This window comes from Burkholderia sp. 22PA0099, from assembly GCF_047497165.1.
Taxonomy (GTDB): domain Bacteria; phylum Pseudomonadota; class Gammaproteobacteria; order Burkholderiales; family Burkholderiaceae; genus Burkholderia.
The window spans coordinates 2508520-2621450 of sequence record NZ_CP163165.1; the positions used below are offsets into that span (position 1 = coordinate 2508520).

Genomic DNA, 112931 nt, shown 5'->3' on the forward strand with positions numbered 1-112931 from the left:
CATCAACGGCCAGCCGCTCGACGATGTCGAAACCTTGATCGCCGATTTGAATGCACGGCCGCGGCCGGCCGGCGCCGCGCCGCTGCGCTACGGGCTGTCGGCGTTCGTGATCGCGCGCGAGAGCGCCGCGCAGGCCGAGGCGCACCTCGCGCACCTGTTCGCGCTGGCCGAACTCGACAAGCCGCTGCGCGAGGAACAGAAGCAGCACATCGATCCGAACGCGGTGATGTGGCGCAACTTCGCACAATCGGCGCGGGTCGGCTCGAACGGCGGCACCGCGGCCGGGCTGGTCGGCAGCTACGACGAAGTGGCGCAGCGCATCGCCGCATTCCATCGCGCCGGCATCGAGCTGTTCATGCTGCAATTCCAGCCGTTCGAGGCCGACATGCGGCGCTTCGCCGAGGAAGTCGCGCCGCGCGTGCGGCGCTTGCTGACGCGTTGAGCGGGCGCGGCGGCCGGGCCTCCGGTGCCGCTGCCGCTGTCGTTCAGAACGGGTTGGCGATCTTGCCGGTGGGCGCAGGCGGTTCGTCGGCCAGCTTGGCCGGCAGATCGGGCGTGGCCTTCAGCACCTCGACGATGCTCGTCACGGCCGCCAGCAGCGCTTGCGCGCGCTTGAGCCCTTCCTGATCGCGCGCGATCTCCAGGTCGCCGCTGATCTGGATGCGCGACGGATCGTTGCTGATCGTCAGCGCGTCGCCGGCGATATTGACGACGCTCGCGTCGTCCGCGAAAGCGGTGAAATTGGTTTTAGACACCCGACAACCCTCCTGGCTTCGTATCCTTCAGTCGTTCCGGCACGCCCGGGAAGCGCAGCCCGCTGGCTGCCTCCAGTTCGTGCACGGTTTCGATATCGTACCGTTTCGCGTTGACGTTCTTCACGACGATCGCGAACGCCGTGTTCTTCGAGGGCAGATAGACGAGCTTGAAGATCTCCGTCGGCACGATCACGCGGCTCTCGCCGATCGTCTGCAACTCGCTGCCATGGAACATCGGCCCCGTCACCACGTAGGCCTCGCCGTTGCGCACGGCCATCGCGCGCACCGCTGCCTCGATGTGCGCCCACAGGCGGCGGTTGTTCTGCGGATTCTGCGGGATCATGTTCGCCAGCGAGAACGATTCGGCCATCGCCTGATCGTTCCAGCGATCGCCGGCCGGGCTCAGGTGCCCGCGGTCGTAACCGCTGCGGCGGTAGTCGGCCAGCGTGGCGCTGTCGCCGGCCGGCAGCCGGCGCTCGACGAAGAAGCGGTTGGTGCGCACCTCGTCCTTCGCGTCGGCCAGATGCGCGGCCGTCAGATGCTCGGCCGACCACAGCGGCGTGTGCGTGACGCCGGAATGCAGCACGACGAAATCCGAATAGCAGATCAGGCGCGTCTGGCGCGCCATCTTCGGATTCGTCAGTACGGGTTCCTGGCCGGACGGGGAGAATTGTGGGCACGACGACGCGAATGCGGTCGCGGAGATCGTCAGCGCGCAGAGCGCGGCGAGCCATTTCATGGGTGGGGGCGCGGAGAAAAAAGCGCGAATTGTAGCGGACCCGGGCGCATCGCGACATACGGAGGGCAAGCCCGCGTATCGATGTCGCACCGCGCCGGCCCCCAACATCGACGCACCCTTCCCGCGCTCAACGTCCCCAGCGCAGCACCAACGGATCGAGCTGGCGCGCGATCCGCAACAGGCTCGCGCGCGTGGCCGGATGCATGTCGGGCAGCGGATGGCGCATCGCGTCCGACGCAATCACCCCACCGGCCTTCATCAGCACCTTGGCGGTGGCAATGCCGCCCTGGCGGTTCTCGTGAAGGATCAACGGCAGCCAGCGCTGGTAATTGCGCTCGGCCTCCGCCGCGTTGCCTGCCGCCCACGCATCGACGATCGTGCGAATGCCGTCGGGATAGCCGCCGCCCGTCATCGCGCCGGTCGCACCGGCTTCGAGATCGGCCATCAGCGTGATCGCCTCCTCGCCGTCCCACGGGCCGACGATCGCGTCGCCGCCCAGCGCGATCAGCTCGCGCAGTTTCGCGGCCGCCTGCGGCACCTCGATCTTGAAGTACGACACGTTCGGAATCTCGAGCGCCATCTGCGCCAGCAGCGCGGCCGACAGCGTCGTGCCGCTGGCCGGCGCGTCCTGGATCATGATCGGAATCTCGATCGCGTCCGACACCGTGCGGAAGAACGTGTAGATCGCCGCCTCGCTCGCGCGGAACGTCGCGCCGTGATACGGCGGCATCACCATCACCATCGCGGCGCCCGCATCCTGCGCGCGGCGGCTGCGTTCGGCGCACACGGCGGTGCCGAAATGCGAAGTGGTGACGATCACCGGCACGCGGCCCGCCACGTGGTCGAGCACGCAGTGCATCACCGCGTCGCGCTCGTCGTCGGCCAGCGAGAATTGCTCGGAAAAATTCGCGAGCACGCACAGGCCGGTCGAGCCGGCGTCGATCATGAAATCGACGCAGCGGCGCTGCCCGTCGAGATCGAGACGGCCGTCGGCGGCGAAGATGGTCGGCACGACCGGGAACACGCCCGCATGACGCGGGCTGGAAACGCTCGATTGCATCAAGGCAACTCCTTGCAACGGATAGGGGAAGGTCAGGTGATCGCGCCGATCTGCCAGGGCACGAACTCGTTCTGTCCGTAGCCGTGTTGCTCGCTGCGCGTCGCGCGGCCCGAGGCGGCATCGAGCATCATCCGGAACAGCGTCGCGCCGAGTGCATCGATGCGGGCGCCGCCGTCGAGCACGTCGCCGCAGTTCAGGTCGATGTCGTCTGCCTGGCGGCGCCACAGCGCGCTGTTGGTGGCCAGCTTCAGCGACGGCGTGGGTGCGCAACCGTAGGCCGAGCCGCGCCCGGTCGTGAAGCAGATCAGGTTCGCGCCGCCCGCCACCTGGCCGGTGGCCGAGATCGGGTCGTAGCCCGGCGTATCCATGAACACCAGGCCCTTGGCACGCACCGGCATCGCATATTCGTAGACGTCGACCAGATTCGTGCTGCCGGCCTTGGCGATGCCGCCGAGCGACTTCTCGAGCACCGTGGTCAGCCCGCCGGCCTTGTTGCCGGCCGACGGGTTGTTGTTCATCGCGGCATGATGGCGCTCGCAATATTCTTCCCACCAGCGGATCCGCGCGACCAGCTTCTCGCCCACCTCGCGCGTGAGCGCGCGGCGCGTGAGCAGGTGCTCGGCACCGTAGATCTCGGGCGTCTCCGACAGGATGGCCGTGCCGCCATGCCGCACCAGCAGGTCCACGGCCGCGCCGAGCACCGGGTTCGCGGTAATGCCCGAATAGCCGTCCGAACCGCCGCACTGCAGACCGACCGTCAGATGGCTCGCGCCGACGGGCTCGCGGCGCACCGCATCGGCCGCCGCCAGCATCGATTCGATCATCGCGATGCCCTTCTCGATGGTCTTGCGCGTGCCGCCGCTGTCCTGGATCGTGAACGTGCGCAGCCGCGCATGTTCGCTCAGCCCCTGCGTTTCGAGCAGGCGCGGGATCTGGTTGGTTTCGCAGCCGAGCCCGATCACCAGCACCGAGGCGAAGTTCGGATGGCAGGCGTAGCCGCCGAGCGTGCGTTGCAGGATCGCGAGCGCCTCGCCGTCGGGATCGACGGCGCAGCCCACGCCATGCGTGAGCGCCACCACGCCGTCCACGTTCGGGTAGGCGGCCAGCGCCTCGGGATGGATGTCGCGGCGAAAGTGATCGGCGATCGCCCGCGCGACCGTTGCCGAACAATTCACGGAAGTCAGGATGCCGATGTAGTTTCGGGTGGCGACGCGGCCGTCCTCGCGCACGATGCCGTCGAACGTGGCGCGCTGTGCCGGCGCCACGTAGGCCGTGTCGTGCGTGCCTTCGCCGAATGCGTAGTCGCGCGCGAATTCGCCCATGTCGAGGTTGTGGGTGTGGACGTGCTGGCCGGGCCGGATCGGCTGGCTCGCGAAGCCGATGATCTGACCATAGCGGCGCACCGGCGCACCGGCCTCGATCGCGCGCGTCGCGACCTTGTGGCCGGCGGGCACCAGGCCCGCGACGACGACACCCTCGTCGTCGAGCTGCGTGCCGCCCACCAGTTGCTCGACGGCGACGACCACGTCGTCGGCGGGATGCAGCCGGATCGCGCGGGCGCGCGGCGCGGCCGACGCCGGCGCGGTTTCGGTGGAGAGTGAGGACATGATGGTTTCCGTGTGAAGCGTGCAAATCGTGCGACGGTGGCGACTCAGTCGAGGCCCCGGTCGCGGTAATCGATGAGGCTCGCGCAGATGGCCAGGCCGAACGCGGCCACGACGAAGAACATCAACGCGAGGAAGTAGGTGCCGGTGAACTGCACGATCAGGCCGATCAGGATCGGCACGATGACGCCGACGATGTTGCCGCTGAAGTTCATCGCACCGGCCAGCAGGCCCGCGCGGGACTGGCCGCCGAGCGCCGCCGGCACGCCCCAGAACATGCCGCACCAGCGGATGAAGAACAGCGCGATCGACAGCAGCACCACCACGCTGACCAGGCCGGTCGCGAAGCTCACGGCAAGGATCGCCAGGGCCGAGACGAAGCCGGCCGTCGCGAACATCAGGCGCATCACGCGATTCGGCTCGCCGCCGGCCGAGCGCCATTTGTCCGCGAGCCAGCCGCCGAACAGTTCGCCGACGAAGCCGAACATGAAGATCACGAACGTCGCGCCGCCCATCTGCTTGAGATCGAAGCCGTGCGCCTTGTGCAGATAGCTCGGCATCCAGGTCATCAGTCCGTAGAACACGCTGTTGTAGCAGGCCCAGCTCGCGAACATGAACAGCACCGAGCGGTCGCGCAGCAACTCGCGAAACGGCACGCCGGCCTTCGGTTCGCCGGTGCGGGCTTGCGCCGCGTGCGCCGTCACGTGCGCGAGTTCGGCTGCGTTCACGCCCGCATGCTCCGACGGATGATTGCGGATGTACCACCACGCGGCGATGCCCACCACGATGGTGCCGACGCCGGCCACCACGAACGCGAGCCGCCACGAGCCGAGGCCCGTGATCAGCGCGGTGATGATGATCGCGCCGCAGGCCGAACCGAGCGGCGCGCCGCCGTCGAGCAGCGCCGCGCCACGGCCCCGCTCCGACGGCGTGAGCCAGGTGCCGGCCAGTTTCGCGCCGGCCGGCATGATCGGCGATTCGGCGATGCCCAGCCCGAGCCGCGTCAGCAGCAGCGGCACCCAACTGAAGCAGACCGCCGCGACCGCCTGGCAGGCGCCCCACCCGATCGTGGCAAGGCCGACGATGGTGCGCGCCTTGAAGCGATCCACCAGGAGCCCGCTCGGAATCTGCATCAGCGCGTAGGTCCAGAAGAACGCGCTGAGCAACACGCCTTCCATCGCCGGCGGCAGGCGGAATTCGGTCGAGATGATCGGCAAGGCGACCGACAGCGAAGCGCGGTCGATGTAGTTGATCGACGACAGCAACAGCAGCAGCCAGAAAATCCGCCATCGCACGGCGGTGGGCGCGGCGGTTGTCGCATGAGCCGCCTGGCGCGGTCCGGTCGAATCTTCGAGGTGCATGGGGTGTCTCCGGTGGGTGGCTGCCGGCCGCTTTCTTCGAAGTATTGGCCAACTAATATACTAATTGGCAATTATAGGGAACTCGCCTCCCTCCGGCACCCGTGTAAACCCGCTGCCGGCACGCGCTGAACGGATCGCATCGGCCGGTCGGCGCACCGTCGCAGGCCTGTGCACTAATATACTGATCGACCAGTCGCCGCTGCCCGCCACCTTTCTCCCGATTTATGAAGTCAGAACTCAGCGTCCAGGACGCCTTCGTTGCCCAGCTCATCCCCGTCGATTTCGCGCTCGATCGCGCTCAGGCGTTGTCCGGCCAGGTGCATGCGCTGCTGCGCGACGCAATCGTGACGATGACGCTGCACCCGAACGACGTGATCTACGAACGCGCGATCGCCGAAGCGCTCGGCGTGTCGCGCACACCGGTACGCGAGGCCTTGCTGCAATTGGCCCGCGAGGAACTGGTGTTGATCGCCGCGCAATCGGGCACCTTCGTCGCGCCGGTGCGACGCGAGCAATTCGTCGAAAGCGCGCTGATCCGCAAGGTGCTGGAAACCGCGGCCATCCGGCGCGCGGCCGAGGTGATCGGGCAACACGAACTCGATCAATTGCACGATATCCAGGACGCGCATCGGCGCGCGATCGCACGCGACAACGCGGTGGCCGCGATTGCCTGCGACAACGCATTTCATGCCGGCGTCAGCGCCGCGGCGCGGCTGCCGCGCGTGCAGCAACTGGTCGAATTCGTGCGCGCCCCGATCGACCGCGTGCGGCATGTGACGGTGCGCGACCCGGTGGTCGGCGAAGTCACGCTGGCGCAACATCAGAAGGTGCTCGACGCGCTGGCCCGGCACGACGCCGATGCCGCCGAGCGCGCGCTGCACGAGCATCTCGACGATGCCTACGCGCGCCAGCAGCAGGCCTACGACGCGCATGTCGCGCTGTTCGAGGGGGAATGACAGACCGGTAAAACACGGCGGCGGGCGCATGGCCCGGCCAAACGGCCGAGGTTCGAGCCACCCGCCAAACCGTTTACAATCCCACCCCCGCACCTCCCAACCCCACCCACCCGATGAGCACCGGCACCGATACCCCCACCGACGACGATCTCCCCGTGATCCACGAAAACACCCTCTGGCGCGACACCGGATGGACGGCCCGCGTGATCAAGAACGAGGACGACGATGGCTGGGCGGTCGAGATGATCAAGGACGGCGAGGCCGAGCCGGCGCTGGTCGGCCCCTGGACCATGGGCCGCGACAAGAAGAACCCGAAGCCGCTCGACGCGAACGCGTTCCGCACGCTGGTCAAGACGGCCTCGGAAGTGCTGCGCCGCCACGAGCAGCAGCGCGCCGCGACACTGCACAAGCAGGTGACGGTGCACACCGATACCGGCAGCATCTCCGTCACGCTCGACATCGTCCCCGACGAAGACGAACCCTACGCCGTCCTCAAGGCGTTCGACGACGCCGGCGACGCGCTCGCGGAAGTCACCGTCAACGCCGGCTTCCGTCTCGACAAGGCCAGCGCCACGCGCTGGATCGCCCGCGATTTCGAACGGCCCGACTGACGGCCCCGACACGCCCGCCCGGGCATCGGCATTCGCGCCGCGAAATCCGCCCATGCTCGGTCATTCGACCGATGCGTCATCGCCGCGAAAGCCGTCAATTCAATCCTCCGAAATAATCCGCAAGTCCCGGCCGGCCCTTCCCGGCCCGATTATTTCCACACGTGAAGCCAGCCCATCCGGGCACAAACGCGCGACAAGCCGCCCCGCCTGATCGGCAATTCGGCCGGTTTCTGCATAGTGGTATTCCATATATCTCGTGTGCTTGTCGGCCTCTTTCGTCTGGTATACCGTATGCCATCTTAATCGCCCGGCCCACTGCGGCGCATGGCGCGTTCCGTTGTCGCCACTCTTTTCATTCACATGCAGAATCTTTCGATCGGCAAGAAATTGTCCACGGCGTTTTGCGCCGTCATCGCGGTCTTCCTCGTCAGTTCGGCCGTGTGTTGCTACGGCATCGCGGCGATCGACCACAAGCAGAAACAGAACGCCGTCTCGGCGCAAGCGCAGTTGGTCATCAAGGACGCCACGGCCGATTACCTGAACATCATCTGGTCGCTGCTGGCCTACAACCTCGACGGCCAGCCGGGCCACATCAAGTGGAAGATCGACCACATCGGCGATTTCGCGCAGCACATGGCGGCGATCAAGGCGCTCGATCCGCAGGACACCGAATTGAATGGCCTGGCGGACAAGGCGCAGGCGCAATACGACGCCTGGGCCGCCAAGGTGGTAAATCCGATGATCGAAATGCGCTCGCACGTCAACGACGGCAGCGCCACGCTCGCGCAGTTGAGCGCGCTGACGGAAGGCTTCGGCAGCTATCTGGGCACGGACGCGATGATCGCGGCGGTCGATGCGCTCGACAAGGCCGAACGCCAGCGCATCGCGATGCGCACCGACGCGCTGGCCTCGCTGCGCCACACGATCAACCTCAGCGTGCTGCTGGCCGCGGCGCTCGCGGTGGTGTGCGCCGCGTTCGCGGGCCGCTGGCTCGTGACGGCAATCCGCGATCCGCTCGCGCGTGCGGTGGAGACGGCGCAGGCCATCGCGGCCGGCCGTCTCGACAGCCGGATCGAACGCCACCGCACCGACGAAACCGGCCGGCTGCTGGCGGCGATGCACGCGATGCAGGCCTCGCTGCAAACCATCGTCGGCTCGGTGACGAGCGGCGTGGAAGCGGTCAAGGTGGGCGCGGCGCAGATCGCGGCGGGCAATACGGATCTGTCGTCGCGCACCGAGCAGCAGGCGGCGGCCCTGGAGGAAACCTCGGCCACCACTCACGAACTGAACGAAGCGGTACGCCAGAACGCCGAAAGCGCGCGACACGCGTGCAGCGTGATCGAGCGCGCGATGGCATCGGCCAATGCGGGCAGCGCGATGTCGAAGCAGATGATCGCGACGATGAACGAAGCGTCGGGCAGCGCGGAGAAAATCGCCTCGATCACGTCGATCATCGAGGGCATCGCGTTCCAGACCAACATTCTCGCGCTGAACGCGGCCGTGGAAGCGGCCCGAGCGGGCGCCGAGGGCCGCGGCTTCGCGGTGGTGGCCTCGGAAGTGCGCTCGCTGGCGCAGCGCTCGTCCACGGCGGCCAAGGAAATCAAGGAACTGATCGAGCGCTCGACGGCCTCGATCGGCGGCGGCGCGACGCGCGCGCAGGACATGGGCGCGACCATCACGCAGTTGCAAGCGGATATCGCGGTGGCGAAGGACGTGGTGGAGGCGATCTCGCAGGCGTCGAGCGAACAGAGCCGCGGCCTGGAACAGGTCAGCCAGGCGATCGCGCAGATGGATCAGGTCACGCAGCAGAACGCCGCGCTGGTGGAGGAAGCGGCCGCGGCGTCGCACGCGCTCGACGAGCAGGCGGTGCGTTTGCAGGGCGCGGTAGCGGTGTTCTCGCACTGAGCCGACGCGCCCTGCCCGCCCATTCATTGACCGTTGCGCGCGCAACGGTCCCGATGATGCTCAGCAGCCGGTGTTCCTGACGCGTTCGACTTCCAGCCCGAACCACGGGCGCAGGCGCGTGCCGAGCACGTTCCCCGCGAACGCGCACACGAGCCACAGCCAGCCGTGCACGCTGCCCGACACGATGCCGCTGAAGTACGCACCGATATTGCAGCCGTACGCGAGCCGCGCGCCATAGCCGAGCAGCAGGCCGCCCACCACGGCGGCGATCAGCGAGCGCATCGGAACGCGCCACACCGGCGCGTAGCGTCCGGCCAGCGAGGCGGCCGCCATCGCGCCGAGCACGATGCCGATATCCATCACGGTGGTCACGTCGTGGCTGGCGGGCGCGGACAGCGCGGCCGCATTCGGGCCGGCCAGCCAATACTTCCAGTTCGCCACGTCCACGCCGACCAGCGCGAAGCCCTTGGCGCCCCACAGCGCGAACGCCGAGGTCACGCCCCACGGCCGCCCCGACAGCGCGAGCGTGGCGAAGTTGAGCATGGCCAGCGCCACCGCGCCGGCCAGCATCGGCCACGGGCCGTGCAGCCAGGGCGACGCGTGCGGCGCGCGCTCGGTGGCGTTGACGAGCCGGCCGTGACGGCGCTTCTCGATCGCCACGGTCAAGGCCGCGATCGCCGCGAACACGGCGAGGTTCAGCACGACAGCGGGCAGCACGCCGAGCGTCTTGACCAGCGAAATCGGCGGCAATTGCGGCATCGAAGTCCAGAACGGCATGTGCGCGGTGGCCACCACCGAGCCGACGATGAACGCCAGCAGCGTGACGATCATCCGCGTGCTGCCGCCGCCGACGGTATACAGCGTGCCCGAGGCGCAACCGCCGCCGAGCTGCATGCCGACGCCGAAGATGAACGCGCCGACGATCACCGAGGTGCCGGCCGGCGACACCAGCCCGGTGACGGGCTGGCCGAACAGCGAGCCGGCCGACAGCGCCGGGAAGAACAGCAGCACGCCGATCGCGAGCATCAGCATCTGCGCGCGCAGGCCAGCGCCGCGGCCGTCGGCGATGAACACGCGCCATGCCGACGTGAAACCGAACGCGGCGTGATACAGCGTCATGCCGAGCAGCGCGCCGACCACGTAGAGCGCGGCCTGGCGCACGCTGACGGACTGCGCGAGATACACGGCGCCGAGCGCGACGAGCAGCAACGCGACGCCGAGCGATTTCGGATTGATGGAATCGAGGGCACGCGGTGCGCGCGCCGGCGACGAAGGCAAGGTCGACATGAGCGGATCGGACAGGAAACGTAACGGGAGAGGAACAGCGTGCCGGCGGCGCGCGGCCGGACATGCGAGCCGTCGCGCGCGAGATCGCGACGCGGCCCAAAAGGCGGACCGAAGCGGCGATCGGATCAATCGCGGCCTGGGCGCGGCCGGCATGTCGCGGGGTGCGCGAGCGGACTGCCCGGGCAGGCCAGGCAAGCCCGAACGGCCGCAAGCGTAGCACGAAACGCGCGACGAGACCGAGGCCTGACCAGCCTCATCGGTCGCACTGCCAATCGTCAGGGTTCCGGATCAATGCCCTTGCCGCACACGCCGTTCAATGCGAGCCGCGCTCGAAGCTGAAGACGCGTTCGGCGCGTGAGTTGCCATCGCGCTCGACCACCGTGGTGCCGCGCTCGCGCACCTGCCAGCCTGGTTTGGCGGCGATTTCGGCCGGCGGCTGGCTGTCGATGCCGCCAAGGCCGTTGGCGGGCGGCGAAGTTGCATCGTCGAGCGAGGCGTTCGAATGAATCACGTTGTCCTGTCGCGGTGAAGCCTCGCGGCGCGCTTCGAGGCCCTTGCCGTCGACGTCGACCGAGTTGTCGGTGGCCGCCATGTTGGCGTTGTCCAACGACGTGATGCGCTCGGCCGCGCGGCGCACCGGATCGTCTTCGGCGTCGCCGCGCGTGCCCTGCTCGATTTCGGGCAGGCCGGTCGGGGTCTTGCCGGCAATCGTCTCGGGGGTTTGCGCGCTCGGCTTGTCCTGCTTCTCGTTGTGCGCGTGGAAACCGGCCGCCTGCGTGGCGGCGTCGGGCTGGTCCTGGCCGGCGGCCGGCGTCTTGACCGGGCTCTGACCGGCCTGTTCGTGCAGGCGTTGCGGCGTGGGGTTCGATTTCACAGGCTTCATCTCGGCTCCTTGCCGCGAAAACGCGGCGGTGTCGGAAGGGTCTTCAGCGCGTAGGGCGAGCCGACGCGCATCAGGTCGTATCCGATACCTCTTGCAAGACGCATGCCGTTCGGAATCCGCATCGATTTGCCCTGCCAGGGCGCGATTTGCATGAAATTCCGGCGTGTTCCGCGTGTGGCCCTCGTGTATCCGGCATCTGCTACACCACCGATTGCAAATCTTCCACGAATCGGCGCGCTATCCGACCCTATGTCGACCGACACGTCGTCGCCGATCGGCGGGCGCGTATGCCGGCCTCCCGGGTTCAGGAGGCACGCCGGGACGTCCTGCCGCTCGATCAACCGCCCATCGCACAGCGCTCGGCATCGCCGGGCGCGCTGGCCCCCCGAACGGCACGGCCATTGCGAGCCATACCGATTCACGTCAATCAGGAGGACAACGAATGATTCGAGTAGCGGAAGTGATGTCGCGCGACGTGGTGGCGATCGCGCCGAACGATACGATCCGACATGCGGCGCAGCACATGGCCTATTACGACGTCGGCGTGCTGCCGGTGTGCGACCAGGGCAGGATCGTCGGCATCGTGACCGATCGCGATCTGGCGGTGCGCGTCTTGGCGGGCGATATCGGCCCCGATTCGGCGATTCGGGACGTCGCGACCCGGCGGCTGATCTGCTGCCGCGACGACGACGATCTCGACGCCGTCCAGCAACGCATGGCCGAAGCGCGCGTGCGCAGGACGCCGGTGCTCGATACGGGCGGGAAACTGGTGGGCATGTTGTCGCTGGGCGACATCGCGACGCGCGCTCGCGGCGCGTCGCAGGACGAACTGTCGAACACGCTGGAGCGCGTGTCGCAGCCTGGGCGCTGAACGCCGCATGCAGCAACCCGCCGCCTCGTTCAAGCGAAACGGCGGGCAATCACGTTACGAACCGGTGCAGCGGCCCCGAGCGCGGGGCCGGGAGATCAGTACGTCGGCAGGCCGATGCAGGCATCCGGGCTGGCCGATGCGCAGGCGATCGAATAGCCGGCGGCGCTGGTGGCCAGTATGTCCTTGCCGGCTGCGACCGCTTCCTGCACGTCTTCCGGGCAGCGTTCATAAGTGATGAATGCGGAACAGACGACGGCCGACATGACGACCAGCGAGAACGCAATCTTTTCGAGTACGACGAAACGGTGAGGCATCCCTCAATCCTCCTTTGAAGGCGGATTCTACCTTAACCGAGGGTTAATACCTAGGGTATTCACCTAGCTTGCCGGGAACGGGATTCGCATCGACAAGCTTCGTGCCTTGTCCGGCAAGGCTGACCGCCCGATCGCGGCGACTGCATGTTGGATTTGTGCAACGCAGCAGCAGCCGGGCTTCGCATCGACACAATCGGGCGCAATCCAAGGCCAAATAAAAAACGGCGCGAGCCGCCCGTAAGCGGAATCGCGCCGTGCCTGTGGCTATCACGGAGCGCAACCACGCGCCCCGCCCGCTCAGATCGCCGTCGTGACCGGCGCCGTGGCGGCCGGATCGGTCGTGCTGGTCTTGCCGGTTTCGACGTGGCCGGCGATGCGGCGCACCCACGACGTGTTGTCGGCCATCGTGAACTGCAGGTCGTACCACGCCGCGTTGCACGACAGGTCCCAATGCGCCTCGACGCTCTGGCCCGCCGGGATCGACAGCGTGCGCGCCGGCTGGCCGTAGGCCACGTCGGTGGCCGTGACGGTCATCGTCTGCGTGCCGGCGTTCGCCAGCGTGACGTAGACGTTGCCGTTGGCCACGTCGTAGCAGGTCGTCAGATCAGGATGCGCGGCCGTGTCGCCCGATGCCGAGCCCATGAAGCGGCGGAAATAGCCGTTCGGGCCGTACACGTTCACGACGTAGCTGCTGCCCGCGTCGAGCGCCCACGTGTCGGACAGTTGCTTGCCGGCTTCGACCGTGTAGTGACGCGGCGTGGCGCTCAGGTCGTTGGTGTAGACCCAGAAGTGCGCGCCCACCGTGCCGCTGTTGGCGAACGTCACCTGGTAGCCGGTGCCGGTCAGCGTGCCGTTGACGTGCAGCTCGTACGGGTTCGGGCGCGCGGGACGCGTGCCGGCTTCCTGCGCGAGAATCGTCTGCGCGGCGGTGGCGGCCGGCGCGGCCTGCGCCGTGGTGCGCGAGCACTGCAGGTCGGCCGTGGCGACGTAGTTCGTGGTGTTCGGCAGCGTCGGGAACGTCGCGTCGGTCTTGGTGAAGTCGAGCGTCGAGGTCAGGTCGCCGCAAATCGTGCGGCGCCACGGCGAGATATTGGTTTCCTGCACGCCGAACCGCTTCTCGATGAATTGCAGCACCGAGGTGTGATCGAACACCTGCGAGCTGACGTAGCCGCCCTTCGACCACGGCGACACCACGAACATCGGCACGCGCGGCCCGAGGCCGTACGGCAGGTTGTCGGCGGTGTAGGTGCCGGCCTGCGTGGCGGTCACGACGTTGTGGCGCTCCAGCGAGATGTCGACCGTGCTCGCGCCGGTGTTCGGCAGCGTCGGCGGCTGCGGCGGCACCATGTGGTCGAACAGGCCGTCGTTCTCGTCGTACATGATGAACAGGACGGTCTTGCTCCACACGTCCGGGTTCGAGGTCAGCGCGTCGAGGATCGTCGAGATGTAGTTCGCGCCGTACAGCGGCGTGAACTTCGGATGCTCCGAGTACGCGGCCGGCGGCAGCAGCCACGACACCTGCGGCAGGTTGTTGGCCTGCACGTCGGCCTTGAGCTGGTCGATCGTGCGCGTGCTGTTGCCGCGCAGTTGCAGCGACGAGCCGGCCGGCGCGTTCACGATGTTCTGGAACGCCGCGAGCATGTTGGTGCCGTAGTTGCCCGTGAAATTGTCGAAGCCCGTGCCCTGCTGGTAGATCTGCCACGAGATGCCGGCCTTTTCGAGGCGCTCCGGGTAGGTCGTCCACGAAAACGGCGGCAGTTGCACCGTGTCGAACTGGTTGTCGATGTAGTCGGTGTTGTCGAGCAACGGGCCGCCGCCGGTGGCGAGCGGATCGACCATGCCCGTCATCAGGTACATGCGGTTCGGGTGCGTGTTGCCGGGGATCGAGCAGAAATAGTGATCGCACACCGTGAACGCATCGGCCATCGCGTAATGGAACGGGATGTCGTCGCGGGTGTGATACCCCATCGTCAGGTTGGTCTTCTGCGCGGCCCACTGGTCGCCGCGGCCGCCGTTGATGGCGCCGTGCGTGGTGGCCCAGGTGTGCGGCAGGCCGCCGATGCACTGCGCGTTGACGCTCGGGTTGGTGGTGTCGTAGCGGAACGGCGCGACCGTCTTGGTCTTGTCTTCCTGGCGCGGCTGGAACCACACCGGCTGGCCGTTCGGCAGCGTGACCGGGAACCGGTCGTTATAGCCGCGCACGCCGCTCAGATGGCCGAGGTAATGGTCGAACGAGCGGTTTTCCTGCATGAAGACAACGATATGCTGCACGTCCTGGATCGTGCCCGTGACCGTGGCCGGCTCGATGGCGAGCGCCTTGCGGATCGATTCGGGCAGCAGCGTGCTGGCGGCGGTCGCGCCGGCCAGGCCAGCTGAGAATTTCAGAAAGTCGCGTCGGGATTGGATAGCCATGTCGGGTCCTGATGGGTTCGAGCGTCGGGCGGGGCTCAGGATTTCGGTGCCGTGAAGCCCGGCGGGCAATGCAGCGTCGCGTTCGCCGGGGCCGCGTTGCCGCAGGCCGCCTTGGGCGCCGTCGAGGTGTTGACGGGCGTCGCCGTGCCGTCGTCGTTGCAAGCGCCGAGCATCGCCGCGGTCGCGAGCGTGCCGATCAGGATCCAATGCCGTAGTGCCGGCGTCTGCATGGGGATTACTCCGTCGAATGGTTCCGGCGGACGCGGGCTCGCATCCGGGGCGCCCGCATCGCGCTACCTCCATGCGTTCGCCGCCGAGACGATAGTTCTCGATTGTTACAGGCCGGTGTTCAAAGTGCTTTCGGCATCGCGCCGCGCCTTGTCGGGCGGGCCTGAGCGGGCTTTCGAAAGTAAGCAATCCGAAAGCATCGGTAAGACGCGGAAAGCGCGCGAGCGCACCGACACGGGTTGGCCCGGGCGTTCCGCGAACGGTGCGAATGTTCTAGGATGGCGCCATGCGCTCGCGCCGCGCCATCCCGGCCCGGGCCGGCGAATTCACAGCCGGCGCGCCCAGCGTCCACGCCTTCAAGAACGCCGAGAGAGACGAGATCGTATGCACATCGCCCCCTTTCCCGCCGATGAAGCTTCGCGGCTGACGAAACTTCGCAGTCTGAACATTCTCGATACGCCGGACGAAGAACGCTTCGACCGGATCACGCGGCTCGCGAAGCGCATCTTCGATGTGCCGATCGCCCTCGTCTCGCTGGTCGACGAGAACCGCCAGTGGTTCAAGAGCTGCTTCGGGCTCGACGCGCGCGAAACCTCGCGCGACGTGTCGTTCTGCGCGCACGCGATCCTGGCCCACGCGCCGCTCGTGATCCCCGACACGGCCAGCGACCCGCGCTTCGCCGACAACCCGCTCGTGACCGGCGCGCCCCACATCCGCTTCTACGCCGGCCATCCGCTCGCGCTGCCCGACGGCACCAACCTCGGCACGCTGTGCCTGATCGACACGCGCGCGCGCACGCTCGACGGCGACGATCTGGCCCACCTGGGCGACCTCGCCGGCCTCGCCGAGCGCGAGCTGGCCGCCGTGCAGTTGGCCACGCTCGATTCGCTGACCTCGCTGTCGAACCGGCGCGGCTTCGAGATGCTCGCGCAGCACGCGCTGAACGCCTGCCGGCGCGGCGGCCGGCGCGCCTCGCTGCTGTTCTTCGATCTCAACGATTTCAAGCAGATCAACGACCGCTTCGGCCACGCCGAAGGCGATCGCGCGCTGACGATCTTCGCGCACTCGCTGACCACCGTGCTGCGCGACATGGACGTGGTCGGCCGGCTCGGCGGCGACGAGTTCGTGGCGCTGCTGATCACCACGCACGACGTCGACGCACCCGGTATCATCGAGCGCCTGCGCGAGGATCTCGACGCGCGCACCGAGCAGGCCGCACTCGACTACGCCATCCGCTTCAGCGTCGGGCATGTCGATTACGATCCGCTGCACGAGCCGTCGGTCGCGCTGCTGCTGGCCGAATCCGACACGCGCATGTATGCGGACAAGCACCGCCGTAAAACGGGCGATCGAAACTGACGCACATCCCTTTTCTCTTCAGGAACCCTGATCGATGCACGCCCTTACCTCGCTGGTCGCCATTCTTTCCGCGCTGATGCTGGGCGCGATGATCCCCGGGCCGAGCTTCGTGCTGGTGGCCCGCAACGCGATCGGCCTGTCGCGCCGCGACGGGCTGGCCACGGCGCTCGGCATGGGCGCGGGCGCGATCGTGTTCGCCTGCATTGCGCTGGCCGGGCTGTACACGCTGCTCAGTTCGGTGGCCTGGCTCTACGCCGGGCTCAAGGTGGCGGGCGGCCTCTACCTGCTGTATCTGGCCGTGCAGTTCTGGCGCGGCGCGCGGCGCGAATTCGCGTTCGATGCCGACATCGCACGCCGCCACGGCCAGCCGCTGCGTTCGTTCCGCATCGGGCTGATGACGCAGCTGAGCAATCCGAAAACGGCGATCTGGTACGGCAGCATTTTCGCGGCGCTGCTGCCCGCGCATCCGCCGACGATCGCCTACTTCGTGCTGCCGCCGGCCGTGTTCGTGTTGGAAACGGCCTGGTACACGGTGGTGGCGCTCGGTTTCTCGACGCGGCAGCCGCGCGAGCTGTATCTGCGCGCCAAGGGCGTGATCGACCGCGTCGCGGCCGGAGCGATCGCGGTGCTCGGGCTGCGGCTGATCATCAACGCGCGCGGGGCCGGGATCTGAGCGAACAGCGGGCCGGGTGCAACGCCCGGCCTGGCGGTTTTCCAGGCGCGTGAAGCGCCAGGCGTTCGGCCGCTGATTCCCTCGCGCGGGCCGCCCTCCACGCCGCTCCGTTTCACCTTGCCCCATCCGGCGCGCATTCGATCGCGCCACCGTTTTTCCCTGCCTGCCAACGCGCCAAGCGCACTCATCGGCACTACCAATCACGTCTGATCCGATCTTCAGATTCTTCTCATATCGATAGCGCGGCGCTTCGCGGTACTTTGCAAGCTCTCCGACAATTACCGTCTTCTTCCCCGTCGACAAGGCCGCCTATGACAACCCGGTTTCAAACCACCGCGCACGTGCGCCGACATGCATTGCGTTCGCTCGTGCTGGCCGCCGGCCTCGCCGCGGTCGCGCCGGCCCATGCCGATACCGAACCGGGCGCGAGGTTCGGCTGCCTGTTCGTCGCGCCCAACGGCGCCGAGATCGCACACGCCGATCAGGACGAGATGCAACGCCTCGCGGTGCAACGTTGCGAACACCACGCCGAGCAGCGCGCACAACAGGACACCACGCGCCGGGCGCGGATTCGCTAGACAACGCTTGCCCTGCGTATCGTGCGTCCCGTGCAGGCGGCCTTGATCACGCCGCGCCGCACCCACCAACGAAAACGCCCGGCCATCGAACCATGGCCGGGCGTTGTTGCATGAGGGCGATTCAGTGCCGCGGTTGTCGCAAATCGTTCTTCACGCGCTTGGCGGCCAGCAGGGCCACGTAATCGAGAATCCGCGCACCTTCGCGATACTCGGCCAGCGTCTTTTCGTAGAGCGCCGAAACGGTTTCCTTCGGCGTGCGAGTTTCGATGGCGATCGATTCGACGATCTCGGCGACGTTGACGCGGGTCTGTGCAGTCATGTGTTGCGCTCCATGAGAGTGGGACGAACGGGGGACGAATCAAGACGGCGAAGGCAGAACGACTACTGCGGGGATGCACATTGAACGCCTCGCAGCGGCGGTTCGCCAATTGAATCGCGCTATGGCGCTTCCGCTTCCATCACACGCGCATCGTGCATCTACATCGCGAAATTCAGTGCCGCATCGCCTGCCATCGTGCCCTCGTTCGATCGAGCCATTACCGGCGCGCCATGGGCGCACCCCATCCGATTCGTGTGATGAGCACGGCGATTTCGCCCCACCTCGCTCACGGCCCCGCCATCGCACGTTGCGTGCCGCCTGCACGGCCATTCACCGCACGCGCACAACCCGGTCCGATCTGCCCCCGAACCGTTTGCCAAAGCGGCGCCAGTCGCGTAACTTGAACGCCGCCTGGCGGATTGCGCGCCACATTTCAGACCGTCCCGCAAGGAGGCCGCTTCACGATGAATTCCGCCGTTCACCGCCGCGTCTTCGCGGCTGTTTCGCTTGCCGCCGCCCTCGGCGGCAGCCTCGCCGCCAACGCGGCCCACGCCGATTCGATCACGGTCGCCTCGAAGATCGACACCGAAGGCAGCCTGCTCGGCAACCTGATCTCGCAAGTCCTCAAATCGCATGGCCTGACGGTGGTCGACAAGATCAGCCTCGGCGCCACGCCGATCGTGCGCAAGGCATTGACCTCGGGCGAGATCGACATCTACCCCGAATACACCGGCAACGCCGCGTTCTTCTTCAACAAGGCCGACGATCCGGTCTGGAAGGATGCCGCGCGCGGTTATGCCGAGGCCAAGCAGCTCGACTACTCGGCCAATCATCTGGTCTGGCTCGCGCCGGCACCGGCGAACAACACCTGGGGCGTGGCCGTGCTCGGCACGATCGCGCAGCAGCAGCACTTGAAAACGTTCAGCGATTTCGGCCACTGGATCGCCGGCGGCGGCAAGGTCAAGCTCGCGGCCTCGGCTGAATTCGTCAACAGCGCGTCGGCGCTGCCGTCGTTCGAGAAGGCCTACGGCTTCAAGCTGAAGCCCGATCAATTGCTGGTGCTGTCGGGCGGCGATACGTCGGCCACGATTCGCGCCGCCGCCGCGCAAACCGATAGCGTCAACGCCGCGATGGTGTACGGCACCGATGGCGCGATCGCGGCCTCGGGCCTCGTGCTGCTCGACGACGACAAGAAGGTGCAGCCCGTCTACGCGCCCGCGCCGGTCATCCGCGAGGCCGTGCTGAAGGCCCACCCGCAGATCGCCGACTGGCTCAAGCCGGTGTTCGCGAGCCTCGACCTCAAGACGCTTCAGACGCTGAACAGCCGAATCCAGATCAACGGCGAACCGGCCGCGCACGTCGCCGCTACCTATCTGAAGGCCAAGGGCTTCGTCAAATGACGGACGCCGCCGCGCCCGCGGCGTACCGGTCGCGCCTCGACCGCGTCGGCGTGCTGGTCGCACTGGTCACGCTCGGCGCGCTCGCGTTGCCGTTCGTCACGTTTCGCGCGAACCGGATCGTGCCCGGCCACGAGCTGTCGATCCTCGCCACGTTTCCTCATGCATGGGGCGCACTGGCCGCTGCCGGCTGGCTCTCGGCAGCCGCCGTTGCGCTGTTGCCGGGCCGCCCGGCCTGGCGCGCGGCGGCCGGCATGGCCGCGCTCGTGTGGCTCGGCGGCTGGCTCGGCGCCGCGCCGGCCCGGCTGGTGGATGCCGATTCGGCCAGCATCGCGCGCATTTCGCCGGCGGCCGGCGCGTGGCTGCTGCTGTTTGCGTTCGCGGTGCTGATCGCCGACGCGTTCGCGCGGCTCGGGCCGTCGCCGGCGCGGCGCATCGGCGCGCTGGTGCTGGCCTTGGCTGCACTCGGCGCGGCGCTCGCCAGCGGCGCATGGGACGGCCTCTCGGTCATGCAGGAATACGCGGTGCGCGCCGACAGCTTCTGGGCCGAGGCGCTGCGCCATCTCGAACTGGTAGCCGGCTCGACGTTCGCGGCGTTCGCCGTGGCGCTGCCGGTGGGCATCGCCTGCGCACACCGGCCGGCCTGGCGCGCCGCGCTGCTGCCGGTGCTCAACGTGGTGCAGACCATTCCGAGCATCGCGCTGTTCGGCATCCTGATGGTGCCGCTCGGCCTGCTGGCCGCCCACCTGCCGCTCGCGGCCGCGCTCGGCATCGGCGGAATCGGCCCGGCGCCGGCCTTGGTCGCGCTGTTCCTCTATGCGTTGCTGCCGATCGTCTCCAGCGTGGTGGTGGGCATCGACGGCGTGGACCCCACCGTGGTGGAAGCGGCCCGCGCAATGGGCATGGCGCCGCGCCAACGCGTGATCGGCGTGGAACTGGCGCTCGCGCTGCCGGTGATCCTAGCCGGGCTGCGCATCGTGCTGGTGCAGAACGTGGGCCTGACGGCCGTCGCGGCGCTGATCGGCGGCGGCGGCTTCGGCACCTTCATCTTCCAGGGCCTGGGCCAGGCGGCCAGCGACCTCGTGCTGCTCGGCGCGCTGCCCACCATCGCACTCGCGTTCGTGGCGTCGGTGGTGTTCGACGCGGCCATCCAGTTGTCGAAACGGAACCCCCGATGATCGAAATCGATCGCGTCACCCGCCGCTTCGGCCCGCTTCTCGCCGTGGACGATGTCTCCCTGACGATCGCCCCCGGCACCGTCACCGCGCTGGTGGGCGCCTCCGGCAGCGGCAAATCCACGCTGCTGCGCATGATCAACCGGCTGATCGAGCCGAGCAGCGGCACGATCCGCATCGACGGGGTCGATACCGCGAGCGTGGGCGGCGAAACGCTGCGGCTCGGGATCGGCTACGTGATCCAGGGGCACGGCCTGTTTCCGCACTGGACGGTCGCGCGCAACATCGCCACCGTGCCGACGCTGGCGCGCTGGCCGAAGGCGCGCATCGAGGCGCGCGTCAACGAACTGCTGGAACTGTTCGAGCTGGAGCCCGCCGTGTATGCGCACAAGCTGCCGCATCAGTTGTCGGGCGGCCAGCAGCAGCGCGTGGGCGTGGCCCGCGCGCTGGCGGCCGAACCGGCGATCCTGCTGATGGACGAGCCGTTCGGCGCGCTCGACCCGATCATCCGCGGCAAGGCGCAGGACGATCTGGCCGCGCTGCAACAGCGCCTGAAGATCACCGTGGTGCTGGTCACGCACGACATCGACGAGGCGCTGCGACTCGGCGACCAGATCGCCGTGATGGACGGCGGCAAGGTGCTGCAGGCCGGCCCGCCCGCGCACATCCTCGCGCGTCCCGCACCGGGCTTCGTCGAGCGGCTGGTGGCCGGCGCCGAGCGGCCGCTGCGGTTGCTCGCGCTGACGCCGGTGGCCAGGCTGGCCGAGCCGGGCCGGGCCAGCGGCGCGCCGATCGACGGCCGGCGCTCGCTGCGCGACGCGCTGTCCGAACTGCTGTGGCGCGGCGCCGATGCGCTGCCGGTGGTCGTGCCGCCCGGCGCGGGCGAGCAGCGGATCACGCTGGCGGCGCTGGTCGCGCATGCGCGGAGCGGCGCATGAACGCCCTGCCGTCGCGCCACGCCGCCGCACCCGCCGCGCAAGCTTCGGCCGCAGCACGGTGCCGCGCCGCCGGCTCCGCCGCCGCGCAAGTTTCTCCCGCAGCACGGTGCCGAGCCGCATGACCGGCCGCCTCGTTGCCGCCGTCGCCCGGCTCGCCGCGCTGGCCGCCCTGCTCGTGCTGGTGCTGCGGCCGGCGTGGCTCGAACCGCTGTTCGCGCCGCTCGCCGAACATGGCGCACCGGCCATCTACGACCGCGCGAGCCTCGTCAGCCTGACGCTCTCGCATCTGGCGCTGGTGGCCGTATCGAGCCTGATCGGCTCGGCGCTGGCGATCCTGGCCGGCATCGCCGTCACGCGCCCGGCCGGCGCCGATTTCCTGCCGGTGGCGCGCAGCATCGCGAACCTCGGCCAGACCTTCCCGCCGGTGGCCGTGCTCGCGCTTGCCGTGCCGGCCGTCGGCTTCGGCGCGAAGCCGGTGCTGCTCGCGCTGACGCTGTACGGCTTGCTGCCGGTGTTCGAAAGCACGCTGGCCGGACTCGGCTCGATCGCGCCGGCCACGCTCGATGCCGCGCGCGGCATGGGAATGAGCGCGCGCCAGCGGCTCATGGCGATCGAGCTGCCGCTGGCCGCGCCCGTGATCCTCAACGGTGTGCGGCTGGCCGTGGTCATCAACCTCGGCACCGCCACGATCGGCTCGACGGTGGCCGCCCAGGGCCTGGGCGACGTGATCATCGCCGGCCTGCAAACCTCCAACACGGCGTTCGTGCTGCAAGGCGGCGTGATCGTCGCGCTGCTGGCCGTGCTCGTGTATGACGCGCTCGGCGTCGCCGCGCGCCGCTTCGCCCCGTCGCGGGCCACCTCGGGCAACAGCGCCGAGTAAATCCCTACCCGTTTTTCGGCGTTTCCGATTTTCATTCAATCCTATTGATTTTCTCGATTGAAAATCGGAAACGCCGATTTTCCATATCTCCCTATCGTTTCCACACTTAATCGGTGCGCCAAAAATTCATTGGCAAATATCCAATTTCGGATAGCGCCATCGATTCGTCATATCAATTGACACGCAAACGATTTCCATTTAAATATGCGGGAATTTTTATAGCTCAAACCCTTACTGCATAAGGATTTTCTTATCGATAAGTGTTTGAATATTTCCGTCTTGCTTCTTTGATGCGGGTCAACGATATTGGGGTTCGGGAAGGTAAAGAAACAAAGCTGCATCCCGTTAACCTATTTACAACGAACGATCACCTTGTGCATCGTCGATCCGAACCCTATTAAGAGAGGCCATCCATGAACATCCTGCGGCGGAGCATCAAACATAAACTGCTCGGTGGATTCGGCATCCTTGCCGTGATTGTCGTTGCCGTTTCGGCGTTCGCACTGAACGCGCTCGAAAATGCGAATCAGGCCTTCATCAGCTACACAGCCGGCATCAACGCACGCGCCAACACGGCCGCGCAGATCCGCAACGCCGTGGACCGCCGCGCCATCGCCGCACGCAACCTCGTGCTGGTGACCAAGCCGGACGACATCACGCTCGAAACAACCGATGTGCAGAGCGCCGATGCCGACGTGCAGCGCTACCTGGCGCAACTGCAAACGCTGCTGACCAACGCCACCGACGCCTCGCCGAAAGCCCACCAACTGGCCGCCAACATCGCCGAAATCGAAAGCCGCTACGGCCCGGTGGCGAGGGATATCGTCAAGAAGGCGCTCAATGGCCAACGCGAGGAAGCCACGCTCGAAATCGACGACAAATGCCGGCCGCTGCTGGCCGAGCTGGAGCGCGCGACCAACGCCTACGCCGACTACGTGCGCACGCAGGAGTCGGACATCGCTCAAATCAATCAGGACCGTTTCACGCAAACGCGCATGCTGATGTTCGGCGTGTGCGCCGCCGCCGTGGTGCTGGCTGCGATTTCCGGGCTGTGGATCACGCGCTCGATCACGCGGCCGCTGTCGGAGGCGGTGCGCGTGGCGCGTACGGTGGCCGACGGCGACTTGACGAGCCGCATCGAGGTGCGTGGCCACGACGAAACGCGCGACCTGCTCGAAGCGCTCGACACCATGAACACGCGGCTCTCGGATATCGTCGCGCGGGTGCGCGAAGGCAGCTCGGGCATCGCGCTGGCGGTGGGCGAGATCGCCGCCGGCAACGTCGACCTCAGCGTGCGCACCGAGGAACAGGCCGCCTCGCTGCAGGAAACGGCCGCCACCATGGAAGAACTGACGTCCACGGTGCGCCTGAACGCCGAGAATGCCCAGCAGGCCAGCTCGTTCGCGTCGAGTGCCTCGGAAGTCGCGCAGCGCGGCAGCCATGCGGTCGGGCGCGTGGTGGATACGATGAACGACATCGGCGAGCGCTCGTCGAAGATCGCCGACATCACCGGCATGATCGAGGGCATCGCGTTCCAGACCAACATCCTCGCGCTGAACGCCGCCGTGGAAGCCGCGCGGGCCGGCGAACAGGGCCGCGGCTTCGCGGTGGTGGCGTCGGAAGTGCGTTCGCTGGCGCAGCGTTCGTCCGCGGCGGCCAAGGAAATCAAGGAGCTGATCACCGCCTCGGTGCAGACCGTGCGGGACGGCTCGGTGCTGGCCGGCGATGCCGGTCGCACCATGGCCGAGATCACCCAGGCCGTGGCGCGCGTGACCGACATCATGGGCGAGATCGCCGCCGCGTCGGCCGAGCAAAGCCGCGGCATCGATCAGGTCAACCTGACCATCACGCAGATGGACGAAACCACGCAGCAGAACGCGGCGCTGGTCGAACAGGCGGCGGCGGCGTCGAAATCGCTCGAAGCGCAAGGCCGCCAGCTTGACGAGACGGTGTCCACGTTCCGCGTCGAGCAGGGGCGCCGGGGCGGCAACGCAGCGGCCGAGCCGATCCGCGCGAGCCAGACCGATTGGCGCATGGCGACGGTATGAGCCGACCTCTCGCCTGCCGAGCGACGGCGCAACACGCGCCGCTCGCCGGCTCGGCCGGGGCCTGAACACGCTGCCCCGGCCTTCTCCATCCTCCCGCAGCACCACGAACGCCCGGCGAGGCGCAACGCCCGAACGTCCTTGTCGTTACGCTCGGACCAGTTCGGGTAGCCCGACGCGCTGTTGGGCTCCGGGTCGATGCACCCAGCCCGTGATCAAGCACCGGGCGCTCCATCCTGCGAAAGCGGCACGCGCCAACGGCCCCCGGCGCGTGCCGCGCCCTGTGCGGCAGCGATCGGCCGAACCGGCTATGATCGCCACACCTCAACTCCGACCGAGCCGCCCCATGAGCGACCTGTCCGCCTTCCCGATCACGCAGAAATGGCCGGCCGCGCACCCGGACCGCATCCAGCTCTATTCGCTGCCCACGCCGAACGGCGTCAAGGCCTCGATCGCGCTGGAAGAACTCGGGCTGCCCTACGAGCCGCACCTGGTGCGCTTCGACACCAACGACCAGTTTTCGCCCGAATTCCTCTCGCTGAACCCGAACAACAAGATTCCGGCCCTGATCGACCCGAACGGCCCCGGCGGCAAGCCGATCGGCCTGTTCGAATCGGGCGCGATCCTGCTGTATCTGGCCGAAAAAACCGGCAAGCTGCTGCCAGCCGATCCGGCCGCGCGCTACGAGACGATCCAGTGGCTGATGTTCCAGATGGGCGGCATCGGCCCGATGTTCGGCCAGCTCGGCTTCTTCCACAAGTTCGCCGGCCGCGAATACGAAGACAAACGCCCGCGCGATCGCTATGTGGGCGAATCGAAGCGCCTGCTCGGCGTGCTCGACGCGCGGCTCGCCTCGAACGCGTGGATCGTCGGCGACGACTACACGATCGCCGATATCGCCACGTTCCCGTGGGTCCGCAACCTGGTGGGCTTCTACGAAGCGCGCGAGCTGGTGGAATTCGACACGTTCAAGCACGTCGCGCGCGCACTGGAAGCCTTCGTGGCGCGCCCGGCCGTCGAACGCGGCCTGACGATTCCGGCGCGCAACTGACCGGCTGATCGACCCAGCCCGACGGGCCGCTCGCGCACTGCGCGGCGGCCCGTTTTTCATGGCATCGCCATCACGCCTTGGCGTACAGCGTCGAATCGTCGAACTGCTCGGTATCGAGCACGCGGCCGATCAGGATCAGCGCCGTGCGCTCGATCGCCGTGCCGGCGATCTTGCCGACGATGTCGGCCAGCGTGCCGGTCACGCGCGTCTCGTCGGGCCAGCTCGCGCGATACACCACCGCCACCGGGCAATCGTCGCCGTAATGCGGGCGCACCTCCTCGACGATCTTCGCCAGATGGCGCACGCCCAGATGGATCGCCAGCGTGGCGCGGTGCGCCGCCAGCCCGCCGAGCGCCTCGCCCTCGGGCATCGTGGTCTTGCCGGCATAGCGCGTCAGGATCACGGTTTGCGCCACGCCGGGCAGCGTCAGTTCCACACCGAGCGTGGCCGCGCAGGCCGCCGTGGCCGTCACGCCCGGCACGATTTCATAAGGAATCCCCAGTGCCTTGAGGCGGCGGATCTGCTCGCCGATCGCGCCGTACAGCGACGGGTCGCCCGAATGCACACGCGCCACGTCCTGGCCCTTCGCATGCGCGTCGGCCAGCAGCGCGACGATCGCGTCGAGATCGAGTTCGGCCGTGTTGACAACCGTTTCGGCGCGGTGCCCGTCGAGCACGGCGGCCGGCACCAGCGAGCCCGCGTAGAGGATCACCGGGCAGCCGCGCACGAGGCGCTGGCCCTTCACCGTGATCAGTTCGGGGTCGCCGGGGCCGGCGCCGATGAAATACACCGTCATCTGGGAGGTTCTCCGTTCACGGAAATGAAATGGGATGGGTCGAGCGGCCCGTCATGGCGCGCCAAACTCGGCCAGCGCCTGCGCGAGCGCGTCGGGCGTGTCGAAGCGGCGCTCGGCGGCGGGCAGCGCCGGACGCGCGATCATCAGCACCGGCACGCGCCGTTCGCGCGCCACCGCCAGCTTGGCCTCGGTGGCCGCGCCGCCGCTCATCTTGCTGACCAGCACGTCCACGCCGAGCAGCGCGAACAGCGCGCGTTCGGCGTCGAGCACGAACGGCCCGCGCGCGGCGATCACGTTGGCGCACGCGTTGCCCGGATGCGGATCGAGGCAGCGGATCGTCCAGTGCTGATGCGGCGGGATCGCGTCGAGATGCGCGAGCGGCTCGCGGCCGAGCGTGAAGAACGGCCGGCGATAAGGCGCGAGCGCGGCCGTCAGCGCCGCCCAATCGGGCACGCAACGCCAATCGTCGCCCTCGCCCGGCTGCCACGGCGCGCGATCGAGCGCCCAGTACGGCGTGCCGGTCGCGGCGCAGGCGGCCGCCGCGTTGGCGCTGATTTGCGCCGCGTACGGATGGGTCGCGTCGGCCAGCAGCGCGATGCGGTTCTCGCGCAGGTAGGCCGCCAGCCCTTCGGCGCCGCCGAAGCCGCCGATCCGCACGCCGCAGGTCAAGCCCTCGGGCGTCTTGCCGAGGCCCGCGAGGCTGTAGACGGCCGACGCGGGCAGCGTGCGCGCCACCTTCAGCGCGTCGCCGGTGCCGCCGAGCAGCAGGATGCGCGGGGCGTCGGCGTGATGGGGGGTGTCGTTCATCGTGCGCTCCCGACGAAGCCGCCCTGCCGATCGATCGCGAACACCTCGACGGCCACGCCGTCGGGCACGATCGCGCGCGCCACCGCCAGCGCCTGCGCGCAGACGGCATCGCCGAGCGGCACGCCGGCCGCGTGGGCCAGCGCGAGCGCCTGTTGGCTGGTGTTGGCGGCCAGCATCGCCTGCCGCAGCGCCGAATCGGCGCCGGCGTCGGCGGCCCAGCCGGCCAGTTGCGGCAAATCGATGCTCGAATGCCGGCTGTGCAGATCGAGATGGCCGGCCGCGAGCTTCGAGAACTTGCCGAAGCCGCCGCACAGGCTCACGCGCGCGACCGGCGCGCGGCGCAGATGCTTGAGCACCGCGCCCGCGAAGTCGCCCATCTCGATCATCGCGATCTCGGGCAGGCCGTAGTGCGCGCGCATCGCGTCCTCGCTGGCGTTGCCGGTGCAGGCGGCGATATGCGTCACGCCGTTGGCGCGCGCCACGTCGATGCCCTGGTGGATCGACGCGATATAGGCCGAGCACGAGAACGGCCGCACGATGCCGGTGGTGCCGAGGATCGACAGCCCGCCGACGATGCCGAGCCGCGGGTTCATGGTTTTCAGCGCGAGCGCCGCGCCGCCCTCCACGCCGATCGCCACCTCGAAGCCGCCCGCGTAGCCGTGGTCGGCCGCCAGTTGCAGCAGGTGCTCGGTCATCATGCGGCGCGGCACCGGGTTGATGGCCGGTTCGCCCACCGCGAGCGTCAGGCCGGGCCGCGTGACGGTGCCCACGCCATCGGCCGCGTGGAAGCGCACGCCGGGGAGCGCCGCGAGCGTCACGCGCGCGTAGACCACCGCGCCGTGCGTCACGTCGGGATCGTCGCCGGCGTCCTTGACGGTGCCGGCCTCGGCGATGTTGGCGGTCATGCCTGCACCCGTGCCCGGGTTCGCCGCCGCACGGCGGCAATACACCAGCCGCATCGTCACGTGCTGGCCCTTCGGCAGCACGATCTCGCTCATCTCGTCGGCCTGCCCCGTCAGCAGCAGCCGCGCGGCGGCCAGCGAGGTGGCCGTCGCGCAACTGCCGGTGGTGTAGCCGCTGCGCAGCGGCGCGGGCTGTTCGGCCGTTTCCTCGCGCATCACCCCCCCTCCGTGCGCGGCTTGCGGACCTCGTACAGCGTGACCGGCAAGGCCTGCCGCCAGGTGTCGAAGCCGCCGAGCGGCGCGGCCGTGGCGAGCGCGACGCGCGTCAGCGAGCCGCCGTGCCGTTCGCGCCAGGCGAGGACCGCGGCCTCGGCCTGCAGCGTCACGGCGTTGGCGACCAGCCGGCCGCCCGGCTTCAGCGCGGCCCAGCAGGCGGCCAGCACACCGGGCTCGGAGCCGCCGCCGCCGATGAAGATCGCGTCGGGCGCGGCCAACCCGTCGAGCGCGGCCGGCGCGCGGCCCGCGACGATCGCGAGGCCCGGCACGCCGAGCCGTTCGGCGTTGCGCGCGATGCTCGCGCGGCGCGCGTCGTCGGCCTCGATCGCGATGGCGGTGCACGAGGGATGCGCGCGCATCCATTCGATGCCGATCGAGCCGGAGCCCGCGCCGACATCCCACAGCCGCTCGCCCGGCGCCGGCGCGAGCCGCGCCAGCGTGATCGCGCGCATGTCGCGCTTGGTCAGCTGTCCGTCGTGTTCGTAGGCGTCGTCGGGCAGGCCCGGCACGAGGCCGAGCGCGGGCGCCTCGGCGTCGCGCACGCAGTCGAGCGCCACCAGGTTCAGCGCTGCGACGCCGGGTGCGGGCCACGCGTGCGCCAGCGCGTCGATGCGCCGCTCGTCGGGGCCGCCCAGATGCTCGAACACGCTCAGGCGCGTCGCACCGTAACCGGCTTCGGTGACGAGCCGCGCGAGCGCCGCCGGCGTGGCGCCGTCGGCACTCAGCACGATCAGGCGGCGGCCGTGATGCAGATGGCGCGCGAGCGTGGCGAGCGGCCGGCCGACGCACGAGATCACGTCGAGATCCTGCAACGCCCAACCGAGCCGCGCCGCCGCGAACGACACCGACGACGGCCCCGGCAACACCCGCAACGCCTCGGGCGGCACATGCCGCGCGAGCGTCGCGCCGACGCCGTGGAACATCGGATCGCCGCTCGCCAGCACGCACACCGGCGTGCCGCGATGCGCGAGCAGCGCGGCGATGTCGAACGGCTTCGGCCACGGTTCGCGGCGCGCGCGCAGGCAGCCCGGCAGCATCGCCAGATGACGCTCGCCACCCACCACCACGGCCGCGTCGATCAACGCGCGCCGGGCGTGCTTGCCCAGGCCCGCGAAGCCGTCGTCGCCGATGCCGATTACCGTCAGCCACGCCGTCATGCCCCGTTCCCCATCCGTGTTTCGCCCTCGTTCAATACGCGCCCGGCCCACCGCGCGCCGGGGCGCGCAGCGTATCTCGGCCAGGCGAAAGCAGGCATAATACAGCCTCGTTTGCCGGTGCCCAATGGTGTCCGAGGGTGTTCCGCGCGGCCGATCAGGAATGCAGGGTGCGGCTGCGCTGCCGAGGCGGCCTGCGTCACCGTGGTCTGCCCGTCGTGCTGCGGAACACCATCCGGAAGCGCCGCGGCAGGCCATGCGCTTCGGTGCGGAAGACCTGCCCCGGCCGAATGAACGTCCGGCCGCATCGGGCGGGGTTCCGATGCCAGGGCGTCGCCCGCGCACGCCGCGCACGCCGCGCACGCCCGTTCCGAACCGGCCCGCGCCCCGGCGCCCGCTTTCCCGTTCCGTTGTCGATTCGCTCCTTGCCGCTCCCACGCTCGACCCGCGATGTGCCCCCGAATCCTGCCGCGCAGCCGGACGACGACGCGCGCGCGGGCCGGCCCGGCGGCCTGGATGTCGATCCCGCCCCGACGATCCGGCCCAGCGCCTGCCCGAATCCTGCCGCGCAGCCGGACGACGACGCGCGCGCGGGCCGGACCGGCGGCCTGGATGTCGATCCCGCTCCGGCGATCCGGCCCAGCGCCTGCCCGGGGCTGGTGCGCGTGGTGGCCACGCACGACGGCGGCTTGTGCCGCGTGCGTCTGCCGGGCGGGCTGCTGACGGCCGACGGCGCACGCGCGCTGGCGGCCGCTGCGCAAGCGCATGGCTCGGGTGCGCTCGACGCCACCAATCGCGCGAACCTGCAGATTCGCGGCGTGCGCGACGGCCACGAGGCTGCGCTCGCGGCAGCGCTGATCGACGCGGGCCTCGGCCCGACGCCCGACGGCGCAACCGACCTTGTCGCCACCGCGCTGCGCGACGACGTGCGCAACGTCATGTTGAGCCCCGCCGCCGGCCGCGATCCGGGCGCGCTCGCCGACACGCGCGCGCTCGGCGCGGCGCTGCTCGCGATGCTGCAGGCCGAGCCGCGTTTCGCGGCGCTCTCGCCGAAATGCTCGTTGTCGCTCGACGGCGGCGAGGCGCTGGCCGAACTCGCCCATCCGCACGATCTGTGGTTCTCGGCGCGCCGCAACGCGGCGGGTGCGCACGATTACGCATTCGGGCTGGCCGGCCGGCCGCCCGTCGAAACCCACGACGCGCCCGCGCTCGGCGCGGTGGCGGCCGATCAGGTCGTGCCGCTCGCCCATGCGCTGCTGCTCGCGTTCCTCGACCACGCGCCGCCCGAGGCGAAACGCATGCGCGACGCGCTGCCCCGCCTGAGCGCCGACGCGCTGCTCGCGCACGCCGGCGCGCGGCTGCGGTTCGCGGTGCAGCGCGACGCCGCGCTCGCCCGCTGGCGCCGCCTGCCGGCCGACCCGGCGCGACGTTTCGGCATCCGGAGCGAATCCGATCCGGCCACGCGCCAGATCGGCGCGCAAGTGCCGCTCGGCCGGCTCGATGCGGCGACGCTCGCGGCGCTGGCCACGCTGGCCGAACGCGACGGCGACGGCACGCTGCGCTTCACGCCGTGGCAAGGCGTGCTGCTGCCCGGCGTGCGCGCCGATGCGGCCGAACGCGTGCTGGCGGCGCTCGCCACGCTCGGCCTGCTCACCTCGCCCGGCTCACCGCTCGCGCACCTGGTGGCCTGCGCCGGCAGCACCGGCTGCGCTCGCGCGCTGGCCGACACCAAGGCCGACGCGCACGCGCTGGCCGCGCGCCTCGCGGCGCCCCAGGCCCTGCATCTGAGCGGTTGCGCGCGCGCCTGCGCGCAGCCGTGGCCCGCCCCCGCCACGCTGGTCGCGGTGGCGGCGGGCCGTTACGACCTGTACCGGCGCGACGGCGAGCACGGCTTCGGCCGGCTCGACGCGCGCCATCTGACGATCGACCAAGCCGCCGCGTTGCTCGACGCCGCGCGGCGCCATCAGGACTGAACCGCATGCTCGACTACCTTCGCGACGGCCAGGAAATCTACCGGCAATCGTTCGCGACGATCCGCGCCGAAGCCGATCTGACGGCCATCCCGGCCGACCTCGAAAAACTCGCCGTACGCGTGATCCACGCCTGCGGGATGGTGGACGTCGTCGCCGACCTGCGCTTCTCGCCCGGCGCGGGCCGGGCCGGGCGGCAAGCGCTCGCGGCCGGCGCGCCGATCCTCTGCGATGCGCGGATGGTGGCCGAAGGCATCACGCGCGCGCGGCTGCCGGCCGCCAACCCGGTGCTGTGCACGCTCGGCGATCCGCAGGTGCCGGCGCTCGCGCAGCAACTCGGCAACACGCGCTCGGCCGCCGCGCTCGAACTGTGGCGGCCCTCGCTGGCCGGCAGCGTGGTGGTGATCGGCAACGCGCCCACCGCGCTGTTCCATCTGCTCGACATGCTCGACGCGGGCGCACCGAAGCCGGCGCTGATCCTCGGCTTCCCCGTAGGCTTCATCGGCGCGGCCGAATCGAAGGCGATGCTGGCGGCCGACAGCCGCGGCGTGCCGTTCGTGGTGGTAACGGGCCGGCGCGGCGGCAGCGCGATGGCGGCGGCTGCCGTCAACGCCCTGGCCACGGAGGTCGAATGAGCGCGCCCGGCTTCCCGTCCGCTTCGAATCCGCCAGCCGGCACGCCTGCACCCACGCCGGCGTCAGGATCGCGCGGCCGCCTGTTCGGCATCGGCGTCGGCCCGGGCGACCCCGAGCTGCTGACGCTGAAGGCCGTGCGCCTGCTGCAGGCCGCGCCGGTGGTGGCCTACTTCGTCGCCAAGGGCAAGAAGGGCAACGCGTACGGCATCATCGAGGCGCATCTGCATGACGCCCAGGTTCAGTTGCCGCTGGTCTACCCGGTCACGACCGAGGCGCTGGCGCCGCCGCTCAGTTACGAGCGCGTGATCGCCGATTTCTACGACACCGCCGCCGAGGTGGTGGCCGCCCATCTGGACGCGGGCCGCGACGTGGCCGTGATCTGCGAGGGCGACCCGTTCTTCTACGGCTCCTACATGTACCTGCACGACCGGCTCGCGCATCGCTACGACACCGAGGTGGTGCCCGGCGTCTGTTCGATGCTGGGCGGCGCGGCCGTGCTCGGCGTGCCGCTGGTGTATCGCAACCAGACGCTGTCGGTGCTGTCGGGCGTGCTGCCCGAGGACGAACTGCGCGCGCGGCTCGCCAAGGCCGATGCGGCCGTGGTCATGAAGCTCGGCCGCAATTTCGACAAGGTGCGCCGCGTGCTCGACGAGTTGGGCCTCGCGAGCCGCGCGCTGTATGTCGAGCGCGCGACCATGGCGAACCAGCGCATCGTGCCGCTGGCCGAGGTCGATCCGATGGCCTCGCCCTACTTCTCGCTGCTCGTCGTGCCGGGGGAAAAATGGCAAGGCTGAACGCCGCGCCGGCCATCGTGGTGCTCGGCGCGGGCGCGCTGCCGGTGGCCGAGCGAATTCGCGCGCGCTACGCAGGCGCGACGATCCATGCGCTCGCGGGCCGCGTCGATGGCGACGTGGCGTTCACCGAACTCGGTGCGCATCTGCGTGCGCTGTATGCGCGCGGCAATCCGATCGTCGCGCTGTGCGCGGCCGGCATCGTGATCCGCTGCGTCGCGGCGTGCCTGACCGACAAGGGCGTCGAGCCGCCGGTGCTGGCCGTGGCCGAGGACGGCAGCGCCGTGGTGCCGCTGCTCGGCGGCCTGACCGGCGTGAACCTGCTCGCACGCGAGATCGCCGACGTGCTCGGCATCGCGCCCGCGATCACCACCAGCGGCGAGCTGCGCTTCGGCGCGTGCGTGCTCAATCCGCCCGAGGGCTATGCGCTGGCCGATATCGGCGCGGGCAAGCGTTTCGTGTCCGATCTGCTGGCCGGGGCCGCGACGCGCATCGAAGGCGACGCGCCCTGGCTCGACGGCGTGGCGCTGCCGGTCGATCCGTCGGCCGCGCATGCGGTGCGCATCACGCCGCAGGCCGGCGGTGCGGCGTCGGGTGAACTCGTGATTCATCCGCGCAGCGTCGTGGTGGCCGTGACGGGCACTCGGGAAAGCGAACGATACGACGCATCGATTCCGTTGACGGCCGATGGCCGCGACGATGATCCGCTTGCGCGCCGCGTGCTCGATGCGCTTGCCGCAGCCGGTTTGTCGCCGCTCGCGCTGGCCGTGCTGGTTGCGCCGAAACGCATGATGCGCGACGCGGCGCTCGCACGCGGTGCGCAAGCGCTGGGGGTGCCGCTGCGGTTCGTCGATGCGGAGGGCGGCGAGAGCGGCTCTGCAAACGGTGTTGCGGATGACGCCGAGGACCGCTATGCAAGCGATGTGGCCGATGGCGCCGAGAGCGGCTCTACGAACGGCATCGCGAATGGCGCCGAGAACGGCTCTGCAAGCGGCATGGCCGATAGTGCCGAGGACCGCCATGCAAGCGGTGTGGCCGATGGCGCCGAGAACGGCGCTGCAAACGGCATCGCGGATGGCGCCGAGGACCGACCTACAAGCGGCATGGCCGATGGCGCCGAAAACGCCCCTGCGAACGGCGTCGCGAATTGCAATCCGGATCGCAGCGCAAATCGCAGCACGGAAGCCGATGCCCGAACGCTGCTCGACACGGCACTCGTCGCCGCCTCGATCCCCGCCTCGGCACCCTCAACCGCCCACGCCCCCGACCTCGCGATCGCCATCGCCGACGCCCCCGTCGACGCCACCCGGCTCGGCCAGGCACGCGGCAAGCTGACCGTGCTCGGCCTCGGCCCCGGCAGCGCCGAGCTGATGACGCCGGCCGCGCGCGCGGCGCTGGCCGGCGCTACCGACATCCTCGGCTACGCCACCTACGTGCGCATGGCCGGCACGTTCCGCGCCGACCAGCGCGTGCACGAAACCGACAACCGCGAGGAATTGCAACGCGCCCGCCATGCGTTCGAGCTGGCCGCGCAGGGGCGGCAGGTGGCGATGGTGTCGTCGGGCGATCCGGGCGTGTTCGCGATGGCGGCGGCCGTGCTCGAAGCGCTCGACGCCAGCGCCGGCAGCGAGGCCGCCGCGTGGGCCGACGTCGCGCTGGACGTGGTGCCCGGCGTGTCGGCGGCGATGGCCGCCGCCGCGCAGGCCGGCGCGCCGCTCGGCCACGATTTCTGCGTGATCTCGCTGTCGGACAACCTGAAGCCGTGGGGCGTGATCGAGGAACGGCTGGCGCTGGCCGCGCGCGCCGACCTCGTGATGGCGTTCTACAACCCGGTGTCGAAGGCGCGGCCGTGGCAGCTCGATCGCGCGCTGGAGATCGTGCGCGCCGTGCGCACCGCCGACACCGTGGTGGTGCTCGGCCGCGACATCGGCCGCCCCGGCGCGACCCTGCGCAGCACCACGCTCGGCGAACTGCGCTCGGATCAGGTGGACATGCGCACGATGGTGATCGTCGGTTCGTCGAAGACGCGCCGCTTCACCCGCGGCGAGCGCGAGTGGATCTACACGCCGCGCTTCTACGATTGAGGCACGGGCCGAGCGCTCGGCCCGTGTCAACCGCTCAACCGTGCGCCGCCAGCCCGTCGATCATCACCTGCCGGTGGCCGAACGAGCACGGCTCGATGCGGGCCACCACGCCGAACACGTCGGCCAGGCTTTGCGGCGTGACCACCTCGCCCGGTTCCCCGAAGCGCTCGATGCGCCCGCGATGCAGCAGCATCGCGCGGTCGCAGGCGCGCATCGCGGCATTGATGTCGTGCAGCACCACCACCGTCACCATGCCGCGCTCGCGCGTCACGTCGCGCAGCACCTGCATCACGTGGAATTGATGGTTCAGGTCGAGCGCCGACAGCGGCTCGTCGAGCAGCAGCACGTGCGGGTCGCGCACCAGCGCCTGCGCAATGCCGACCAATTGACGCTGCCCGCCCGACAGCTCGTCAAGCGAACGCGCGGCCAGCGTGCCGATCTCCAGCCGCGCCAGCACCGCCTGCGCGGCGGCCAGATCGGCGGCCGTGCCCTCGCGCGCGAGCGCCGGATCGCGCCCGGCGCGGCGCGCCACCAGTACCGATTCGAGCACCTGCAGGCGCACGCCGGCCGGCAAGGTTTGCGGCAGATACACCACGCTGCGCGCCGACAGCGCCAGCGTCTCGCCGTCGAGCGTCAGCCGCCCCGCGCTGGCGGCCGTCAGCCCGGCCAGCACGCGCAGCAGCGTCGATTTCCCGCTGCCGTTCGGCCCGAGCAGCGCCGTGATCATGCCGCGCGGCAGCGGCCCCGCCGACAGCTCGCGCAGCACCTCGCGGCGGCCGTAGCGCACCGACACATCGTGAATCGACAGCCCGTTCATGGCGCGCTCCCCTGCGAACGCACCACGATCGCGAGAAACAGCGGAATCCCCACCAGCGCCGTGACGATGCCCACCGGAATCAGCACGCCCGGCACGATCATCTTCGAGGCGATCGAGGCCAGCGACAGCATCAGCGCGCCGCACAGCAGGCTGCCCGGCAGATAGAAACGGTGATCCTCGCCGAGCAGCGTGCGCGCGATGTGCGGCGCGATCAGGCCGACGAAGCCGATCGTGCCGACGAACGACACCGCCAGCGCCGACAGCACCGCCACCCGCAGCAGCGTGCCGAGCCGCAGCCGGCGCACGTCGATGCCGAAGCTGGACGCCCGCTCCTCGCCGAGCCGCAACGCGGTCAGCGCCCAGGCGTTGCGCATCGCCAGCGGCAGCGCGATCAGGAGCGCCGCACTGAGCACGCCGATCTTCGGCCAGTCGGCGCGAGCGAGCGAGCCGAGCGTCCAGAACACCAGGCCCTGCAACGCGTCGGCCGAGGCGATGAACTGCATCAGCTCGACCAGCGCGTGAAACGAGAACACCAGCGCGATGCCCATCAGCACCACGCCGGACGTGCTCATGCCGCGCCAGCGCGCCACCAGGTCGAGCGCCATCGCCGAGCCGAACGCGAACACGAACGCGTTGGCCGAGATCAGCCAGGTTTGCGGCACATGCGGGATCGTGAAGTCGAGCACGATCGCCAGCGACGCGCCGAACGCGGCCGCCGCCGACACGCCGAGCGTGTACGGGCTGGCCAGCGGATTGTTGAGGATGGTCTGCATCTCCGCGCCCGACAGGCCGAGCGCCGCGCCCACCACCAGCGCCATCACCGCGTACGGCAGGCGGATCTGCCAGACGATCACGACGTTGGCCGGATCGGCGTCGGCGCGCGAGAACAACGTGTGCAGCAAGGTCGAGAGCGGCAGCCCCGACGGGCCGGAGCCGAGGTCGAACAGCAGCGAGCCGGCGATCAGCAGCGCGATCGCGACCAGCAACAGCACGCGCCGGCGCGTCAGGCGCGCGTAGGCGCGGTGGGCATCGTCGGCGGCCGGCGACGTCGGCGCATCGCTCGCGGCAACCGACGCATCGCGCGCCGTCACGGCCGCCGCGCGGGACGGCGCACTCATCGTGCCGCCGAACCGGCCGCGCCCGAGGCAGGCAGCGGCGAATCCACCCATTCGGTGCCCGTCACCGGCACCGCCAGGAAGCGGCGATACAGCTCGGCCTGGGTGGCCTTGACGTCGAGCGTCTTGAAGCGGTCCGGATAGAACCACTTGGCGAACGCCTCGATCGCGACGATGTTGTACGGCGAATCGTAGTAATCGTGGGCGATGCCGTGCACCCGGCCGTCGTGGATCGCCTTGATGGTGTCGAAGCCGGGCCGCGCGATCAGTTGGCCGAGGCTCGCGCGGGCATCCTGCTCGCTGGTCAGCGCGCCCACCCGCAGCGACGCGAGGCCGGGCTTGGTGCGCGCGCCGGTGGCGATATATACGTCGGGCCGCGCCGCGATGATCTGCTCCATGCTCAGGTCGCCGAGCACGCCCGGCAGCAGGCCGGCCGCGATGTTGCGCCCGCCGGCCGCGTCGACGAATTCGCCGAAGTTGCCCTTGCCGGCCGTATGGCAGCAGCCCGCATCCCACACGCCGGCCAGCATGTCGACGAACACCTTCGGCCGCTGCGCCTCGGGGATCGCATCGACCACCTGTTTCACGCGCGCCAGATGCTGCTGATAGAACGCGATGTAGTCGTTCGCTTGCTTCTCGCGATGGAGCACCTGTCCGAGCAGGCGGATGCTCGGCACCGTGTTCTGCATCGGATGCAGGCGGAAATCGAGGAACACCACCGTGGTGCCGGTCGCCTCCAGTTGCTTGACCAGCGCGTTGTAGCGGCTCGGGCCGTGGCCCGCCACGCTGAATACCGCCACGTCGGGCTTGAGCGCGAGCGCCTTCTCGTCGCTGATGCTGTCCTCGCTCGACTTGCCGATCAGCGGCACCTGGCGGATCTGCGGGAACACCTTGGCGTAGGCGTCGAAACGCTGCGGGTCCATGGTCGGCAGGTCGCCCTGCCAGCCGACGATGCGCGCGAGCGGATGCGGGCCTTCGAGCAGCGCGACCGCCTCCAGCGTGCGGCTCTCGCCGAGCAGAATCCGCTGCGGCGCGGCAGCCGGAATGCGGATGGTTCGGCCGGCGAGGTCGGTGACGGTTTGCGGGGCGGTGGCGGCCGGCGCGTTCTGCGCGGCGGCGGGCGGCGCGACGGACAAGCCGGCCAGCGGAACCGCCAATGAAGCGGCCAATGAAGCAGCCAGCGAACCGGCCGACAGGAGCGCGCGTGCGGCGCGGGACAACGGAGCGAACGAAGCGATACGAACCTGCTGCATGATGGCCTTCTCAAATGAGAACGATTGTTATTCGTGCGTGGCCGTCACTGTAATGGCGGTTTGTAATGTCGATGTGTTGGGCGGTGGGGCTTTTGTAATGGAATATGTTGGCGCTTGTGATGCGGCGAACGCGGCCCGAGGCGGCCCTGCGCGCCTGAACCGGCGCTGCTCGCGCGGCGCGCCGGTTCGCGGTAAGGTCGCGATCGTCGGTGCCCGCGCACTTCTCGCTTCATGGCCCGCTTCATGGCCCGCTTCGTCGCCCTTTTTATCGTCTTTTTGCCTGCCCATCCCATGAACCTGCGCATGACGCTGCGCCTGTGGCCCGATTCGCTGTTCGGCCGCCTCGTCGCGATCCTCGCGGCCGGCATGTTCGCCGGCCAGTTGCTGACCAGCACGATCTGGTTCGACACGCACGATTACCGCACGCTCGAAATCCCGTCGCGGCTGTTCGCGAGCCGGCTCGCCGACACCGTGCGCCTGCTGCGCAACGCCCCCGACGACGCCGCGCGCGACGCCACGCTCGCGCGCCTGTCCGACGCTCGCTACCAGTTGCGCGCGATCGCCGGCCCCGAATCGGCCACCGGCATGGCCGCCGCCGCGCCGCAGCCCACGCTCGCGCGGCGTGCGGTGGCCGCGCTGATCGCGGGCGTGATCGCCAAACGGCTCGGCGAGCCGATCGAGGTGCGGCTGCTCAATGCGCAGATCAGCGACGATGCCGGCCGCCAGCGCGGCATCCTGAGCCTGTTCAATTCGCGCATGCCGATGGGCGATTTTCATCTGCAGATGCTGGTGCCGGGCCAGGGCTGGCTCGACGTGGTGGCGCACGAGGGCCAGGCCGGCATGCAGAGCGAGCCGGGTTCGCTGGTGGCCGACTATCTGCTGCGGCTGTACGTGATCCGTTTCGTGGCGGTCTGCGTGCTGGCGTTCGTCGCGGTGCGCTTCGCGTTGCGTCCGCTGCGCGTGTTCGCCAAGGCCGCCGAGGCGCTCGGCCGCAATATCTATCGCGCGCCACTGGCGCTCGACGGGCCGCAGGAAGTGCGCAGCGTGGCCAAGGCGTTCAACGCGATGCAGCAGCGCCTGATCGACAGCTTCGCGGAACGCACGCGCTTGCTGGCGGCCGTCTCGCACGACCTGCGTTCGCCGTTGACGCGGCTGCGCCTGCGCACCGAAATGCTGCCCGACGCGAGCTGGCGCGAACGGCTGCGCGGCGATCTCGACGAGATGGAAGCGATGGTGCGCAGCACGCTCGACGCCGTGCAGGGCATCGAGATCACCGAGGCCAGCCAGCGCATCGACATCGATTCGATGCTGGCCGGGCTGGCCGAGGACGCGCGCGACGCAGGCCACGCGGTGCGCATCGAGGGCCGTGCAAGCGCGCCGTATCCGGGCTTCGCGCGCAACCTGAAGCGCTGCCTGCAGAACCTTGTCGACAACGCGATCCGCCACGGCGGCGGCACGGCCGACGGCATCTCGATCCGCGTGACGGACGACGCGCAGGCGCTGCGCATCGTGATCGGCGATCGCGGCGCGGGCATCGCCGATCCGGCGCTGCTCGAACGGGTGTTCGAGCCGTATTTCCGCGCGGCCGGCGAACGCGACGGCAAGCCCGCGCCGGACGGCACCGGCCTGGGACTGACGATCGCGCGCGGCATCGCGGCCGCGCACGGCGGCACGCTGACGTTGAGAAACCGCATGGATGGCGAGCGCATCGACGGGCTCGACGCCGAACTGGTGCTGCCTCGTGATGCGTGATGCCGCATCTCGGCCGCGCATGGCGGTGCACGCAGCGATGGGCTCGACGCCGAACTGGTGCTGCCGCGTGATGCGTGATGCCACATCTCGGCCGCGCATGGCGGCGCGCTGACGCTGCGCAACCGCATGGACGGCGAGCGCATCGACAGGCTCGACGCCGAACGGGTGCTGCCGCGCGATGCGTTATGCCACATCTCGGCCGCGCATGGCGGCACGCTGACGCTGCGCAATCGCATGGATGGCGCGCGCAGCGACGGGATCTGATGCTGCCACGTGATGCGTGTGCGCCGGATGTGATGCCACATCGCGCCACATCACGCGTCACGCCTTTCGAAAGCCCACGGCACGCATGTCAATTCGATGACGTAACAAACGCGTTACTTCGCAAACGCGGTGCCGGCTGCGCGCCGCGCATGCGCCGGCCCCGCGCTTGCGTGCACACTCTTTCGGCTCAGGTTGCGACCCGCTTGCCGCACCCCGCTTCCCGCCTGGCACGCGTTCCCCCCTCCTCGTCGCGCCCGCCATGATTCGCCTCGATCCCCGTTCCCTGCTCGATCCGCCCCGCTATCCGCATCACGGTTACGCACGGCTGGCCGACCGCCTCAAGCATCTGCTGGCGACTGCCGCCGACGTGGTGTTCGTACCTGCCGAGGCCAAGCTCGCGCTGGAGGCCGTGGCAGCCGGCGTGGCGTATCCGGGGCTGGTCGCGCTGAACGTGGTGAGCGGCCCGCACGGCGCGGCGTTCGGCGCCTGGTTGCGACGCGGCGGTGCGACCGTGCACGAGGTGCTGGCCGAACCGGGTCAGGCGATCGCGATCGAAGCGGTGGCCGCATGCGCCGACGGGCTCGGCCAGCTCGACCTGGTGGCCGCCGTGCATGCCGAGCCCGCCACCGGCGTGCTCAATCCGCTGGCGGCGCTGGCCGCGCTGGCGCGCTCGCGCGGCGCGCTGCTGGTGGTGGATGCGGTGGCGTCGGTGGGCGGCCATCCGCTCGAACTCGACGCGCTCGGCGTGGATATCGCCGTGATCGGCCCGCAGAAGGCGTTGGCCGGGCCGGCCGGCGTGTCGGCGGTGGCGCTCGGCGCACGCGCCTGGGCGCATCTGGAGGCGGCCGAGCCGCATGTCGCGCAGGCGCCGTTGGCCACCTCGAACCTGTCGTTGACGCGCCTGCGCCGCGATTGGCTCGACTGCGGCCGCGGCGAATTGCCGGGCACGCCGTCGCCGCTGGAGTTCTGGGCGCTGGAAGCGGCGCTCGACCGGATCGAGGCCGAAGGCATCGCGCAGACCGTCGCACGCCATGCGCAGGCCGCGCAGGCCTGCCGCGCCGCGCTGCGGGCGCTCGGCGTGCCGCCCGCGATCGCGCGCGACGACGCCGCCTCGGCACTCGTCACCGCCGCGCCGGTGCCGCCCGGCGTGGAAGCGGCGGCGCTGATCGCGCATGCGCGCCGGCACGGCGTGGAACTCGCGCCCGGCCCCGGCCCGCTGGCCCGGCGCATCGTGCGCCTCGACCACACCGGCCTGCGCGCGGCCGAGGACGCCGTGCACGCGAACATCGTCGCGTACGGCGGCGCGCTCGAACAGCTCAACTACCCGGTGGACCTCGACGCGGCCGGCCAGGCCATCGCCGACGCGTACGCCGGCGTGTAACGCGCGGCCTCGCCGCATCCTTCAACGCCTCAACGCATCAACGCCTCAACGCAACAGCCCGCGCGCCGCGAGATTGCGATACAGCGCGCGCGTGCCGAATTCCCACGGCGCCACCTCGGTGCACAACGACACACGATTGACCAGCGCGCCGAGCGAGGCGGTCGAGATCGTCACGCGGTCGCCGAGATGATGCGTGAAGCCCGCGCCGGCTTCGTCGCGATCCTGGATCGGCGAGAACATCGTGCCGAGGAACAGCATGAAGCCGTCCGGGTATTGGTGATGCGCGCCGTGCGTCTGCGCGACCAGGTCGAGCGGATCGCGGCTGATCTCGCTCATGTGGCTGACGCCGTCGAGCACGAAGCCGTCCTCGCCCTCGATGCGCAGGCCGACCGAGGCGCCGCGCACCGTGTCGATCGTGAAACCGCCGTCGAACAGCCGCACGAACGGCCCGATCGAACACGACGCGTTGTTGTCCTTGCACTTGCCGAGCAGCAGCGCCGAGCGGCCCTCGACATCGCGCAGGTTGACGTCGTTGCCGAGCGTCGCGCCCACCGCCTGGCCTGCCGCATTCACGGCCAGCACCACTTCCGGCTCCGGGTTGTTCCAGGTGGAGATCGGCAGCAGGCCGACCTCGCTGCCGAAGCCCACCGACGACATCGGCTGCGATTTCGTGAACACCTCGGCATCGGGGCCGATGCCGACTTCGAGGTATTGCGACCAGACACCGCGCGCCTGCAACGCCGCCTTCAGGCGCATCGCCGCGTCGGAGCCGGGCTCGATCTGCGAGAGATCCGCGCCGATCGCCTGCTGGATGGTGGCGCGCAACTCGACGGCGCGGGCCGCGTCGCCGCCCGCCTGCTCCTCGATCACACGCTCGATCAGGCTGACCGCGAACGTCACGCCGCAGGCCTTGATCGCCTGCACGTCGCACGGCGCGAGCAGGCGGATGGCGGGCGCGGCGTGATCCGAGTGCTCGCCGAACTGCGCGGCCAGCAGCTCGCGCGCCGTGCCGAGCCGTTCGCCTTCGGCGCGGCGCGCGGCCCCGGCCGGATCGGGCAGATCGAACAGGTCGGCGGTGGTCGGGGCGAACGCCGTGATGTCGAACACCTCGCCGCCGCGCACCGCGACCACGCACGGGCCTTCGAACGCCGCCGTCTTGCGCCAGACGCGGCCGATCAGCAGCGCATCGTCGAGATCGGCAGGCAGCAATGCGGCGATCGGGTCCTGCTCGGCGGGATGGGTCATGTCTGTCTCCTCGTTGTGGAATGCCGACGATGCTACGGGCGATGCACCGAGGCTGTCCAACAGGGCGACCTATAATCCAGCCTGCTGGATTCGACACCGCCGTTCATTCGCCAACCCGCCGAGGCCCGCATGCCCGACAAGCTCACCGACGTGCCCGCCATCGCACGCGTGCACGACATTCTCGATGCGCTGAAAGCCACCCGCCGCCCGACCTCCGCCAAGGATCTGCTGACGCTCACCGGCATGCCGCGCAGCACGCTGTATCTGACGCTCGACGCGCTGGAGCGGCGGCAATGGCTCGTCAAGAGCGGCGACGGCTACGCGATCGGCGTGGCGCTGTTCGAGATCGGCAGCACTTACCTGCTGGCCGATTTCACGCTCGACGCGTTTCGCCGCGAGGCCGCGTGGTTCGTCGCGAAGCACAACGAGGCCGTGCAGATGGCCGTGCTCGACCGCGCCGAGGTGGTGTATCTGGCGCGCGAGGACCCGTCGCGCGCGGTGCGGCTCGTCTCCGATATCGGCTCGCGGCTGCCCGCGCATTGCTCGGCGCTCGGCAAGGCGCTGCTCGCGAGCCTGTCCGACGAAACCGCGCAGATGATCGTGCCGCCCCGGCTGCGCGCGCTGACCGAGCATTCGCTGAGCAAGCGCGCCGACCTGATCGCGGCGCTGGCCGAGGTGCGCGAGCGCGGCTACGCGATCGAGCGCGAGGAGGCCTGCACCGGGCTGGCGTGCCTGGCCGTGTTCGTGGGCGTGTCGCAGGCCGGCAAGCGGATCGCGGTCAGCACCAGCGTGCCGGTGGATCGGCTCGACGCGCGCCGCGAAACGCGGCTGCTGGTCGATCTGACGACGCTGGCGCAGCGCGTGGCGCGCGGGTTGTGACGGGGACGGGAGACGGGTGACGAGACGACGGGGCACGTCGGACGGAGATGGCGGCGGACGCAGACGGGACGGCGGACCGTGGGCGATGGATAGTGGACGGCGGATGGTAGACAAGGCTCGAATCGGATATCGCAGCCTCTGCCTGCAAGCCCAGGGGTTGGGTACAACTGACGTGCTGTGTCGAAGCCACCGAAGTGGAAGGCCGGGGGCGAAAGCGGCGGACCGTTAGTTGCGACTCAACGCTAAAAAAAGCGGCGACTCACCGAAGCAGCAGATCGTCCGGCAAACAGCACTCCGCGCCCCACTGCTGCGCCAACCGCGCGGCGCGGCCAAGCCGCACGGCCGCATCGTCGAAATCGACGATCCGCGCCGCGTCGGCCTGCGCCGGGCGGCCCGGCGCTTCGTCGGTACGGCCGTCGGTCAGCAGCCAGAGCGTGCGCGGCGCGCCAGGCCGGCGGCGTGCGACCTGCGCGAGCAAGGCCGCGGCAGCATCGATGCCGAGCGCGAGCGGCGTGCCGCCCCCGCCCGCCACCGGTTCGAGCCAGCGCTCGTTCCACCAGCGCGGCACGGCCGGCCCGAAACGGCGCACCGCCCCGCCCGCGCCGAAGCAGATCAGCGCCACCTCGACGCGCTCTCGCGCGGCCGCATCGAACAGCCCCACCAGCAAGCCCTTGGCGCGCGCGAGCCGGCCGCCGTCGAGCATCGAGGCCGAGCAATCGAGCACGAAACAATGGAACGCGCGCGGCGTACCGGCACGCGGGCGGAACCGCAAGTGATCGACGGCCAGCGGCGCACCGCGACGGGCCGCGAGCGTGGCCGGCCACGCGATGCGCGTGCCGGGCAGGCCACGTTCTCGCGGTGCAGGGGTAGCGCCGTGCTGCCATCGAACCCCGCTGCCGATCGCGGCGGGGGCATGCGTCCGATGGCTCAGGCTTTTTTTGACGGCAGCGGGATCACGCCCTTCACCGGCACGAGGCCGGCTGGCTCGGGCGGCAGATAGCCCCAATCGCCGTCTTGCGAAACGTCGCCGGAGGCTTGGGCGGGCGAATCGGGTGAATCGGGCGACGTACCGGACGACCCGGAGGACTCGCCCGAATCGCTCGACGGCTGCTGCGGTGACGGCGGCACCGTCCTGCGATGCCGCAGCACCGCCTCGGCCACGCGCTCGACATGCGCCGCATCGACAGCCGCATCGCCCTCGAACGCAGCCAGCGCGCGCGCCGCGCGCAGCATCACGAGATCGGCGCGCAGCCCGTCGACCGCCGCCTCGATGCACAGCGCGGCCACACGGGCATGCACCGCATCGTCGATGGCGACTGCCGGCAACGCCTCCCGCGCGCGGTGAATGCGCGCCGCCAACGCGGCCTGTTCGGCCTCGTATGTTGCGCGAAAACCGTGCGGATCGAGATCGAACGCGAGCCGCGCCTTGACGATCCGCTGCCGCTCGCCAGCATCGCGGCAATTGGCCAGTTCCACCATCAAGCCGAAGCGGTCGAGCAACTGCGGGCGCAGCTCGCCCTCCTCCGGATTCATCGTGCCGATCAGCGCGAAGCGCGCCGCGTGCGTGTGCGAGATGCCGTCGCGCTCGACCGTGTTCACGCCGCTCGCGGCCGCATCGAGCAGCACGTCGACCAGCCCGTCGGCCAGCAGGTTGACCTCGTCCACGTAGAGCACACCCCGATGCGCGCGCGCCAGCAGCCCCGGCGCGAACCGCACCGCGTTCTCGCCGAGCGCGCCGGCCAGATCGAGCGTGCCCGTGACCTGCTCGTCGGACGCGCCGAGCGGCAGCGTCACGAAGCGCCCCTCGGGCAGCAGTTCGGCCAGCGCGCGCGCGGCCGTCGATTTGGCGGTGCCGCGCGGCCCGCTGACCAGCACGCCGCCGAGCGCCGGATCGACCGCCGCCAGCAGCAGCGCCTGTTGCAGATCGGCCTGCCCGATCAGGGCGCTGAACGGAAACGGCGGCAGGCCGCCGGGATGCGTGTCGTGCTGGCTCATCGCCGCGCTCCTTCGAGATGCTGTTCCACTGCGAGCAGATGCGCCTCGATCCGCTCGCGGTGCGTGCCCGGTTCCTGCCAGAGCCCGCGCTGGATCGCTTCGAGCAGGCGCTCGCAAATGCCGTGCAGCGCGTGCGGGTTGTGCCGCTCCAGGAACGCGCGGGTCGCGGCGTCGTGCACGTAGGCGTCGGTCACGAGCGCGTACTGGTGATCGGACACCACGCGCGCGGTCGCGTCATAGCCGTACAGATAATCGACGGTCGCGGCCAGTTCGGCCGCGCCCTTGTAGCCGTGACGCTTGACGCCGTCGATCCATTTCGGATTGACCACGCGCGAACGGATCACGCGTGCGATCTCCTCGTTGAGCGTGTTCATGCGCGGCGTGTCGGGGTGGCTGTGGTCGCCGTGATACAGCGCCGGCTGACGCCCCGACAAATGCCGCACGGCCGCCGCCATGCCGCCCTGGAACTGGTAGTAGTCGTTCGAGTCGAGCAGATCGTGCTCGCGGTTGTCCTGGTTCTGCACCACCGCGTCGATGGTCGCGAGCCGCGCGCCGAACGCGTCCTGCGCGGCCTCGCCGGCGCTGTTCTGCGCGTACGCGTAGCCGCCCCAGGCTTGATAGGCCTGCGCCAGATCGGCGTCGGTCTGCCAGTTGCGCTGATCGATCAGATCCTGCAGGCCCGCGCCATAGCTGCCCGGCCGCGCGCCGAACACGCGCCAGCCGGCCCGGCGACGCGCTTCGTCGGCGGCCACGCCGCTCTCGGCCAGCGCCTCGGCGTCGCGCAGCACGCGCGCGCGGATCGGGTTCTGATGGGCCGGCTCGTCGAGTTCGGCCACGGCCTGCACGGCCGCGTCGAACAGATGCATCAGGTTGGCGAACGCATCGCGGAAGAAACCCGACACGCGCAGCGTCACGTCGATGCGCGGCCGGTCGAAAATCTCGATCGGCAGGATCTCGAAATCGGTCACGCGATGGCTGCCGTGCGCCCATTTCGGCCGCACGCCGATCAGCGCGAAGGCCTGCGCGATATCGTCGCCGCCGGTGCGCATGGTAGCCGTACCCCACACCGACAGGCCCACCGCGCGCGGGTAGTCGCCGTGCTCCTGCAAGTGGCGCTCCACCAGTTGATGCGCCGATTTCATGCCGAGCGTCCAGGCGGACTGGGTGGGCACCGCGCGCGTGTCGACCGAATAGAAATTGCGGCCGGTCGGCAGCACGTCGGGGCGGCCGCGCGACGGCGCGCCGCTCGGCCCCGGCGGCACGAAGCGGCCGTCGAGGCCGCGCAGCAGATGGCCGATTTCGTCGGCGCCGCAAGCGTCGAGGCGCGGCGCGAGATCGCTGGCAATGCGCGACAGCACGGCCAGCGTGAGCGGCCAGCGCGTCGGGTGTGCGTGCAGCGCGGCGAGTGAAGCGCGGGAGGTTTCGCCGGTTTCGCCGGTTTCGCCGGTTTCGCCGGTTTCGCCGGTTTCGCCGGTTTCGCCGGTTTCGCCGGTTTCGCCGGTTTCGGCGGTTTCGGCAGTTCCATCATCCGCGCCATCCACCACCGCCAACCCGTCATCCAGCCCCGCCACCAGCCGCTGCGCGAACAATTCGAGCCGCTCGCGCGTATCGCCCGCGTGCCGCCACGGCGTCGCATCAACCTCCAGCAGTTCAGCCGGGCGCGGGCCGTCCCACGTCGCGGCCCAGTCGGCCGCGAGCGGATCGAACGCCGCGCCCAGTTGCAGGTCGCGCGCCAGCGCCGCGATCAGGCCGGCGTTCGCGCCGAGGCCGTCGCCCACCGGAAAGCGCGCGAGCGCGAGCAGCGTGTCGCGGCGCTGCCGCCCCTCGGGCGAGCGGCCGAACGTGTGCAGCCCGTCGCGGATCTGCGCTTCCTTCAATTCGCACAGCCACGCGTCGACACGCGTGAGCAGCGCGTCTTCGTCATCGCGGCCCGACGGCGCGGCAAGGCTCAGTTCTTCATGCAGCCGATGCTCGACGATGGTGTCGAGAATCGTCTTGCGCAGCAGTTTGGCGCGCCGCGCGTCCACCATCAGCGCGTCGTAATACTCGTCGACCTGCCGTTCCAGATCCTGCAGCGGCCCGTAGTTCTCGGCGCGCGTGAGCGGCGGCATCAGGTGATCGACGATCACGGCCTGGGCGCGGCGCTTGGCCTGGCTGCCCTCGCCCGGATCGTTGACGATGAACGGATACAGATGCGGCAGCGGGCCGAGGATCAAATCCGGCCAGCACGACTCGGACAGCGCCACGCTCTTGCCCGGCAACCATTCGAGATTGCCGTGCTTGCCGACGTGGACCACCGCGTCGATTGCGAACGCGTCGCGCAACCAGAAATAGAACGCCAGATAAGCGTGCGGCGGCACGATCTCGGCGTCGTGATAGCTGGCGTAATCGTTGGCCTCGCGCGTGCGCGCCGGCTGGATGCCGACGAACACGTTGCCGCAGCGCCAGCCCGCGATCGGAAAGCGCCCGTGACGCAGCGCCGGCTCCTGCTCGGGCGTGCCCCAGCGCGCCTCGATCGCCTCGCGCGCCTCGGCCGGCAGCCGGTCGTAGCGCTGCCGGTAGGCCGCCATCGCGAGGCTCTGGAACGCCGGGCGCAGCGCGCTCGCATCGGCGTCGTTGGTGACGCCTTCGGTCAACCTCGCGATCAGCGCATCGCCCGATTCGGGCAGCGCGTCGTGCAAGGTATAACCGGCCACACCGAGCGCGCCCAGGATGCAGAGCGCCGAGGCCGGCGTATCGAGCCCCACGCCGTTGCCGATCCGCCCTTCGCTCAACGGATAGTTGGCCAGCACCAGCGCGAGCCGCTTGCCCGGATTCGGCTCGGTGCGCAGCCGGCACCAGCGTCGGCTCAACTCCGACACGAACGCGATGCGCTCCGCGTCGGGCTGATAGCGCACCACATCCACCTCGGTATGCGGGCAGCGGTAGGCCAGCCCCTTGAAGCTGACCGCGCGCGTGACGATGCGCCCGTCCACCTCGGGCAGCGCCACGTGCATCGCGATGTCGCGCGCATGCAGCCCCTGCGGATCGGCCAGCCACGCCTCGCGGTTGCCGCCCGACAGGATCACCTGCAGCACGGGCGCGTCGCCGGCCAGCTCGACGGCGGCCGGCGCGTCGATCACCCCGGCCGCGAACGCCGTGGTGTTGAGCACCAGCGCAACCCGCTCGGACGCGCACAGCCGCGCGATCACCTCGCGGCTCACGGCGTCCTTCAGCGAGGTGACGGCGATCGGCAGCGGGTTGAGCCCGTCGCGTTCGAGCGCCGCGATCAGCGCATCGAACACGGCCGTGTTGGCGGCCTGCCAGTGCGCCTTGTAGAACAGGATCGCGACCACCGGCGCGCCGGGCGTCCAGCGCGCGCGCCAATCGTCGAGGGTGGCCGGCTCGCTGGCCGGGTGGTACAGCGCGGCGGCCGGCAGCGGACGCGGCGGCGCCGGTTCCTCGCCGTGGCCGAGCGCGTGGAACGCGATGCTGCGCAACAGCGCCTGCGCGTTGAACGCGCCGCCCTCGCGCAGATAGCGCCACCATTGGCGGCACAGCGCCGGATCGACGGTGCTTTTGGCGATCAGGCTCGGATCTTCCTGCAGATCGCCCGAGAACATCGCCAGTTGCTGGCCGCGCCGCTCGGCCAGCGCCACCGCCTGTTCGATCCCGTACGGCCAGTAGGCCTCGCCGCCGAGATGGTCGATCACCACCACGCGCGCGTGCTGGAGCACGTCGTCGAGGTAGAAATCGACCGACGCCGGCTGGCGCAGGAACGTGACGTTGGCGAGCCGCACGCTCGGGAAACCCGCGCCGAGCAGCGGCACCGCGCTGGCCAGCAGCGACAGCGTGGTGTCGGCCGAGCTGAGAATCACGATCTCGGCCGGCTGCTGATCGATCCGGATCACGCCCTGCGTGTCGTCGACGAAACCGCCGGGCGTGGTGCGCAGCAAATGCATCGTTCGGCCGGCCTCGTCAGGCGGCCTGCACGGCCGTGCCGAGCGCGGCCACGAACGCGCGCTGCAGTTCGGCCGCGTCGAGATCCTCGCCGATCAGCACGAAGCGGCTCGCGCCACCCTCGCCGTCCTGGAGCTTGCGGTCGAAGTAGCTGTCGAAACGGCCGCCCACGCCCTGGATCACGAGCCGCATCGGCGTGTCGGGCAGCGCCGCGAAGCCCTTGACGCGATAGATCGTGTGCTGATCCACCAGCGCGCGCAGCGCGGCGATGGTCGCCTCGCGCGAGCTGACGCGCGCCTCCACCACCACCGAGTCGAACTCGTCGTGATGGTGATCGGCGTCCTCGGCCGAGCCGTGGTGATCGTGGCGCAGGTGGATGGTGTCCTCGGAGGCCGCGTTCAGGCCGATCAGCGTGGCCAGGTCCAGTTCGCCGCGCTGCGCGCGCACGATCTTGACGTGCGCCGGCACTTCCTCGCGGATCGTCGCCTCGACGGCCTCGAACTGGCTCGCGTCGAGCAGGTCGGTCTTGTTGACGATCACCAGGTCGGCCGACGACAACTGATCGGCGAACAGCTCGTGCAGTGGCGATTCGTGGTCGAGGTTCGGATCGGCGCGGCGCTGCGCATCGACGGCATCGACATCCTCGGCGAACTGGCCCGCGGCCGTGGCCGGGCCGTCCACCACCGTGATCACCGCGTCGCACGTGAAGCTGTTCTTGATCGACGGCCAGTTGAACGCCTGCACCAGCGGCTTCGGCAGCGCGAGGCCCGAGGTTTCGATCAGCACGTGGTCGATCTGCTCGCGGCGCTCGACCAGCGCTTCCATCACCGGATAGAACTCCTCCTGCACCGTGCAGCACAGGCAGCCGTTGGCCAGTTCGTAGAGCTGGCCGGCCGCTTCCGCGCCTTCCTCGCAACCGATGTTGCAGCCTTTCAGGATCTCGCCGTCGATGCCGAGTTCGCCGAACTCGTTGACGATCACCGCGATGCGGCGGCCCGAGGCGTTTTCGAGGATGTGACGCAGCAGCGTGGTCTTGCCGCTGCCAAGGAAGCCCGTCACCACGGTTACGGGAATTTTGCGCATTTGCATGGGAAGTCGTCCGTCGGAGAGTCTGTCTGGATGTCTGGCATCGATGGCGTGCGCCGCCGGGCGCGGCACGGCCGGGCCGCGCCGCTGCGCATGCCGGTGGCCGCGCCAGCCGCGACGGCTGGCTGGGGCTCGGCGCCGCCACCCGCGGCGCGCCCCGTTTCGGGACTGCCGGCGCGCGGCCGTCCCGTGGTTCTGGCCGGTATCCGGGCTGACGACAGCGCCGCTTCGCCTTCCCGGACGCGGTTCGCATCCAGTGGCCGAGCCGCGCATCGAAAACTTCGACGCGCGGTGAAGCGGGCCTCGCATCGCGTTCGCGATGCATTCGCTTGACCGTTGCGGGGGCAGCACAGGCGGGCGCCGTCCGCGTCGCGGCGAGGCCTCCTGTTTCCCGTTCAACTGCGTGCGCAGGAATCCGCACGCGAGCACCAAAACGCGTGCGAGTGTAGGCGTCGCGTCGGAACGCGTCAAGGCGACGCGGGGGGTGGGCGGCGGGGCCGGAACGGTGTGGGGATGTCGAGCGGCACACGCATGGCGCACTTCCGGCCGCCGATGCAACGCAAGCGGGCGGCCGGCAGTCCGACTGCCGCCTGAAAATCGGCCGGAAGCCGCCCGGAATCGCTGTGCTATCGTATGCGCGCGTTCGGTGCCCGCCCCCGCATTCGCGGTGGCGGTTAAACGGGAAACAGGGCGCGGCGCGAGCCGCACAGCCTGTGCTGTCCCCGCAACGGTACGCCGCCGGCGACGCGCGCAAGCGCTCGCACGGGCCGACCACAGCCACTGCCGCTCGCGGCGGGAAGGCGTCGGCCCGAGGCGGCCAGCCCGGATACCGGCCGACGCAAGCGGCGGGCCACGGCCCGCCCGACGCGGCGTTCGCGAGGGACGCACGCCGCGCGAACCCGCATCGCTACCGCATTCTTGATCGACACCGCATGACCCGTTCCGCTCCGGACCACGCCCCGCACGCATGGCGTCTCGCCGTCGGCGTCGGCTGCCGCGCCGGCCGCCCCGCCGAGGCCATCGACGCCGCCATCGACGCCGCGCTCGCGCGCCTCGGCGCGCTTTACGGCCACGAGGCCGCGTCGCGCGCACACATCGCCTGCGTCGCCACGCTCGACGCAAAAGCCGGCGAACCGGGCCTGGTCGCATGCTGCGAGCGTCATGGCTGGCCGCTGCGGGCGATCCCGCGCGAGGCGATCGCGGCGCGCAGGCCAGCGCTTGAAGCATCTGAAGCACCCCAAGCATTCGATGCACCTCGCGACGATGTCGATACCGATCCCGCAACCGGCCCGCGCCGCCCATCCGCCGTGCAGGCACGCTTCGGCATCGATGGCGTGTGCGAGCCGTGCGCGCTGGCGGCCGCGCCGCAGGGTCGGCTGCTGGTGCCGAAAACGATCGTCGACGGCGTGACGGTCGCGATCGCCGGACCGGCCTGAGCCCGCCCCTTGCTTGCCCCGAATTCCGAACCCCGAAGGACCGACACCCGATGAAAACCGATCCCGAATCGCATCAGCGCATGACCGAACGCCGCCGCGCCGGCCACGAGAAGAAGCAGGCCGCGGCCACCGCCGAGAAGGGCCTGCTGATCGTCAACACCGGCAACGGCAAGGGCAAGAGCACGGCCGCATTCGGCATGGCCGTGCGCGTGCTCGGCCACGGCATGAAGCTCGGCGTGGTGCAGTTCATCAAGGGCGCGCTGCACACGGCCGAGCGCGACCTGCTCAACACGTTCGCCGAATGCGATTTCGTGACGATGGGCGACGGCTACACCTGGAACACGCAGGATCGCGAGAAGGACATCGCCACCGCGCGCAAGGGCTGGGACGAGGCGCGCCGCATGATCGACAGCGGTGAATACCAGATGGTGATCCTCGACGAGCTGAACACCGTGCTCAAGTACGACTACCTGCCGCTCGACGAGGTGCTGGCGGTGCTGAGCGCGCGCGCGCCGTCGCTGCATGTGGTGGTGACCGGCCGCCACGCGCCCGACGCGCTGATCGAGGCCGCCGATCTCGTCACCGAGATGCGGCTCGTCAAGCACCCGTATCGCGAACAGGGCGTGAAGGCGCAGCCCGGCGTGGAATTCTGAGCGTGACGGCCGGCATGCTGGCGTGCCCGGCGCTGTTCCTGAGCGCGGGCGGCTCCGGGCAGGGCAAGACCTCGGTCACGGCCGGCCTTGCGCGGCTGCACAGGCGGCTCGGCCGGCGCGTGCGCGTGTTCAAGACCGGTCCCGACTTCCTCGATCCGATGATCCTGGAACGCGCGAGCGGCGCGCCCGTGTACTCGCTCGATCTCGGCATGGTCGGCGAGGCCGGCTGCCGCGCCCTGCTCGCGCGCGCGGCAGCCGAGGCCGACCTGATCCTGATCGAAGGCGCGATGGGGCTGTACGACGGCACGCCGAGCAGCGCCGATCTGGCCTGCCGCTTCGGCGTGCCGGTAGCCGCGGTGATTTCGGCGAAATCGATGGCGCAGACGTTCGGCGCGCTCGCGTTCGGTCTCGCGCGGTTCCGGCCGGAGCTGCCGTTCCACGGCGTGCTGGCGAACCGCGTCGGCTCGGCGCGGCACGCAACATTGCTGCAGGCCGCGCTGCCCGACGACATCCGCTGGCTCGGCCATCTGCCGACCGATGCGGCCATCGCGCTGCCCGAACGGCATCTGGGCCTGCATCAGGCCGGTGACATCGACGATCTCGACGCTCGCCTCGACCGCGCCGCCGATGCGCTCGCCCAGACGGCGCTCGCCGCGCTGCCGCCCCCCGTCGCGTTCGCCGCGCCCGAGCATGACGCGCCCTTGCCGCGCCGGCTCGACGGGCTGCATGTGGCGGTAGCGCGCGACGCGGCGTTCTCGTTCGTGTATCCGGCCAATCTGGCGCTGCTCGAGGCGCTCGGCGCGCGCGTCACGACGTTCTCGCCGCTGGCCGACGCACCGCTGCCCGATTGCGACGCGCTCTATCTGCCGGGCGGCTATCCCGAATTGCATGCGGCGCGCCTGGCCGGCAACACGCGCAGCGCGGCCGGCATCGCCGCGCACGTGGCTGCGGCCAAGCCCGTGCTGGCCGAATGCGGCGGGCTGCTCTACTTATGCGACACGCTGACCGATGTCGACGGCGTCACCACGCCGATGCTGGGCCTGCTGCCCGGCGCGGGCGCGATGCAGCGCCGCTTCACCGCGCTCGGCATGCAACGGCTCGATACGCCGCTTGGGCCCATGACGGGCCACACGTTCCATTACTCGAAGCTGCAGACGCCGCTCACGCCGGCCGCCGTCGCCGTGCGTCCCGACGACGGCGCGCGCGGCGAGGCCATCTATCGGCACGGGTCGATCGTCGCGAGCTACCTGCACGGGTACTGGCCGTCGAATCCGCGTTGCCTGGCCGCGATGCTGCGCGGGGAATGGCCGCCGCTCGATTGAACGAGCGACGCGCCGGCCGGGTGGATCGGGTGGATCAAGCCGATCGAATGAATCGGGCCAATCAGGCACATGCAGGCACATGCAGGCCGCACCGCTCAACGCCGCCGCGCTCCGACCGCGAACGCCGGCGGCGCCGCGCCGCGATCGAGCGCATCGAGGCAATCGGCACAGTGCCTTACCACGTCGCGCACCATGAAATGCACGAGCGTCTGCGAGACGGCCAGCGCATCGGCCGCCGTCGCGAGCGATTCCTCGTGCACCCGCACCATCTCGAACGCCGCCCGGCTACGCGCCGGCACATGCGCCAGCGCGTGCTGCATGCGCGCGAGCGTGTCGCGCGTCAGCGCCGTGGCTTCGGGCGTCGGCTCGGGTGACGGCACGTCGAGCCCCGCCGCCTCATCTGCATGCCAGGTGGTTTCGAGCGACTGGCGGCGACACACGTCGATCGAGGCATTGCGCACCATCCGCGTCACATAGGCCAGCGGCTGGCGAATCGCGTCCTGCCCCGGAAAATCGACAAGCCGCACGAGCACGTCGTGCACCACGTCCTCGGCGCGGCTCGCGCAACCGGTCACGCCACGCGCGACATTGACGAGCATCGCGCGATGCCGCACCAGCACCTGCACCAGCGCGCCGCCGGGGTTTGCCGGACGCCGCGCGCGCATCGTCACCACCGGGCGCGGCCCGGGCACCCCCCTCGAATCCATCGTGTCGAACATGACGATGCGCTCCTCTGGTCTGACAGGACCCGCCCGCTGACACCACGCTCAGGCCGACGATCCGATAGCCGGTTCGCAAACCGGGGAAGCCTCGAATTTAATGCAAACGCAAATCATTCTCAATCTTATTGATGAATTGGCATCGCTTCCCGCCGCATGAGAGTTCTCTCAAAAATCATGCATCCTTCGCTCATTTACATCTAACCCCATATTAATTTCCAGATTTGACGGAACGCGCGTGACTTCTCACTGTCATGTTCTGAGCGTCGATTCTCACCGCAGGGCTTTTTCCCCTCATCGATGGATCTCCGTTCGGAGCGGTTCATCCCGCGTCGTTGGGCCGAACGGAACGTACCCGGCCGCCTCCACCGGCCGTGCGTCGATTGCCGAAGTGCTGCCCGGCCGCGCCGCGTCGCGCGCCTGTCGCGCAGCCAGCCCTTTCCCACACCCGTTTGCCCTGAACCCGCTTTTTGAGGATGTGGAGCCCGTTGAGCCCGATTTCCGATGTTTCCGCCATTGCCGGCGCGCCGGTCACGCCCCGGCCTGCCCGCGTGCACGCGTTCGCGCGCCTGATGCCCGCCGCCTGCGCCCTGGGCGCCCTTGCCACCGTCAGCCTGGTCGCCACCCTGCCCGCGATCTCGCAGCCCGTTTCGCCCACCGCCCTGCGCGCGGCCGGCACGCCGCAGCACGTGTTCGCGGCCACGCCGTTTCCGAGCGCGCAGCGTTTCGTGACCGACCAGCTCGAAGCGGCCATCGCCGCACGCGGCACGCCGCCCGGCCAGTTCGCCTCGCGCTTCGCATCCGGCTCCACGCTGCTGGGCGACGCCACCGACGCGTTCTCGCTCGACACGCCCGCCCGCGCGTTCGGCGCAGCGCCGCTCGCCACCGGCCTGCGCGTCGGTGTGGTCGAGCACACCTTCTCGCAGACCTTGCGCCAGCTCGACATGCCGCCCGAGATCCGCATCCAGGTCGGCGACCTGATCCCCGTGCAGATGCGTACCCACGCGCCGGCGCTGACCGGCGACCGCTATCGGGTCGGCTGGGTGAGCACGCCGCAAGGCCCGCAACTGACGGCGCTCGACGTACGCATCGCCGGCCGCAAGTTCAGCGCGATGTGGTTCCAGCCGCCCGGTGCCGCCCACGGCGCGTTCTACACGTTCGACGGCACGCCGCTCGAAGCGGCGGCCCTGACCATGCCGGTGATCGCCACGCGCATCAGCTCGCCGTTCGGCGTGCGCATCCATCCGATCTCGCACCTGCGGCTGTTTCATACCGGCGTCGATCTGGCCGCGCCGCGCGGCACGCGCGTCAATGCGGCGGCCGACGGCGTGGTGGCGTTCGTCGGCACCGATCCGCATGGCTACGGCCGCTATGTGGTGGTCGATCATCCCGATCGCACCTCGACGCTCTATGCGCACTTGTCGGCCTGGGCGCCGGGACTGAAGGCCGGCATGCAGGTCGCGCAGGGGCAGCGGCTCGGCGCGGTGGGCATGACCGGCGCGGCCACCGGCCCGCACCTGCATTTCGAGGTGCGCCTGGCCGATGCTCAGCCGGTCGATCCGATCGTCGCGCTGGCCGACGCCAGCAACCGGCTCTCGCCGATGCAGCTCGACGCGTTCCGTCGCAACGTGACCGACCTGCGCACGCAGTTCGCCGCGGCGGCGGCCGGCCCGGCCGTGGGCATTGCGATGCTCGGCGGCATGCCGGCCGGCGCCGGCCTCGGCACGCCCGCTCCGGCGCTGCAGATGCTGCCGGCGCCGCACGCCGGTGCAGCCTCATAACAGTGCTGCCATCGCGGCGGACAGCCGAACGCTCCGGTGCGGCAAATGCCGTCGGGGCGGCCTTATGACAGCGCCGCCATCGCGGCGTACAGACGAAAAAAAGCCCGCCATGAAGGCGGGCGCGAATCCCAGTCAAGGAGGTGTCACACGAACTACGGGTTCAGATTAAGCGGCCCGCCCCGTGTCGACAACCAAGCATTTCCGATAACGTTATCGCCTGCGCGCCGCTAAGAACATGGCGCGCCCGGCTTCGATCACCTCGATCGGCCAGCGCGTTCACGGTTCGTTGCGCAGATAGCCTTCCTTGGCCGGCTCGCGCATGAAGAACGACACGATCAGCGAGATCGCGCAGAGCGCCGTCACGTACCAGTAGAACGTCGATTCCGTGCCGGCCTGCTTGAACCACAGCGCCACGTATTCGGCCGTGCCGCCGAACACCGCGTTGGCCACCGCATACGACAGCCCCACGCCCATCGCACGCACCTCGGGCGGGAACATCTCCGCCTTGATCAGGCCGCTGATCGACGTGTAGAAGCTGACGATCGCCAGCGCGATCGTGATCAGCACGAACGCCGTCACCGGGCTCGACGTGTCGGCGATCGCATGCATCAGCGGCACCGTGCCGATCACCGACAGCGCGCCGAAGAACAGCATCGAGGTGCGCCGGCCGATCCGGTCCGACAGCGCGCCGAACACCGGCTGCAGCAGCATGTACACCAGCAGCGCGGCCGTCATCACGTTGCTGGCCGTTTTGGCGTGCATGCCGCTCGTGTTGACGAGGTACTTCTGCATGTAGGTGGTGAACGTGTAGAAGATCAGCGAGCCGCCAGCGGTAAAGCCCACCACCGTGAAGAACGCGCGGCTGTGATACTTCAGCACGCCGCGCATGGTGCCCGCGCCGCGCGCCTGGCGCGATTCGCTGGTGGAGGTTTCGTCGAGCGACTTGCGCAGCCAGAGCGAGACGAGCGCCGCGCAGGCGCCCACCAGGAACGGAATGCGCCAGCCCCAGGCGCGCAGTTCCTCGGTACTCAGCAGTTGCTGCAGGATCACCAGCACGAGCAGCGCGCACAGCTGGCCGCCGATCAGCGTCACGTACTGGAACGACGCGAAGAAGCCGCGCCGCCCCTTCAGCGCGACCTCGCTCATGTAAGTGGCGCTGGTGCCGTACTCGCCGCCCACCGACAGCCCCTGGAACAGCCGCGCCACCAGCAGCACGACCGGTGCGAGCGCACCGATCTGCTCGTAGGTCGGCACCGCGGCGATCACCAGCGAGCCGCCGCACATCATCAGCACGGAGATCATCATCGCGCTGCGCCGGCCGCGCCGATCGGCGATGCGGCCGAACAGCCAGCCGCCGATCGGCCGCATCAGGAAGCCGGCCGCGAACACGCCGGCGGTGTTCAGCAACTGCGTGGTGGGATTGCCGCTCGGGAAGAACGCGTGCGCGAAATACAGCGAGCAGAACGAATAGACGTAGAAGTCGAACCACTCGACGAGATTGCCCGAGGACGCGCCGACGATCGCGAGCACACGACGGCGGGTGTCGTGCGGATCGATCGTGGCCTGGGCATGAAGGTCGGTCATGAGAGGGAGTTCCTGTTGTATCGGCTGGGATGCCGGGCGGCGGATCGGCCGTGCCGGCTCTCGGGCCCGGGTTGCGCGGGCAGCGTGCGGATGGCGCACCGCGCGGCATTCTATCGAATTGAAAGGTTTATTGCCTTCGGGACTCGCCCTGATGGCGTGGCGATGGACACGACCGAGCCGGGTGGCGCCGCGGCAGGCAACCCCGGCCTGAAAACAGCGCGGCCGGCAACGCTGTGTGCGTTGCCGGCCGCGTAAGCCCCTCGGGACAATGACGCCTCAAACGCGCCCGTCGGGCGGCTTGGCCCGGCACTCGTAGCGCTTGCGCACGGTGCCCGACTCGTCGACGCTTTCCAGATACACGTCGAACTGCCAGAGCCGCGCCATGTGCTTGAGCACCTCTTCGCTGTCGTTCGACAGGTGACGGTTGTCGGTCATGAAATGACGCAGCGTGAGGCTGCGGTCGCCGCGCGTGTTGACGGCCCACACCTGGATATTCGGCTCGCGATGATGAATGTCGTACTGCCTCGACAGCGCCTGCCGCACGTACTGATAGCCGCTGTCGTCATGAATGGCCGACACTTCGAGCGAATCGCGCATGTCGTCGTCGAGCACCGAGAACAGGCGCATCTCGCGAATCAGGTGCGGCGACAGATACTGCGCGATGAAGCTCTCGTCCTTGAAGTTGCGCATCGCGTAGTGCAGCGCGGGCAGCCACGGCGTGCCGGCCAGTTGCGGGAACCAGCGGCGATCCTCGTCGGTCGGGTTCTCGCAGATCCGCCGGATGTCGCTCATCATCGAAAAACCGAGCGCATACGGGTTGATACCGCTGTAGTACTGCTTCGTGACGGGCGGCTGGTAGATCACGTTGCTGTGCGAATGGAGGAACTCCATCATGAAGCCATCGGTCAGCTTGCCCTGCTGATACATCGTGTTCAGCAGCGTGTAATGCCAGAACGTGGCCCAGCCTTCGTTCATCACCTGCGTCTGCCGCTGCGGATAGAAGTACTGACCGACCTTGCGGACGATCCGGATCACCTCGCGCTCCCACGGCTCCAGCAGCGGCGCATTCTTCTCCGCGAAATACAGCAGGTTTTCCTGCGGCTCGGACGGATAGCGGCCCTCGACCTCCTCGCCGGCAGCCTCGGGCTTGCGGCCCGGCAGCGTGCGCCACAACTCGTTGACCTGCGACTGCAGATAGGCCTCGCGCTCGCGCCGCAACGCCGCTTCCTTCGACAGCGACGGCTTCTGCGGGCGCTTGTAGCGATCCACGCCGTAGTTCATCAGCGCGTGGCACGAATCGAGCAACTCCTCGACGCGATCGATGCCGTGCCGCTCCTCGCATTCGGCCACGTAGTTCTTCGCATAGACCAGGTAATCGACGATCGCGTGCGCATCGGTCCACAAGCGGAACAGGTAGTTGCCCTTGAAGAACGAGTTGTGCCCGTACGCGGCGTGCGCGATCACGAGCGCCTGCATGGTCAGCGTGTTCTCCTCCATCAGGTACGCGATGCAGGGGTTCGAATTGATGACGATCTCGTAGGCGAGGCCCATCTGCCCGCGCCGGTAGCTCTTCTCGGTCGACAGGAAATGCTTGCCGAACGACCAGTGACGGTAATTGACGGGCATCCCGACCGACGCGTAGGCGTCCATCATCTGCTCGGCGCTGATCAGCTCGAGCTGGATCGGGTAGATATCGAGTTCGTACTGCTCCGCCACCTGCGCGATGTGCTGGTCGTACTCCTCGATCAACTCGAAGGTCCAGTCCGACGGACAGGGCAGCGGCGTGCGATCGGCGGCATTCATGCGCGCCTCCTTGTGCCCGTTCTCGGGCGCAGCGAGATGTGGCGACGCGGCAGCGTGCTGCGCTCGCGCGTCGGCCGGGTTCGCGAGGGCGTCGCCGCCCTCGCCGCGCGTTGGATCGCCGCGCGTGTCGTTGTCCGGTTCGCGTGTCGTCATAAGGCGTCAGGTTTCCACATGCTTTTCGAACAGTTCACGGAACACCGGGTAGATGTCCGCGGCCGACTCGACCTTCTTCATCGCCATGTGCGGCTGCGACAGCGCGAGCTGCGCATATTCGAGCCAGAGGTTCTGCTCCTCGGGCGCGACCTGGATGTAGGCGAAATAACGCGCCTTGGTCAGAATGTCGGCCTCCAGGATCTTGCGGCACTTCGGCGAATCGTCGGTCCAGTTGTCGCCGTCGGACGCCTGCGCGCCGTAGATATTCCACTCGGTCGGCGAATAGCGCTCGTCCATCACCTTGCGCATCAGCTCCAGCGCGCTCGACACCACCGTGCCGCCGCTTTCGGTCGAATGGAAGAAGGTGTCCTCATCGACTTCCTCGGCGCGCGTGTGATGGCGGATGAACACCACCTCGATACGCTCGTAGTTCCGCTTCAGGAACAGGTACAGCAGGATGAAGAAGCGCTTCGAGAGATCCTTGCGCTGCTCGTCCATCGAGCCGGACACATCCATCAGGCAGAACATCACGGCCTGGCTCGACGGCTGCGGCTGCTTCACGCGGTTCACGTAGCGCAGATCGAACGGATCGATGAACGGAATGCGCCAGATGCGCCCGCGCAGATGGTGGATCTGCTCTTCCAGCGCGGCGATCTCGACGCGCCGGTCGGCCGGATCGTCCTTCATCGTTTCGAGCTCGGCTTCCAGGTCGCGCAACTCGCGCGCCAGCGGCGAACCGAGCGCAATGCGCCGCCCGAGCGCGCTGCGCAGCGAGCGCACCACGTCGATGTTGTTCGGCGTGCCTTCCGCCGCCCAACCGGCGCGCGCGCTCTTCCAGCTCGGCACGGTCAGCAGGTGGGTCTTGACCAGGCGCGGCAGTTCGAGATCGTCAAAGAAATACTGCATGAACTCGTCTCGACTCAGCTCGAATACGAAGTCGTCCTGACCGTCTCCCTCGTTGCTGGCCTGGCTGCCGCCACCGCCCGCGCCGCCGGACGGGCGCGCGATCTTGTCGCCGCGAATGTAATCCGCGTTGCCCGGATGGACCATCTCGCGACGGCCACCGGGCGCGTGACGAAACGCCGGCTCCGCGATGTCCTTGCGCGGAATCGTGATGCTCTTGGTGGTGTTGATGTCCTTGATGCTACGGTCGCGCACGGCGTCGGACACCGCGCGGCGAATGTAGTTCTTGACGCGACGCAGAAAGCGTTCGCGGTTAGCAATGCTCTTGTTCTTGCCGGCAAGCCTGCGGTCGATGATTTGATGAAGCACTCCCGGTCTCCCGCTCGAAAGTCGATACGCCGGGACGTGCCGCACGATCCGCCGTGCGGCGCGCCACTCAGGGTGCCCGCGCGGCGCGGCCGCGCGGGCGATGCAGCGTGCGGATCATGAGGACTTGCGCACGCGCAGATACCAGTCGCACAGGAGCCGTACCTGCTTCGGCGTGTAGCCCTTGGCGACCATTCGGTTCACGAAGTCCTCGTGCTTGCGTTGCTCCTCCGCCGAACCCTTGGCATTGAACGAGATCACCGGCAGCAGTTCCTCGGTGTTCGAGAACATCTTCTTCTCGATCACCACGCGCAGCTTCTCGTAGCTGACCCACGCCGGGTTCTTGCCGCCGTTGGCCGCGCGCGCACGCAACACGAAGTTGACGATCTCGTTGCGGTAATCCTTCGGATTGCTGATGCCGGCCGGTTTCTCGATCTTCTCCAGCTCGGCGTTCAGCGCCGCGCGGTCGAAGCTCTCGCCGGTGTCGTGATCGCGGAACTCCTGATCCTGAATCCAGAAATCCGCGTACGTGACATAGCGATCGAAGATGTTCTGACCATACTCCGAATACGACTCGAGGTAGGCCGTCTGGATCTCCTTGCCGATGAATTCCGCATAACGCGAGGCCAGCAGGTCCTTCACGAACGACAGGTATTTCTGCTCGGTTTCGGGCGGGAACTGCTCGCGTTCGATCTGCTGCTCGAGCACGTACATCAGGTGCACCGGGTTGGCCGCCACTTCCGAGGTGTCGAAGTTGAACACGCGCGACATGATCTTGAACGCGAAGCGTGTGGACACCCCCGTCATGCCTTCGTCGACGCCGGCGTAGTCGCGATACTCCTGATACGACTTCGCCTTCGGATCGGTGTCCTTCAGGTTCTCGCCGTCGTACACCTGCATCTTCGAGAACAGGCTGGAATTCTCCGGTTCGTGCAGGCGCGTGAGCGCCGCGAACTGCGCCATCATCTTCAGCGTGCCGGGCGCGCACACCGCCTCGGCCAGCGACGAATTGCGGATCAGCTTCTCGTAGATGCGGATTTCCTCCGACACGCGCAGGCAATACGGCACCTTCACGACGAAGATCCGATCGAGCAAGGCTTCGTTGTTCTTGTTGTTGCGGAAGGCCTTCCACTCCGACTCGTTCGAGTGCGCGAGGATCACGCCATCGAACGGAATCGCGCCGAAACCTTCGGTGCCCTTGAAGTTGCCTTCCTGGGTGGCCGTCAACAACGGGTGCAGCACCTTGATCGGCGCCTTGAACATTTCGACGAATTCGAGCAGGCCCTGATTGGCGAGACACAAACCGCCCGAGTAGCTGTAGGCGTCGGCATCGTCCTGCGCGAACTGTTCGAGCTTGCGGATATCGACCTTGCCGACCAGCGATGAGATGTCCTGATTGTTCTCGTCGCCCGGTTCCGTCTTCGCGATACCGATCTGGCGCAGCACCGACGGGAAGCGTCGCACCACGCGGAACTGGCGGATATCGCCGTTGTACTCGTGCAGGCGCTTGACGGCCCACGGGCTCAGGATGCCCTTCAGGTAACGGCGTGGAATGCCGTATTGCTCTTCGAGGATCGGGCCGTCTTCGTCGTAGTCGAACAGCCCGAGCGGCGATTCGTTGACGGGCGAACCCTTGATCGAATAGAACGACACGCGTTCCATCAACTGCTTCAGACGCTCGGCGATCGACGACTTGCCGCCGCCCACCGGCCCCAGCAGATAGAGGATCTGCTTCTTCTCCTCGAGACCTTGCGCGGAGTGACGGAAGTACGCCACCACCTGCTCGATCACCTCTTCCATTCCGTAGAACTCACGAAATGCCGGATAGACCTTGATGACCTTGTTGGCGAAGATCCGCGACAGGCGTGGATCGTTTCGTGTATCGACTTGCTCCGGTTCCCCGATGGCCGCCAACATGCGTTCGCCTGCCGTGGCGTACGCCGTAGGATCGTTCTTGCAGAGTGCGAGATACTCCTCGAGCGAGAGCTCTTCCTCCCGGGTTTTCTCGAAGCGGTTCGCGAAGCTGCTGTAAATATCCATGCTACCTCCTCGCCTGTGTCTGAAGACGATCTTGCCTTCGCAAGAGCCACGTCGAAGCAGGACCGTTCAATTTCATCCTAAACCCATTTACTTATTTTTTCACGAACAAACTTCAGTCGGAACGTTGTTGCCGGGCACTCAGAAAAACCCCGCTTGGACTGCGTATTTTTGCTGCCATACAATGTCCTCCCCGAACTTCGCAACGCGACGCACGCGCCCTCTCCTGTTGCATCGAATCGTCTCTTGCACCGGACGCGCGCCCTCCTCTTTCCTCTACGGATGAAGCAGCCCAACGGATGACGCAGCGCCCGCATTCGTTACAATTTTTTGCGATCGCGCCCGTCGTTTCGAGGCTTCGTCGGCTTGCTGCAGGATAAGTTCAATGCAAGCGCTCGGTACGACGAAATAAAGAGTATTCGCGGCACGTCGATGCGTGTCATGAAGACGCATGCCGGCTCGCACGACATGCATCGCACATCGAAACAAATTTCCCCTTCAGGCTGTATCGCGGCACGTTGCAAAAAGCATGCATCCACGTAAACACCGGTACGTGAATGTGAACGACTGTGTCGCGATCGAACGATCGTGTTGCGCGGGTTCGAATGTTTGAAAACGGTGAAGGCGAACGCGCTGCCGTCACGCGATTCGGATGCGGGTGCGATGCGATTGGATGGGCACCGCGAACGATGCGAGGCAAACCGGGAAGATTGTCGACGGCAGCCGGCGCCGGCATGCACCGCGAACGCGCATCGTTGAAAGATTGATACGGCGTCCTCACTGCCAGGCGGAGCGAACGATCTGCCCCGAAAAGGACCGCACCATGAAAAAATCCGGCGCGAGGCCGGATTCGAATCACCGCTTGCAACATGCCCCGTATGCCACGGAGGCGTTCAGTCCGCATCGACCTCGCTCAGACGCGGAATCGAGGGCTGCGCCCCCGAACGCGTGACGGAAATCGATGCGGCCCGCTGCGCAAAGCGGATTGCCGCATCGGGCGCCTCGCCGGCCGCCAGCCGGGCGGCCAGCCCGCCGATGAAGGTATCGCCGGCGGCGGTCGTATCGACCGCGTCGACCTTCGGCGCCGGATAGTGCCGCGACGCGCCGCCTGCCAACCGCGCGACCACGCCCTGCGCGCCCAGCGTGACGATCACGTTGCGCGCGCCGCCCGCCATCAGGCTGCGTGCCGCCGCCTCGGCGTCGGCGGGCGTGGCGATCGTCATGCCCGTCAGCGCGGCGGCCTCCACCTCGTTGGGGATCAGCCAGTCGACCAGCGGCAGCCAGCCGTCGGGCAGCGGGCCGAGTACCGGGGCGGGATTGAGCACCACGGCGCAGCCGTGACGCCGCCCGGCCTCCAGCGCGGCCCGCACGGCCGGCAGCGGCGTTTCGAGCTGGCAGACCAGCACGTCGGCCGCCGCGATCCTGGCGTCGTGGTCGGCCACCGTCTGCACGCCCACCTCGCCGTTGCTGCCTGCCACGATCACGATGGCGTTCTGGCTCGCGTCGTCCACCACGATCAGCGCCACGCCGCTCGGCACGCCCGGGCTCACGCCGATCGCGTCGCAATTGATGCCCTCGGCCTCCAGGCCGGCCCGCAAGGCCGCGCCGTTGGCGTCGTCGCCGAGCTGGCCGATCATCGCCACCTGCGCACCGAGCCGCGCCGCGGCCACCGCCTGATTGCCGCCCTTGCCGCCGGCCGCCTGGGCATAGCCATGGCCCGCCAGCGTCTCGCCGGGCTTGGGCAGGCGCGGGGCGCGCACCACCAGATCCATGTTGAGGCTGCCGACCACGAGCACCTTGCCGCCTGCCCGGCCGCCCGACGGCGTGCCGCTCATGCGCGATCGCCCTCGGCGGCGCCCGACACCGCATCCGAACCCGCAGAATCGGCCGAATCGTCCGGATTGAACAGCATGGCCCACCGCAGCCGTGGGCACGCCACGATACGGCGCGGTGGATTCGCGCAGCACCAGCCGCGGCGACACCACGCGCCGGCGCTTGGTCGGCGCGGCGGCGCCGGCGGCAATCCGCTCGATCAGCGTTTGCGCGGCGATCTCGCCGAGCGCGCGCACCGACTGACCGACCGTGGACAGCGCCGGGTACGTATAGCTCGACATCTCGATGTCGTCGAAGCCGATGATCGAGCAGTCGGCCGGCACGCGCAGCCCGCGCTCGGCAGCCGCGCGCAGCGCGCCGATGCCCATCTGGTCGTTGCCGGCGAAGATCGCGGTGGGCTTGATCGTGCCGAACAACTGGCCCGCCGCGCGATAGCCGCCCAGGCACGAGAAATCGCCTTCTGCGATCGCACCGGGCACGATCTCGATGCCGCGCTCGGCCATCGCCCGGATGAAGCCGTGCACGCGCATCGCGCTGACGGCCGTATCGACCGGGCCGGTGATGCAACCGATGCGCGAATGGCCGAGTTCGAGCAGATGCCGCGTGGCCAGATACGCGCCGCGCTCGTGGTCGATCTGCACCAGATCGGCCGACAGGCCTTCGATGTTGCGGTCGACCACCACCAACGGCTCGCGCGAATCGGCCAGCGTCTGGGCCAGCACGGCGTCCTCGCCGGCCGATGCGATGATCAGGCCATCGATGCGTTTTTCCTGGAGTACGCGCAGATAATTGCGCTGTTTGACGGGATCGTCGTCGGAATTGCAGAAAAATACGCAGTAACCGCGCGCCACGCATTGATCTTCAATGCCGCGCGCCAGTTCGGCGAAATACGGGTTGGTGCTGTTCGGCACCACGAGGCCGATCGTGGCCGTCGAGCGCGCCTTCAGGGATCGTGCGACCGCCGACGGGACGTAGTTGAGCTGGACGATGGCCCGCTCCACCTTCGCTCGCACATCGGCCGACACGGGCCGCGAGTTGTTCACCACGTGCGATACGGTGGTAAACGACACGCCGGCTATGGCCGCCACATCCTTGATCGTCGCCATTCTTGAAGCCCTCTGGTCTGTCTTTTTAAGTACGCGACCGGCGACTGCGATACGTGTCGAGCACAACGGCTACGACGATCACGGCCCCGGTGATGATGCGCTTGGTCGGTTCGTTCGCGCCGATCTGTGCCAGCCCCGCCGCGAGCACCGATATGATCAACACGCCAAAAAACGTGCTGATGACGGAACCGCGCCCGCCCATCAGGCTCGTGCCGCCGATCACCACGGCCGCAATCACCTGAAGTTCGAGCCCGACGCCGGCATTCGGGTCGGCCGCTTCGAGACGCGAGATCTGGAACAGCGCGGCAAGCCCCGCCAACGCCCCCATCAACGCAAACACGATGATTTTATACGGACGCGGGTTCACTCCTGCAAGCCTTACTGCTTCTTCGTTGGTACCGATCCCCACGAGATAGCGTCCGAACACCGTCCGGGTGAGCACGAATTGGGCCACGATCATGACCACCACCGCGATCACGAAGGCCGGCGAGATGCCGAACGCGAGCGGGTTCGAGAGGAAATCGAAGGCGTCGCCGATATAGGCGGTGCGCGAATTCGTGAGCTGGTACGCCACGCCGCGCGCCGCCTCCAGCACGCCGAGCGAGACGATGAACGACGGAATCCGCCAGCCCACCGTCACCGCGCCGGTCAGCATGCCGGTGAAGGCCGCCGCGACCATCCCGAGCAACGCCGACGGCAGCGGCCCCCAATGCCACTTCAGCGCGGCCAGGCTGACGAACGAGGCCGCCAGCGCCAGCACCGAGCCGACCGACAGGTCGATCCCGGCGATGATCAGCACGAACGTCATGCCGACCGACATCACCACCAGGTCGGGAATCTGGTTGGCGATCGTGCTGAACGTGTCGTAGGTCAGGAAGTGTGAACTCAGCGTCGAGAACAGCGCGATCATGGCCAGCAGCGCGCCGGCCAGGCCGAGATAGTTGGACAGCCCGAGACGCGTGCCGGACAGGCGTCGCGCGGCCGGCGCCACCGCGTCGGGCGCGGCGCTGTCGGACGCTGCGGCAGGCTTGGCCGCCTCGCGGCCAGGGACGATCGGTTCGTTCATGAATGAATTCCTGGGGTCGAATCAGCGGCGCTGCCCGGCGCGACGGCCGGCAGCGGGGCCGGCGTGGCATCGCGGCGCGAAAAGCCGGCAAAGGCGGCGGCGAGCAAGGCGTCCTGGGTCCAGGCGCCGCGCTCGAACACGGCCGTCATGCGGCCCGCCGACATCACGCCGATCCGGTCGCAGATCAGCATCAGCTCGCGCAGGTCGCTCGACACGACCACCAGTGCGCGGCCCTCGCGCGCCAGCGCGCCCATCAATGCGTAGATATCGAATTTGGCGCCGACGTCGATGCCGCGCGTCGGCTCGTCGAACAGCAGCACCGCCATGTCGTGCGCGAGCCAGCGGCCGATCACCACCTTCTGCTGGTTGCCGCCCGACAGTTCGCCCACGGGCTGCGCCGGGCCGCGCGTGCGAATCCGCATCGCGTCGATCTGGCGCTGCGCGAGCGCGTGTTCGCGCGCGGTATCGACCACCCCGCCGCGCGCGAGGCGCCCGAGCTGGCCGAGCGAGACGTTGGCCGCGATCGGCTGCGACAGCAGCAGCCCCTCGCCCTTGCGATCCTCGGTGATCAGCGCGATGCCGTGGCGCACCGCATCCGACGGCGAGGCGATCCGCACCGGCTGCAGGCCCTGGCCCGCCGTATCGAGCGACACGGTGCCGGCCTCGGCGCGATCCGCGCCGTAAATCAGCCGCAGCAGCTCGGTGCGCCCCGCTCCGATCAGCCCGGAGATGCCGAAAATCTCGCCGGCGCGCACCTCGAACGACACGTCGCGCACCGCGTTGCCGCGCGCGAGCCCTTGAACGGCCAGGCGCGGCGCACCGATCCGGCGCTCGCCGAGATCGATATGCTCGCCCACCTCGCGCCCGGCCATCAGCGCGACGAGCCGCGCGCTCGACACCTCGCCCATCGGCCCGGCATGCACCAGCCGGCCGTCGCGCAGCACCGCCACGCGCTCGGCCACGCGCGCCAGTTCTTCCAGCCGATGCGAGATATAGACGAGCGCCACGCCCTGCGCCTTGAGCCGGTCGATCTGCGCGAACAGCAGTTCGACCTCGCGCGCGGTCAGCATGGCGGTGGGTTCGTCGAGGATCAGCACGCGGCAGTCGCCGATCAGGTTGCGCGCGATCTCGACCATCTGCTGATGGCCGATGCCGAGCGCGCCGACCGGCGTGTCGGGATCGATCGCATCGAGCCCGACGCGCGCCATCGCCTCGTGCGCGTCGGCCCGCAGCCGGCGCCGGTCGATCACGCCGAAGCGGCGCGGCAGGCGGTTCAGGAACAGGTTTTCGGCAACAGTCAGCGTGGGCAGCAGGTTCAGCTCCTGCATCACCATCCGCACCCCGGCCGCCTCCGCCTCGGACCGGCTGGCCGGCGCGAACGCCTCGCCCGCCAGCCTCAACGTGCCGGCCGTCGGCACCACCAGCCCGCCGACGATCTTCGACAGCGTGCTCTTGCCCGCGCCGTTCTCGCCCGTCAGCGCCAGCGCCTCGCCGGCGTTCAGGGCCAGCGAGACGTCGGCCAGCACCGGCTCCGCGTAGGTCTTGCCGACGCCCGACACCTCGAGCACCGGCCCGCCCCGCGCGGGCGCGGCAGAGGGAATCGTCGCCATGCGCGGCCCTTACTTCTTGACGATCAGGTCGACCGGGGTTTCGACCACGCCCGACAGGTCGGACTGCTTCTTGTGCTCGGAAATCGCCTTCAGCGCGGTATCGATGCCGAACACGGCCTGCTTGGCGGCGTACTGATCGGCCGTGGCCAGCACCCGGCCGTCCTGCAGCATCGGCTTGATCGCATTGATGTTGTCGTAGCCGACCACCATCACCTTGCCCGCCTTGCCGGCCGCGCGCACGGCCGATACGGCGCCGATCGCCATGCTGTCGTTGCCGCACAGCAGCGCCTTCAGGTTCGGATATTCGTTGAGCATGGCCGAGGCCACCGCGTTGCCCTTGTCGATTTCCCATTCGCCCGACTGCACCGACACCACCTTCGCGCCCACCGCCTTCATCGCGTCCTGGAAGCCGGCCGTGCGCTGCTGCGCGTTGGTGGTGGTCGACACGCCTTCGAGAATACCCACCTCGTCGCCGGCCTTCAGGTGCTTGGCCAGGTAGTCGCCGATCTTGCGCGCGCCCTTGCGGTTGTCGGGGCCGACGAACGGCACGTTGAGGTTCTTCGACTTCAGCACGTCCGGATCGAGCCGGTTGTCGATGTTGATGACGATGATGCCGGCATCCACGGCCTTCTTGACCACCGGCACCAGCGCCTTCGAATCGGCCGGCGCCAGCACGATTGCGTCGACCTTCGAGACGATCATCTGCTCGACGATGCGGATCTGGTTCGCGGTGTCGGTTTCGTCCTTGATGCCGTTGGTGACGAGGTCGAACAGCGCCGGATTGTGCTGCTGGTAATCCTTCGCGCCGGTTTCCATGGTCAGGAAGAACTCGTTGGCGAGCGACTTCATGACGAGCGCGACCTTCGGCTTGTGGGCCGACTGCGCATAGGCGCCGAGCGGCGCGACGGCAACTGCGGCGCCGGCAAGCGCGGCGACCAGGACACGGCGGCGAATCTGGAAATCCATGCGTACTCTCCTCACAGGTCTGGGCCCGGCGCCCAAGGTGTGGTTTTCATGTTGAGCAAACGTTTGCCGACCCGATTCGGACAGCGATCGAAAACGGGTCGTGCGGCGACGGGAACGAAGACATTCGCACCACCGGGCCTTTCGATTTCATGACCGGAAACATGCGGTGCGCGCCTCCCGTTCCGTTTTTGTTGGTTCCGGGAAGCGCCTATGCTGGACGTTCGCCGAACGTCGCGCAACAAGGTTTTGCCCTGATTCCGGGAAGCGCGCGAATCGTATGCCGCGCCGCTAAAAAGCAAACCGCCGCGCAGTCCTCGCGACTGCGCGGCGGTTCGGGCGAGGCACGCGCCAGGCAAGCCGGCGCGCGCGATCAGACGGCGGTTTCCTTCAGTTGCGCGGCGACCTCGGCCTCGGTCAGGTGCGGCGCGAACATTTCCAGCAGCTTGTAGGCATACGAGCGCAGGAACGCGCCCTTGCGCAGGCCCACGCGCGTGGTGCTGGCCTCGAACAGGTGCTCGGTATCGAGCGCGACGAGATTGATGTCGCGCTCCGCGTCGTAGGCCATGGCCGCCACCACGCCGATGCCCATGCCCAGTTCCACGTAGGTCTTGATGACGTCCGCGTCGATCGCGGTCAACACCACGTCGGGCACCGCACCGACCTTCGTGAACGCCTGGTCGATATGCGAGCGGCCCGTGAAATCCTGGTCGTAGGTGATGATCGGATATTCGGCGATCTCCTCGAGCGTGAGGTTCTCGCGGCCCACCAGCGGGTGATCCTTCGGCACCACCACGATGTGGTGCCACGAATAGCACGGGAACGTCACGATGTCCGGATAGCGGTCGAGCGCCTCGGTCGAGATGCCGATGTCGGCCTCGCCGCTCAGGATCATCTGCGCGATCTGCTGCGGGCTGCCCTGGCGCAGCGCCAGATGCACCTTCGGGAACACGTCGGTGAACTGGCGGATCACCTTCGGCAGCGCGTAGCGCGCCTGCGTGTGGGTGGTCGCCACCACCAGGTGGCCGCTGTCCTGGTCGGCGTACTGGCGCGCCACGCGGCGCAGGTTCTCGGCGTCGAGCAGCATGCGCTCGATCAGCTGATGCACGGCCTTGCCCGGCTCGGTGAGGCCGGTCAGGCGCTTGCCGCGGCGGATGAAGATATCCACGCCGAGTTCGTCCTCGAGATCCTTGATCTGCTTGGAGACGCCCGATTGCGACGTGTACAGCACGTTCGCCACCTCGGTCAGGTTCATGTTCTGGCGTACCGCTTCCCGAACGAAGCGCAATTGCTGGAAATTCATGGGTCAGCCTCTCATGGGCGTTGTCGTTATCGATGAAAAACCAAACGGCGGCCCGAGCGCGGCCGCCTTGCCGCTATGGTTGCTGTCGGCTCAACGAGCCGGGAACACACGTGCGTGGCGCGGCACCGCCAGCGCACCGTCGCCGACGCCGAGCGCCAGCGCGCGCCAGGTGTCGCGATCGAGTTCGGCTTCGAGCACCGAGCCGCCCGAGCGCGGTTCGAGCTCGATGCGCACCGCGCCGCCGAGCGGCACGACGCGCCGCACGTCCACGGCGATGCCGTCCGAGCGCGCATCGGCGCCGCCGACGATCTGCAGGTCGTGCGGACGCACGTAGGCGTGCGCGCGGCCCGCGAAATCGGCATCCACCGAGATCGGGCCGGCCGCGCCGTCGGCCACGAAGCCGTCGCCGTGCACCGTGCCGTCGAGCTTGTTGGCCGCGCCGAGGAATTCGTACACGAACGCGCTTTGCGGATGATCGTAGACATCCTGCGGGCTGCCGACCTGTTCGACGTGGCCGCGATTCAGCACCACGATCCGGTCGGCCACTTCGAGCGCCTCTTCCTGATCGTGCGTGACGAAGATGGTCGAGATGTGCAGATCGTCGTGCAGGCGGCGCAGCCAGCTGCGCAGCTCCTTGCGGACCTTCGCGTCGAGCGCGCCGAACGGCTCGTCGAGCAGCAGCACCTTCGGCTCCACGGCCAGCGCGCGGGCCAGCGCGATGCGCTGGCGCTGGCCGCCCGACAGCTCGGACGGGTAGCGCGGCGCGAGCCAGTCGAGCTGCACGAGCTTGAGCAGTTCATGCACCTTCTCGCGGATCACGGCCTCCGACGGGCGCTCGTTGCGCGGCTTCACGCGCAGGCCGAACGCCACGTTCTCGAACACCGTCATGTGGCGGAACAGCGCGTAATGCTGGAACACGAAGCCGACCTGGCGCTCGCGCGCGCCGACATCGGCCACGTCCTGGCCTTGCAGCACGACCTGGCCGGCGTCCGCGTGCTCGAGGCCCGCGATCACGCGCAGCAGCGTGGTCTTGCCGCAGCCGGACGGCCCGAGCAGCGCCACCAGTTCGCCGGGCGGGAAATCGAGCGAGACGTCGTCGAGCGCCGTGAAGTCGCCGAATTGCTTGTGCAGATTGCGTACGGTGATACCCATTTCGTGTGCCTCTTCAGGAGTGCGATGCGGCGGCGGCGCGCGCGTTCGCGAGTTCGGCCGACATCCGGCGTTCGGCGAGCAGCTTGAGCGCCAGCGTCACGAGCGCGAGCAGCGCCAGCACCGATGCCACCGCGAACGCGGCCGAAAAGTTGTATTCGTTGTAGAGAATCTCGACGTGCAGCGGCATCGTGTCGGTCTGGCCGCGGATATGGCCCGACACCACCGACACCGCGCCGAATTCGCCCATCGCCCGCGCGTTGCACAGGATCACGCCGTACAGCAGGCCCCAGCGCACGTTCGGCAGCGTCACGCGGCGGAAGATCTGCCATCCCGACGCGCCCAGCACGCGCGCGGCCTCTTCCTCGTCGTTGCCCTGCGCCTGCATCAGCGGGATCAGCTCGCGCGCGACGAACGGGAACGTCACGAAGATGGTCGCCATCACGATGCCCGGCACCGCGAAGATGATCTGGATGTCGTGCGCTTCCAGCCACGGCCCGAGCCAGCCCTGCGCGCCGAACATCAGCACGTATACGAGGCCCGAGATCACCGGCGACACCGAGAACGGCAAGTCGATCAGCGTGGTCAGGAACGCCTTGCCGCGAAACTCGAACTTGGCGATCGCCCATGACGCGCACACCCCGAACACGAGGTTCAGCGGCACCGCGATCGCGGCCACCGTGACCGTCAGCACGATCGCCGACCAGGCGTCCGGATCGGCCAGCGATTCGAAGTAGAAGCCGATGCCCTTGGCCAGCGCCTGCGCGAACACCGCGGCGAGCGGCACCACCAGGAAGCCGGCCAGGAACAGCAGCGCGACGCCGGTCAGCACCCAGCGCGTGACGCGCGACTCGCTGACCGGATTGTGACGGCGCGCCGCCGTGGCGCGCGGCGCGACGTTGCCTGCGGCCAGCGCGGAACCCGGATTGGTCTGGCGGCTCATTGCGCACCTCCCGCCGTGACGGCCGTGGCCGTGGTCGCGGCCGGCGCCGGGCCGCTTGCGCCGCGGCTGGTGCGGCGTTGCAGGACCCATTGCAGCGTGTTGATCAGGAACAGCATCGCGAACGACACCACCAGCATCACCACGGCCAGCGCGGTCGCGCCGGCGTAGTCGTACTGTTCGAGCTTGGTGATGATCAGCAACGAGGTGATTTCGGATTTCATCGGCACGTTGCCGGCGATGAAGATCACCGAGCCGTATTCGCCGAGCGCACGCGCGAACGCGAGCGCGAAACCGGTCAGCAGCGCCGGCAGCACGGCCGGCAGCACCACGCGGCGGAACGTCAGCCAACGCGTCGCGCCGAGGCAGGCCGCGGCTTCTTCCTGCTCGCGCTCGAAATCCTCCAGCACCGGCTGCACCGTGCGCACCACGAACGGCAGGCCGATGAAGGTCAGCGCCACCAGCACGCCGAGCGGCGTAAACGCCACCTTGATGCCGAGCGGCACCAGGTATTGCCCGAGCCAGCCGTTCTGCGCGTAGACGGCGGCCAGCGAAATGCCGGCCACCGAGGTGGGCAACGCGAACGGCAGGTCGACGATCGCGTCCACCAGCCGCTTAAACGGGAACGTGTAGCGCACCAGCACCCAGGCCACCAGGAAACCGAACACGGCATTGATGAGCGCGCCACCGAGCGCCGCGAGGAACGTGAGCCGGTAGGACGCCACCACGCGCGCGGAGGTGGTCGCCGCGACGAACTGGTCCCAGGTCAGCGTGGCCGTTTTGAGGAAGGTGGAGGCAAGCGGTATCAGCACCACGAGGCTCAAATAGGCCACCGTGATCCCGAGCGTCAAGCCGAAGCCGGGCAATGCGCTCGGCTTGCGGAAGGTGTACGTCGTCATGCGAAAGCGCTTCCTAGGTTGACTTGGGAGACGCGGCCGCCGGGAGATTTCCGGGCGGCCGCGCTGGGTGCTGCGTTATATCGGGCCACGCGTGCCGTGTATTGCCGCGCCGCCTCGGGTTCTGCTGCGTGGCGGCGCGCCCCTCGGGAGCGCGCCGCCGGCTTCCGGCTGCGCGCCGGAAGCGTTACTGCGGTTTGTAGATCGAGTCGAACACGCCGCCGTCGGCGAAGTGCGTCTTCTGCGCGTTGGTCCAGCCGCCGAAGGTGTCGTCGACCGTGTACAGCTTCAGCTTCGGAAACTGCTTGGTCAGCTCGGCCGGCACGTCCTTCGAACGCGGGCGATAGAAGTTGCGCGCCGCGATTTCCTGGCCTTCCTTGCTGTACAGGAAGTTCAGGTAGGCCTCGGCCAGCTTGCGGTCGCCCTTCTTGTCGACCACCTTGTCCACCACCGCCACCGGCGGCTCGGCCAGGATGCTGACCGACGGCACCACGATCTGGAACTTGTCCGGACCGAATTCCTTCAGCGACAGGAACGCCTCGTTTTCCCAGGCGATCAGCACGTCGCCGATATCACGTTGCACGAAGCTGGTGGTGGCGCCACGCGCGCCCGAATCGAGCACGCCGGCATTCTTGTAGAGCTTCGAGACGAAATCCTTGGCCGTCTGCTCGTTGCCGCCCGGCTTGTGCAGGGCGTAGGCCCAGGCCGCCAGGTAGTTCCAGCGCGCGCCGCCCGAGGTCTTCGGGTTCGGCGTGATGATCGACACGCCCGGCTTCACCAGATCGTCCCAATCCTTGATGCCCTTCGGGTTGCCCTTGCGAACCAGGAACACGATGGTCGAGGTGTACGGCGAGGCGTTGTCGGGCAAGCGCTTCTGCCAATCCTTGGCGACGATCCCCTTGTTGGCCAGCGCGTCGATGTCCCAGGCCAGCGCCAGCGTCACCACGTCGGCCTGCAGGCCGTCGAGCACCGAGCGCGCCTGCGCGCCCGAACCGCCGTGCGACTGCTTGAACGTGACGGTTTCGCCCGTCTTGGCCTTCCATTCCTTGCCGAAGGCCTGGTTGATGTCCTGATACAGTTCGCGGGTCGGATCGTAGGAGACGTTCAGCAACGTCGTGTCCGCCAGTGCATGCGTGGCCCCGCCCAGCGCCGCCGCGCCGACCGCCAGTGTTGCGATAAGACGGCGAACGCCGCCTGCCAGCCCCGTGTTGCGCTTGACCATCCCGGTGATCTCCAAAGGTTCGTGGATCGTTTTTTGCAATGTCGGGTCAGTCTAGCGAACAGCTTTCATCATTAAAAATAATCGTTATTCATTCTTTTAGAAGAAAAAGTGGTAAAGACCGCCCGACGGACGGTTGAGGCATGGAAACCGGCGCTGGAACGCCCTTTGATGGCGTCGGAACCGGCGTCATAGCGACGAACTTCAAGTAACGCTTGAAATTCCCGAACTACTGTATAAAAATACAGATCACTGTCTATCCATACAGTTGATCATGACCAAACTCACCGCACGTCAGCAGCAAGTATTCGATCTGGTCCGCCGCGCGATCGAGCGCACCGGCTTCCCGCCCACCCGGGCGGAAATCGCGGCCGAGCTGGGTTTCAGTTCGCCGAATGCGGCCGAGGAGCACCTTCGGGCGCTGGCCCGCAAGGGCGTGATCGAGCTGGCCGCCGGCGCGTCGCGCGGCATCCGCCTGCTCGGCCTCGAGGATTCCCCCTATCAGTTCACGCTGCCCCACGCGGGGCTGATGCAGCTTTCGCTGCCGCTGGTCGGCCGGGTGGCGGCAGGCAGCCCGATCCTGGCGCAAGAACACATCTCGCAGCATTACGCCTGCGATCCGGCGCTGTTCACGAGCAAACCCGATTACCTGCTGAAGGTGCGCGGCCTGTCGATGCGCGACGCCGGCATCCTCGACGGCGACCTGCTCGCCGTGCAGAAGCGCACCGAGGCGAAGGACGGCCAGATCATCGTCGCGCGGCTCGGCGACGACGTCACGGTCAAGCGCCTGAAGCGCCATTCCACGGGCCTCGAACTGATTGCCGAGAACCCCGATTACGAAAACATCTTCGTGAAGGCCGGCAGCGCGGAGTTCGCGCTCGAAGGTATTGCCGTCGGTCTGATCCGGTCCGGCGAACTCTGATTCCCGCCGTCCCGCCACGCTGCCCCGATCTGGAGAAACGCCATGGAACGCCTCGCTCGTCTGCTGCCTTTCCGTCAATTCGGTCGTCTGCGCCATCTGCGCGGTCGCACGCCCTGTGCACCGCTCGCGGCTGATGTCGGCGCACCGGCCTCCTCCGGGGCGGCCGAGCCGGCTTCCTTGCTGCCATCGGCGCTGCCGGCCTTTGCCCGCGTTTCGCTGAATGCCGGGCTCCATCACGCCGAGCCGGCTCGGCGCGCGCCGGTACGCGTCTATCACGGGTCGTCGCGGCTCATCATGGTCGGCTCGATCGATGCGGTGTGCCGCATGATCGACGATTGCATCGCCCAGGAACGTTCGGCCGTCTGAGCCGTCTCTGGATACTGACCGTATCCACGCGGAGGCCCCGTGCCCGTTTCCTTATCCCCCGGTTCTTCGCCTCGCCGCGGCTGGCTCAAGCCGCTGGCATGGGTCGTCGTCGCCCTGCTCGTCTTGGCCACGGTGATTTATGCGTTCGCCTCGCCGTATCTCGCCCTGCGCGATCTCAAGCAGGCTGTCGATGCGCGCGATGCGCAGGCGATCAGCCGCTTCGTCGATTACCCGGCGTTGCGCATCAGCCTCAAGCAGCAACTGGCCGATGAGTTGATGCGTCGCATCGATCTCCAACGCCATAACAATCCGCTCGCCATGCTCGGCGCGATGATCGGCTCCGCGCTGATCGGGCCGCTCGTCGATGCGTATGCCACGCCGGAAGGCGTCGCCGCGCTGTTGAGCGGGCTGCCGCCGCGTGGCGATCCGGGCGAACACCCGCCTACGCTCGATCAGCCTGCTCCTGCCCCTGCACCCACGCCTGCACCGCCCGCCTCCGCTGCACCACCGGCCAGCGGCGTGCCAGGCCCGAGCACAGCGCCGCAGGCGAACGCCGCTTATCAGAGCGTTAATGAATTCGTGGTGGTGTATCAGCGTAATGCCGGCGACGCTCGCTACGCGGCGATCTTCCGTCGCAGCGGCCTGTTCGGATGGAAACTGAGTGCGATCGATCTGCATCGCTGATGGTTGACTGCCGCGGCCCGCGCGGCAGAGTCGAGGCGGCCAGCCGCGCCGCCTCAATCATGGCCTCGTCGGCCCCTTCAACGCCTCATGCCGCCGCGCTGGCCGCTGCCTCGCGTTCCTTTGCCCGCTCCTCGCGTTGCTCGTCGGCCGACGAGCAGGCCACGAGGATGCTGCACGACACGCGGTCGAGCAGTTGTGTATTGCCCGCGCCCATCCACCAGCGAGACAAACCGCTGCGGCAGCGATGGCCCACCACCACGAGATCGACGTTGAGCGACTTCGCCAGGTTGGCGATTTCGTCGATCGGATAACCGAACGCGAAATGGCCCTCGGCCTGCACGCCGCGCTCGGTCAGCCAGTCCACGCCTTCCTGAAGAATCTCGCGCGCGGTTTCCTCGAAGCGCCCGCAGGCCACGTCGGTCAGCAGGCCCGCGCTCTGGGCGATGCTCGAACGCATGTCGACGACCGACAGCAGATGCGTCTTCGCCTTCAATTGCAGCGCGAGATCCGCACCGCATCGCAAGGCCTTGCGGCCTTCCAGCGTACCGTCGTAACACAGCAGGATGGTCTGGTAGCTCGACATGATCGCCTCCATGCAGAATCGGTCGACGATTTGATCATGGTGCGCCGCAATTCAGGATGCAAGGGATGGAAAACGCGGACACGCAAATAGTTCGCCGATGCCGGATTGCGGTGCAGGCTTGCACGATCCGGTCGCGCACGGCGAGCCGAAAGCGGGACGCGATGCACTAGAATGGCCGCTTCGTGCCGTCCCTTCGTCGACCTCCCGCCTCCGCGCCCATGTCCGCTGCTCCGATCGAATTTCACGATGTCAAAAAAAGCTTCGGCGACAAACGCGTCGTCGACGGCCTGTCGTTTCACGTGCGGCGCGGCGAATGCTTCGGCCTGCTCGGGCCGAACGGCGCGGGCAAGACCACCACGCTGAGGATGCTGCTCGGCATGACCTACCCCGATTCCGGCACGATCCGGCTGTGCGACGAGCCGGTGCCGGCCCGTGCACGGCAGGCGCGGCTGCGCGTCGGCGTCGTGCCGCAATTCGACAACCTCGATCCCGATTTCAGCGTGCGCGAGAACCTGCTCGTGTTCAGCCGCTACTTCGGGCTGTCGGCGCGCGCGGCGCGCGAACTGGTGCCGTCGCTGCTCGAATTCGCCAAGCTCGAAAGCAAGGCCGACGCGAAGGTCGGCGAGTTGTCGGGCGGCATGAAGCGGCGGCTCACGCTGGCGCGCGCGCTCGTCAACGATCCCGACGTGCTGGTGCTCGACGAGCCGACCACCGGGCTCGACCCGCAGGCACGCCATCTGATGTGGGAGCGGCTGCGCTCGCTGCTCGCGCGCGGCAAGACGATCCTGCTGACGACGCATTTCATGGAAGAGGCCGAACGGCTGTGTCACCGGCTCTGCGTGGTCGAATCGGGCCGCAAGATTGCCGAGGGCGCGCCGCAGGCGCTGATCGAAAGCGAGATCGGCTGCGACGTGGTGGAGATCTACGGCCCCGATCCGGCTGCGCTGCGCGACGAACTCGCGCCGTATGCGACGCGCGCCGAAATCAGCGGCGAGACCGTGTTCTGCTACGTCGACGACCCCGCGCCACTGACGCGCAAACTGAAGGGCCGCACCGAACTGCGCTATCTGCACCGGCCCGCGAATCTCGAAGATGTGTTCCTGCGGCTGACCGGCCGCGACATGCAGGATTGACCACCGATGGATACCGGCCACTCGACACCCGCCCGCGACGCGCACGCCGCCCCCTCGGCCTCGGCTCGTTTCGCGATCGCCCTGCCTGCCAACGGGCGCAACTGGATCGCCGTCTGGCGCCGCAACTATCTCGTCTGGAAAAAGCTCGCGCTCGCCTCGATGATCGGCAACCTGGCCGATCCGATGATCTACCTGTTCGGGCTCGGCATGGGCCTCGGCGTGATGCTCGGCCACGTCGACGGGGTGTCGTATATCGCGTTTCTGGCAGCCGGCACGGTGGGCTCGAGCGTGATGATGTCGGCCAGCTTCGAGGCCATGTATTCGGGTTTCTCGCGCATGCAGGTGCAGCGCACCTGGGAAGCGATCATGCACACGCCGCTCTCGCTCGGCGACATCGTGCTCGGGGAAATCATCTGGGCCGCCAGCAAGGCGATGCTGTCGGGCACGGCGATCATGGTGGTGGCGAGCGGGCTCGGCTACGCGTCGTTTCCGTCGCTGCTGGCGGCGCTGCCCGTAATCGCGCTGGCCGGCCTGGCGTTCGCGAGCCTGGCGATGGTGGTCACGGCGATCGCGCCGTCCTACGACTTCTTCATGTTCTATCAGACGCTGGCGCTCACGCCGATGCTGCTGCTGTCGGGCGTGTTCTTCCCGATCACTCAGTTGCCGGGCATCGCGCAGCACGCGGCCTATGCGCTGCCGCTGGCCAACGCCGTCGATCTGATCCGGCCGGCGATGCTCGGCCGGCCCGCCACCGACGTCGCGATGCATGTCGGCGTGCTGGTGGCGTATGTACTGGGCGGGTTTGTGGTGTCGGCCTGGTTGTTCCGTCGGCGCATGATGCGCTGAACGCAACACGGCGCATGCCGGGACTCAAGCATGCGCCGATGCGCCGCACCGGGGCCGGTACGGCGTGAAACCGGCAAGACGCCGGTTCGGTTACACCCTGTCGCGCGAGGCGCCGACGCCCATCAGGCGTCGTCGTCGCCCCAGGGCATTTCCACGTCGGTCAGGAACGCCACCGTCGCGATCGGGCCGCCTTCCTGGCGCCCCTGCTTGCCGTCGGCGCGATGCCATTCCACGCGAAACACCGTACCGGGATCGTCGGCCAGCAGATAGACCGAGCGCAGTTCTTCCTCGTCGGCATCCTCGACCGGGCCGTCGAACGACACGCGCATGCGCTGCGGCCACAGGCCGTTGGCCGGATCGTAAATGCGATCGCCTTGCGGGATGTCGATGCTGGCCTCGACGCCGATCGTCGACGAGGCCTCGATGATCATTTTGCCGAGCGCATTGAGCACCGCCGTGGCACGCGCGGAATTGGCCTGACGGATTGCGAGATCGCCGCGCGTCAGCGCCTGTTCGAGTTTCGGATGAATCTTCGGTTGCTTCATGCGTAATCCTGATTGCTTCTGGGAATGCCGCCGCGAGGTCGCGGCGACGGTCGAATCTTCGGGTGAATCCTGGGGCGGCTCAGAAACCGAACACCACCGCCGCGATGCCGGCCACGATGCCGAAACCCACCACCAACGCGGCGATCAGCGCCAGCATGCGGGCCGGGAACGAGCGCCACAGCATCGCCAACGACGGCACGCTGACGGGCGGCAGTGTCAGCAGCAGCGCCGCCGCCGGGCCGACGCCCACGCCGAGCGCCAGCATCGCCTGCACGATCGGCACCTCGCCCGCGGTCGGGATCACGAACAGCATCCCGGCGATGGCGAAAGCGACGATCCACAGCGCGGCGTTGCCGACATCGGGACCGACATGCGGAAACAGCCACGCGCGCGCCGCACCGAGCAGCAGCACGAGCACGATGTATTCGGGAATCAGCCGCAGCGTCATGCGCGCCAGCAGCTTCATCCAGCGCACGAACGGATTGCCTTCGGCCGTCTGACCGGCGGCGATCCGCGCCAGCGCGGCTTCGTCCACGGGCTTGGCGTCGACCGAGGCGATCCGGTTCAGCCAATAGCCGATCCCGAACACCATCGCCACGCCGAGCACGACGCGCAGCGCCGTCCATTGCCAGCCGAGCACGAAGCCCATGAACACCAGCGTGGCCGGGTTCAGCACCGTGTTGCCGAGCCAGAACGCCACCGCGCCGCCCGGCGACGCCTGGCGCGCCCGCAAGCCCGCCACCACCGGCGCGGCGCAGCACGTGCACATCATGCCCGGCAGCGACATCAAGCCGCCAGCCACGACGCTGCCGAAGCCGGTGCGGCCCAGCACGCGCGCGATCGCGCGGGCCGGCAGCAGCGCCTGAAGCGCCGAGCCGAGCAGCAGGCCGAGCACCATCGCCTGCCAGATCGCCTTGCCGTAGGCCCACGCGTAATCGAGCGCCGCCTGCCACGACGGCACCGGCGCATGCGCCGCCGTGCCCATCAGGATCGACTGGCCGATCGAATGATGCTCGGCTGCGACAAAGGCGCGGTGGTAATAAGGCGACCACTTCACGTAGAACAGCCCGGCGATCGCGATCAAGGCGAATACTGCCCAGCCGAGCGCGGGTGAAGGAGTGGTCGAGGTCGAGCGGCTTGTGTTCATGTCGAGTGTGGCGTGCGGGCTGGCGGTCCTCGTCGGCGGGCTCGGTCGGCTCGCCCTGTCGTGTCCGCCATGCGGTGAAACGGCATGCGGCGAAGCCGGGATTATCGCATGCGGCACGCGCTCGGCGACGTGCAACGCATGTCGCAATCCACTGCAGCGGCGCCCGATGCGCTGCGCTGGCGGGTGCGGATACAGAAGCGGGCGGACGGTTCATGCCGGCTCAACGCGACGCGAACGTATCGCAGTCGCGCACATCGCCGCGCTGCATGCCGCGCCGCAGCCACGCGACGCGCTGCTCGCTGGTGCCGTGCGTGAACGCGTCGGGCACCACGTAGCCCTGACTGCGCCGTTGCAAGGTGTCGTCGCCGATCGCGGAGGCCGTCTTCAAACCCTGCTCGAATTCGCCCGGCTCGATCAATTGCCGGTTCGCCTGCTGCGCGTTGTAGGCCCACACGCCCGCGAAGCAATCGGCCTGCAACTCGAGCCGCACCGACAGCCGGTTCGCCTGCGTCTGCGACATGCGCTGGCGCGCCGCATCGACCTTGTCGGAAATGCCCAGCAACTTCTGTACGTGGTGGCCGACTTCGTGCGCGATCACGTAGGCCTGGGCAAAATCGCCGCCCGCGCCGAACTTGCGGCGCAGTTCGTCGTAGAACGCGAGATCGATATAGACCTTCCGGTCAGCCGGACAGTAGAACGGCCCCATGGCCGTTTGCCCGGTGCCGCAGGCGGTGGGCGTCGCATGCTCGAACATCACGAGCGTCGGCGGCGAATAGTCGCGATTGAGCTGCGTAGGAAAAACGTGGGACCAGGTGCGCTCGATATTGCCGAGCACCTTGCGTGTGAACACGGCGCGCGGGTCGTTCTGGTTCGCCTGCGAAGGCGTGTTCGCGGCCGGCGCGGGCGCCGTCTGGCCCTGGTCTGCATGCTGGCCTTGCAGCACGGCCGCGCCCTGCAGGATCACGCGCGGATCGACGCCGAAGAAATACGAGGCGGCCAGCGCCACGACGATCGTGCCGATGCCGAGCGTTGCACCACGCCCGCCACCGCCGAACCCGCCGCGGCGGTCTTCGACATTACGGCTTTCGGCTTCGTCATCGAGGCGCATCGCGGCTCCGTTCGTCGGGTTCGCGGCCGGCACGAAGCGCCGCGGGACGCACGAAGTATAGCCAATGGAATGCACCATGACGGCACGCCGCGCCACACTCGCGGCATGGCGCCAGTGCGCCGAATCGGACTGCCTACTCGGGCCGCTGGATGAAACAGGTGGCCGAGCCTTGCGCAATGATCTTGTCGTCGGGGGTCTTCAGCGTGCCTTCGGCCACGCCGAGCGTGCGCGACAGGTGCGTGACGCGCCCTTCCGCGATCAGCTCGACGTCGCGCGGCACCGGGCGCAGCATCTTCACGTGCAGATCCACGGTGCCGTAGCCCACCCCGCGGTCGAGCATCGAATGCACCGCACAGCCCGTCACCGAATCGAGCACCGTCGCCGCGAAACCGCCGTGCACGCCGCCGAGCGGGTTCAAGTGGCGTTCGTCGGCGCGTGCCGTCATCCGCACATAGCCGAGTTCCACGGCATCGAGGCGCATCGGCATGGTTTCGGTGATCGACGGCGCGGGTACGTCACCCGCCGCGGCTGCGCGCAGCAGGTCGATTCCGGAAAAATCGAGCGGTTTCATCAGGAAGCTCCTCGTGGATGGCGATCGGGACAACGTCGGGACGACTTTGTTAGTTCCAAAACAGAACGCATTATTCTGTACCGATTTTGGGGCTGTCAACGGCTGTCGACGCAAGGATTGTGATTTCGAGTGTGCGTTCTATAATCGAACCCACTTTTTGAACAGCGAGGCCGCCGATGAAATGGGACAACGTGGGCGAGATGCCGTGTTCGGTCGCGCGCACCGCTGCCGTGCTCGGCGACCGTTGGACCATGCTGATCCTGCGCAATGCGTTTCTCGGCATCCGGCGCTTCGACGCGTTCCAGGCGCAGTTGGGCGTGACGCGGCATGTGCTGGCGGAACGGCTCGCGCGGCTGGTCGACGAAGGCATCTTCGAGAAGCGGCCCTATCAGTCGAATCCACCGCGCCACGAATACCGGCTGACCGACAAGGGCCGCGACCTGCACCCGATCCTGCTGGCCCTGACCGCCTGGGGCGACCGCTGGAAGGACGACGGCGCCGGGCCGCCGGTGCTGCTGCGACACAAGCGCTGCGGCCACCTGATGCGGCCGGTCATGGTGTGTTCCGAATGCGGCGAGCCGCTCGACCCGCGCGAAACCGAAGCCCTGCCCGGCCCCGGCTGGCCGATTCCGGCGCAAGGCGACGCGCATTGACGCGCCGTATCGCCGCGGCAATAAAAAAGCCCGCTTCGCTGGCAGCGAAGCGGGCAAAACTCAAGGCAGCCGAGGCAAGTCAGCTGTCCCAAAATTATTAACGGCACCGAACCCCAATACTTTTGGCTTTCGCCCAAAAATATTGAGGCACCTTGGTTTACCGGCGGTTACGGGCGTAAAAACAAAAACGGCACCAAGCTTTCGCTTGGTGCCGCCTGCAACTAGACCCACTTCAGAATTCTTTGCGGTGAGGCGCGAAAAGCCGCCCTGCACCTGTTTTCCTGATTGCTCGCCGCCGCAGATTTGAATATGGGGACCGCGCTGGGCAACTGCTGACGACGTGCGGGAAAACGACCGCGATTGTACGACAAGCGGCACGATTCCGGCAACCGTTGCGCGGGCGGCAGCAGCGCTGGCGCAACAGGCCCGCTACCGCGCGCCGCGCCGGTTTCAGCCGTCCGTCGAAACCGTTACGGTTTCCCAGGCACCGATTTCCTGCTCCATGCTCGCCAGCTTGCCGCGCACGAGACCGAGCGCATCGCTGCCGAGCAGCAGGTGGGCCGGCGGATCGTCGGACGCGATCGCATCGAGCATCGCGCGCGCCGCCTTGCGCGGATCGCCCAGTTGCTTGCCGCTTTTCTCCTCGCGCGCCTGGCGGATCGGATCGAAGATCGCGTCGTAATCGGCGATCGAGCGCGGCGTGCGCACCATCGAGCGCCCGGCCCAATCGGTGCGAAACGAGCCCGGCGCCACGGCCGTCACGGCGATGCCGAACGGCTTGACCTCCTTGCCCAGCGCCTCGGAAATGCCTTCCAGCGCGAACTTGCTGCCGCAGTAATAGGTGATGCCCGGCATCGTGATGTAGCCGCCCATCGACGTAATGTTCAGGATGTGGCCACGCCGGCGTTCGCGCATGAACGGCAGCACCGCCTTCATCATCGCCACCGCACCGAACACGTTGACGTCGAACTGGCGGCGCAGGTCCGACAGCGGCGATTCCTCCAGAATGCCTTCGTGGCCGTAGCCGGCATTGTTGACGAGTACGTCGATCGGACCGACTGTGGCCTCAATCTCGGCCACCACGCCGTCGATCGCATCGAAATCGGTCACGTCCAGCACGCGCGCCACTGCGCCTTGCGTGGCCAGCGCCTCGAAATCGCGCTTCGCCTCGGCGCTGCGGACCGTGCCGACCACCGTGTGCCCCGCCGCCAGCGCCTCTTGCGCGAGCGCACGGCCGAAACCGCTGCTGACGCCCGTAATGAGCAGGATCTTTCCGCTTGCCATCGTTTGACTCCCGAATCGTGACTGGAGACTGCATGGTAGTATCCGCGAATCGATCCAATAAGCCGAGTTTCGGTATTTTTCTTGCCTAAAACTATGAACCCGAAACGAAGCGCCAGCGTGGATGCCGCTGCGGCGGCCTCGCCGGTCCGTCAGCGCACGATCGATCTGCTGCATGCCCTGGCGCCCGCTGAGGGCTACAACCTCACCGCCCTGCCGAGCGTGCGAATCCTGCGCTCGGACCGACCGCTGTCGCGCACGCCCGTGCTGTACGACCCCGGCATCGTGATCGTGTGCCAAGGCAGCAAGCGCGGCTATTTCGGCGATCAGCTCTATCTGTACGACGCGAATCACTATCTGGCCGTGTCGGTGCCCGTGCCGTTCACGATGGAAACCGAGGCGAGCGCGTCGCATCCGCTGCTCGCGCTGTATCTGCACCTCGATTTCACGCTGGCCGCCGAGCTGGCCGTACAGATCGACGGTGAGGACGCGGCGGCCAGCGCGCAAGCGCCGCAAAGCATGATGTCGACGCCGATCGACGATGCGATGGCCGGCTCCGTGCTGCGATTGCTCGAAGCGCTCGGCCGGCCACTCGAAGCCACCGTGCTAGGTCAGGGCCTGTTGCGCGAGCTGTATTTCCGCGTGCTGACCGGCGCGCAAGGTGGCTCGATGCGCGAGGCGCTGGCGATGCGCGGGCAATTCGGGCGTATCGGCCGGTCGCTGCGACTGATCCATGCCGGCTACGCGCAGCCGCTCGACGTGACGCAGCTCGCTGGCGAAGCCGGCATGAGCGTGCCGAGCTTCCACACCCATTTCAAGACGATCACGCAGGCTTCGCCGATGCAGTATCTGAAATCGACGCGCCTACATCAGGCCCGGCTGTTGATGGTGCGTCAGGATCTGACCGCCGAGGCGGCCAGCCATGCGGTGGGTTATACGAGCCCGTCGCAATTCAGCCGGGAATTCAAGCGGCTGTTCGGCATGACGCCAGCGGCCGAGGTGCGGCGAATGCGGGAGAGTTTCGCGATTCCGGCGGCGTTCGAGGATGCGGTGTTCGTGTCGTCGCATTGAGCTACGGCGGCTTGGAACATGGAACATGGAACATGCCGGCCATTTTTCAGTGGTATTCACGGGTATGGAATCGCTGGCGATATCTCGACGTTCATTCGATGCCGAGTGCATCCGGGTTGATATCTCGACGTTTGATGACTTGGCGGCCGCGCACGTCGTCTTATAATGTCGCCCTTGACCGATGCACGGGATCGAAATGCTTCGACCCTCTGCCGCATCCGCTCCGGCTGCACCGCGCTGCCGGCCCGCGCCCACAAAACCATCAGAACGACGGTGCCGGCCCGGGCGCAACCCGAACTTACGATATTGATTCAGCAGGAAGATTCGATGAAAGCAACGCCCCGGCGCGTTACCGTCGCGCCGATGATGGACTGGACCGACCGCCATTGCCGGTCGCTGCACCGGTCGATTTCGCGCCATACCTGGCTCTATACGGAAATGGTCACGACCGGCGCGCTGATCCACGGCGACGTCGCGCGCCACCTCGCGTTCACGCCCGACGAGGCGCCCGTCGCGCTGCAATTGGGCGGCAGCGAGCGCGACGATCTCGCGAAGTCGGCCAAGCTCGGCGAAACCTGGGGCTATGACGAAATCAACCTGAATTGCGGCTGCCCGTCCGAGCGCGTGCAGCGCGGCGCGTTCGGCGCCTGCCTGATGAACGAGCCGGCGCTCGTGGCCGACTGCGTGAAGGCGATGCGCGATGCGGTGTCGGTGCCGGTGACGGTCAAGCATCGGATCGGCGTCGACGCGGTGGAAGACTACGCATTCGTGCGCGATTTCGTCGGCACGATCGCCGAGGCCGGCTGCGAGGTGTTCATCGTGCACGCGCGCAACGCCATCCTGAAAGGCCTCTCGCCGAAGGAAAACCGCGAGATCCCGCCGCTCAAGTACGACTACGCCTATCAGCTCAAACGCGATTTCCCCGAACTCGAAATCATCATCAACGGCGGGATCACCACGCTCGACGAAGCCGAAGCGCATCTGCAACACGTCGATGGCGTGATGCTCGGCCGCGAGGCGTATCACAACCCCTACGTGCTGGCCGAGGTCGATGCGCGTTTCTATGGCGGGGCCGGCCCCGCGCCGACGCGCGAGGAAATCGAAGATCGATTGATCGCCTACTGCGCCGACGAGATCGCGCGCGGCACTTACCTTGGCGCGATCGTGCGTCATGCGCTCGGGCTGTATCGCGGCGTGCACGGTGCACGCGGCTGGCGGCGCGTATTGTCGGACAGCAAGCGGCTCGCGCGCGGCGACGTCGCGACGATCTTTGCCGAGGCGCGCACCCATCTGACGGCCCCGGTCGAAAATTTTTAAAAAGGGGACTAGACAAGGCGATGCCCTGTCCATATAATCTCTTTCTTAGCTGCTGAAACAAAACGGCAACGAAGCAGAAGTAGGCAGTAACAACGGTGGCTGTAGCTCAGTTGGTAGAGTCCAGGATTGTGATTCCTGTTGTCGCGGGTTCGAGTCCCGTCAGCCACCCCAAGAATTTGTAGTCAAAACAGGCGCTTCGGCGCCTGTTTTGTTTTGTGCCGAATAAAGTTCGGAACTCAGCCCGCGTAACCACGCGGGCTTTTTTGGTGCCGAACCTGACAGACAACGTTTTCTATTGCGGCCACCAGACCCAATTGGGCGCAGTGGAATACGTGAGCCCAAGCACGTCGCCCGGAGCCACCGAAATTGGCGCACCCGGCGCCGCACTAAACATCTGCTGACCGTTAAGCGCGATCGACGTCACCTTGCCGCCGTAAATCAACACCTGCGCGCGTGAGCCGTACGGGTTCGTAAAGCGAGTGCCGGACGCCGGCATCGCCGGCACGACAGCCGCGCGGTTGCCGTTAAAGCCAGGACTGTCGGTAATCTGGTTGTCGCTCGTGCCCGCGTTGGCCACGCCGTTAGTCGCGACTTGGTTGCCAGTCAGGTCTACCCCGCCGATCCTCACATTGGTGGAAGCCGGATCTATCTCAATACCGTAGGCTTGATTGCCGACACCGGTTCCGTAAGTGCCCCCGCCAGAGCGTCCGCCGCTAACGCGCACGCCGGATGCACTCGGCCCGATCACAATCCCGCTGCCGTTGCCGACCATCGAGAAGCTGTTGCCGAAAACGTTGGGCGACGGGATGTTGATGTTCAGACCACCGGCCAGATTCATGCCGTGCCGTGCCCAGCCGCTGACCTGAGTCGGCGCGAGTGTGGCATTAATAACCGCCTGATGATATGTGCCGCCACGGTTCGTGCCGTCGATCACTATGCCGTCGAGACCCGAGCCGGACTGCCCCTTGACCGTAGCGTAAATGGCAAGTTGCCCGATGTACTGGGAACCGTTGCCGCTCGGACCGCCGACCCAGATGCCAGCACGCCTGGCACCGTCGATGTATCCGCCTGGCGCCAGCGTCGGCTCGAGGATCAGCTTGTTATCGGCCCCCTGCTCGATGTGAACGTTGTCGACGACCGATTGACCAATATAGTAGTCGCCCGTGAATGTGACATGTTCGCCCGCAGAAATCGACACGCCGTACTGCCAACCTTGCATGAAAGGACCGTTGATGTATGGGCTCGCAATCTCGACCTCGGTCGGCAAATCGACTGCATCCGCGCCGAGCGTATAGCCCGGCACAGCCGACGCCGCGGCAAGCATGATCGCGGTATTCGAGTTCAAGGCCGGGCCGTTGGGCGGATTGTAGTTTCCCGGCGCCACGATCTGATCGAGCTTCACCCCTTGGCCACCGTATAACGCAATGCCATACGCGCCATGTGTAATCGCAGCGCGGATGGTCGACTGCAGCGGCGAAAGCAATACGATAGCGGGATGCGTCTTCGGCACTACATTTGAATGGAAGAAACCGATGTCGATAATGTCATTGCCGATGATCGCTGTGATCGGATTCGTTCCGACGAGGATATCGACGATGTCGGTGTGCGTCGCCACGACCGTAGAAGCCTTGCCATTTCCCTGTAACCGCACATAGGGCTTCGCCACCTTAAGCGTCGATTTGATCAGGTATACGCCAGCCGGCATGCCGCAGGTGCCCCCCCGCACCTTCGTACCTTCGAAATCGATGCAGGCCTGAATTGCACCTGACACGTCCACCGACGCGGCCCCCGATTTCACATCGGCGATCTGGGCGGCCGTCATGAAGTCAAACACGCTGTCGATATCCTGCAATTTGTTGGAGATCGTGCGCGAGACAGCCCCTTTACCGGACGATTCGAAACGCGCCGTCAAATCCTTCGAAATCCGGCCGGAATAATGTGCCGATGCCGATCCAACGATGAGCGAGGCGGCCATGATCAACACTAATTTTGCCTTGTTGACGGCAGAGCTTTTACAACGTGCCTTCTTCATTGTCCTTGGGATCCCTTTATTCGCTGCCATTCCGTAGTGCACCGTCGGCGATTCGTACCGGTTTTCTTGTCGATCAATTTCCGCCGAAGTATGCACGGATATGTGCAGCGTATTGCATCGCAGTTTTACCTGAAGACGCATAGCCATTCGTGGAATAAGTAACGGCCGTGCCGCCTGCAATATATGCACACACCTGTCCCTGCGAGTATGTTCCTTGTGAATTACCGGTCGACGGCTCAGTCGTGTAAGACTGCGAAGCATGTGTGTCGCCGCCAACCCAGTTGAGCGTAACGGCGGGCAGCGTGGAACTGGTCGTGGCCGCCATAGTCACGTTCGAAAACGCACTCAAGCAGTAGATGCCCGTGCGCCTCGCCGTGAAAATAGTCTCGCTGCCGATGTCGGCAGACCGCCCTGTTGCGTCGGCTGCACCGAGCGAGGCCTGCATGACGTTTCCCGCGCTGTTGACCGAGAACAGCGTCTTGTCCGTGCTGTCGTTCACGCGGAAAGCCAGGTCGCTGCCCGACGTGCTGTGCGCCTTAACGTCGAGCGCGGCGATCGGACTCGGCTGGTAGATCCCGATGAACCCTGTCGACATCGCCAAGCCTCGGCCGAGGTTGCCGGTGCCGGTGATCGCGTTCTGGATGCTGAGTTGGCCGTCGGCGCGCGGGTTCGCCACGCAAGCCCCCGAGCCGATCTCGGTGTTCCATGAACCGGTGGTGATGCATGAGCGCGCCGGCGTACTCGTTGCGTACTCGCCGCCGATGAAATTGCCGTTGCCCGTCGTGACGCCCCAGCCCGCGTACGGACCGAAGAAGCTGTTGTACTGGCCGATGGTGCCGTAGCCACTGAACACTCCGAACGCCGTGTTGTAGTTGCCACTGACGTTCGAAAAAAGCGACTGCTCGCCGACGTTCGTCTGCCCGCTACCGTTCTGGAGCGAAAAGCTCGCCCAGTGGCCGATGCTGCTGGTTTCGGTACCATTGATCAGCCGCGGTGCGATGCTGCCGCCGACGAACACCGAATTCGTGTAGTGCTGGATCGCTGCGCCGTCGACCGCAAACGGACCGATCGCGATCACCGATGAGGCATTCGTGCCGGTGCCGACCCTCGCGGTTTCCGTGGCGCCGGCGGACATGGCGACGGTCACCCGCGCCTTCCAACCGTTGTGCACGGAGCCGGTAAAGTCGAGGCTGACAATCGGATCGCTGGTGACTTGCGGCGAGCGCGCCTGCAGCACAACGAGGTTACCCACCTCGCTGACTGGAGCAGCGTTCATCAGCGCCACGAATGCCTGCGAGATCGACGTCAGCGTGTCGCCGGCCTTTACCGTGTAGGGCCACGATTTCGGGCTGTTTGCGCACACGCCAGACGCCGTGCAGGTCAACTGTACGGTGATCGTATCGCCAACCGTGGCCACCCCGCCGAACGTGATCGACACTGCATTGCCCCGCAGCGCGCCGGCGCCTTCGGCCACCGTCATGTCGGTCGTGCCGTTGCGGCCCGCATTGGATCCCACGGCGGTAAACGCCCCGCCACCGATCTCGTTGCGAGCGGCATCGTTGCCGAGCACTGCCACGTCGTTCGCGTGCGGATCCGCTCCAGCAGCATGCAGCCCCACCACTGCGTTGTAGTTCCCGTCGACAAGTCGCAAACACGACAGTGCGCCGATGCACACCACCTCCGCCTGCGACTGATTCAACGCATTGGCGGCATAGGCGCCGACGCCGAGCGCCCACGGATTGTCGATCGGGTAGTGCGCACCGGCGTTGGGACCGACGAACAGCGCGGCATTGTAAACGCTTGCCGGACCGACGCGCATCACGTTCATGCCGTTCGACTTCAGCGTGGAACCGATATCGATCGACGTGCCGCGGATCGTGCCACCAGTAATCGTTGCCGAACTGAACGTGGCCGACGGCCCCTGCCCCGCGCTGGTCGACGCTTTACCGGCAAGCGACAACGCATCAACGATGGCCGGTGTATCGAGGGCTGGGGCCGTCAATACCTGTCCGGAGACGGACTGTGCGTGTGCGAACGGCATCATTACGACGGCAAACACGAGGAGCGGCCATTGGCGCAGCAACGGCCGTCGCATCGCGGCAGCATACGTTCGGGTTTGTTTCATAAAATCAGGTGATCGTGATGGTGGACGTTGGCGAGTTGGCAAGCCGCCCACCAATCCGTTGAATGTTGTCTCGACAAACGCGTGCGGCACGCCGTCGCCGGGCGCCTGTGCACTCCAAGGAACACCATGCCGAATCTATGCTGGCGCGGTGAAGATCTGCTCCAAGCTGACGAGTGCGAAGCCCTGTCCCGCTTGCCGGCGCAGCCACGACGACGGAGTTCGGCATCATGCGGGCCCTCCGAGGTCGGTGTGCCCCCGGCGATGGAACCTGGTGAAATGGTGCTGTCAAACGTCATACGTTTGCCGGTAGCGACGCCGATGTGTATACCGGCGTCTGGTAATTGCCATGCACCAACCAACCGTGCACCGGGCGATCCTCCACGCAGCCACAGGCTTATGCGTAGCAATTCCATTCGTGCAATCTCGCTGCATTGCATTTCGAGGCCATATCGCCGCAATGACGAGGTTGTAGGACGCGTAGGTCGGCGTGCTCACATTGCCGCTTGCATCCTGACAATCCTGATCGCCTGCCGGTGCCCCCGACGACCGGCAGTACAGCCATCGGCAAGGGATTGCCTGTCGCAATCGGATTCAGCAGCGTCGGCACAGTGTCCAGATGGAACTCCCAAAAGGGGCGAAATCGGACACCGAGGACGTTTCGGCTCCGAGCAGGGATTGCGGAGCCGCGCGGCGCCCGCAGCGTGAAACGCGAGGAAAACCAGGCATGGCAGAACACGGTCGAACAGTCGAGTAGGCAAGAGATCAGCTTTTTTCGTGCAAGACTCAATCAAATCAGACACTTCGGTATCTGATTTGATTGCCGTGAATCGCAAACGAAAACGTAACGTCACCGCGCCCCACCAACACAAAAGCCGCCGGAGCCAGCCCCGACGGCTTTCATTCCCACACCGGCCCGCAACAGCCAGCAGTCAATCAGGCTGCCCTGGCTCCCCGCAGTTCGCGATCCACCGCCCCGCGCGCCATCGACATCACCTGATCGACCACGCTGCGCTCGCTGAGCCATACGCCGTCGACATGCACGAGCCGCCAGCCGATCACCTCGGCATCACCGAACAACACGCGGTAATGGGCCTTCTCGCCGGCTCCGACCTGCTCGGTCTTCACTTCGAGCCGATAAGCGTTGTACTCCTCGACGTATGCATCGAGGCTGTGTCCAATCGAAATCGTATCCATTTTCATCCTCCCGACCCTAAGCAATCCGATCAAATCGATCAATCAAACTCTTCAGGCAACGCCGTTCTGCCATCTTCGGTCAGTTCGGCGCGCCCCGGGCGGCTCTGATACACATAGCCGTCATTCTGCAGCGCATCGACCAGCGCGCCGAACTGCGTCGGCACCGGATAGCCGGCGCCAAATCGGTCGACCCACTTCAACGCTTCTATTGCATCGGGACTGAGTGCGGGGACCATCGACTCTCTCCGCAGTGAAAGAAATCTGATCCTAGCACTGAAAAATGAAAATCAATGTCAATGATTGCTTCAGAACGTAAGAGGCGGGCAACACTTGCGCGTTGCCCGCCTCCGGAATGCCGCTGCGCCCCGCCCCAAGGGCATCAGAGACGCGCGATCGACACCTCGGTGGATTTCACCAGCGCGACCACTTCCGCGCCGACCTTCAGTTCCAGCTCGTCGACCGAGCGCGTCGTGATGACCGACGTGACGATGCCGAACGGCGTATCGACGTCGACCTCGGACACCACCGGCCCGCGGATGATTTCCTTGACCTTGCCCTTGAACTGATTGCGTACGTTGATGGCGATGATGCTCATGTTGGTATGGCTCCGAAAATAACAGTCGATGGAGGCTGGGCAGCGTCAGACGGCCCAACGGATACGGGTTGCGGGTGCGGGCTGCTCGAACGCGTCGGGCGCATCGACCACCGGGCCGCCCTTCAGCACGCGTTGCAGCACGCGATCTTCGAGCGCGGCGAACGACGACGACGCACGCGCACGCGGCCGGTCGAGCGGCACGGTCTGGTCGAGCGCGATCTTGCCGGCCTCGATCAGCAGGATGCGATCGCCGAGCGCCACCGCCTCCTGCACGTCGTGCGTCACGAGCAGCGCGGTAAAACGGTGTTCGCGCCAGAGGCGTTCGATCAGCGCGTGCATTTCGATGCGGGTGAGCGCGTCGAGCGCGCCGAGCGGCTCGTCGAGCAGCAGCAGTTGCGGCCGGTGCACCAGCGCGCGTGCCAGCGCCACGCGCTGACGCTGGCCGCCCGACAGTTGCGCGGGCCAGTCGTTGGCGCGTTCGAGCAAGCCGACCTCGTTCAGCACGGCGCGCGCATCTTCGCGCGAGCGGCGACCGAGGCCGAGCATCACGTTCTGCAGCACGGTCTTCCATGGCAGCAGCCGCGCGTCCTGATACATGATCCGCGTGTCGAGCGCCTCGCCGGTTTCGCTGCGCTTCACCAGCGCGCCGTCGGTCGGCTTCTCCAGCCCGGCGATCAACCGCAGCAGCGTGGACTTGCCGCAGCCGCTGCGCCCGACGATCGCCACGAAGCTGCCACGTTCGATCGACAGATCGAAATCGCTGAGCACGGCGCGCTCGCCATAGCGCTTGCCGACCTTGCGCAGCTCGACCGAGTGATCGCCGCTGCGCGCGAGCGGCGCGTTGCCGTTCGGATTGCCACGGACATCACCGGCCTCGCGCCGCCGCGTCAGCGGCACGACGTGGCCGCCGGCGTCGCGATCGAGCACGGCGGCGTCCTGGCGGGCGGCGTCCTCGGTGCGCGACTGCGCGAGCTCGGCATCGATATCGGCACCGGCGATCGGGCCGTAATGGTTGTTGAGCGTGCTCGCGTTCATGGCTTGGCTCCCGGTTGATACGCGGGGTGCCAGCGCAGCGTCGCGCGTTCGAGCCACTTCGCGAGCACGTCGGCCAGCTTGCCGAGCACCGCGTACAGCAGGATGCCGACCACCACCACGTCGGTTTGCAGGAATTCGCGAGCGTTCATCGTCATGTAGCCGATGCCCGACTGCGCGGAGATCGTCTCGGCAACGATCAGCATCACCCACATCAGGCCGAGCGCGAACCGCACGCCCACCAGGATCGACGGCAGCGCGCCGGGCAGGATCACGTCGCGATACAGCGCGAAACCCTTCACGCCGTAACTCTTGGCCATCTCGATCAGGTTCGCGTCGACCGAACGGATGCCGTGATAGGTGTTGATGTAGATCGGGAAGAACACGCCGAGCGACACGAGGAACAGCTTGGCCTTCTCGTCGATGCCGAACCAGAGGATCACGAGCGGAATCATCGCCAGCGCGGGGATGTTGCGGATCATCTGGATGGTCGAATCGAGCGCCACCTCGGCGGCCTTCGAAATGCCGGTGGCGAGGCCGAGCACGAGGCCCACGCCGCCGCCGATCGCGAAGCCCACCAGCGCGCGCCAGGTGCTGACCTTGACGTTCGCCCACATGTCGCCGGATTGGATCAGGGACCACGCGGCGCGCACCACGGCGAGCGGCTCGGGCAGCACGCGCGTCGACAGCGCACCGGCGCGCGCGGCCAGTTCCCACGCGATCACGAGGCCGAACGGCACGAGCCAGGGCGCGATGGCGCGCCAGCCGCTGCGTGCGATACCGCGTCCTGCTCGCTGGAGAGTCGGGGTTGCCATCTCGATTCCTCCGCTCAGCTCTGGCTCGCCTGCGGCGTGTAGTGATTGCCGATCACCTCGCCGAACGGGCCGGACAGCGGGCCGGCGCGGCGCGTGTTGGTGGTGCCCTTGATCAGCGGGAACACCAGTTCGGCGAAGCGGTACGACTCTTCCAGATGCGGGTAGCCCGACAGGATGAAGGTGTCGATCCCGAGCGCCGCGTATTCGCGCATGCGTTCGGCCACCTGCTCGGCGCTGCCGACCAGCGCGGTGCCGGCGCCGCCGCGCACGAGGCCCACGCCCGCCCACAGGTTCGGATAGACCTCCAGGTCCTTGCGCGAGCCGCGCTTGCCGCCGTGCAGTGCGGCCATCCGGCGCTGCCCTTCGGAATCCATCTTCGCGAACGACTGCTGCGCACGGGCGACCGTGGCGTCGTCGAGGCGGCTGATCAGGCGGTCGGCATCGGCCCAGGCTTCTTCCTCGGTTTCGCGCACGATCACGTGCAGGCGAATCCCGAACTTGATCTGGCGGCCGCGCGCCTCGGCACGGGCGCGGATGTCGGCGATCTTCTTCGCGACGGCCTCGGGCGGCTCGCCCCAGGTCAGGTAGGTGTCGATATGCTCGGCCGCGATGGTGTGCGCGGCCGGCGACGAGCCGCCGAACCACAGCGGCGGATGCGGCGTCTGCACCGGCGGATACAGCACCTTGCCGCCCTTCGATTGCAGATGCTTGCCGTCGAAATCGATCGACTGGCTGTCGTGCGACTTGGCGAGCAGGTCGCGCCAGATATGCAGGAATTCGTCGGTGATTTCGTAGCGCGTGTCGTGGTCGACGAACACGCCGTCGCCTTCGAGCTCGGCGATGTCGCCGCCCGTCACGACGTTGATCAACAAGCGCCCTTCCGACATCCGGTCGAACGTGGCGGCCATGCGCGCCGACAGCGCCGGCGACGACAGCCCGGGGCGCACCGCGACCAGGAACTTCAAGCGCTTGGTGGCCGGAATCAGGCTCGACGCGACCACCCATGCGTCCTCGCAGGAACGGCCGGTCGGCAGCAGCACGCCGTCGTAGCCGAGCGTATCGGCCGAGGTGGCGATCTGACGGAAGTAATCGTAGTCGGCCGCACGCGCGCCGTCGGAGGTGCCGAGGTAGCGGCTGTCGCCGTGCGTCGGAATAAACCAGAACACATTCATTTGCTGCTCCTGCCTGACTGTTCTTGCGAAAATTTCGGGCAAAGCGAGGCCCTCGACGCATACAGGGCGTCGAACGGGATCGTCTGCCGGGAATGAGGCTCGCCGGATCGCTCCGCGCAGCGGCGAGCTCGCGATTGCGCGGGAGGACGGGTTCTACCGTCTCTGGGAATTCAGTCTAGGGAGGGGCACTTCGTTTCGGAACGATTTTTTTGAGCTTAGTTTTTCCGCTTTCGTGATTTACGCGCTGCTGTAGCGAATATCGAGATGCGGGGACGGTCGAAGCACAACGCGCCCCCCTATAATGGCGGGCCGAATCCTACCCACCTTGCGCACGTGGCCGTACGCCGCGCGCGCTCATGCCTGATCCGATGCAGAAAGTCATCCTGCCGTTCCTGTCCGGTTTCCTAGCCGCCCTGTTCTTCCGCGAATCGACGCTGGCGCTGCTGCATGCGGCGGGCCTGATCGGCATCGGCGGCTTCTCGGTCGAACCGTTCGCGCCGGCGGGCATGCCGACCTTCATCGTCAATGCGCTGATCAGCGCGGTCTGGGCGATTTTGATGGCCTGGCTGCTGCGCGTGTCGCCCGAGCGGCGGGCGCCGTGGGTGCAGGCGCTGGTGTTCGGCGGCATCGTGCCGACCGTGGCGCGCGTGTTCGTGATCGATCCGCTGCGCGGCATCTGGCCGGCCGGCAACATGCTCTCGCCGCTCGCGATCGGCTTCGCGGCCAATGCGATCTGGGGCTGGGGCGCGCTGGTGTTCATGCGCGCGTTCATGTCCGACGACGATTACGACGACTGATCGCGGCGCGCGCCCGGAGCGCGCGCCCTTCCCTTCAGGATTCGGGCCGGCGCTCAGTGCGCCTGCATCTTCGAGAACAGGTTCAGCACCACTACGCCCGCGATGATCAGCGCGAGGCCAATGATGGCCGGCAAGTCCGGCACCTGCCCGTACAGCGCGATCGCGACAAGCGTGATCAGCACGATGCCCGCGCCCGACCAGATTGCATACACGATCCCGACCGGCATCGTCTTCAAGGTCAGCGACAAGCCATAAAACGCGAAGCCGTAACCGACGATCACGATCAACGTCGGCAGCAGCCGTGTGAATCCATCCGAGGCGCGCAAGGCCGAGGTGCCGATCACTTCGGCCACGATGGACATGGCGAGCCAGGCGAAAGCAGGCAATTTCATGGTCGTTTACTCCCCGGCCAGCGCGAGCGCGGCGTAATCGTGGCCGAGTTCGGCGCTCAACGCCTCCACCACCAGTTCATGATCGCGACGCTGCGGCAGGCCCGACACGACGATCGTGCCGATCACGCCGGCGCCGGCCACCGTCAGCGGAAACGCGCCGCCATGCGAGGCGTAATCGGTATCGGGCAAACCGTGCTTCGCGGCCAGCGTGGTGCCGGCCTGCTTCAGACGCAAGCCGACCGCATAGGAGCTGCGGCGAAAGTGCTCGACCGTGCGGCGCTTGCGCGCAACCCAGGCGATATTGTCGGGTGTCGCGCCTTCGAGCGCAGCGCAGAAAACGGGCAGGCCGAAGCTGCCGATCTCGATTGCAACGGCATGGCCGCGCGCAAGCGCCATCTCGCGCAGCCGCGTGCCGAGCGCCCAGGCGCGGGCGGTGTCGAACTGCGGAAAGACCAGCGTGTGCTCCTGGACGAGGATCGACTGCAGATCGTGAGCGATATCCATATAGATCGTCGAAACAGACGTTGAATGAAGGGGCGGGAACCGCCGACAGATTCTAGCCCAGCGCCTCGCGCACACGGTGCGGTGACAGGGACAGATAAAACGCTTGCGCCGCTTTCGAGAACACCCTATAATTCAATTCTTCTGACGGACGCGGGGTGGAGCAGTCTGGCAGCTCGTCGGGCTCATAACCCGAAGGTCATAGGTTCAAATCCTATCCCCGCAACCAAGTCGTATTGATGATGGGTCACAGCGCTTCAAGCTCGTGGCCCATTTTCATTTCCGGCGCCGGAAATCTTCGCGCGCACCGCTTTCCGCTATCGTTTTCACAAGCGCCATCGCAGCGCCCGGCCTCGTGCCGCCGCCCACGCAAAGCGCTGCAAAAGCACGCCTGCGCCTTTCTGGAATCGCCGTGCGCGGTGATACACTCGCATCACCCTTTCGCTCCCCATCCCTATGAAATTCTGCTCAGTCTGCGGCCACGAAGTCATCGCGCGCATCCCTCCCGGCGATAACCGCGAACGCTTCGTCTGCGACCAGTGCGGCACGATCCACTATCAGAATCCGCGCAATGTGGTGGGCACCGTGCCCGTCTGGGGCGATCAGGTACTGCTGTGCCGCCGCGCGATCGAACCGCGCCACGGCTACTGGACTTTGCCGGCCGGCTTCATGGAGATGGGCGAAACGACCTCCGAGGCCGCCGCGCGCGAAACGCTGGAAGAAGCCGGCGCGCGCGTCGAAGTGCAGAACCTGTTCACGCTGCTCAACGTGCCGCACGTGCATCAGGTCCACCTGTTCTATCTGGCGCGCATGAACGGCCCCGAATTCGAGGCCGGCGAGGAAAGCCTCGAAGTCCGCCTGTTCGACGAAGCGGATATCCCCTGGGACGACATCGCGTTCCCCACCGTCACCCAGACCTTGCGGTTGTTCTTCGCCGACCGCGAGGCCGGTTCGTTCGGCGTGCATACCGGCGACATCTACCGCTCGCTGCGCAACGGCTGACGCGCGCGCATGGTCCCCTGGCTCACGCCCGAGGCGCCGTTTCCGCCGGTCGAGCAGGCGCTCGGCCCGGCCAGCGGCGCACCCGGCCTGCTCGCGGCCAGCGCCGACCTGCTGCCCGAACGCGTTGCCGACGCCTATCACCGCGGCATCTTCCCCTGGTATTCCGACGGCCAGCCCGTGCTGTGGTGGAGCCCCGATCCACGCATGATCCTCGTGCCGGATGAGTTTCGCGTCTCCGCCACGTTCCGCAAGACGCTGCGCCGCGTGCAGCGCGACGCACGCTGGGAGGTGCGCGTCGACCACGATTTCCCCGCCGTGATGCGCGCCTGCGCGCAGGCGCCACGCGACGGCCAGCGCGGCACCTGGATCACCGACGACATCGTGGCCGCCTACACCGCGCTGCATCGCGCGGGGCACGCGCACAGCATCGAAACCTGGTTCGACGGCGAACGCGTGGGCGGTTTGTACGGCGTGGCGTTCGGCACGATGTTCTTCGGCGAATCGATGTTCGCGAACGCCACCGACGCCTCGAAGATCGCGCTGGCCACGCTGGTTGCGCACGTTCGCGCACACGGCGTGACGATGATCGACTGCCAGCAGAACACCGCGCATCTCGCCTCGCTCGGCGGCCGCGAAATCGGCCGCCGCGAGTTCGTCGCGCACGTGCGGCGCGCCACGGCCGAGCACGCGATTCCGTGGCGCTTCGACAAGCACGCGCTGGCCCGGCTGACCGAGACTGCGCACGCCAGCTGATGCGCGGCGCATCGCGTGGCACTCCTCAACACGATAATTTTCATGTTACCTTTGTCGACATCCGACCGGCCGGCGCTCGCCAAGGCCGGCCCTATCCGACAAGATATCCGATGCCCACCCTGACGATCTTCCCTTCGCATGCGCCGTGTCCGGCGTCGGCCATCGCGCGCAGCACGCGCGTCGTGTGCCGCCGCACCGGCCCGGCATGCGGGATCCGTTCGGGCCCGGCTCGGCGTGCCACGCGGCCCGGCGGCTTCCGCCCGGCCCGCTGACGCGATCCTCCCGCCTCGAGAGCTGCCCATGACTCATCCCACCGAGTTGCCGCTTTCACCGCTTTCGGCCCTGCAGTTCTATGCAACGGCGCCGTATCCATGCAGTTACCTCGATGGCCGCGTGGCGCGCTCGCAAGTCGCGACGCCAAGCCATCTGATCAATTCCGACATCTATACCGAACTCGTCAAGGCCGGCTTCCGGCGCTCGGGCGTGTTTACGTATCGGCCCTATTGCGACGGCTGCCGCGCCTGCGTGCCGGTGCGCGTGCCGGTCGACGCGTTCGCGCCGAACCGCACCCAGCGCAAGATGTGGAACCGCCATCACGGGCTGGTGGCATCGGTTTCGCCGCTGCACTACGACGAGGAGCATTACGCGCTCTACATGCGTTACCAGTCGGCACGGCATGCGGGCGGCGGCATGGATCGCGACAGCCGCGATCAATACGAGCAATTCCTGCTGCAAAGCCGGATCAATTCGCGGCTCGTCGAATTTCGCGACGCGCCGCAGGCCAGCCCCGACGACCCGAACGCCACGCCCGAGCCCGGCACGCTGCGCATGATCAGCATGATCGACATCCTCGGCGACGGCCTGTCCTCGGTCTACACGTTCTTCGAGCCCGAAGACGCGCACAAGAGCTACGGCACCTACAACGTCCTCTGGCAGATCGAGCAGGCCCGCAGCCTGAGGTTGCCCTACGTCTATCTCGGCTACTGGATTCGCGAGAGCCAGAAGATGGCCTACAAGGCGAACTTCCGGCCGCTCGAAGGCCTGATCGACGGCCGCTGGAAACCGCTCGACCCGGCCACCGTGGATCTGCCGCCGGTCGACGCGGCGCTGGCCCGCGCACCGCTGCCGGGCGGCCACGGCGGCGTGCGCTGAAGCCGCGGCTACCGTGGCGCGCAACGGCGAACAAGCTGCCGGTGCGCCCTGCCACCGCCCTGCATTCCTGACCGGCCAGGCTGCCGGTTCGGTTAAAATGCCGGGTTATCAATTTCCGGCCCCGCCCTTCACGCCGTGTTCAGCTCCCTTTATCCGCTCGCCCGCGCGTCCCTCTTCAAGATGGATGCCGAAGATGCCCACCACCTGACGCTGCGCATGCTCGGCGCCGCCGGCCGCACCGGCCTCGCGAGCCTGCTTGCGCCGAACGTGCCGGACGTGCCGCGTACCGTGATGGGCCTGACGTTCCGCAACCCGGTCGGGCTGGCGGCCGGGCTGGACAAGGACGGTGCCTGCATCGACGGCCTGGCCGCGCTCGGCTTCGGCTTCATCGAGGTGGGCACGGTCACGCCGCGCGCGCAGCAGGGCAACCCGCGCCCGCGCATCTTCCGCCTGCCGGAAGCGAACGCCGTGATCAACCGGATGGGCTTCAACAACCACGGCGTCGATCAGTTCGTGAAGAACGTGCAGGCCGCGCGCTATCGCGGCGTGCTGGGCCTGAACATCGGCAAGAACGCCGACACGCCGATCGAGCGCGCCGCCGACGATTACCTCTACTGTCTCGAGCGCGTCTATCCGTTCGCCAGCTACGTCACCATCAACATCTCGTCACCGAACACCAAGAACCTGCGCCAGCTCCAAGGCACCGACGAACTCGACGCGCTGCTCGCCGCGCTGAAGGACAAGCAGGCGCGCCTGGCCGATCTGCACGGCAAGCTCGTGCCGCTCGCACTGAAGATCGCCCCCGATCTCGACGACGAACAGGTCAAGGAAATCGCCGCGTTGCTGTTGCGTCACCGCATCGAAGCCGTGATCGCGACCAACACCACGCTGTCGCGCGCTGCCGTGCAAGGCATGCCGCACGCCGACGAAACCGGCGGCCTGTCGGGCCGTCCGGTGTTCGACGCGTCCACCGAAGTCGTCCGCAAGCTGCACGCCGAACTGGGCAGCGCGGTGCCGATCATTGGGGTTGGCGGCATCTTTTCGGGCGAGGACGCGCGTGCGAAACTCGCCGCCGGCGCGTCGCTGGTGCAGCTCTACACGGGTTTCATCTATCGCGGCCCGCCGCTCGTCGCCGATTGCGTGAACGCCATCGCACGCGGTTGAGCGCACGGCACGGTTATATAGAAATAAACAAACGATAGTTGGCGGGCAATTGTGTTTTCACTATGATTGCCGCCATCGTCAACGCCCATTGCGGGCAATACAGGGAACAGAATGAAGATTGTGTCGCTGAAGAAGCTCCTGAGCGCCGGCCTGATCGGTGCCACGCTGGTTGCCGCCTCCGCCCATGCGGCCGACATCCTCGACCAGGCCAAGCAGCGCGGTACGCTGCGCATCGGCCTGGAAGGCACGTTCCCTCCGTTCAACTCGAAGGCGCCGTCGGGCGAGCTGGTCGGCTATGACGTCGACATCGCCAAGGCCGTGGCCGCCAAGCTGGGCCTGAAGCCGGAATTCGTCACGACCGAGTGGAGCGGCATCATCGCCGGCCTGCAGGCAGGCAAGTTCGACGTGATCGTCAACCAGCTCGGCATCACCGACAAGCGCAAGGAAGCGCTCGACTTCTCGCCGGCCTATACGTACTCGGCCGCGCAACTGATCCAGCGCAAGGACGACACGCGCGAGTTCAAGTCGCTTGACGACCTGAAGGGCAAGAAGCTCGGCGTCGGCCTCGGCACCAACTACATGGACATGGCGAAATCGGTGCCGGGCATCGACGTCAAGACCTACCCGGGCGCGCCCGAGTATCTGCGCGACCTGGCCGCCGGCCGTCTCGACGCGGCGCTGAACGACCGCCTGATGCTCGCCTACCTGCTGAAGGCTTCGCCGCTGCCGCTGCGCACCGGCGCCACGGTCGGCTCGGCCGAACCGTCGGGCATCCCGTTCAAGAAGGGCAATCCGAAGTTCGCCAAGGCGATCGACGATGCGATGACGCAGCTCGAAGCCGACGGCACGTTCGCGAAGATCTCGGACAAGTGGTTCGGCATCGACGTGTCGAAGCCGATCAAGTAAGTCGGAATACGGCATGACGAAGGGCGGCATCGGCAACGGTGCCGCCCTTCGCTTTGTTTCCGTCGGTTTATGATGGCGCCTTGTCAAGTTTCCGGGCGCGCCTGCCTGATTTGCCTCACACCATGTCGATCACTTCCCTGCTCGTCGATTCGCTGCCCGTGCTTGCACAGGGCGCGATCCTGACCGTCAAGTTCGCCGTCCTGTCGATGGTGTTCGGCCTCGCCGCCGCTGTCGTGCTCGCGCTGATGGGCATCGCCCACAGCCGCGTGCTGAACGCGATCGCACGCGTCTACGTGAGCCTGATGCGCGGCACGCCGCTGCTCGTGCAGATCTTCGTCATCTATTATGGCCTGCCGAGCCTCGGCATCTCGCTCGACCCGACGCCGGCCGGCGTGATCGCGCTGTCGGCCAACGTGGCCGCCTACATGTCGGAAAGCATGCGCGGCGCGATCAACGGCATCGAGAACGGCCAGTGGCTGGCCTCGTACAGCCTCGGCCTGTCGTGGGGCCAGACGCTGCGCTACGTGATCGGCCCGCAGGCGCTGCGGATCGCCGTGCCGAGCCTGTCGAACAGCCTGATCAGCCTGATCAAGGACACCTCGCTGGTGTCGGTCATCACCGTGACCGAACTGCTGCGCAGCGCGCAGGAGATCATCGCCTCGACGTATCAGCCGCTGCCGCTCTACCTCGCCGCGGCAGCGTTCTACTGGGTGCTGTGCCAGCTCCTCGAATGGGTGCAGCGCTGGTGGGAGCGCCGGCTTGCGCTGCCGGGGCGGTTTTGAGCCGCCGCTGAATCCCGCAACGGGCGCGCGACTTGCGCGCCCGTTGCGCTTTCAGCCCTCGTCCGCCGCGAACCGCACGCCGAGCGCCAGGCGCGCCGCGTCGGTCATCGCGATCATGCCGCGCGAATGCGCATGCGTGAGCACCGGGCTTTCGGTCAGCCCATCGCGCAGCAGCGCGCAGAAGTGTTCCGTCTCGTAGTTGAGGCCACCGCCCGAAAACGGCTCGTCGAGTTCGACGACGCGGCCGTCGGTGTAGCGGATCGTCGCCTTCTGCGGGTTCCACCAGTTCTCGTGAATCGTCACGGTGCCGCCTTCGGCGCCGAGCAATGCATCGCCGCGGCCCATCACGTCGAGCCCGCAGAACAATTGCGCGATGCCGTGCTCGTGGCGGCTGTTCAGGCTCGCGAAGGTATCCACGCCGGTCGCGCCAACCCGGCCGAGCGTCTGCACGTCGAGCGGCGCGCCGAGCCAGTCCACCGCCAGGAACATCTCGTAGATGCCGATATCGAGCAGCGCGCCGCCGGCCGTCTCGAAGCTGAAGCTGGTGTGATCGGCAGGCACCGTCGAGAACGCGCCGCCGGCTCGCACGAGCCGGATCGGGCCGACCGGATCTTGCGCGAGCTGTTCGCGCAGCCGCCGGTAGAGCGGATAGAACGGCGGCTTCATCGCCTCCATGAACAGCCGGCCGGCCGCCTTGGCGGCGGCCAGCACCGTGTCCAGCTCGCGCGCGTTGACGGTGGCCGGCTTCTCGCACAGCACGGCCTTGCCGGCGGCGAGCGCGGCGCAGGCGTAGCGCGCGTGGCTGTCGTTGAGCGTGGCGATGTAGATGGCATCGACGTCCGACGCGCACAGCGCCTCGAAACTGTCGATCGGCGTGCCGCCATGCGCCGCGCAGAACTCGGCGGCGGCATCGGCACGGCGCGCCCAGACGTGGGCCAGCGCAGCGTCGGCGACGTGCGGCAGCGATTGCGCGAAGCGGCGCGCGATCGCGCCGGCGCCGACGATGCCGAAACGGATCGGGGAAGAGGAAGGAACGTTCATCGGGATCGAGCTCGACAGGAAATCAACGCCGGACGAACCGGCGGGGAGCCGTCATGATAACGGTCCGCCGCCAGCGCATCGCAGCGTCATCCGTCGAGGCCCCGCCCCGGGAACGCCTCGATGGCCTCAGCCCGTCGCCCGCATCGGCACCGCGTTCGAGGCCTCGTCGGTCAGGTCGATCAACTCGCGCGCGGCGGCTTCGGCAGCCCGCCCGTTGCGCTGCTCGATCGCCTCGACGACGCGCTGGTGCAGTTCGACCAGCCGCTCGGGCGCGCCTTCGCGGCCGGCCGTCTGCTCGCGCACGAGCCGCAGCGCACCGCTGATGATCGCGCTCATCTGCTGGAAGAATTGATTGCCGCTGGCGTGGACGATCCGCGCGTGGAGCCGCTCGTCCGCCTCGTCGTAACCCGCCTCGCCCGGTTCGAGCGAACGGAACACATCGAAGGCTTCGCGGATACCGGCAATGTCGGCGCCATTCGCACGCTCGGCCGCCTGCCCGGCCGCGCGCGGCTCGATCAGCATGCGGAATTCGAGCACGTCGCGCATGAATTGCGGATCGGGCTTGGCGCGGAAGCGCCAGTTCACGACATCCTCGTCGATCATCCGCCAGTCGCGCATCGGCCGCACCCGCGTGCCGACCTTGGGCCGGACATCGAGCATGTCGCGTGCGAGCAGCATCGAGAGCGCTTCGCGCATGACGGTCCGGCTGACGTCGAAATCCTTGGAAAGCACGTCCTGCGGCGGCAGGATGCCGCCGTATTTGTCTTCCACGATTCCCGTCACCAACCCGTCCATGACCTTGCTGACGAGCGACCTGTCTTTGTCTTTTGCTTGTTCCATAGGAGACCTCCCCGTTACTACATATCTGTGTTGGCGTGCTGCCCCCGCAGTCCGGCCTGGCCCCTTTTACAGCTCTCTCGATTGAAAACGACTCGCGAAACGATTGTTCTTATGTTCGATACGTTGCTGAGTTCGCGGTCGCAACGCTATCTGGAAAACACCTGAGAGGGTAATCCCTCTTACAATTTCCTCAACGCATCGTATCTCAAAAAAAAGCCCGACAGGCCTGGAAAAGCGCGTCGGACGATTTATCAGGACCGCAAAACGTTTGCGATGATTAAGGCCGATGCAATTCGTTGGTTTTTTGAATTGCGATTGGCCTTAATGTTTTAAACCCCTATTTAATGCGTGCGGTAATCGATCGATTCAACGCCGCTCTCGCCGCCCAGCAGGCAGAGGTCGGCGCCGCGTTGCGCGAACAGGCCAACCGTCACCACGCCGGGCCAGCCGTTGATGGTGGCTTCGAGCCCGCGCGGGTCGGGAATCGACAGCCCCTTGACGTCGAGGATCTCGTTGCCGTTGTCGGTCAGGAACGGCGAACCGTCCTTCGTGACGCGCAGCACCGGCACGCCGCCGAGCGCCGTCAGTTGGCGGCCGATGGCGGTGCGCGCCATCGGCACCACTTCGACCGGCAGCGGGAACGCGCCGAGCGTGGCCACGCGCTTGCTGGCGTCGGCGATGCACACGAAGGTGCCCGACACCGATGCGACGATCTTCTCGCGCGTCAGCGCGCCGCCACCGCCCTTGATCATCGCGCCGCTCGCATCGATCTCGTCCGCGCCGTCGACGTACACCTGCAGGCCTTCGACCTCGTTCAGGTCGAACACGCGGATGCCGTGCGATTCGAGCCGTTGAGTGGTGGCGATCGAGCTGGATACGGCACCGCGATAACGGCCCTTGATCGCCGCCAGCGCGTCGATGAAGCAGTTCGCGGTGGAGCCGGTGCCGACGCCGATCACAGAGCCTTCCGGCACGTTGGCGAGCACGTAATCGGCGGCGGCCTGGCCGACGAGGCGTTTGAGTTCGTCTTGAGTCATGGTGGGGATGAAGCGCTGATTGCGAAACCCGCGAGTCTACCGGACTCGCCCGACGCGGCGGCGATTTTCGGGCGCCTGCGAGGCATCGGCGCGACAATCGACGGGCGGCGCACCGGCGGGGTGCAGGGCCGCCGGAATCAGGGCGCGTCGGGTTGCGATACGGGCGTGGCCGAGGGTGCCGCGCCAGGGAAATACTTGTCGAGCAGCGCCTGCGCGATCGCGTCGGTTTGCGCATCCGGATTGCCCGAATAATCGGCTGGCCGGAAATGCATCTGGAACGCCGCGAACACGCGCCGCGTGCGGGCGTCGAGCACGCCGTCGGTGGCCACGTCGTAGCCATAGCGCGCCAGCTTCGACTGCAGCCCGCGCACATCGGCGGGATCGCCGGGCGCACGGCCCGCCAGATCCGCGGCGACGGTCGCGTCGTCAGGCCACGCGCCGATGCCGGCACGGTACAAGGCCAGCCACGGGAACGCCGGCCCCGGATCGATCTTGCGCTGCGGCGCGATATCGCTGTGACCCACCACGCGCGTCGGCGGAATGCCGTAGCGCGTGACGATGTCCTTCGCGAGCTTCACGACCGCCTCGACCTGATCGGGTGCATACGGTTGCCAAGTGCGATCGGTGGGCGCGTCGAGCGGCCCGGCATTGACGATCTCGATGCCGATCGACGCGGCATTGAGCTCGGTGGTGCCCTGCCAGTCGCTGACACCGGCATGCCAGGCCCGCTGGCTTTCGGGCACGAGCTGCAGCACCACCGGCTCGCCATTGCGGCGCGCCGGCTGGCTCGGGATCAGGTAATGCGCGCTGACCTCGTTATGGGTCAGCGTGAACAGTGCGCGCCGGTCGTCCGATTCGGTGTAGTGCATCACGAGGAAGCGCACGCGCGAATCGGCGCCCTGCGCCGGATGACTCGTGTCGGCCACGTAGGTGCCGCGATCGACGAGCGTGGGCGACGCGCAGGCGGCCAGCAATGCGGCCATGCCACCCAGCGCGAGCGCACGCGCCGGCCGCACCCATGGTGCGAGCCCGGCCCAAAGATTCGCGATGCGCGCCACCACGCGGCTTACTTCGCCACCGCCACACGCCGCTGGCGCACGGCTTCGTACAGCACCACGCCGCTCGCCACCGACACGTTCAGGCTCTCGACGCTACCGGCCATCGGAATATTCATCACGTCGTCGCAGGTATCGCGCGTGAGCCGGCGCATGCCCTCGCCCTCGGCGCCCATCACGAGCGCGACCGGGCCTTCCAGCTTGGTTTCGTAGAGGCTGGCCGTGGCGTCGTCGGAGGTGCCGATCACCCACACGCCGGCGTCCTTCAGCTCGCGCAACGCGCGCGCGAGGTTCGTCACCGTGATGTACGGCACCGTGTCGGCCGCGCCGCTGGCGACCTTGGCCGCCGTGGCGTTCAAGCCCACCGCGCGGTCGCGCGGCGCGATGATGGCATGCGCGCCGGCCGCATCGGCCACGCGCAGGCACGCGCCGAGATTGTGCGGATCGGTCACGCCGTCGAGCACCAGCAGCAGCGCCGGGCCCTGGATGCCGTCGAGCAGCTCGGCGAGATTCTGCGCGAGCGGCAGATCCTCCACGCGCGCGACCACGCCCTGATGGCGCTCGGTGTGCGCCAGGCCCCACAAGCGCGTTTCGTCGGCCGCGATCAGCCGCACGCCGGCCTCCTTCGCGGTGGCCAGGAAATCGATCATCCGGCGATCGCGCCGGGTCTGGTCGTACAACACCTCGGCAACCGTCGACGCGTCGTGGCGCAGGCGCGCGGTGACGGCGTGAAAACCGTAGAGAACCTTCAAACGTGACATGACTGGACCAACCTTCATCTAAACGCGAGGCGCATGGTGTGCGTCGCGGGAATGGTAAAACGCAAGCGCCGCGTGACGGGCCTGGCGGCCTGACAACGCGGCGTCTTCAATGCATCGAATGCACGGGCCGGCGCCTTGTGACGCCGGCCGCGGCATCAATATTTCTTGCGCGGGCGCGCCTTCTTGGCGGCCGACTTGGCCGGTGCACCGCCCTTCTTCTTGGCGGTGGGATGTGCGCCATTCGCGTCCTTCGCAGCCGGTGCCGGTGCGGTAGCCACCGACTTCTGGCGGCGCGACGGCGGCGGTGCATCGTCGTCGCTCGTGATACCGGGCATCGCACGCACGCGCGCACCGTTACGCTCACCGGCCGGACCAGGACCCGCGCCACGCACGGTTTTCACCGGCGTGTCGCGCACCAGGCGGAAGTCGATCTTGCGCGCATCGAGATCGACGCGGCTGACCTGCACACGCACACGATCCGACAGGCGATAGCGAATGCCGGTACGCTCGCCGCGCAGCTCGTTCTTGATCTCGTCGTACTGGAAGTAGTCGGAACCGAGCTCGGTCACATGCACCAGCCCTTCGATGAACAGCGTGTCGAGCTGCACGAAGATGCCGAACGGCGTCACGCCGTTGACCATGCCGCCGTATTCCTCGCCGAGCTTGTCGCGCATGAAATAGCACTTGAGCCAGGCTTCGACGTCGCGCGAGGCTTCGTCGGCGCGCCGCTCGTTGGCCGAGCAGTGCAGGCCGAGTTCGTCCCAGATCGCGGTGTTGGTGCGCACGCGGTTACGGATCGCATCGTCGTCCTTCTGCATCGCGCGGGCGCGCGGCGAGATGGCCGTGTTCAGCTCGACGCCGTCGGGCGCCTTCGGCGTGTACTTCTGCCCCGACAGGATCGCGTAGATCGCGCGGTGCGTAAGCAGATCGGGATAGCGGCGGATCGGGCTCGTGAAGTGCGCGTAGGCATCGTAGGCCAGGCCGAAGTGACCGATGTTGTCCGGGCTGTAGACGGCCTGCTGCATCGAGCGCAGCAGCATCGGTTGCAGCATCTGCGCATCGGGCCGCTCGCGGATCTTCGCCATCAGCGCCGCGTAATCGCTGGCGTGAGGGGTGTCACCGCCGCCGAGCGTCAGGCCCATGCCGCGCAGGAACGAACGCAGGTTCTCGAGCTTCTCGGCGGTCGGGCCCGCGTGAATGCGGTACAGGCCCGGCTGCTTGTGACGCTTCATGAAATCGGCCGCGCACACGTTGGCGGCCAGCATGCATTCCTCGATCAGCTTGTGCGCATCGTTGCGCTGACGCGGCAGGATCTGCTCGATCTTGCCCTGCGCATTGCAGACGATGTAGGTCTCGGTGGTGTCGAAATCGATCGCGCCACGCTTCTGGCGCGCCGCGAACAGCGCCTTGAACACGCCGTACAGATCCTGCAGATGCGGCAGGATGTCGGCGCGGCGTGCCGCCTCCGGCCCCTTGGTGTTGCCGAGCACGGCCGCGACCTCGGTGTAGGTCAGGCGCGCCGCCGAATGAATCACGGCCGGATAGAACTGATAGCCCTTCACCTCGCCGCGCGACGTGACGACCATGTCGCACACCAGCGTGCAGCGGTCGACCGCCGGGTTCAGCGAGCACAGGCCGTTCGACAGCTTCTCGGGCAACATCGGGATCACGCGGCGCGGGAAGTACACCGACGTGCTGCGCTGGAGCGCATCGACGTCGAGCGCATCGCCCGGCTTCACGTAGTGCGAAACGTCGGCGATCGCGACGATCAGGCGGTAGCCATCGCCACGGCCGACCTTCATCGGCTCGCAATACACGGCATCGTCGAAGTCGCGCGCGTCTTCGCCGTCGATCGTGACGAGCGGCACGTCGCGCAGATCCACGCGATAGCGCAGGTCGATCGGGCGCACCTTGTCGGGCAGCGCGGCCGCTGCCGCCACGGCCGCCGGGCTGAATTCGTGCGGCACGCCGTATTTGCGCACCGCGATTTCGATTTCCATGCCCGGATCGTCAATATCGCCGAGCACTTCGGTCACGCGGCCGACCGGCTGCGAGTGACGACTCGGGAAATCGGTCAACTCGACCACCACCACCTGGCCGACCTTGGCCTTCTTGGTGTTCTGCGTGATCAGGATGTCGTGGCCGATGCGCTTGTCTTCGGGCGCGACGATCAACGCGCCGTTCTCGTTGAGCAGGCGGCCGATCACGCGCTTGTTGGCGCGATCGGTGACTTCCACCACGTGCCCTTCCGGGCGGCCGCGGCGGTCGTAGCCGACGATGCGCGCCAGCACGCGATCGCTGTGCATGACCTTCTGCATCTCGCCGCTCGGCAGGAACAGATCGTCCTGGCCGTCGTCGCGAATCAGGAAGCCATAGCCATCGCGATGGCCCTGCACGCGGCCGGCCACGAAATTCGACGGATGGGTGAGTTGGTAATGGCCGCTCTTGTCGAGCCGGATCTGGCCGTCGCGTTCCATGGCGGCAACGCGCCTGAAGAAGCCCTCACGCTCCTGGCGCTTGATCGACAGCGCCTCGGCGATGTCGTTCGCGACCAGCGGCGCATCGCTCGTGCGCAGCACGCCGAGGATTTCTTCACGGCTCGGAATGGGATACGGATACTTGCTCAAGGGCTTGTCGATGGTTGTTCTCGTTGCGTGGACTTACCTGTCCGGTTCGAACGATCGGACGCCAGGTTGCGAGTCATTCTATCACTCGACACGGCACCAATAACCGCGAAGCGCCGCGCATCGGCCATGAGCAGGCCGTCACGCGCCACGATGCAAAAAGCTGTTGACATGATTTATCGACCTGCTATGATTGCGGTCTTGCTTGATGCAGAAGCAACTTGTGCCCAGGTGGCGGAATTGGTAGACGCACTAGGTTCAGGTCCTAGCGGTGGCAACATCGTGGAGGTTCGAGTCCTCTCCTGGGCACCACAAGTTTTTGAAAAGCCGGCCTCGTGCCGGCTTTTTTCATTTCTGCGCGCAGGCACACCCGTCGCGCGTCAGCTCTCCCCGTTCAGCACCGACAAATCCGCATGCCCGTCGCACGTGATGCGTGCGACATAAGTGGCGCGCGTACCGTCGTTGTCGGTATGCCGCAGCAGGATCGTCCAGATCTGGCTGTGTTCGTCCCAGATCGCGCCAGGCAGCAATTCGAACGTCTTGTCCTTGTCCGCGCCGGCCTTGAAATAATTGACCAGCACCTGACGCTGCGAATCGACCGAGCCCGGCTGGCACGAACCGGCCGCCAGTGGGTGACGATCCGAGAAATCGGATGCGAGCTGCAGCGCGACCACCACGGCAGCGACCGTCGCGGCGACGGCGGCAACCCGCCTCACGAACCTGAACGGACGGCGCTCAACAGCCTGTTCCATGAAAGCTCCCGGAGAGGGCGACGGGGCACGCCACGAGGCACACCATCGCTTCGATGAACTGTCATCGAAACTTACGTGACGCGCATGCCGACCGTCAACCCGGCCGGCCCGACGTAACGAGGCCGTTCCTGCCGCGACGTCATGCGCTCGCCAAGCCCACAAGATAACGCGTCAACGCGGCCGACGACATTTCGCGCGCCAGCCGCGCCGCCTGCCCCGACCACATATTGCTGAAATCGGCGCAGCCGGTTTTTTCCGTCACGGCACGCAGCGGCATCAGCGCACCGCCCGCAGTCGGGAACGCCGGCGCGAGCTCCGACAACGGCCCGATCTCGCGCATCAGGCGATTGACGATGCCGCGTGCCGGACGCCCCGTGAACAGGTTGGTCAGCGCCGTTTCGTCCTCGCCGGCCGTGCGCAGCGCCTCGCGATGAAACGCGCTGACCTTCGCTTCGGGCGTCAGCAGATAAGCCGTGCCGACCTGCGCGGCCGAGGCGCCCAATGCGAACGCGGCCCGCACGCCGCGCGGGTCGGCGATACCGCCGGCCGCGATCACGGGCACCGGCACCGCATCGACGACTTGCGGCACCAAGGCCAGCGTACCCACTTGCGTGCTCATCTCGCTCGACAGGAAATTGCCGCGATGCCCGCCCGCCTCGTAGCCCATCGCGATCACCGCATCCACGCCGCGCTCGGCCAGCCAGCGCGCTTCCTTGACGGTGGTGGCCGACGCGATCACGCGTGCGCCGGTGCGCTTCACACGTTCGAGCAGCGCGGGCGCGGGCAACCCGAAATG

103 protein-coding genes, 3 tRNA genes, 1 pseudogene and 2 riboswitches (2 of these 109 only partly in view) are annotated in these 112931 nt (G+C 67.7%); of the genes and pseudogenes, 44 read left to right on the plus strand and 63 right to left on the minus strand.

From position 1 onward, the window contains the following. Positions 1-442, plus strand: partial view of an LLM class flavin-dependent oxidoreductase gene (locus tag AB4851_RS26540; RefSeq protein WP_414445103.1) — the 3' end only. The gene continues 620 nt to the left of window position 1, outside the view; 442 of the gene's 1062 nt are visible here — the last part of the coding sequence; the start codon falls outside the window, past its left edge; the stop codon is at positions 440-442. Between the two features lie 43 nt (positions 443-485). On the opposite strand, the gene AB4851_RS26545 is transcribed toward AB4851_RS26540, so the two are convergent. The 5 genes from AB4851_RS26545 to AB4851_RS26565 all read right to left on the minus strand — a co-directional run bounded on the left by AB4851_RS26545 (position 486) and on the right by AB4851_RS26565 (position 5519). Continuing rightward, the gene (locus AB4851_RS26545) at positions 486-755 is read right to left on the minus strand and encodes a hypothetical protein (protein WP_414449469.1); all 270 of its coding nucleotides are present in this window, start codon (positions 753-755) and stop codon (positions 486-488) included. Continuing rightward, positions 748-1494, minus strand: coding sequence for a DNA/RNA non-specific endonuclease (locus tag AB4851_RS26550; protein ID WP_414449470.1), 747 nt, complete (start codon positions 1492-1494; stop codon positions 748-750). Before AB4851_RS26550 ends, AB4851_RS26545 begins: the two co-directional genes overlap by 8 nt. A gap of 127 nt (positions 1495-1621) precedes the next feature. Then, positions 1622-2554 (minus strand): dihydrodipicolinate synthase family protein, encoded by a 933-nt coding sequence (locus AB4851_RS26555; RefSeq protein ID WP_414449471.1) that lies wholly within the window; start codon positions 2552-2554, stop codon positions 1622-1624. A gap of 32 nt (positions 2555-2586) precedes the next feature. Continuing rightward, positions 2587-4161, minus strand: a complete 1575-nt coding sequence (locus tag AB4851_RS26560; protein WP_414449472.1) for a UxaA family hydrolase — start codon at positions 4159-4161, stop codon at positions 2587-2589. A gap of 44 nt (positions 4162-4205) precedes the next feature. Then, positions 4206-5519, minus strand: coding sequence for an MFS transporter (locus tag AB4851_RS26565; RefSeq protein ID WP_414449473.1), 1314 nt, complete (start codon positions 5517-5519; stop codon positions 4206-4208). Positions 5520-5743: 224 nt separating this feature from the next. On the opposite strand from AB4851_RS26565, the gene AB4851_RS26570 reads away from it, so the two are divergent. From AB4851_RS26570 to AB4851_RS26580, 3 genes are all read left to right on the plus strand, one after another. Beyond that, positions 5744-6475 carry a GntR family transcriptional regulator gene (locus AB4851_RS26570; RefSeq protein ID WP_414449474.1) on the plus strand — a complete coding sequence of 244 codons (732 nt, stop codon included), beginning with the start codon at positions 5744-5746 and terminating at the stop codon, positions 6473-6475. A 113-nt stretch (positions 6476-6588) separates the two neighbouring features. After that, complete coding sequence (locus tag AB4851_RS26575) at positions 6589-7086, plus strand: hypothetical protein (RefSeq protein WP_414449475.1); 498 nt, start codon at positions 6589-6591, stop codon at positions 7084-7086. A gap of 360 nt (positions 7087-7446) precedes the next feature. After that, positions 7447-8991 carry a methyl-accepting chemotaxis protein gene (locus AB4851_RS26580; RefSeq protein WP_414449476.1) on the plus strand — a complete coding sequence of 515 codons (1545 nt, stop codon included), beginning with the start codon at positions 7447-7449 and terminating at the stop codon, positions 8989-8991. Positions 8992-9051: 60 nt separating this feature from the next. Here AB4851_RS26580 and AB4851_RS26585 read toward each other — a convergent pair whose 3' ends face one another. The 3 genes from AB4851_RS26585 to AB4851_RS26595 form a co-directional block, all read right to left on the minus strand. Further along, positions 9052-10278, minus strand: a complete 1227-nt coding sequence (locus AB4851_RS26585) for a YeeE/YedE family protein (protein WP_414449477.1) — start codon at positions 10276-10278, stop codon at positions 9052-9054. A 313-nt stretch (positions 10279-10591) separates the two neighbouring features. Continuing rightward, complete coding sequence (locus AB4851_RS26590) at positions 10592-11161, minus strand: DUF3005 domain-containing protein (protein WP_414449478.1); 570 nt, start codon at positions 11159-11161, stop codon at positions 10592-10594. Beyond that, positions 11158-11313, minus strand: coding sequence for a hypothetical protein (locus AB4851_RS26595; RefSeq protein ID WP_414449479.1), 156 nt, complete (start codon positions 11311-11313; stop codon positions 11158-11160). The genes AB4851_RS26590 and AB4851_RS26595 overlap by 4 nt, the downstream gene beginning before the upstream one ends. 290 nt (positions 11314-11603) lie before the next feature. On the opposite strand from AB4851_RS26595, the gene AB4851_RS26600 reads away from it, so the two are divergent. Next, complete coding sequence (locus tag AB4851_RS26600) at positions 11604-12032, plus strand: CBS domain-containing protein (protein ID WP_414449480.1); 429 nt, start codon at positions 11604-11606, stop codon at positions 12030-12032. A 95-nt stretch (positions 12033-12127) separates the two neighbouring features. On the opposite strand, the gene AB4851_RS26605 is transcribed toward AB4851_RS26600, so the two are convergent. The 3 genes from AB4851_RS26605 to AB4851_RS26615 form a co-directional block, all read right to left on the minus strand. Further along, positions 12128-12346, minus strand: coding sequence for a hypothetical protein (locus AB4851_RS26605; RefSeq protein ID WP_414449481.1), 219 nt, complete (start codon positions 12344-12346; stop codon positions 12128-12130). Positions 12347-12643: 297 nt separating this feature from the next. Next, positions 12644-14758: a phosphocholine-specific phospholipase C gene (locus tag AB4851_RS26610; RefSeq protein WP_414449482.1), complete on the minus strand. Its 2115-nt coding sequence runs from the start codon at positions 14756-14758 to the stop codon at positions 12644-12646. A 35-nt stretch (positions 14759-14793) separates the two neighbouring features. Next, the gene (locus AB4851_RS26615) at positions 14794-14988 is read right to left on the minus strand and encodes a hypothetical protein (protein WP_206128613.1); all 195 of its coding nucleotides are present in this window, start codon (positions 14986-14988) and stop codon (positions 14794-14796) included. 382 nt (positions 14989-15370) lie between these two features. Here AB4851_RS26615 and AB4851_RS26620 point away from each other — a divergent pair, with 382 nt between their 5' ends. From AB4851_RS26620 to AB4851_RS26630, 3 genes are all read left to right on the plus strand, one after another. Further along, on the plus strand, positions 15371-16345 hold the full coding sequence (locus tag AB4851_RS26620) for a GGDEF domain-containing protein (RefSeq protein ID WP_414449483.1): 975 nt from the start codon (positions 15371-15373) through the stop codon (positions 16343-16345). A gap of 34 nt (positions 16346-16379) precedes the next feature. After that, the gene (locus AB4851_RS26625) at positions 16380-17018 is read left to right on the plus strand and encodes a LysE family translocator (RefSeq protein ID WP_414445086.1); all 639 of its coding nucleotides are present in this window, start codon (positions 16380-16382) and stop codon (positions 17016-17018) included. A gap of 311 nt (positions 17019-17329) precedes the next feature. Beyond that, positions 17330-17596, plus strand: coding sequence for a hypothetical protein (locus AB4851_RS26630; protein WP_414449484.1), 267 nt, complete (start codon positions 17330-17332; stop codon positions 17594-17596). Between the two features lie 121 nt (positions 17597-17717). On the opposite strand, the gene AB4851_RS26635 is transcribed toward AB4851_RS26630, so the two are convergent. After that, positions 17718-17915 (minus strand): DUF3562 domain-containing protein, encoded by a 198-nt coding sequence (locus AB4851_RS26635; protein WP_414449485.1) that lies wholly within the window; start codon positions 17913-17915, stop codon positions 17718-17720. A gap of 464 nt (positions 17916-18379) precedes the next feature. Between AB4851_RS26635 and AB4851_RS26640 the strand changes: the two genes are divergently transcribed. The 6 genes from AB4851_RS26640 to AB4851_RS26665 all read left to right on the plus strand — a co-directional run bounded on the left by AB4851_RS26640 (position 18380) and on the right by AB4851_RS26665 (position 25401). Beyond that, positions 18380-19315: an ABC transporter substrate-binding protein gene (locus AB4851_RS26640; protein WP_414449486.1), complete on the plus strand. Its 936-nt coding sequence runs from the start codon at positions 18380-18382 to the stop codon at positions 19313-19315. Next, positions 19312-20490, plus strand: a complete 1179-nt coding sequence (locus AB4851_RS26645) for an ABC transporter permease (RefSeq protein ID WP_414449487.1) — start codon at positions 19312-19314, stop codon at positions 20488-20490. Before AB4851_RS26640 ends, AB4851_RS26645 begins: the two co-directional genes overlap by 4 nt. Next, on the plus strand, positions 20487-21425 hold the full coding sequence (locus tag AB4851_RS26650) for an ABC transporter ATP-binding protein (protein WP_414449488.1): 939 nt from the start codon (positions 20487-20489) through the stop codon (positions 21423-21425). The genes AB4851_RS26645 and AB4851_RS26650 overlap by 4 nt, the downstream gene beginning before the upstream one ends. Positions 21426-21543: 118 nt before the next feature. Continuing rightward, a complete protein-coding gene (locus AB4851_RS26655) occupies positions 21544-22305 on the plus strand; it encodes an ABC transporter permease (RefSeq protein ID WP_414449489.1) in 762 nt (253 codons plus the stop codon). Between the two features lie 413 nt (positions 22306-22718). Continuing rightward, positions 22719-24353 (plus strand): methyl-accepting chemotaxis protein, encoded by a 1635-nt coding sequence (locus AB4851_RS26660; RefSeq protein WP_414449490.1) that lies wholly within the window; start codon positions 22719-22721, stop codon positions 24351-24353. Positions 24354-24696: 343 nt separating this feature from the next. Then, positions 24697-25401 (plus strand): glutathione S-transferase N-terminal domain-containing protein, encoded by a 705-nt coding sequence (locus AB4851_RS26665; RefSeq protein WP_414449491.1) that lies wholly within the window; start codon positions 24697-24699, stop codon positions 25399-25401. A gap of 70 nt (positions 25402-25471) precedes the next feature. Here AB4851_RS26665 and cobM read toward each other — a convergent pair whose 3' ends face one another. Genes cobM through cbiE form a run of 4 tightly spaced genes read right to left on the minus strand, consistent with a single transcriptional unit; the run spans position 25472 to position 29339 of the window. Next, complete coding sequence (gene cobM / locus AB4851_RS26670; RefSeq protein WP_414445077.1) at positions 25472-26197, minus strand: precorrin-4 C(11)-methyltransferase; 726 nt, start codon at positions 26195-26197, stop codon at positions 25472-25474. A gap of 51 nt (positions 26198-26248) precedes the next feature. Then, positions 26249-27004 (minus strand): cobalt-precorrin-6A reductase, encoded by a 756-nt coding sequence (locus AB4851_RS26675; RefSeq protein ID WP_414449492.1) that lies wholly within the window; start codon positions 27002-27004, stop codon positions 26249-26251. Next, on the minus strand, positions 27001-28122 hold the full coding sequence (locus AB4851_RS26680; protein ID WP_414449493.1) for a cobalt-precorrin-5B (C(1))-methyltransferase: 1122 nt from the start codon (positions 28120-28122) through the stop codon (positions 27001-27003). Before AB4851_RS26680 ends, AB4851_RS26675 begins: the two co-directional genes overlap by 4 nt. Then, a complete protein-coding gene (cbiE, locus tag AB4851_RS26685; RefSeq protein ID WP_414449494.1) occupies positions 28122-29339 on the minus strand; it encodes a precorrin-6y C5,15-methyltransferase (decarboxylating) subunit CbiE in 1218 nt (405 codons plus the stop codon). Before cbiE ends, AB4851_RS26680 begins: the two co-directional genes overlap by 1 nt. A gap of 605 nt (positions 29340-29944) precedes the next feature. On the opposite strand from cbiE, the gene cobG reads away from it, so the two are divergent. The 4 genes from cobG to cobJ are packed head-to-tail and all read left to right on the plus strand — an operon-like array spanning position 29945 to position 34816. Continuing rightward, the gene (gene cobG, locus AB4851_RS26690) at positions 29945-31309 is read left to right on the plus strand and encodes a precorrin-3B synthase (protein WP_414451955.1); all 1365 of its coding nucleotides are present in this window, start codon (positions 29945-29947) and stop codon (positions 31307-31309) included. Positions 31310-31314: 5 nt separating this feature from the next. Beyond that, positions 31315-31941 (plus strand): precorrin-8X methylmutase, encoded by a 627-nt coding sequence (locus AB4851_RS26695; RefSeq protein WP_414449495.1) that lies wholly within the window; start codon positions 31315-31317, stop codon positions 31939-31941. Then, entirely contained in the window at positions 31938-32735 is a 798-nt protein-coding gene (locus AB4851_RS26700) for a precorrin-2 C(20)-methyltransferase (protein ID WP_414449496.1), read from the plus strand. Before AB4851_RS26695 ends, AB4851_RS26700 begins: the two co-directional genes overlap by 4 nt. Next, on the plus strand, positions 32732-34816 hold the full coding sequence (cobJ, locus tag AB4851_RS26705; protein WP_414451956.1) for a precorrin-3B C(17)-methyltransferase: 2085 nt from the start codon (positions 32732-32734) through the stop codon (positions 34814-34816). The genes AB4851_RS26700 and cobJ overlap by 4 nt, the downstream gene beginning before the upstream one ends. A 34-nt stretch (positions 34817-34850) precedes the next feature. Here cobJ and AB4851_RS26710 read toward each other — a convergent pair whose 3' ends face one another. The 3 genes from AB4851_RS26710 to AB4851_RS26720 are packed head-to-tail and all read right to left on the minus strand — an operon-like array spanning position 34851 to position 38001. Then, the gene (locus AB4851_RS26710) at positions 34851-35633 is read right to left on the minus strand and encodes an ABC transporter ATP-binding protein (RefSeq protein ID WP_414449497.1); all 783 of its coding nucleotides are present in this window, start codon (positions 35631-35633) and stop codon (positions 34851-34853) included. Then, positions 35630-36751, minus strand: a complete 1122-nt coding sequence (locus AB4851_RS26715; RefSeq protein WP_414449498.1) for a FecCD family ABC transporter permease — start codon at positions 36749-36751, stop codon at positions 35630-35632. Before AB4851_RS26715 ends, AB4851_RS26710 begins: the two co-directional genes overlap by 4 nt. Continuing rightward, the gene (locus AB4851_RS26720; protein ID WP_414449499.1) at positions 36748-38001 is read right to left on the minus strand and encodes an ABC transporter substrate-binding protein; all 1254 of its coding nucleotides are present in this window, start codon (positions 37999-38001) and stop codon (positions 36748-36750) included. The genes AB4851_RS26715 and AB4851_RS26720 overlap by 4 nt, the downstream gene beginning before the upstream one ends. A gap of 303 nt (positions 38002-38304) precedes the next feature. Here AB4851_RS26720 and AB4851_RS26725 point away from each other — a divergent pair, with 303 nt between their 5' ends. From AB4851_RS26725 to AB4851_RS26735, 3 genes are all read left to right on the plus strand, one after another. Beyond that, positions 38305-39753: an ATP-binding protein gene (locus AB4851_RS26725; RefSeq protein ID WP_414449500.1), complete on the plus strand. Its 1449-nt coding sequence runs from the start codon at positions 38305-38307 to the stop codon at positions 39751-39753. Between the two features lie 126 nt (positions 39754-39879). Then, positions 39880-40017: a hypothetical protein gene (locus AB4851_RS26730; protein WP_414449501.1), complete on the plus strand. Its 138-nt coding sequence runs from the start codon at positions 39880-39882 to the stop codon at positions 40015-40017. Positions 40018-40276: 259 nt separating this feature from the next. Continuing rightward, positions 40277-41398, plus strand: a complete 1122-nt coding sequence (locus AB4851_RS26735) for a pyridoxal-phosphate-dependent aminotransferase family protein (RefSeq protein ID WP_414449502.1) — start codon at positions 40277-40279, stop codon at positions 41396-41398. Between the two features lie 45 nt (positions 41399-41443). Here AB4851_RS26735 and AB4851_RS26740 read toward each other — a convergent pair whose 3' ends face one another. After that, the gene (locus AB4851_RS26740; RefSeq protein ID WP_414449503.1) at positions 41444-42643 is read right to left on the minus strand and encodes a fumarylacetoacetate hydrolase family protein; all 1200 of its coding nucleotides are present in this window, start codon (positions 42641-42643) and stop codon (positions 41444-41446) included. Between the two features lie 129 nt (positions 42644-42772). Here AB4851_RS26740 and AB4851_RS26745 point away from each other — a divergent pair, with 129 nt between their 5' ends. Then, complete coding sequence (locus AB4851_RS26745) at positions 42773-43522, plus strand: IclR family transcriptional regulator (RefSeq protein ID WP_414449504.1); 750 nt, start codon at positions 42773-42775, stop codon at positions 43520-43522. Between the two features lie 259 nt (positions 43523-43781). On the opposite strand, the gene AB4851_RS26750 is transcribed toward AB4851_RS26745, so the two are convergent. From AB4851_RS26750 to cobW, 4 genes are all read right to left on the minus strand, one after another. After that, a complete protein-coding gene (locus AB4851_RS26750) occupies positions 43782-44366 on the minus strand; it encodes a vWA domain-containing protein (protein ID WP_414451957.1) in 585 nt (194 codons plus the stop codon). A gap of 83 nt (positions 44367-44449) precedes the next feature. Continuing rightward, complete coding sequence (locus AB4851_RS26755; protein ID WP_414449505.1) at positions 44450-45517, minus strand: ATP-binding protein; 1068 nt, start codon at positions 45515-45517, stop codon at positions 44450-44452. Then, positions 45514-49458 carry a cobaltochelatase subunit CobN gene (gene cobN, locus AB4851_RS26760; RefSeq protein WP_414449506.1) on the minus strand — a complete coding sequence of 1315 codons (3945 nt, stop codon included), beginning with the start codon at positions 49456-49458 and terminating at the stop codon, positions 45514-45516. Before cobN ends, AB4851_RS26755 begins: the two co-directional genes overlap by 4 nt. 16 nt (positions 49459-49474) lie before the next feature. Then, the gene (gene cobW / locus AB4851_RS26765) at positions 49475-50545 is read right to left on the minus strand and encodes a cobalamin biosynthesis protein CobW (protein ID WP_414445060.1); all 1071 of its coding nucleotides are present in this window, start codon (positions 50543-50545) and stop codon (positions 49475-49477) included. Positions 50546-50721: 176 nt separating this feature from the next. After that, a riboswitch (cobalamin riboswitch) is annotated at positions 50722-50990 on the minus strand. 179 nt (positions 50991-51169) lie between these two features. Further along, positions 51170-51395: riboswitch (cobalamin riboswitch) on the plus strand. A gap of 79 nt (positions 51396-51474) precedes the next feature. Between cobW and AB4851_RS26770 the strand changes: the two genes are divergently transcribed. The 3 genes from AB4851_RS26770 to AB4851_RS26780 are packed head-to-tail and all read left to right on the plus strand — an operon-like array spanning position 51475 to position 53953. Beyond that, positions 51475-51978, plus strand: coding sequence for a cobalamin biosynthesis protein (locus AB4851_RS26770; protein WP_414449507.1), 504 nt, complete (start codon positions 51475-51477; stop codon positions 51976-51978). 50 nt (positions 51979-52028) lie between these two features. Next, complete coding sequence (gene cobO / locus AB4851_RS26775; RefSeq protein ID WP_414449508.1) at positions 52029-52631, plus strand: cob(I)yrinic acid a,c-diamide adenosyltransferase; 603 nt, start codon at positions 52029-52031, stop codon at positions 52629-52631. Positions 52632-52645: 14 nt separating this feature from the next. Continuing rightward, positions 52646-53953, plus strand: a complete 1308-nt coding sequence (locus AB4851_RS26780) for a cobyrinate a,c-diamide synthase (RefSeq protein WP_414451958.1) — start codon at positions 52646-52648, stop codon at positions 53951-53953. Positions 53954-54048: 95 nt separating this feature from the next. Here AB4851_RS26780 and AB4851_RS26785 read toward each other — a convergent pair whose 3' ends face one another. Next, positions 54049-54672, minus strand: coding sequence for an RNA polymerase factor sigma-70 (locus AB4851_RS26785; protein ID WP_414449509.1), 624 nt, complete (start codon positions 54670-54672; stop codon positions 54049-54051). 476 nt (positions 54673-55148) lie between these two features. Here AB4851_RS26785 and AB4851_RS26790 point away from each other — a divergent pair, with 476 nt between their 5' ends. Next, the gene (locus AB4851_RS26790; protein ID WP_414449510.1) at positions 55149-56453 is read left to right on the plus strand and encodes a M23 family metallopeptidase; all 1305 of its coding nucleotides are present in this window, start codon (positions 55149-55151) and stop codon (positions 56451-56453) included. A gap of 276 nt (positions 56454-56729) precedes the next feature. Here AB4851_RS26790 and AB4851_RS26795 read toward each other — a convergent pair whose 3' ends face one another. The 14 genes and pseudogenes from AB4851_RS26795 to AB4851_RS26860 form a co-directional block, all read right to left on the minus strand. After that, positions 56730-58037: an MFS family transporter gene (locus AB4851_RS26795; RefSeq protein ID WP_414449511.1), complete on the minus strand. Its 1308-nt coding sequence runs from the start codon at positions 58035-58037 to the stop codon at positions 56730-56732. A 276-nt stretch (positions 58038-58313) separates the two neighbouring features. After that, complete coding sequence (locus tag AB4851_RS26800; protein ID WP_414449512.1) at positions 58314-59993, minus strand: SpoVR family protein; 1680 nt, start codon at positions 59991-59993, stop codon at positions 58314-58316. A 6-nt stretch (positions 59994-59999) separates the two neighbouring features. Then, entirely contained in the window at positions 60000-61265 is a 1266-nt protein-coding gene (locus AB4851_RS26805; protein ID WP_414449513.1) for a YeaH/YhbH family protein, read from the minus strand. A gap of 114 nt (positions 61266-61379) precedes the next feature. Beyond that, positions 61380-63302: a PrkA family serine protein kinase gene (locus AB4851_RS26810; RefSeq protein ID WP_414445051.1), complete on the minus strand. Its 1923-nt coding sequence runs from the start codon at positions 63300-63302 to the stop codon at positions 61380-61382. Between the two features lie 890 nt (positions 63303-64192). Next, a complete protein-coding gene (gene rbsK / locus AB4851_RS26815) occupies positions 64193-65134 on the minus strand; it encodes a ribokinase (RefSeq protein ID WP_414451959.1) in 942 nt (313 codons plus the stop codon). Positions 65135-65239: 105 nt separating this feature from the next. Next, positions 65240-66238, minus strand: a pseudogene (locus AB4851_RS26820) (LacI family DNA-binding transcriptional regulator); the annotation flags it as partial. A 25-nt stretch (positions 66239-66263) separates the two neighbouring features. Next, positions 66264-67304: an ABC transporter permease gene (locus tag AB4851_RS26825; RefSeq protein WP_414449514.1), complete on the minus strand. Its 1041-nt coding sequence runs from the start codon at positions 67302-67304 to the stop codon at positions 66264-66266. Then, complete coding sequence (locus AB4851_RS26830) at positions 67301-68914, minus strand: sugar ABC transporter ATP-binding protein (RefSeq protein ID WP_414449515.1); 1614 nt, start codon at positions 68912-68914, stop codon at positions 67301-67303. The genes AB4851_RS26825 and AB4851_RS26830 overlap by 4 nt, the downstream gene beginning before the upstream one ends. Positions 68915-68923: 9 nt before the next feature. Further along, the gene (locus AB4851_RS26835) at positions 68924-69880 is read right to left on the minus strand and encodes a sugar ABC transporter substrate-binding protein (protein ID WP_414449516.1); all 957 of its coding nucleotides are present in this window, start codon (positions 69878-69880) and stop codon (positions 68924-68926) included. A 370-nt stretch (positions 69881-70250) separates the two neighbouring features. Further along, positions 70251-71180: a CysB family HTH-type transcriptional regulator gene (locus tag AB4851_RS26840; RefSeq protein WP_414445045.1), complete on the minus strand. Its 930-nt coding sequence runs from the start codon at positions 71178-71180 to the stop codon at positions 70251-70253. A gap of 90 nt (positions 71181-71270) precedes the next feature. After that, a complete protein-coding gene (locus AB4851_RS26845; protein WP_414449517.1) occupies positions 71271-72332 on the minus strand; it encodes a sulfate/molybdate ABC transporter ATP-binding protein in 1062 nt (353 codons plus the stop codon). Positions 72333-72345: 13 nt separating this feature from the next. Continuing rightward, the gene (gene cysW, locus AB4851_RS26850) at positions 72346-73272 is read right to left on the minus strand and encodes a sulfate ABC transporter permease subunit CysW (RefSeq protein WP_414445043.1); all 927 of its coding nucleotides are present in this window, start codon (positions 73270-73272) and stop codon (positions 72346-72348) included. Beyond that, complete coding sequence (cysT, locus tag AB4851_RS26855; RefSeq protein ID WP_414449518.1) at positions 73269-74168, minus strand: sulfate ABC transporter permease subunit CysT; 900 nt, start codon at positions 74166-74168, stop codon at positions 73269-73271. The genes cysW and cysT overlap by 4 nt, the downstream gene beginning before the upstream one ends. A gap of 184 nt (positions 74169-74352) precedes the next feature. Continuing rightward, on the minus strand, positions 74353-75387 hold the full coding sequence (locus AB4851_RS26860; RefSeq protein ID WP_414449519.1) for a sulfate ABC transporter substrate-binding protein: 1035 nt from the start codon (positions 75385-75387) through the stop codon (positions 74353-74355). Between the two features lie 271 nt (positions 75388-75658). Here AB4851_RS26860 and lexA point away from each other — a divergent pair, with 271 nt between their 5' ends. Genes lexA through AB4851_RS26875 form a run of 3 tightly spaced genes read left to right on the plus strand, consistent with a single transcriptional unit; the run spans position 75659 to position 77356 of the window. After that, entirely contained in the window at positions 75659-76306 is a 648-nt protein-coding gene (gene lexA, locus AB4851_RS26865; protein WP_414445040.1) for a transcriptional repressor LexA, read from the plus strand. Between the two features lie 42 nt (positions 76307-76348). Then, complete coding sequence (locus AB4851_RS26870; protein WP_414449520.1) at positions 76349-76672, plus strand: hypothetical protein; 324 nt, start codon at positions 76349-76351, stop codon at positions 76670-76672. A 39-nt stretch (positions 76673-76711) separates the two neighbouring features. Beyond that, entirely contained in the window at positions 76712-77356 is a 645-nt protein-coding gene (locus AB4851_RS26875; protein WP_414449521.1) for a DUF2939 domain-containing protein, read from the plus strand. Between the two features lie 85 nt (positions 77357-77441). On the opposite strand, the gene AB4851_RS26880 is transcribed toward AB4851_RS26875, so the two are convergent. Continuing rightward, positions 77442-77939 (minus strand): universal stress protein, encoded by a 498-nt coding sequence (locus tag AB4851_RS26880; RefSeq protein ID WP_414445037.1) that lies wholly within the window; start codon positions 77937-77939, stop codon positions 77442-77444. 218 nt (positions 77940-78157) lie between these two features. Here AB4851_RS26880 and nodI point away from each other — a divergent pair, with 218 nt between their 5' ends. Further along, entirely contained in the window at positions 78158-79072 is a 915-nt protein-coding gene (gene nodI / locus AB4851_RS26885; protein WP_414445036.1) for a nodulation factor ABC transporter ATP-binding protein NodI, read from the plus strand. A 6-nt stretch (positions 79073-79078) separates the two neighbouring features. Beyond that, on the plus strand, positions 79079-79918 hold the full coding sequence (locus tag AB4851_RS26890) for an ABC transporter permease (RefSeq protein WP_414449522.1): 840 nt from the start codon (positions 79079-79081) through the stop codon (positions 79916-79918). A gap of 122 nt (positions 79919-80040) precedes the next feature. On the opposite strand, the gene AB4851_RS26895 is transcribed toward AB4851_RS26890, so the two are convergent. From AB4851_RS26895 to AB4851_RS26910, 4 genes are all read right to left on the minus strand, one after another. Then, positions 80041-80463 carry a hypothetical protein gene (locus AB4851_RS26895; RefSeq protein ID WP_414445034.1) on the minus strand — a complete coding sequence of 141 codons (423 nt, stop codon included), beginning with the start codon at positions 80461-80463 and terminating at the stop codon, positions 80041-80043. 79 nt (positions 80464-80542) lie between these two features. After that, positions 80543-81610 carry a permease gene (locus AB4851_RS26900; protein ID WP_414449523.1) on the minus strand — a complete coding sequence of 356 codons (1068 nt, stop codon included), beginning with the start codon at positions 81608-81610 and terminating at the stop codon, positions 80543-80545. Positions 81611-81830: 220 nt separating this feature from the next. Continuing rightward, on the minus strand, positions 81831-82718 hold the full coding sequence (locus AB4851_RS26905) for a neutral zinc metallopeptidase (protein WP_414449524.1): 888 nt from the start codon (positions 82716-82718) through the stop codon (positions 81831-81833). A 133-nt stretch (positions 82719-82851) separates the two neighbouring features. Then, entirely contained in the window at positions 82852-83289 is a 438-nt protein-coding gene (locus tag AB4851_RS26910; protein WP_414445031.1) for a PaaI family thioesterase, read from the minus strand. A gap of 176 nt (positions 83290-83465) precedes the next feature. On the opposite strand from AB4851_RS26910, the gene AB4851_RS26915 reads away from it, so the two are divergent. Beyond that, positions 83466-83942: a winged helix-turn-helix transcriptional regulator gene (locus AB4851_RS26915; RefSeq protein WP_414449525.1), complete on the plus strand. Its 477-nt coding sequence runs from the start codon at positions 83466-83468 to the stop codon at positions 83940-83942. Positions 83943-84392: 450 nt separating this feature from the next. On the opposite strand, the gene AB4851_RS26920 is transcribed toward AB4851_RS26915, so the two are convergent. Further along, complete coding sequence (locus AB4851_RS26920; protein ID WP_414449526.1) at positions 84393-85226, minus strand: oxidoreductase; 834 nt, start codon at positions 85224-85226, stop codon at positions 84393-84395. A 93-nt stretch (positions 85227-85319) separates the two neighbouring features. Between AB4851_RS26920 and AB4851_RS26925 the strand changes: the two genes are divergently transcribed. The 3 genes from AB4851_RS26925 to AB4851_RS26935 all read left to right on the plus strand — a co-directional run bounded on the left by AB4851_RS26925 (position 85320) and on the right by AB4851_RS26935 (position 87782). Beyond that, entirely contained in the window at positions 85320-86294 is a 975-nt protein-coding gene (locus tag AB4851_RS26925; protein ID WP_414449527.1) for an AraC family transcriptional regulator, read from the plus strand. Between the two features lie 327 nt (positions 86295-86621). Beyond that, the gene (gene dusA, locus AB4851_RS26930; RefSeq protein WP_414449528.1) at positions 86622-87611 is read left to right on the plus strand and encodes a tRNA dihydrouridine(20/20a) synthase DusA; all 990 of its coding nucleotides are present in this window, start codon (positions 86622-86624) and stop codon (positions 87609-87611) included. A gap of 95 nt (positions 87612-87706) precedes the next feature. Beyond that, positions 87707-87782: transfer RNA gene (locus AB4851_RS26935), tRNA-His, on the plus strand. A 121-nt stretch (positions 87783-87903) separates the two neighbouring features. Here AB4851_RS26935 and AB4851_RS26940 read toward each other — a convergent pair. The 8 genes from AB4851_RS26940 to ssuD form a co-directional block, all read right to left on the minus strand. Beyond that, complete coding sequence (locus AB4851_RS26940; RefSeq protein WP_414449529.1) at positions 87904-89643, minus strand: hypothetical protein; 1740 nt, start codon at positions 89641-89643, stop codon at positions 87904-87906. Positions 89644-89716: 73 nt separating this feature from the next. Continuing rightward, positions 89717-91768, minus strand: coding sequence for a hypothetical protein (locus AB4851_RS26945; RefSeq protein ID WP_414449530.1), 2052 nt, complete (start codon positions 91766-91768; stop codon positions 89717-89719). A 933-nt stretch (positions 91769-92701) separates the two neighbouring features. Continuing rightward, positions 92702-92962: a hypothetical protein gene (locus tag AB4851_RS26950; RefSeq protein ID WP_414445023.1), complete on the minus strand. Its 261-nt coding sequence runs from the start codon at positions 92960-92962 to the stop codon at positions 92702-92704. A gap of 38 nt (positions 92963-93000) precedes the next feature. Then, positions 93001-93198, minus strand: a complete 198-nt coding sequence (locus AB4851_RS26955; RefSeq protein WP_414445022.1) for a hypothetical protein — start codon at positions 93196-93198, stop codon at positions 93001-93003. A gap of 143 nt (positions 93199-93341) precedes the next feature. Next, the gene (locus tag AB4851_RS26960) at positions 93342-93557 is read right to left on the minus strand and encodes a TOBE domain-containing protein (RefSeq protein ID WP_013697841.1); all 216 of its coding nucleotides are present in this window, start codon (positions 93555-93557) and stop codon (positions 93342-93344) included. A 45-nt stretch (positions 93558-93602) separates the two neighbouring features. Beyond that, the gene (locus AB4851_RS26965) at positions 93603-94592 is read right to left on the minus strand and encodes an ATP-binding cassette domain-containing protein (protein ID WP_414449531.1); all 990 of its coding nucleotides are present in this window, start codon (positions 94590-94592) and stop codon (positions 93603-93605) included. Beyond that, positions 94589-95404, minus strand: a complete 816-nt coding sequence (gene ssuC, locus AB4851_RS26970; protein ID WP_414445020.1) for an aliphatic sulfonate ABC transporter permease SsuC — start codon at positions 95402-95404, stop codon at positions 94589-94591. The genes AB4851_RS26965 and ssuC overlap by 4 nt, the downstream gene beginning before the upstream one ends. A 14-nt stretch (positions 95405-95418) precedes the next feature. Then, positions 95419-96576, minus strand: a complete 1158-nt coding sequence (ssuD, locus tag AB4851_RS26975; protein ID WP_414449532.1) for an FMNH2-dependent alkanesulfonate monooxygenase — start codon at positions 96574-96576, stop codon at positions 95419-95421. A gap of 368 nt (positions 96577-96944) precedes the next feature. Between ssuD and AB4851_RS26980 the strand changes: the two genes are divergently transcribed. Beyond that, the gene (locus AB4851_RS26980) at positions 96945-97373 is read left to right on the plus strand and encodes a hypothetical protein (protein WP_414451960.1); all 429 of its coding nucleotides are present in this window, start codon (positions 96945-96947) and stop codon (positions 97371-97373) included. Between the two features lie 53 nt (positions 97374-97426). Here AB4851_RS26980 and AB4851_RS26985 read toward each other — a convergent pair whose 3' ends face one another. Next, positions 97427-97765, minus strand: coding sequence for a DMT family transporter (locus AB4851_RS26985; RefSeq protein ID WP_414449533.1), 339 nt, complete (start codon positions 97763-97765; stop codon positions 97427-97429). Positions 97766-97771: 6 nt separating this feature from the next. Then, positions 97772-98269 (minus strand): heme-degrading domain-containing protein, encoded by a 498-nt coding sequence (locus tag AB4851_RS26990; protein WP_414449534.1) that lies wholly within the window; start codon positions 98267-98269, stop codon positions 97772-97774. A 149-nt stretch (positions 98270-98418) separates the two neighbouring features. Between AB4851_RS26990 and AB4851_RS26995 the strand changes: the two genes are divergently transcribed. From AB4851_RS26995 to AB4851_RS27025, 7 genes are all read left to right on the plus strand, one after another. Continuing rightward, positions 98419-98495, plus strand: a tRNA-Met gene (locus AB4851_RS26995). A gap of 227 nt (positions 98496-98722) precedes the next feature. Continuing rightward, positions 98723-99268, plus strand: a complete 546-nt coding sequence (locus tag AB4851_RS27000; RefSeq protein WP_414445017.1) for an NUDIX hydrolase — start codon at positions 98723-98725, stop codon at positions 99266-99268. 9 nt (positions 99269-99277) lie between these two features. Beyond that, positions 99278-100021 (plus strand): leucyl/phenylalanyl-tRNA--protein transferase, encoded by a 744-nt coding sequence (aat, locus tag AB4851_RS27005; protein WP_414449535.1) that lies wholly within the window; start codon positions 99278-99280, stop codon positions 100019-100021. A gap of 300 nt (positions 100022-100321) precedes the next feature. Then, a complete protein-coding gene (locus AB4851_RS27010) occupies positions 100322-101173 on the plus strand; it encodes an arginyltransferase (protein ID WP_414449536.1) in 852 nt (283 codons plus the stop codon). Positions 101174-101308: 135 nt separating this feature from the next. Beyond that, complete coding sequence (locus tag AB4851_RS27015) at positions 101309-102337, plus strand: quinone-dependent dihydroorotate dehydrogenase (RefSeq protein WP_414449537.1); 1029 nt, start codon at positions 101309-101311, stop codon at positions 102335-102337. A 111-nt stretch (positions 102338-102448) separates the two neighbouring features. Further along, complete coding sequence (locus tag AB4851_RS27020; protein ID WP_414449538.1) at positions 102449-103243, plus strand: cystine ABC transporter substrate-binding protein; 795 nt, start codon at positions 102449-102451, stop codon at positions 103241-103243. Positions 103244-103365: 122 nt separating this feature from the next. Further along, positions 103366-104025: an amino acid ABC transporter permease gene (locus AB4851_RS27025; RefSeq protein WP_414445012.1), complete on the plus strand. Its 660-nt coding sequence runs from the start codon at positions 103366-103368 to the stop codon at positions 104023-104025. A gap of 51 nt (positions 104026-104076) precedes the next feature. On the opposite strand, the gene AB4851_RS27030 is transcribed toward AB4851_RS27025, so the two are convergent. The 6 genes from AB4851_RS27030 to rnr form a co-directional block, all read right to left on the minus strand. After that, on the minus strand, positions 104077-105066 hold the full coding sequence (locus AB4851_RS27030; RefSeq protein ID WP_414445011.1) for a Gfo/Idh/MocA family protein: 990 nt from the start codon (positions 105064-105066) through the stop codon (positions 104077-104079). 126 nt (positions 105067-105192) lie between these two features. Then, the gene (locus AB4851_RS27035) at positions 105193-105906 is read right to left on the minus strand and encodes a FadR/GntR family transcriptional regulator (protein WP_414445010.1); all 714 of its coding nucleotides are present in this window, start codon (positions 105904-105906) and stop codon (positions 105193-105195) included. Positions 105907-106247: 341 nt separating this feature from the next. Further along, entirely contained in the window at positions 106248-106943 is a 696-nt protein-coding gene (gene rpiA / locus AB4851_RS27040; protein ID WP_414449539.1) for a ribose-5-phosphate isomerase RpiA, read from the minus strand. A gap of 137 nt (positions 106944-107080) precedes the next feature. Beyond that, positions 107081-107926: an N-acetylmuramoyl-L-alanine amidase gene (locus AB4851_RS27045; RefSeq protein WP_414445575.1), complete on the minus strand. Its 846-nt coding sequence runs from the start codon at positions 107924-107926 to the stop codon at positions 107081-107083. Between the two features lie 83 nt (positions 107927-108009). Beyond that, positions 108010-108759, minus strand: coding sequence for a 23S rRNA (guanosine(2251)-2'-O)-methyltransferase RlmB (rlmB, locus tag AB4851_RS27050; RefSeq protein ID WP_414445008.1), 750 nt, complete (start codon positions 108757-108759; stop codon positions 108010-108012). Positions 108760-108914: 155 nt separating this feature from the next. After that, positions 108915-111386 carry a ribonuclease R gene (rnr, locus tag AB4851_RS27055; RefSeq protein ID WP_414449540.1) on the minus strand — a complete coding sequence of 824 codons (2472 nt, stop codon included), beginning with the start codon at positions 111384-111386 and terminating at the stop codon, positions 108915-108917. A 222-nt stretch (positions 111387-111608) separates the two neighbouring features. Here rnr and AB4851_RS27060 point away from each other — a divergent pair. Further along, a tRNA-Leu gene (locus AB4851_RS27060) sits at positions 111609-111695 on the plus strand. A gap of 68 nt (positions 111696-111763) precedes the next feature. Here the strand turns inward: AB4851_RS27060 and AB4851_RS27065 are convergent. Then, complete coding sequence (locus tag AB4851_RS27065; protein ID WP_414444989.1) at positions 111764-112135, minus strand: hypothetical protein; 372 nt, start codon at positions 112133-112135, stop codon at positions 111764-111766. Positions 112136-112274: 139 nt separating this feature from the next. Then, positions 112275-112931: the 3' portion of an NAD(P)H-dependent flavin oxidoreductase gene (locus tag AB4851_RS27070; RefSeq protein ID WP_414449541.1), read on the minus strand. It continues 411 nt past the right edge of the window; the window shows 657 of its 1068 coding nt (coding positions 412-1068); its start codon lies off the right edge, out of view — the gene reads right to left on this strand; it ends in the stop codon at positions 112275-112277.

Bases quoted from the DNA above. Each gene is read 5' to 3' on its own strand.
- AB4851_RS26585 (WP_414449477.1), bottom strand. From the start codon at position 10,278: ATGTCGACCTTGCCTTCGTCGCCGGCGCGCGCACCGCGTGCCCTCGAT.
- AB4851_RS26980 (WP_414451960.1), top strand. From the start codon at position 96,945: ATGCAGAAAGTCATCCTGCCGTTCCTGTCCGGTTTCCTAGCCGCCCTG.
- AB4851_RS26940 (WP_414449529.1), bottom strand. From the start codon at position 89,643: ATGAAGAAGGCACGTTGTAAAAGCTCTGCCGTCAACAAGGCAAAATTA.
- AB4851_RS26840 (WP_414445045.1), bottom strand. From the start codon at position 71,180: ATGAATTTCCAGCAATTGCGCTTCGTTCGGGAAGCGGTACGCCAGAAC.
- AB4851_RS26635 (WP_414449485.1), bottom strand. From the start codon at position 17,915: ATGACTGCACAGACCCGCGTCAACGTCGCCGAGATCGTCGAATCGATC.
- AB4851_RS27030 (WP_414445011.1), bottom strand. From the start codon at position 105,066: ATGAACGTTCCTTCCTCTTCCCCGATCCGTTTCGGCATCGTCGGCGCC.
- AB4851_RS26550 (WP_414449470.1), bottom strand. From the start codon at position 1,494: ATGAAATGGCTCGCCGCGCTCTGCGCGCTGACGATCTCCGCGACCGCA.
- AB4851_RS26660 (WP_414449490.1), top strand. From the start codon at position 22,719: ATGAACATCCTGCGGCGGAGCATCAAACATAAACTGCTCGGTGGATTC.
- AB4851_RS26955 (WP_414445022.1), bottom strand. From the start codon at position 93,198: ATGGTCCCCGCACTCAGTCCCGATGCAATAGAAGCGTTGAAGTGGGTC.
- AB4851_RS26630 (WP_414449484.1), top strand. From the start codon at position 17,330: ATGACAACCCGGTTTCAAACCACCGCGCACGTGCGCCGACATGCATTG.
- cysW (WP_414445043.1), bottom strand. From the start codon at position 73,272: ATGAGCCGCCAGACCAATCCGGGTTCCGCGCTGGCCGCAGGCAACGTC.
- AB4851_RS26870 (WP_414449520.1), top strand. From the start codon at position 76,349: ATGGAACGCCTCGCTCGTCTGCTGCCTTTCCGTCAATTCGGTCGTCTG.
- dusA (WP_414449528.1), top strand. From the start codon at position 86,622: ATGAAAGCAACGCCCCGGCGCGTTACCGTCGCGCCGATGATGGACTGG.
- cobW (WP_414445060.1), bottom strand. From the start codon at position 50,545: ATGCAAATGCGCAAAATTCCCGTAACCGTGGTGACGGGCTTCCTTGGC.
- AB4851_RS26810 (WP_414445051.1), bottom strand. From the start codon at position 63,302: ATGGATATTTACAGCAGCTTCGCGAACCGCTTCGAGAAAACCCGGGAG.
- AB4851_RS26620 (WP_414449483.1), top strand. From the start codon at position 15,371: ATGCACATCGCCCCCTTTCCCGCCGATGAAGCTTCGCGGCTGACGAAA.
- AB4851_RS26700 (WP_414449496.1), top strand. From the start codon at position 31,938: ATGAGCGCGCCCGGCTTCCCGTCCGCTTCGAATCCGCCAGCCGGCACG.
- AB4851_RS26680 (WP_414449493.1), bottom strand. From the start codon at position 28,122: ATGCGCGAGGAAACGGCCGAACAGCCCGCGCCGCTGCGCAGCGGCTAC.
- AB4851_RS26920 (WP_414449526.1), bottom strand. From the start codon at position 85,226: ATGGCAAGCGGAAAGATCCTGCTCATTACGGGCGTCAGCAGCGGTTTC.
- AB4851_RS26735 (WP_414449502.1), top strand. From the start codon at position 40,277: ATGATTCGCCTCGATCCCCGTTCCCTGCTCGATCCGCCCCGCTATCCG.
- AB4851_RS26960 (WP_013697841.1), bottom strand. From the start codon at position 93,557: ATGAGCATCATCGCCATCAACGTACGCAATCAGTTCAAGGGCAAGGTC.
- lexA (WP_414445040.1), top strand. From the start codon at position 75,659: ATGACCAAACTCACCGCACGTCAGCAGCAAGTATTCGATCTGGTCCGC.
- AB4851_RS26790 (WP_414449510.1), top strand. From the start codon at position 55,149: ATGTGGAGCCCGTTGAGCCCGATTTCCGATGTTTCCGCCATTGCCGGC.
- AB4851_RS27045 (WP_414445575.1), bottom strand. From the start codon at position 107,926: ATGGCCGCATTGCTGGCCGCCTGCGCGTCGCCCACGCTCGTCGATCGC.
- cysT (WP_414449518.1), bottom strand. From the start codon at position 74,168: ATGACGACGTACACCTTCCGCAAGCCGAGCGCATTGCCCGGCTTCGGC.
- AB4851_RS26780 (WP_414451958.1), top strand. From the start codon at position 52,646: ATGCTGGCGTGCCCGGCGCTGTTCCTGAGCGCGGGCGGCTCCGGGCAG.
- AB4851_RS26745 (WP_414449504.1), top strand. From the start codon at position 42,773: ATGCCCGACAAGCTCACCGACGTGCCCGCCATCGCACGCGTGCACGAC.
- AB4851_RS26800 (WP_414449512.1), bottom strand. From the start codon at position 59,993: ATGACGACACGCGAACCGGACAACGACACGCGCGGCGATCCAACGCGC.
- AB4851_RS26950 (WP_414445023.1), bottom strand. From the start codon at position 92,962: ATGGATACGATTTCGATTGGACACAGCCTCGATGCATACGTCGAGGAG.
- AB4851_RS26785 (WP_414449509.1), bottom strand. From the start codon at position 54,672: ATGTTCGACACGATGGATTCGAGGGGGGTGCCCGGGCCGCGCCCGGTG.
- AB4851_RS26655 (WP_414449489.1), top strand. From the start codon at position 21,544: ATGACCGGCCGCCTCGTTGCCGCCGTCGCCCGGCTCGCCGCGCTGGCC.
- AB4851_RS26650 (WP_414449488.1), top strand. From the start codon at position 20,487: ATGATCGAAATCGATCGCGTCACCCGCCGCTTCGGCCCGCTTCTCGCC.
- AB4851_RS26965 (WP_414449531.1), bottom strand. From the start codon at position 94,592: ATGAACGCGAGCACGCTCAACAACCATTACGGCCCGATCGCCGGTGCC.
- AB4851_RS26830 (WP_414449515.1), bottom strand. From the start codon at position 68,914: ATGGCGACGATTCCCTCTGCCGCGCCCGCGCGGGGCGGGCCGGTGCTC.
- cbiE (WP_414449494.1), bottom strand. From the start codon at position 29,339: ATGACGGCGTGGCTGACGGTAATCGGCATCGGCGACGACGGCTTCGCG.
- AB4851_RS26595 (WP_414449479.1), bottom strand. From the start codon at position 11,313: ATGCAAATCGCGCCCTGGCAGGGCAAATCGATGCGGATTCCGAACGGC.
- AB4851_RS26825 (WP_414449514.1), bottom strand. From the start codon at position 67,304: ATGAACGAACCGATCGTCCCTGGCCGCGAGGCGGCCAAGCCTGCCGCA.
- AB4851_RS26720 (WP_414449499.1), bottom strand. From the start codon at position 38,001: ATGCAGCAGGTTCGTATCGCTTCGTTCGCTCCGTTGTCCCGCGCCGCA.
- AB4851_RS26860 (WP_414449519.1), bottom strand. From the start codon at position 75,387: ATGGTCAAGCGCAACACGGGGCTGGCAGGCGGCGTTCGCCGTCTTATC.
- nodI (WP_414445036.1), top strand. From the start codon at position 78,158: ATGTCCGCTGCTCCGATCGAATTTCACGATGTCAAAAAAAGCTTCGGC.
- AB4851_RS26905 (WP_414449524.1), bottom strand. From the start codon at position 82,718: ATGCGCCTCGATGACGAAGCCGAAAGCCGTAATGTCGAAGACCGCCGC.
- AB4851_RS26600 (WP_414449480.1), top strand. From the start codon at position 11,604: ATGATTCGAGTAGCGGAAGTGATGTCGCGCGACGTGGTGGCGATCGCG.
- AB4851_RS26880 (WP_414445037.1), bottom strand. From the start codon at position 77,939: ATGTCGAGCTACCAGACCATCCTGCTGTGTTACGACGGTACGCTGGAA.
- AB4851_RS26645 (WP_414449487.1), top strand. From the start codon at position 19,312: ATGACGGACGCCGCCGCGCCCGCGGCGTACCGGTCGCGCCTCGACCGC.
- AB4851_RS26610 (WP_414449482.1), bottom strand. From the start codon at position 14,758: ATGGCTATCCAATCCCGACGCGACTTTCTGAAATTCTCAGCTGGCCTG.
- AB4851_RS27065 (WP_414444989.1), bottom strand. From the start codon at position 112,135: ATGGAACAGGCTGTTGAGCGCCGTCCGTTCAGGTTCGTGAGGCGGGTT.
- AB4851_RS26590 (WP_414449478.1), bottom strand. From the start codon at position 11,161: ATGAAGCCTGTGAAATCGAACCCCACGCCGCAACGCCTGCACGAACAG.
- rlmB (WP_414445008.1), bottom strand. From the start codon at position 108,759: ATGTCACGTTTGAAGGTTCTCTACGGTTTTCACGCCGTCACCGCGCGC.
- AB4851_RS26925 (WP_414449527.1), top strand. From the start codon at position 85,320: ATGAACCCGAAACGAAGCGCCAGCGTGGATGCCGCTGCGGCGGCCTCG.
- ssuD (WP_414449532.1), bottom strand. From the start codon at position 96,576: ATGAATGTGTTCTGGTTTATTCCGACGCACGGCGACAGCCGCTACCTC.
- AB4851_RS27010 (WP_414449536.1), top strand. From the start codon at position 100,322: ATGACTCATCCCACCGAGTTGCCGCTTTCACCGCTTTCGGCCCTGCAG.
- AB4851_RS26900 (WP_414449523.1), bottom strand. From the start codon at position 81,610: ATGAACACAAGCCGCTCGACCTCGACCACTCCTTCACCCGCGCTCGGC.
- AB4851_RS26910 (WP_414445031.1), bottom strand. From the start codon at position 83,289: ATGAAACCGCTCGATTTTTCCGGAATCGACCTGCTGCGCGCAGCCGCG.
- AB4851_RS26625 (WP_414445086.1), top strand. From the start codon at position 16,380: ATGCACGCCCTTACCTCGCTGGTCGCCATTCTTTCCGCGCTGATGCTG.
- AB4851_RS26990 (WP_414449534.1), bottom strand. From the start codon at position 98,269: ATGGATATCGCTCACGATCTGCAGTCGATCCTCGTCCAGGAGCACACG.
- AB4851_RS26565 (WP_414449473.1), bottom strand. From the start codon at position 5,519: ATGCACCTCGAAGATTCGACCGGACCGCGCCAGGCGGCTCATGCGACA.
- AB4851_RS26755 (WP_414449505.1), bottom strand. From the start codon at position 45,517: ATGAGCCAGCACGACACGCATCCCGGCGGCCTGCCGCCGTTTCCGTTC.
- AB4851_RS26845 (WP_414449517.1), bottom strand. From the start codon at position 72,332: ATGGGTATCACCGTACGCAATCTGCACAAGCAATTCGGCGACTTCACG.
- AB4851_RS26710 (WP_414449497.1), bottom strand. From the start codon at position 35,633: ATGAACGGGCTGTCGATTCACGATGTGTCGGTGCGCTACGGCCGCCGC.
- cobO (WP_414449508.1), top strand. From the start codon at position 52,029: ATGAAAACCGATCCCGAATCGCATCAGCGCATGACCGAACGCCGCCGC.
- AB4851_RS27035 (WP_414445010.1), bottom strand. From the start codon at position 105,906: ATGGAACAAGCAAAAGACAAAGACAGGTCGCTCGTCAGCAAGGTCATG.
- aat (WP_414449535.1), top strand. From the start codon at position 99,278: ATGGTCCCCTGGCTCACGCCCGAGGCGCCGTTTCCGCCGGTCGAGCAG.
- AB4851_RS26890 (WP_414449522.1), top strand. From the start codon at position 79,079: ATGGATACCGGCCACTCGACACCCGCCCGCGACGCGCACGCCGCCCCC.
- AB4851_RS26835 (WP_414449516.1), bottom strand. From the start codon at position 69,880: ATGGATTTCCAGATTCGCCGCCGTGTCCTGGTCGCCGCGCTTGCCGGC.
- rbsK (WP_414451959.1), bottom strand. From the start codon at position 65,134: ATGAGCGGCACGCCGTCGGGCGGCCGGGCAGGCGGCAAGGTGCTCGTG.
- AB4851_RS26985 (WP_414449533.1), bottom strand. From the start codon at position 97,765: ATGAAATTGCCTGCTTTCGCCTGGCTCGCCATGTCCATCGTGGCCGAA.
- AB4851_RS27025 (WP_414445012.1), top strand. From the start codon at position 103,366: ATGTCGATCACTTCCCTGCTCGTCGATTCGCTGCCCGTGCTTGCACAG.
- AB4851_RS26740 (WP_414449503.1), bottom strand. From the start codon at position 42,643: ATGACCCATCCCGCCGAGCAGGACCCGATCGCCGCATTGCTGCCTGCC.
- AB4851_RS26555 (WP_414449471.1), bottom strand. From the start codon at position 2,554: ATGCAATCGAGCGTTTCCAGCCCGCGTCATGCGGGCGTGTTCCCGGTC.
- AB4851_RS26695 (WP_414449495.1), top strand. From the start codon at position 31,315: ATGCTCGACTACCTTCGCGACGGCCAGGAAATCTACCGGCAATCGTTC.
- rpiA (WP_414449539.1), bottom strand. From the start codon at position 106,943: ATGACTCAAGACGAACTCAAACGCCTCGTCGGCCAGGCCGCCGCCGAT.
- AB4851_RS26730 (WP_414449501.1), top strand. From the start codon at position 39,880: ATGGACGGCGAGCGCATCGACAGGCTCGACGCCGAACGGGTGCTGCCG.
- AB4851_RS26675 (WP_414449492.1), bottom strand. From the start codon at position 27,004: ATGAACGACACCCCCCATCACGCCGACGCCCCGCGCATCCTGCTGCTC.
- AB4851_RS26570 (WP_414449474.1), top strand. From the start codon at position 5,744: ATGAAGTCAGAACTCAGCGTCCAGGACGCCTTCGTTGCCCAGCTCATC.
- AB4851_RS27020 (WP_414449538.1), top strand. From the start codon at position 102,449: ATGAAGATTGTGTCGCTGAAGAAGCTCCTGAGCGCCGGCCTGATCGGT.
- AB4851_RS27000 (WP_414445017.1), top strand. From the start codon at position 98,723: ATGAAATTCTGCTCAGTCTGCGGCCACGAAGTCATCGCGCGCATCCCT.
- AB4851_RS26770 (WP_414449507.1), top strand. From the start codon at position 51,475: ATGACCCGTTCCGCTCCGGACCACGCCCCGCACGCATGGCGTCTCGCC.
- AB4851_RS26605 (WP_414449481.1), bottom strand. From the start codon at position 12,346: ATGCCTCACCGTTTCGTCGTACTCGAAAAGATTGCGTTCTCGCTGGTC.
- AB4851_RS26575 (WP_414449475.1), top strand. From the start codon at position 6,589: ATGAGCACCGGCACCGATACCCCCACCGACGACGATCTCCCCGTGATC.
- AB4851_RS26915 (WP_414449525.1), top strand. From the start codon at position 83,466: ATGAAATGGGACAACGTGGGCGAGATGCCGTGTTCGGTCGCGCGCACC.
- AB4851_RS26560 (WP_414449472.1), bottom strand. From the start codon at position 4,161: ATGTCCTCACTCTCCACCGAAACCGCGCCGGCGTCGGCCGCGCCGCGC.
- ssuC (WP_414445020.1), bottom strand. From the start codon at position 95,404: ATGGCAACCCCGACTCTCCAGCGAGCAGGACGCGGTATCGCACGCAGC.
- AB4851_RS26640 (WP_414449486.1), top strand. From the start codon at position 18,380: ATGAATTCCGCCGTTCACCGCCGCGTCTTCGCGGCTGTTTCGCTTGCC.
- AB4851_RS26795 (WP_414449511.1), bottom strand. From the start codon at position 58,037: ATGACCGACCTTCATGCCCAGGCCACGATCGATCCGCACGACACCCGC.
- AB4851_RS26615 (WP_206128613.1), bottom strand. From the start codon at position 14,988: ATGCAGACGCCGGCACTACGGCATTGGATCCTGATCGGCACGCTCGCG.
- AB4851_RS26580 (WP_414449476.1), top strand. From the start codon at position 7,447: ATGCAGAATCTTTCGATCGGCAAGAAATTGTCCACGGCGTTTTGCGCC.
- cobM (WP_414445077.1), bottom strand. From the start codon at position 26,197: ATGACGGTGTATTTCATCGGCGCCGGCCCCGGCGACCCCGAACTGATC.
- AB4851_RS26945 (WP_414449530.1), bottom strand. From the start codon at position 91,768: ATGAAACAAACCCGAACGTATGCTGCCGCGATGCGACGGCCGTTGCTG.
- AB4851_RS26725 (WP_414449500.1), top strand. From the start codon at position 38,305: ATGACGCTGCGCCTGTGGCCCGATTCGCTGTTCGGCCGCCTCGTCGCG.
- cobN (WP_414449506.1), bottom strand. From the start codon at position 49,458: ATGCATTTGCTGCGCACCACGCCCGGCGGTTTCGTCGACGACACGCAG.
- AB4851_RS26715 (WP_414449498.1), bottom strand. From the start codon at position 36,751: ATGAGTGCGCCGTCCCGCGCGGCGGCCGTGACGGCGCGCGATGCGTCG.
- AB4851_RS26895 (WP_414445034.1), bottom strand. From the start codon at position 80,463: ATGAAGCAACCGAAGATTCATCCGAAACTCGAACAGGCGCTGACGCGC.
- AB4851_RS26665 (WP_414449491.1), top strand. From the start codon at position 24,697: ATGAGCGACCTGTCCGCCTTCCCGATCACGCAGAAATGGCCGGCCGCG.